Below are 115,343 nucleotides of genomic sequence, written 5' to 3' on the forward strand. Positions count from 1 at the left end.
CCGGGATGATCCCGCCGCCGAACACCACGATGTCGCCCGCGTCGTTCTCCCTGAGCAGCTCGATCACCTTGGCGAAGAGGGTCATGTGGGCCCCCGACAGGATCGACAGGCCGACCGCGGCGGCGTCCTCCTGCACGGCGGTGCGCACGATCTGCTCGGGCGTCTGGTGCAGGCCGGTGTAGACGACCTCCATCCCGGCGTCCCGCAGCGCCCTGGCCACGATCTTCACACCCCGGTCGTGGCCGTCCAGCCCCGGCTTGGCGATGACCACGCGGATCCTCGGCTCGGCATCCATGACAGACCTCCTCGTCTGCGTCCCGCCCACTCGTGGACGGCGGCTGTCCGCAGCGTAACCGGCCCGGTGGCGCCGGGCCGCCGGGGTGCGGGACTTTCCAGCAGGCCTTCCGCGGTACGGCCCTGCGGAACACCGGGTCACGCGGAATCCCTCGGAACGGGGATTCCGGATTCACTGATGATCATTACCTGACAGAATGCCGTTCCCCTCATATCCACCCAGAAGAAACGGCTGACTCCATGAGGCGATCGATCGCCCTGACCGCCGCGATGCTCATCGCACCCGCGCTGGCCACCGCCACCTCCACCTCCGCACAGGCCGCCCCGGCCGACCCCGCGAACGCGCTCAGGCAGCAGTTCAAGGCCGGGCACGGTGTCCAGATCACACAGACCGCGCGCACGGTCGTCGACGGGACCACCGGGTTCACGTTCGCGGCCAAGGGCAGGCTGCAGTTCGGCCCCACCGGACCGGTGGCCTACGACATCACCACGCGGATGACCACCACCGCGAAGGGAGCGGGGAACCAGGGCGACGAGGAGTCGTCCGCCTTCGGTTCGCTCGACCCGTACCGCACGATCAACGTCGGGAACCGCGTCTACGTCTCCGGCGGCGCCTACGGAAAGCAGCTCCCCGAGGGCAAGACCTGGGTGAGCTTCAAGGGCGGTCCCGTCTACGCCCCGGCTCCCGACGTGCTGGAGCCCGCCGTACTGACGGCCCTGGTGAAGGCCCCTGCGGGCAGGCACTCCCGTGACGGCCTCCGGCACCAGGGCACCCTGACCTACGCGGAGCTGTACAAGATCTCTTCGAGCTTCCGCACCTCGATCGGCGCCAGGCCGACCGACGAGCTCGGCAAGAGCAGGTTCTCCTGGCGGCTCTGGCTCGACGGCAAGGGCCTGCCCCGGCGCGTGACGGTCTCTGAGGCCCTCTCCGCCGAGGAGTCGTCGATGACCTCGACGGTAGAGACCCGCTACACCGGCTGGGGCTCGAAGGTCACCGTCACCGCCCCGCCGGCCGACCAGGTCGTCGACGCGAAGGACCTGCCCGCCGAGCTGCCCGACCCCAAGGAGCTCGTCAACGCCCTGACCACGGGTCCCGCCGGCGACCGGCGGTGATCCGGTAGCCGGGCGCCGCCCGGACCCGGAGCCACCACCGGGCCGGGCGGGGCGCGGCCCGGGTCCGGAGCCACCACCGGATGCGGGCGGGGCGCGGCCAGCCGTACAGCGGGCGCGGCCCGGCGGCCGGGAGCGGTGAATCCTCCCGGCCGATTCCCGGGGCGGTTCCCGGCCGGGAACCGCCCCGGGCCCGTTCCCGGCCGGACGGCTCATCCCTCACCCTCGCGCAAAGCGGGGGCGCGGAGTTGTCAACCCGCGGCATAGCCGCGCGGGCGCGGGTGGCCTACCTTGGCGGATCCTGGCTTCCGGTGAGGGGGATCCGATGAGACGGTGGGCCGTTCCGCTCGTCGCGGTGGCACTGGCCGCCGCGCTGCCGCAGCCGGGTACGGCGCAGGCCGGCACCGCATGGGCCGGTACCGCGCAGCGCGGGGCATCGACGCAGGAGGCCCGGACCTCCGGAGCCGGGGAAGCCGGACCGGCGCAGACGCAGGGGGCGCCGTCGCCCGTGGCGGCGTTGAAGCGGCGGTTCGCCGAGCACACGGGGCTGCGGATCTCCGATGTCGGACGGGTCTACCGGGACGGCAAGGCGGTCGTCACCATCTGGCGCAGGGGCAGGGTGGAGTTCGACGGCTCCGGGGTGTACGCCACGGACACGACGGGACGCACGGAGGCGGGACGCGGGGCGATCCGGGAGTTCGAGGGCCTGACCGGGCAGCGGCTCGGCTCGACCCGGGTGATCTGCTTCCCGAACGAGGCGTACCTGTCCGGGCCCGGCTACGAGACCTGGCTGCCCGAGGGCAAGAGCTGGCTCGGCCTGATCGGCCCGGCGAACATCAAGCAGACCGCGGCGCTGCCGCAGATCGTGAACGTCTTCGAACCCGCCACCCTCGGCACCCTGCTCTCCCACAGCACGGTGAAGCGGAGGCTGCCCTCCGGCACCTACCACCAGGGCGCCGTGACGCTGCGCACGCTCTACCGGGTCTCCCCCTCCTTCCGCGACCGGCTCGCCGGGCCGCCGAAGGGGCGGAGCGCGAAGATCACGGTCGGCTTCCGGCTCTGGCTGGACCGCTCGAACCTGGCCCGCCGGCTGACGACCACCTGGCGGCAGCCGGTCCCCGGCACGCCGAGGCGGCCCACCACCACGGTCGCGGACACCCGCTACACCGGCTGGGGTTCGGACGTGACGCTGGCGCCCCCGCCGCCGGAGGACACGGCCGACGCGGGCCGGGTCGGCGGCGACTTCTCCCCGCCCCCGACGCTGCCGGTCGGCTGAGGGGAGCCACCGAGCCGGCCGATCGGGCAGACTCGGCGCCTGACCGGACTCCGGCATCTGCACGGAATATCAATCATTAATTCGCCATAAGCCGTATTTGACGAGACTTTATTGTGATCTTCATTCGAGAGGATGACCGGGTCCCTCCCGAACGGGGTGGAGGGAATACACGGGAGAATCCACTTGAAGCGTTTCATCGCCGGTCTGGCCTGCGCCGCAGCAGCAGGCCTGGCCGTCCCCACGCTCGCCTCGGCCGCCCACGCGCAGGCGCCCGCCGACCCCCTCGCCGCGCTGCAGAGCAAGCTCGGCACCGGCCGCGGGGTGAGCTTCTCCGAGAAGACGAAGATGGTCTCGGGCAACACCCGCTACGTCTTCTCCACCCGGACGGGCGTCCTGCAGTTCGGCCGCTCCGGGGTGGTCGCCTCCGACCACACCACCAAGCTGCGCATCAAGGCCAGCCAGCTCGAGGAGTTCGAGGCCCTCGCCCAGAACTCGGACGACGAGGACGCCAAGACCTTCGCCAAGCTGACCGCCGGGCTCACCAAGCCCGAGCGGACCGTCACGGTGAAGAACGTCTCCTACCTCTCCGGCGGCATGTTCGGCGAGTTCCTGCCCTCCGGCAAGACCTGGCTCCGCTTCCCCGGCCCCGTCAACGGCGCCTTCGGCTCGGCGGGCCAGCTGGTGAACCCGGCCGAGCCCGCGACGCTCAAGGCCCTGCTCGCGCACGCCGCCCGGCAGACCGGGGGCTACACCGGGAAGATCACCTTCGGTGAGCTCTACAAGGTCTCGCCGTGGTTCCGGGCCTCCGTGATGGAGAAGCCCTCCGCCAAGGAGGCCAAGACGGTGGTGAGCTGGAGGCTGGTCCTCGGCGCCGACCGGCTCCCCGCCCGTCTGACCACCACCTACCCGGCCGGTGACGGCGCCTCCACCACGGTGGAGACCGGCTACACCGGCTGGGGCGCCAAGGTCTCGGTGAAGGCTCCGCCGGCCGACGAGGTCGCCGAGATCACCGACCTCGACGAGGACGTCAAGGACGCCCCGATCCCGCTGCTCGGCAAGTGATCGCAGACGTCTCGCGGCCGGCCCCGTCCGGCCGGTGACCGGGCGCCCGGCGGAGCATCCGCCGGGCGTTCGCGTCTTCCGGGTTCCGGGTTCCGGGTTCCGGGTTCCGGGTTCCGCTAGAGCTTCTCCAGCGGCGCGTAGGCCAGCACCAGGGTCTTCGCGCCGCCGCTGCCGAAGTCGACCTTCGCCTTGTCCCCGTCGACCGAGACGACCGTGCCCAGGCCGTACTGGTCGTGGGTGACGCGGTCCCCCGGGGTGAGGTCGGGGATCTTCCGGCCGCCGGGCCTGCGGGCGGGGGCCGTACGGGAGGGCTCGCGGCGGGTCGCCGCCGTCCAGGCGTTCTTCTTCGGGTCGCTGCGCCAGTCGACCAGCTCGGACGGGATCTCCGAGACGAAGCGGGAGGCCGGGTTGAACGACGGGGAGCCCCACGAGCTGCGGACCGCCGCCCGTGAGACGTACAGGCGCTGCTCGGCGCGGGTGATGCCGACGTAGGCCAGGCGGCGCTCCTCCTCCAGCTCCTTCGGCTCGCCGAGGGAGCGCAGGTGCGGGAAGACGCCGTCCTCCATCCCGGTGAGGAAGACCACCGGGAACTCCAGGCCCTTGGCGGTGTGCAGGGTCATCAGCGTGACCACGCCCTGCCCGCCGTCCTCGGTCGGGATCTGGTCGGCATCGGCCACCAGCGAGACCTGCTCCAGGAACTCCACGAGCGTGCCCTCGGGGGTGGCCTCCTCGAACTCCGAGGCCACCGCGACCAGCTGGTCCAGGTTCTCCAGGCGGCTCTCGTCCTGCGGGTCGTCGGAGTTCTCCAGCTCCGCCCGGTAGCCGGTGGTCACCAGGATCTCCCGGGCCAGCGCCGACGGGGGCATGCCCTCGGCCTTGACCGTCAGGTCGTCCAGGAGCGCGACGAAGTCCCTGATCGCCTTGAGCGAGCGGGTGGCCATGCCCGGCGCCTCGTCCGCCCGCCGCAGCGCGTCGGCGAACGGGATGCGCTCGCGCGCCGCGAACGCCTCCACCATCGCCTCCGCCCGGTCCCCGATGCCGCGCTTGGGCACGTTGAGGATGCGGCGCAGCGAGACCACGTCGCCGGGGTTGGCCAGCACCCGCAGGTAGGCCAGCAGGTCGCGGACCTCCTTGCGCTCGTAGAAGCGCACCCCGCCCACCACCTTGTACGGCAGGCCGGTCCGGATGAACGTCTCCTCGAAGACGCGGGAGGCGGCGTTGGTCCGGTAGAACACGGCCACCTGGCCGGGGACCACGCCCTCGGCGTCGGTGAGCCGGTCGACCTCCTGGGCGACGAACATGGCCTCGTCGTGCTCGTCGTCGGCGACGTATCCGACGATCTTCGCTCCGGCCCCCTGGTCGGACCAGAGGTTCTTGGGCTTGCGGCTCTCGTTGCGCGAGATCACCGCGTTGGCCGCGGACAGGATCGTCTGGGTGGAGCGGTAGTTCTGCTCCAGCAGGATCGTCTTGGCGTCCGGGTAGTCGCGCTCGAACTCCAGGATGTTGCGGATCGTCGCGCCGCGGAAGGCGTAGATCGACTGGTCGGCGTCGCCCACCACGCACAGCTCGGCCGGGGCGATGCCGGAGGTGCCCTCCCGGACCGGGTCGCCGTCGGCGGTGCGCGGCTCGGGACGGCCGACGAGCTCCCTGACCAGGGTGTACTGGGCGTGGTTGGTGTCCTGGTACTCGTCGACCATGACGTGCCGCCAGCGGCGGCGGTAGTGCTCGGCCACCTCGGGGAAGATCTGCAGCAGCGTGACCGTCAGCATGATCAGGTCGTCGAAGTCCATCGCGCCGGCCTCGGTCAGCCGCCGCTGGTAGAGCTTGTAGGCCTCGGCGAGCGTGCGCTCCAGGTGCGTGGCGGCCTGGGCCGCCGCCGTCTCGTAGTCGACCAGCTCGTTCTTGAAGTTGCTGACCTGCGCGGAGAAGGAGCGCGGCGGGTAGCGCTTGGGATCGAGGTCCATCTCCCGGCAGACCATGGCCATCAGCCGCTGGGCGTCGGCCTGGTCGTAGATGGAGAAGCCGGAGGGGAAACCCAGCCGCCTGGCCTCGCGCCGCAGGATCCGCACGCACGCGCTGTGGAAGGTCATCACCCACATCGCCGCGGAGCGGGGCCCGACCAGCCGGTCGACCCGCTCCTTCATCTCCTTGGCGGCCTTGTTGGTGAAGGTGATCGCCAGGATCTCCTGCGGATGCACGCCCCGCTCGGCCAGCAGGTGGGCGACGCGGTGGGTCAGCACCCGCGTCTTGCCCGAACCGGCGCCCGCCACGATGAGCAGCGGGCTGCCGTGGTGCACGACGGCCTCGCGCTGCTGGGGGTTGAGCCCGTCGAGCAGCGGGTGGGTCAGGGAATCGGCTGGGATCGGCACCTCCCTAGGTTACGGCGGCCCGCCGACAACCGGGTCCACGCCGGGGAAGGACCGCCGGTGGGGGATGCTCGTGCCCGTGAGCGCCATCGCCCTGTCCCCGGTCACCGCCGCCGTCGTCGTCCTCCTCGCCCTCGCGGGCGCCGCCGTCGCCCTGCTCGGCCGTCTCGGGCACGGCCGGGCCGTGCTCACCGCCTGCCTGCGCGCCGCCGCCCAGCTCGGCACGGTCTCACTGGTCATCGTGTGGGCCGTCGGGCGACCGGTGGCGGCGGGCGCCTTCGTCCTGGTGATGTACGGCGTGGCGAGCCTGACCGCGGGACGCCGGATCACCTCCGGGGCCGCCGCCCGGTGGGCGGCCGTGCCCGTCGGCGCGGGGACCCTGCCGGTCTTCCTGCTGCTGGCCGGCACCGGGACCGTCCCGCCGGAGGGCATCGTGCTGATCCCGGTCGCGGGCATCCTGCTGGGCGGCTGCCTGACGGCCACGGCGCTGGCGGGCCGGCGCGCGGCCGACGAACTGGCCCGGCGGCGCGGCGAGGTCGAGGCGGCGCTCTCGCTGGGCTTCTCCGACCGGGACGCGGCCCTGGAGATCTGCCGCCCGGCGGCGGCCCAGGCGCTGGTGCCCGCCCTGGACCAGACCAGGACCGTGGGCCTGGTCACCCTGCCGGGGGCGTTCGTCGGCATGCTGCTCGGCGGAGCCGATCCTCTGCACGCGGGCGTGGTCCAGCTCGTCGTCCTGGTCGCACTGCTGGCCGCCGAGGCGGTGGCCGTCCTGGTCACGGTCGAGCTGGTGGCCCGGGGCCGCTTCTCCCCGGCCGCGCGGTAGCGCTCCGGCCGCGTCCGCGATCGCCGGGACGACCCGTCGTTCCTCCCCGGTCGCGCGGTGGCCCCTCACCGCGCAGGCCGTTCCTTCGGGGCGATCCGGGCGAACAGGTAGCCCAGCGAGTTGGTGGCGACATGGAGCAGGGCGGGGGCCGCGAGACCGCCTTTGCGGCGCAACCCGCAGAAGACCGCCCCCACGACCCCGGTGGAGACCACCGAACCGACCACCACCCGGACCGTGTCCGCCGCGGGCGGCCCCGTCGGCGGCCCCATCGACGGCCCGGCAGCGGGCGGGCCCGCCGGAACGTCCGGGGCGTCCGGCGGGCGGGCGGCGCCGGCGGAGGGTGCCGGTACGGCACCGCCGGGCGCCTCGCCCGAGGCCAGTGCGCTCAGCGCGGGGTTGGCCGCGGCCATGTCGATCGCCGGGAGCACGTGCCAGAGCCCGAACAGCGCCGAGGAGACGGCGACGGCCGCGGGCGTCCCGTGCGAGCGGGCGAGCAGGCCGTGCAGCACCCCGCGGAAGCCGACCTCCTCCAGCAGGACCGTGCCGATCGGGACCTGGAGCAGGGCCTCCTCCAGCGCGCGGGCGCGGGACAGCGACAGGGCCCGCTCGTCGCGGAAGAAGCGGCGGGTGGCGGGGATCGCGATGCCCGCGCCGTAGGCCGCGGCGACCGCGGCGGCGAGCGCTCCGCCGATCCGCAGGCCGCGGCGGCCCTCGGTGAAGCCCAGCTCGGTCCAGGAGAGGCCGGACCGGCGGGCCAGGGCCAGCAGCGCGCCGGTGGCCGCGGCGGAGGTCAGCGGCGCCAGGCGCGGCGCCACGCGGTTGTTGAGCACGTTGGCCGCCACCAGCACGGCCACCGCCCCGGCCAGCGCCGCCGTCGGCTCCCGGCCCGCCCCGGCCAGCGCCGCCGTCCGCTCCCGACCTGCTCCGGCGGCGGTCCCCGCCGCAGGCCCCTCGTTCAGTGCGTGCATCCCGACCCCCTCGCTCCGGGTCCGACCCTACGTGCCGACCGGCCCGCGGCGCGCCCCCGCACCGCGCCGGAGATCCGGACACCGGTCAGCCCGCGGCGCGCCGCCACCCCGGCGGGAACCGCAGCCCGCGCCGCTCCCGCACGGTGAGCCCGCCCCAGATCCCCTCCGGCTCCCCGACCCGTACGGCATAGGCCCGGCAGTCGGCCAGCACCGGGCATCCGGCGCAGACCGCCTTGGCCCGCTCCTCCTGCTCGGGCGAGGGCGCCACGGGGAAGAACAGCTCGGGATCGCTCTCCCGGCAGGCGCCCCGCACCGCCCAGCCGATCTCGCGGACCGTCCTGCGCATCGCTCACCCCCTGGTGGTCACCGGCTCTCAGACTAGGCCGCCGCCGGAAGCCCGGCATCGGCCTTCCGGCGGATCCACCGGTCACCGCCGGGTGGAGGAACCGGCGGAGAGCCCGGCTCCCGGAGGAGGGGCGGATCAGACCAGCCTGCGGGCGGTGGCCCAGCGGGAGAGCTCGTGGCGGTTGGAGAGCTGGAGCTTGCGCAGGACGGAGGAGACGTGGGTCTCCACGGTCTTGACCGAGATGAACAGCTCCTTGGCGATCTCCTTGTAGGCGTAGCCCCGGGCGATCAGCCGCAGCACCTCCCGCTCCCGCTGGGTCAGCGAGTCCAGCTCGGGGTCGATCGCCGGGGCCTCGGAGGAGGCGAAGGCGTCCAGCACGAACCCGGCCAGCCGCGGGGAGAAGACCGCGTCCCCCTCCGCCACCCGGCGGATCGCGTCGGTGAGCTCCCGGCCGCTGATGGTCTTGGTGACGTAGCCCCGGGCGCCGCCGCGGATCACGCCGATGACGTCCTCGGCGGCGTCGGAGACCGACAGCGCGAGGAAGCGGACCTGCGAGCCGGAGCCCAGGACGCGGCGGAGCACCTCCTGGCCGCCGCCGCCGGGCATGTGCACGTCGAGCAGGACCACGTCGGGCTGGAGCTCGGCGATCGTCCGCACCGCCGACTCCACGTCCTCGGCCTCCCCGACCACCTCCACCGCGTCGCCCAGCTCGGCGCGGACGCCGGACCGGAACAACCGGTGGTCGTCGACGATCAGAACCCTGATGGCGCCCATGTGCTCCCTCTCCGCTCCCCGCCCGCTCCGCCCGGCCCCGCCCCGGGGACCCGCGGGGTCCCCGGCCGCGTGCGGCTCACGAGCTCTCGATCTTCATCGTCAGCATGACTTCCGTGCCCTCGCCCGGTTCGGTCCGCACGCGGGCGCCGCCCCCGTTGCGCTCCATCCTGCCGATGATCGACTGACGGATGCCCAGCCGATCCTCGGGCACCTCGCTCATGTCGAACCCTACGCCCCGGTCCCGGACGAAGACCGTCACCTCCCCCGGCTCCACCTCCGCGTAGACGGAGACGACCGGGGATCCGGAGTACTTCGCGGCGTTGACCATCGCCTGCCGGGCCGCCTGCACCATCGCCGACAGCTCCGGCGTCAGCGGGCAGTCTCCCACGCAGACGACCTCGATCGGCACCCCGTGGGAGTCCTCCTCCTCGGCCGCGACCCGCCGCACCGCCGCGGCCACCGACGCGTCGGCGTCCTGCTGGGGCTGGTAGAGCCAGTTGCGCAGCTCGCGCTCCTGGGAGCGGGCCAGCCGCGCCACCTCGCGGGAGTCGTGCGCGTTGCGCTGGATCAGCGTCAGCGTGTGCAGCACCGAGTCGTGCACGTGCGCGGCGAACTCCGCCCGCTCCTCCTGCCGGATGCGCTCGCGGCGCTCCCGCTGCAGCTCCTTCCACAGGCCCGCCAGCCAGGGCGCCGCGATGAGCGCGACCCCGCCCACGACCACGAGGGTGAACACGATGCCGGGGCGGGCCTTGCCCAGCTCGTTGTTGGCCGCCAGGAAGCCGATCGCGCCGATGACGACGAGCACCAGGCCCGCGAACGTGCGCACCCGGTTCTTGCGCGTCTGCCCGACGGTGGAGTCCATCCAGCGCTGCCGCCGGTCCGGGTCGGCCTGCTGCCACAGGATCAGCGAGCCGATCCCGCCGAGCGCGATCGGCCACGCGCCGATCCCGCCCGTCGAGGCGCCGGTGAGCCAGCCGAGCGCCAGCAGCGACAGGCCGATCGCGCCGTAGGCGGTGACCTGGCTCCAGTCGCGCGCGGGCTCCCTGCCCTCGTACGGCACGCGCGAGGTGAACATCCACAGCGCCGCGTACGCCACGGCGCCGATCCCGTCCAGCACGGTGAGCAGCACGAAGGCCAGCCGCAGCACCACGGGGTCGAGGCCGAGCTGGGCGGCGGCCCCCTGGGCCACCCCGGCCACCAGGCGTCCCTCCACCGGCCGCACGAGCCGGGGGAAGCCCGGTTCCCCCTGCCCCGCGGCGGCCGCGGGCACAGCGCCCTGGGCGGTGCCCCGCGCGGTGCTCTGCCCGGTGCCCGGGGCGTCCTGGGCCTGCGGGGATGTCGTGTCCGCGGCGGGTCCGCGCGACGTCTTTCGGTCAGCCATCGGATTCCCGGCGCCCGCCGCCGGTCGTCCGGCCGGCGGCGGGCGCCGTCGCTCCTCTCGAGTAGAGTCCCCGCCGTTCCCCGGACGGGATCCGGCCGTCGCCGGCCTCGTCCGGGGAGGGCGAGAGGCCGCTCCCCTGCGGGGGCGGGAGAACCACATCGTCAGCATCGTCACATGTCCCCGGCGCCCGGCGCATCGGGCGTCCCCCTGACCCGCCCCTGAGAAAGGGCGCGCCCCTCGGGGACGACTCAGGGGTCTCCCGGATGCGGCCGGACCGGCGCAGGGGCCACGATGAGAGCATGAACGACACCGGGAACCCCCAGGACCCGGCGAGCACCCCGCCCGACTCGCCGCCTTCCTCCGCCACCGCCGTCGGCGCCGCCGTGGACGAGGGCGCGGACGGAGCCGGGACCGCGGAGGGGGGCGGGCGGACGCGGCTCCGCCGCGACGACGAGGGCCGCATGCTGACCGGCGTCTGCTCGGGCCTGGGGCACCACGCCGGGGTGGACCCGGTGCTGTTCCGGGTGGGCTTCGCCATGCTGGTGTTCGCCTCGGGTGCCGGGATCATGCTCTACGTCGCGGCCTTCCTGCTGATGCGGGAGCCGAACGGCGGTCCGGGGCACCTGGAGCAGTGGACCCGGCGCGACTTCGACGGCGAGACCGTCCTGGCCCTGCTGGCCGCGGTCTTCGCCTTCGGGCTGATCATCAATGTCAGCTCCGGCGGCATCGGCACCCCCAGCGTGGTGGCGGGCACCCTGTTCGCCGTCGCGCTCCTCACCGCCCACTCCCGCGGGGTCGACCTGCTGGCGCTGACCCGGTCCGTGCCCGAGCGGCTCCGCGGCGGGCGTCGGGTCGGAGAGGCTCCCGCCTTCCCGCCCGCCGTCGTGCCGCCCTCCCGGCCGGGAGCCGGCGACCCGTACGCGGGAACCCGTACGGCCGCGGACGCGCAACCGCACGCAGGCGCACAGCCGTACGGGGCCGGGGCGCCCGAGGGGGGGCCGTACGCGACGGCGCCGGACGCCCCGGCGCGGTCGGCGGAGCGGAGCGGCGCCGTCGCGGAGGCGATCGCGGCGGCGAAGGCCCGGATGGCCGCGGCGCAGGCCCGCGCGCAGGCCGACCGGGCCTCCGCGGAGGAGAAGCGGACGCACGGGGCCGCCCCGGCCGGAGCGCATCCGGCGGGAGCCGGCGTCACCGCGCCCTTCCCCGTCCCGCCGACGCCGGACGCCGCACCGGACACCGCACCGGCCTTCCCCGCGGCGGACGACACCCCGTGGGACGTCCCGGCCGCGGGCACCGCACCGCGCGGCGTCCCGGCGCCGGACCGGCCGGCGCCCCCCCGCCGCCCGGCCGTGCCGTCGTTCGACTCCTCCGGTGCGCCCTTCGCCCCCCACGGCCCCTACCGGCCGCTGGACCCCCGCAGGCGGCCGTCGCCGTACGGCCCCGCCCCCTTCGACCTCGCCGCGTACGGCCCGCCGCGGCGGCCGGCACCCCGGCCGAAGCCGCCGAGGGCGTTCGTCGGGGTCGTCACGATGTTCCTGGCCGTGATCGTTGGAGGCATCATCATGGTGGTCCAGTCCGCCACCGGCTCGGTCAACATGACCTCCGTCAGCGCCGCCGCGCTCGTCACCATCGGCGCCGGGCTCATCGTCGCCGCCTGGTTCGGACGGGGCGCGGCCCTGGTCGCGGCGGGCACCGTCGTCGCGCTCTCCCTGATCGTGGGATCGGCGGTGAGCGACATGCCGAAGAGGTTCGGCACCTACGACTGGGTCCCGGTCTCGGTCTCACAGCTCTCCGGCACCTACGAGGTGGGCGTCGGGGAGGGCCGGCTGGACCTCAGCGAGCTGACCTTCCCACCGGGGTCGCGGACCGTCGTCGAGGCCACGGTGGCGGTCGGTGAGATCACCGTCATCCTCCCCCCGACGGTCAGGGCCGAGGTCGACGGGCACGCCAAGCTCGGCGATGTCAAGATCGACCATGTGGTGCAGGGCGGCGCCGACATCCACCACGAGAGGGTGCTGGAGCCCGAGGTGACCCCGGAGGGCGAGGTGGCGACCATCGTGCTGAACGTCAAGGCGGGTCTCGGAGACGTGGAGGTGCGCCGTGCGGCCTGAGACGCGATCCGGGCTCCGGCCCGGGACCGGGTCCGGAACCGGATCCGAGGCGGACCGCCCCAGCCGGTGGCACCGGACCGACTGGATGGCCCTGCTCAGCGGCCTGCTCTTCCTGACCGTCGGCATCCTCTACCTCAGCGTGCCGACCCTGCACCCGGGTGTCATGCTCCCGGTCGTCCTGGGCGGTCTGGCCTGCGCGGGGTTCGTCTCCGTCATCGCCCGGGCGGTCCGGCGGCAGCCGTGACGCGCTCTCCGGCCCGGAGGCCGGAGCGTCGCGGACGGAGCCGACGGCGCGAGGGCGACCCTAACGGCTCCGGGCGTTAGGGTCGGGGCATGTTGGCTCTGGAGTTCGTCAGCACCGTCCGTGCGACGAGGAGCGGCCCGCTGGACACGCTCTCGGACGTCCGGGGGATGACCGGGTGGGCTCGCGAGCACGCCGCGGAGCTGGGGCTCGGCCCGGACTTCACCGCCGCCGAGGAGCTCCGGCGCGCGGTGGTCGAGCTCCGGCAGGCCGCGCGCGCCCTGTTCGCCAGGGCCGTGGCGCCCGGACCGCCGAGCGGCGCGGACGCCGACCGCCTGCCCGATTTCGCCGCCTCGCTCGATCTGGTCAACGCCGCGGCGCTGGCCGTGCCGTCGGCCCCCCGGCTGGAGTGGCCGGCAGACGGCGCCCCGCGCGCGGTGAACGTCCCCGCGGGCGGGGCGGACGAGTCCTCCCGCGTCCGCGCCGTCCTCGCCTCGGCGGTGATCGCCCTGCTGGCCGGGGCGGAGCGCGAGCGGCTCCGGACCTGCCCGGCCCCGCGCTGCGTGCTGTATTTCGTCAAGGAGCACGGCCGCCAGGAGTGGTGCTCGGTCGGCTGCGGCAACCGCGCCCGCGCCGCCCGCCACTACCGGCAGCACCGGACCGGCTGACCCCGGGAGGCCGCCGCGGCCCGCACCGGGAAGCGGGGCGCCCCATTGCTTTCTAACGGATGCATACGTTAGCTTGCCCTCAGACACCTAACGGATCCATCCGTTAGAAACTGCGACGGGAGAAGCACGATGACCCTCCGTACCGGCCACATCGGCCTCAACGTCTCCGACCTCGACGCGTCCCGGGACTTCTACCGGACGGTCTTCGGGTTCGAGGTCGTCGGCGAGTCGCACGAGGAGGGCCGCCGTTACGCCTTCCTCGGCCGCGACGGCACGCTGGTGCTCACCCTCTGGCAGCAGAGCGACGGCCGCTTCCCCACCGGCCTGCCGGGCCTGCACCACCTGTCCTTCGAGGTGCCCGACATCGAGGCGGTGCGGCGGGCGGAGGCCGTCCTCCGCGGGCTCGGAGCCGTCCTCCACCACGACGGCGTCGTCCCGCACGGCGAGGGCGCGTCCTCCGGCGGCGTGTTCTTCGAGGACCCCGACGGGATCCGGCTGGAGGTCTACGCCCCCGACGGCGCCGGAGACCGGTCCGCCCCCACCCCCGGAGCCCCCACCTGCGGCTTCTTCTAGCCCGGCGGGCCGGTCGCGCACAGAAGGAGGGGACGATGAGACACGAGGGGGAGGCCGCGGTGCAGCGGCGCTCCGGGGTGCGCCGCGAGGACTGGGGATCGGCCCGCGCCCGGCCGGAGATCCCCGCGGTGGCGGGCGACTTCCTGCGTGCGCAGCGCATGATCGTCGTCGGCGCCGCCGACGCCTCCGGCCGCGTCTGGGCGAGTGCGCTGACCGGACCGGCCGGGTTCGCCCGGCCCGACGGCGAGCGGACCGTCGTGGTCGGCGCGCTGCCCGGCCGGCACGATCCGCTGGCCGCCCTGTTCGGCGGCGAGGACGACGGAGACGGCGGAAAAGGCGGGGACGGCGGCGGGCGCCGTACGGCGGCGCCCGCCGGCACCGGGCAGGACGCGGGTGACCGCGACGGGCACGAGATCGGGATGCTCGCCGTCGAACCGGAGACCCGGCGGCGGATGCGGGTCAACGGCCGGGCCCGCCGGGACGGCGACCGGCTGGTGGTCCGCACCGACCAGGTCTACGCCAACTGCCCCAAGTACATCCGTTCCCGGAAGATCGTCGACGGGCCCCCGGGGATCGCGGCGCCCGGGACGGCGTCCACGACGGGGACGCTCACCGGCGGGCTGCGGGAGTGGATCGAGCGGGCCGACACGTTCTTCGTGGCCACCCGGGTGGAGGGGCTGGGCGCCGACGTGTCCCACCGGGGCGGCGGCCCGGGGTTCGTCCGGGTGGTCGGCGACCGGCGGCTGGTCTGGCCGGAGTACGCGGGGAACCTGATGTACATGACGCTCGGCAACCTGGAGCTCGACGAGCGCTGCGGTCTGCTCTTCCTCGACTGGGAGACCGGTGACGCGCTGCACCTGACCGGCCGGGCCCGCGTCGGCGAGGACCCGGCCGGCGTCCCCGGGGCGGAACGGCACGTCGCGTTCGACGTGGACGAGGCCGTCCGGATCGGCGGGGCGGTCCCGCTCCGCTGGGTCTCCGGGGAGCACTCCCGGCACAATCCGCCCGTGGCCCGGTTCCCCCGGGCGACTCACCGCGGCCTTCCGCAGGCGCCCCCGGGGAACGGCGGTTCCCCGGCGGGCGCACGCCGGGGGCGCCCCGGGGAACCGCCCCTCTTCTGAGCACAGACGGTTGACCCGTGAAGGGAGAGGCGTACGTTCGGGGGAAACCGGCTCTCCCTTCTCCTTCCCCCGCCGGGCGAACCTGGAGGACGTATGCCCGAAGTCACCGTCACCGTCGACGGCGTCGCCTACGAGGAGGAGGTCGAGCCCCGCCTCCTCCTCGTCCATCTCCTGCGGGACCGGCTCGGCCGGACCGGCACCCCGATCGGCTGCGACACGGGCAACTGCGGCTCCTGCACCGTGCTGCTCGACGGCCGGAGCGCCAAGAGCTGCTCCGTGCTCGCCGTACAGGCCGACGGGAGCGACGTGGTCACCGTCGAGGGCCTGGCCTCCGGCGGCGACCTGCACCCCATGCAGCGGGCCTTCCACGAGGAGCACGCCCTGCAGTGCGGGTACTGCACCCCCGGGATGATCATGGCCGCGATCGACCTGCTCCGCGACGACCCGGACCCGTCGGAGGAGGCCGTCCGCCGGGGGCTGGAGGGCAACCTGTGCCGGTGCACGGGCTACTGCACGATCGTCCGCGCGGTACGGCGCGGCGCCCGCGCGATGTCCGGCGGCCGGGACGCCGGGCCGGGCGGTGAAGCGGGCGGTGAGGCCGCCGGTGGACCCGCGGGCGGTGAGGCCGCCGGCGAGCCCGCGGGCGAGGGGGTGGCGGCACCGTGACCGAGCAGCTCGACGCGGGCCTCGTCGCCCGTCGGATCGCCGGGAGCGACCAGGTCGGCGAGCCCAGGGACCCCGCCGAGGGCCGCGAGGTCGGCCGCGCCCGCAGGCGCCGGGAGGACGCCCGGCTGATCACCGGGCGCACCCGCTGGACCGACAACATCCAGCTCCCCGGCATGCTGCACGTGGCGTTCCTGCGCAGCCCGATGGCGCACGCGCGCCTCACCCGGGTGGACGTCTCCGCCGCCCTGGCGATGCCCGGCGTGGTCGCCGCCTTCTCCGGCCGCGACTTCGCCGGCGAGCAGGGCAGCCTGCCGTGCGCCTGGCCGGTCAGCGAGGACGTCGTCATCCCCGACCACCCGCCCATGGCGGTCGACCGGGTCCGCTACGTCGGCGAGGCCGTGGCCTGCGTGGTCGCCACCGACCGCTACAGGGCCGCCGACGCGCTGGAGGCGATCGAGGCCGACTACGAGCCGCTGGAGGCGGTGCTCGACATGACCGAGGCGCTCTCCGACGGCGCCCCGGCCGTGCACGAGGCCGGCAACCAGGCCTTCACCTGGAGGTTCTCCGGCGGCGACGCCGACGCGGCGTTCCACGACGCCCCCGTGGTGCTCGACCGGACCTACGTCCAGCAGCGGCTCATCCCCACCGCGATGGAGCCCCGGGCGGTGGTGGCCGTCCCCGAGGGCGAGGGCTTCACGCTCTACTCGGCGACCCAGATCCCGCACATCCTGCGCGTCATGCTCGCGCTGACCACCGGCATCCCCGAGCACCTGCTGCGCGTGGTCGCCCCCGACGTGGGCGGCGGCTTCGGCTCCAAGCTCCAGGTCACCGCCGAGGAGGTGCTGGGCCTGCTGCTCGCCCGCCGGCTCGGCCGGCCCGTCAAGTGGACCGAGTCCCGCTCCGAGGGCAACCTGACCGCGCACCACGGCCGCGACCAGATCCAGCGGATCTCGGTGGCCGCCGAGCGGGACGGGCGCATCCGGGGCGTGCGGGTGGACCTGCTGGCCGACATGGGCGCCTACCTGATGCTGGTCACGCCGGGCGTGCCGCTGCTCGGCGCGTTCATGTACAGCGGCGTCTACAAGATGGACGCCTACGACTTCACCTGCACGGGCGTCTTCACCACCAAGGTGCCGACCGACGCCTACCGGGGCGCGGGCCGCCCCGAGGCGACGTTCGCGATCGAGCGCGCCGTCGACGAGCTCGCCGCCGAGCTGGGCCTGGACCCGGTCGAGGTACGGCGCCGCAACTGGATCTCCCGCGAGGAGTTCCCCTACACCACGGTCGCCGGGCTCACCTACGACTCCGGCGACTACGAGGCCGCCACCGAGCGGGCGCTGGCCCTGTTCGGCTACGACGAGCTCCGCGCCGAGCAGGCCGACCGGCGCGAGCGGCGCGACCCGGTCCAGCTCGGCATCGGCGTCTCGACGTACACCGAGATGTGCGGCCTGGCGCCGTCCCGGGTGCTCGGCTCGCTGAGCTACGGGGCGGGCGGCTGGGAGCACGCCGCGGTCCGGCTGCTGCCCACCGGCAAGGTCGAGGTCGTCACCGGCACCTCCCCGCACGGCCAGGGGCACGAGACGTCGTGGAGCCAGATCACGGCCGACGCGCTGGGCGTGCCGTTCGAGGACGTCTCCGTCCTGCACGGCGACACCGCCGTCTCGCCCCGGGGCATGGACACCTACGGCTCGCGCTCGCTGGTCGTCGGCGGCGTCGCCGTGCTGGCGGCCTGCGAGAAGGTCAAGGAGAAGGCGAAGCGGCTCGCCGCGCACCTGCTGGAGGCGGCCGACGACGACGTCGAGTTCGCGGACGGCACCTTCCGGGTGCGCGGCACCGACCAGGGCCGGACCATCCAGGAGCTCGCGCTGGCCGCCTTCGCCGCGCACGACCTGCCGGACGGCTTCGAACCCCGGCTGGACGCCGACGCCACCTTCGACCCGGAGAACTTCTCCTTCCCGCACGGCACCCACCTGTGCGCGGTGGAGGCCGACACCGAGACGGGGCGCGTCGCGATCCGCTCCTACGTGGCGGTGGACGACGTGGGCCGGGTGGTGAACCCGCTGATCGTCGAGGGGCAGGTGCGCGGCGGCATCGCGCAGGGCATCGGCCAGGCCCTGTTCGAGGAGGCGGTCCACGACACCGGCGGCAACCTGCTCACCACGACGATGGCCGACTACCTGATCCCGTCCGCGGCGGATCTTCCCGACTTCGTCACCGACCGGACCGAGACCCCGGCGACCAGCAACCCCCTCGGCGTGAAGGGGGTCGGCGAGGCCGGGACGATCGCCGCCACCCCGGCCGTGGTCAACGCGGTCGTCGACGCGCTCCGCCCCCACGGCGTGCGCGACGTCCCGATGCCCTGCACACCCGAGCGGGTCTGGCGCGCCCTGGCCCGCTCCCGCGCGAACGACGGAGGTACGCGGTGATCCCCGCCCCGTTCGACTACGTCCGGCCCGCGTCCCTGGACGAGGCCTGCCGAGTGCTCGGCGAGGCCGGTGACGGCGACGGCGACGGCGAGGTCAAGGCGCTGGCCGGGGGCCAGTCCCTGCTGCCGCTGCTGCGCCTGCGCCTGGCCTACCCCTCCGTGCTGGTGGACCTGGGGCGCCTGGAGGAGCTGCGCGGCGTGCACGACCGCGGCGACCACGTGTTCATCGGCGCGCTCACCACCCACGACGAGGTGCTGCGCTCCCCCGTGGTCCGCGAGCACGCCCCCCTGGTCGCCCTGGCCACCGCCACGGTCGCCGACCCCGCCGTACGGCACCGCGGCACCTTCGGCGGCTCCCTGGCCCACGCCGACCCGGCCGGGGACCTGCCCGCCGTCGCGCTCGCCCTGGACTGCGTGCTCGTCACCGCCTCCGGCGCGGGCGGGCGGGAGATCCCGGCGGCCGGGTTCTTCACCGGCTACCTGGAGACGGCGCTGGAACCCGGCGAGGTGCTGACCGGCGTCAAGGTGCCCAAGCTCGGCGACGGCTGGGGCTTCCACTACGAGAAGTTCCACCGGACCGCGCAGGCCTGGGCGGTGGTCGGCGTGGCCGCCGCCGTACGGATCGACGCGGGGGCCGTCGCGCAGGCCCGGATCGGGCTGACCAACATGGGCCCGGCCCCGGTGCGGGCGCGGGCCGTGGAGACGGCGCTGCGCGGCGTGACCCCGCCGGCCGCGGGCGCGGGCGGCGGCCACGACCCGGTCAAGGACGCCTGCGCCTGGGCGGACGAGGGCACGTCGCCCCCGACGGACCTGCACGCCAGGCCCGACTACCGCCGTCACCTGGCCCGGGTGCTGACCCACCGGGCCGTGCGGGCCGCGCTCCCGTGAGCCGCGTCCCGCCGGCCGGCCGCTCCCTCTCCGCCGCCGGCGGGACGCCCACTCTGGCGAAGTCCCCGTCCGTAGTCGTACTGTCACAGGTATTGCAGGTGCCGCGGGCACGGCCCGCCCGGCCGACCTCGAACAGGAGCGGATCGATGGCGATGCGGTTCGAGCACGAGTTCACGGTTCCGGTGCCGGTCGAACAGGCGTGGGCGGTGCTGCTCGACGTCGAGAGGGTCGCCCCCTGCCTGCCGGGGGCCGTGCTCGACACCGTGGAGGGCGACTCCTTCACCGGCCGGCTGAAGGTGCGGGTCGGCCCGATCACCGTCACCTACCGGGGCTCGGCCGCCTTCGCGGACGTCGACAAGGACGCGCACACCGCCGTCCTCAAGGCCTCCGGCAAGGAGGCCCGGGGTCCCGGGACGGCCTCCGCCACGGTCACCGTCCGGCTGTCCCCCGAGGGGGCGGGCACCCGCGCCGCGGTCGAGACGTCCTTCACCGTGACCGGCCGCCCCGCCCAGTTCGGCCGGGGCGTGATGGCCGAGGTCGGCGCCAAGCTCATCGACCGGTTCGCCGCCGAACTGTCCGGCCTGCTGAGCGAGCCCGCCGCCGGGGAGGCCTCCGCCCCGGGCGGGACCCCGGCCGCGGGCTCGCCGGAGACGGCGGAGCCCGGCGCGACCGGCGCGGCGCTCCCGGCGGGCGGCGGGACGGCGGAGGAGGCGGGCGCGAAGGGGCCGGACGGCCCGCCCGGGACGGTCCGCCCCATCCGCCGGCTGACGGCGGTGCCCTCCCCCGGCGAGACACCCGCGCTGGAGGAGGTCCGGCGGCAGGACGCCCACCCGGCCGGGACCGCCCGCACCTCCCGCACCCCGGACGAGGAGGCCCTCGATCTGCTGGAGGTCGCCGGCGTCCCCCTCCTGCGCCGGCTGGCCCCCGTCGCGGCCGTCCTGGCGGGTCTCGCCCTGCTCGTCTGGCTGGTCCGCCGCGTGCTGCGCGGCCGCGACGGCCACCGCGCTCGCTGACGGTCCGCCGGCGGGAGCCGTCCGGGGACCCCCGGCGTCGCCGGCGCTTCGCAGGCGGGAGCCGCCGGGGTCACCGGCGCTTGGCAGGCGGGGACCCCCGGGGTCGCCGGCGCTTGGCAGGCGGGGACCCCCGGGGTCACCGGCGCTTGGCAGGCGGGGGCCGCCGGGGTCACCGGCGCTTGGCGGGCGCGGGCCGTTCGAGGAGGAGGACGGTGACGCCGCGCAGCGGCCAGGACCGCGCCACGGTGAACCCCCCGTCCAGCAACGCGTCGACCTTGGGCACCATCCCCGGCGCCACCCCGCTCCGGGACGGGAGGGCGGTTCCCGGCCGGATCGCCCGGCCCTGGTCGCTCCGGACCAGCCAGACCCGCCCGGCCCCGTCCCCCGCCCCGTCCCCGCCCGCGCCGAGGCGCGCCTCCGGCGGCATGGGCGCGTAGCGGGTGAGCCCCTGGCGGGCCCACGGCACCACGTAGGCGATCGCGTCGCCGTCCCGCCGCTGCGCGGCGACGATCTCCGCCGCCGCCCGGTAGCTCACCTGGTGACCCGGCTCGGTGCGCAGCAGCACCTGCTGCCGGGCCCCGAGCGCCACCGCCACGCCGAGGGCGGCCACCAGGGCGGTCCGCGGCAGGCGCGCCGCGCCCAGCCCGGCGAGCAGGGCGAACGCGGGCGCGGCGAACAGGACGTACCGGGAGCTGTACACGGGCGTGATCAGGTGGGAGACGGCGAACAGGACCGGGGCCGGGAGCACGCCCCACACCAGCAGTCCGAGGACGAAGGGCCGTCCCGCGGCCCGGCCGCCCCCGGCCCCGGTGCCGTCCCCGGCCGAGGCGTCGCCCCCGGCCCCGGTGTCGGCCCCCGCTCCGGTCCCCGCGCCGGTGCCGTCCCCGGCCCGGGTCCGCCCCGAGGCCGCACGCCGGAGCAGCAGCGTCCCGGCCGCCCCGAGACCGGCCAGGGCCACGGCCCAGCCGAGGAGCAGGGCGGGCAGGTGGCCCGGCTCGGGGACCGGCTGCCAGGCGGTGATCGCGCTTCGCACCAGGACGAGGTTCTCCCAGCCCGGCGCCTCCAGCCAGTTCACCTGCCCGACCTGCCCGGCCGAGACCGCGGCGACGGCGAGCGCGGCCGGTGAGCCCAGCGCCAGCCACGGCAGGCAGCGCCGGGAGACGACCAGATGGGCCGGGAGGGAGAGCACCGCGAAGAGGTGGGTGCAGGGGATCAGCGCGACGGCCAGGACGTAGCGGGCCCACCGCCCCGTCTCCAGCGCCCGGTGCAGGGACCAGAAGGCGAACACGGACGCGGCGACGGCCAGGGCGTACGGCCGGGCCTCCTGGCCGAACCGGGAGATCGCCGGCAGCGCCGCCAGGAGGATCCCCGCGACCACCCCGGCACGGGCGCCGCCGAGCCGGCGGCCGAGGTCGGCGAGCAGCCCGGTGGCGGCGGCCGTCGCGAGCGCGGAGGGCAGCCGCAGCCACCAGTCCACCGTGCCGAGGCGGGTCCAGGCGTACATCAGCAGGTAGTACGGGAGGAAGACCGCGTCCCGCTCGCCGAGCGTCTCCCGCATGACGTCCAGCGAGGAGACGGCCTCCGCCGTGGCGAGCTCGTCGGCCCACATCGAGGGGGCCCACGAGCCCGCGACCGTCAGCGCCAGCGCGATCGCCGCGAGCAGCAGCGGCATCCGGGCCGAGGCGGACCGGGACGGCGCCGTGCCCGCCGGACGCCCCCGGCGGATCGCGGCGTCCTGCCGGGTGCGGATCATCACGAGCTCCTTGGACGACGGGCGACGGCCCCCGGGAAGATCCCGTTCCGCCGCGGGAGCGGCCGGCACAGCTTACATTCGCCGTCCTCCTCCCGGTTTCCGGGAGGGTCCCGCTTCCGGGAGGGTCCCGCTTCCGGGAGGGTCCCGCTTCCGGGAGGGTCCCGCTTCCGGGAGGGTCCCGCTTCCGGGAGGGTCCCGCTTCCGGGAGGGTCCCGCTTCCGGGAGGGTCCCGCTTCCGGGAGGGTCCCGCCTTTCGGGATCCGGATCCCGAGCGGCTTCCGGATCCCGAAAGGCGGGGCCGGGCCCGCACCGCCGGACCGGAGGCGGCAAAGAATCCACCATCAGTCAACAAGACGGGCAAGTCCGCATTTATTCGCGGGAATACCCCAAATCGTGATCAATGAGCCGGAGTGCAGTGTCGTCGTCATCGCCTACAACGACGCCGCCCGGCTGCCCCGGGCCGTGCGGTCCGTCCTCGGCCAGTCGCTGCGCGCCGTCGAGGCGGTCGTGGTGGACGACGCGAGCGACGACGGGACCGAGCAGGCCGTGCGGGCCCTGATGGAGGAGGACCCCCGGGTCCGCTACGTGCGCCGGGAGCGCAACAGCGGGGGCTGCGGGGCGCCGCGCAACGACGGGGTGGCCGCCGCCCGCGCGCCGTACCTCATGTTCCTCGACAGCGACGACCGGCTCCCCTGGCACGCCTGCAAGAGCCTGCTGGAGGAGATCGAGCGGACCGGCGCCGACTTCGTCACCGGGCAGATCAGCCGCTTCTACGAGGGGAGCCGCAGGAGCCGCCGCTACTACCCGGAGCTGTTCGCCCGGCGCAGGACCGTCGAGGGCATCGCCGCCGAGCCCGAGATGTTCCTCGACTCCTTCGCCACCAACAAGCTCTACCGGGCCGACCTGCTCCGGCGGATCCCGTTCCGGGAGGACCTGCACTTCGAGGACCACGTCTTCACCGCCGAGCTGTACTGCGCCGCCCGCAGGTTCGCGGTGGTGCCGTGGACCGTCTACAACTGGCACCGGGCCCGCGCCTCCTCCGCCGCGCCCGCCTCGATCTCCCTGCGCTACGCCGAGCTGGACAACGCCCGCCAGCGCATCCGGGCGGCCCGCCTCAGCGACGAGGCGCTGCGCGCCCGCGGCCACGCCGCGCTGGTCCCCGAGCGGCACCGCCGCTTCCTCCGGCAGGACCTGCGCGTCTACCTCAACACGCTGCCCGCCCGGGACCCGGACTGGGTGGCGGAGTTCGTCTCCGTCGCCAGGCCGTACCTGGCGGAGATCGACCCGGCGGTGTTCGACCGGATCGACCCCGTGGCCCGGGTCTGCTGCACGCTCATCCTCGACGGGCGCGCGGACGAGCTGGCCGTCGCCGCCCGCTCCCTCAACGGCCCGCAGGCCCCGCCGCGCACCGCCGTCCGGAAGGACGGGCGGACCTACTGGGGCGCCGTCCCCTCCCCGGGAACGGACATCACCGCGCTGCGCCTGGCCGAGCTGCCGTTCACCGCGAGCCGGCTCCGGCACGAGGCCGCCCTCGCGGTGGCCGGAACCCGGCTCACCCTGACGATCCGCACCTACGACCCGTTCGGGGTGCTGGCCGCCCACCCGGGCTGGACCGCGACGCTGAAGCTCTGGTCCGCCAAGGTACGGCTGGCGCCCCGCCGCCGGGCCGACGGAAGCCTCCTCAGCACGGCGACGGTCGACCTGGCCGCGCTGCGGCACGGCGGCCGGGCGGGCTTCGACGGCCGCTACGAGCCCAGGGTCGTCGTCACCCGCCCCGACGGGCGGACCACCTCCGACGTGCTGCTGCTCGACCCGGCCGCCGGACCCGTCACGGTCGGCGTCCCCGGGCACACGGTGACGATCCGGCCGGACGGGTACGCGGGGGTCCTGCGGGTGGCCTGGCGGCGGCGGGGCGTGCTGCGCGCGGTGCCCCGGCTGGCGCGGGCGCGGGCCCGGCTCATCCGGAGGCTGAGCACCCCGGAGCTGAAGCTCCGCGTCTACAAGGGGCTGATCCGGGTCCTGCCGCAGCGCCGGGACCTGGCGTTGTTCGAGTCCGACGTCGGCGCGGGCTGCACCGGCAGCCCCCGCTCCCTCTACGAGGAGCTGCGCCGCCGCGGGGCGCCGATCCAGGTGGTCTGGTCGGTCGCGCGCAACCGGCGGAACTTCCCGCCGGAGGCCCGGCTGGTCCGCCGGATGAGCTGGCGCCACGTCTGGACGATGGCCAGGGCGGGCTACTGGGTGGACAGCCACGGCCTGCCGCTGGACTACCCCAAGCCGCCCCGGACCCGCTACCTGCAGACCTGGCACGGCCAGGGCATCAAGTCGATCGGCTTCAACTCGCCCGACCTGCGCGCCGACTTCCCCGGCCCGCGCGCGCAGTGGCGGGCGGCCGTGGCCCGCTGGGACGCGCTGGTCGCGCCGAGCGCGGAGTTCGAGCGCATCTTCGTGCCGTCCAACGAGTACGGCGGGCCGGTGCTCCGGTTCGGCTCGCCCCGCTGCGACGTGCTCGTCCACGGCGACCCCGCGGCGGTGCAGCGGGCCCGGGACCACCTGGAGCTCCCGCCGGACCGCCGGGTGCTGCTGTACGCGCCCACCTACCGGGACCAGGCCAAGTTCTCCGGCCGGTCGATCCGGGCCGACCTGGAGATGATGGCCGAGGCACTGGCCGGCGAGTGGGTGGTGGTGCTCCGCCCCCACCCGGTCGAGCGCTACCGGGTCCCGCGGCACCTGCGCCCCTTCGTCCGCCCCGCCGGGTCGTATCCGGAGATCAACGACCTGATGCTGGCCTCCGACGCGCTGCTGACGGACTACTCCTCGGTGATGTGCGACTACGCGGTCACCGGGAAGCCGATGCTGTTCCTGATCGACGACTGGGACGAGTACCGCCGCATGGAGCGGGGCGTCTACCACGACCTGCCGGCGATCGCGCCGGGCCCGTGCCTGACCACCACCGAAGAGCTGATCGGCGCGCTGCGCGACCTCGACGCCGTCGCGGCCTCGTTCGCCGCCGAGTACGCCGCCTTCCGCGAGCTGTGGTGCGCCGACGAGAAGGGCGAGGCGAGCGCCCGGGTGGCCGAGGCGTTCTTCGGCCTGCCCCCGGGCCCGGCGGCCCGCCCGCCCGCGTCCGTCCGGTCGCTGATCCGGGCGACCGTACCGGGACGGCTGCGGTGAGCCCGCGGGGAACCCGGCGCGGCGGGCGACCGGGGAACGAGGCCGTCCGCGCGGCGGGTGAGGAGCGGTGAACGACCATGAGCCCGGAGGGGACCCGACGCGACGAGCGCGGCGGGTGAGGAGGGTGAGGAGGGTGGACCGAGCATGACCACCGTGCTGCTCGCCTGTCTGGACGCCGACACGCTGGGCGGGATCCAGCGGGTCACCCACACCGTGGCCCAGGGCCTGGCCGAGCGCGGGCACGACGTGCACGTGCTCGGGCTGCACCGGGCCGAGCACCCGTTCCGCTACGTGGAGCGGCCCCGCTACCGGCGGCACCTGGTCCACCGCGCGCCGCCGGGGCGGCTCTCCCGTACGGCGGCCCGGCACGAGCGGCGCCGCCTGACCGAGCTGGCCGACCGGCTGGCGCCCGGCTTCGCGGTGCTGTCCTCGCCGAGCGTGGTGGCCCGGCTCCGGCCGCTGCTCCCGCGGCACCTGCTCCCGATCGGCCAGTACCACGGCTCCTACCAGCACGCCCGCGGCTCCTGGCACCTGCGTTCGGTCCGCGGCCACTACGGCCGCCTGGAGCGGGCGGTGTTCGTCAGCGAGGACGACGCCCGGCTCTTCTCCGAGCACGCGCTGCTGCCCAACACCTGGTCCATCCCGAACCCGCTGCCCGCCTGGCCCGCCGCGACCGCCGCCCTCACCGCCCGCCGGGTGCTCGGCGTCGGCCGGTTGGAGGGCGTGAAGCGGTTCGACCGGCTGATCTCGGCCTTCGCCATGGCGTGCGGGAGCGGCGCGGACGGCTGGGAGCTCCACCTGATCGGCGAGGGAGCCGAGGAGGAGCGGCTGCGGGCGCACGCGCGCGCGTGCGGGGCGGCGGACCGGGTGGTCTTCCGGGGCGCGGTGCCCGCGGCGGAGATGGGGCGCGAGTACCTCGGCGGCTCCGTTCTCGGCCTCTCCAGCGAGCACGAAGGACTGCCGCTGGTCGTCGCCGAGGCCGCCTCCTACGGCGTGCCCTCGGTGGCGTTCGACGTCTCGGGCGGCGTGCGGTCGCTGGTCCGCGACGGGGAGACCGGGATCCTGGTCCCTCCGGCCGACGTGGACGCCTTCGCCGCGGCGCTGGCAGGGCTGATGTCCCCGGTGACGGCGGCCCTGGCGGCTCCGGCAGCCCTGGCGGCTCCGGCGGCCCTGGCGGGCACGGCCGAAGCGCCGTATGCGGCAGGACCGGCGCACGCGGCCGGACCGGCGGACCCGGTGGGCGTGAGGCGGCGGCTGGGCGCCGCCGCCCGCGCGCACGCCGAGGCGTTCCGGCTGGAGCGGGTCCTGGACCGCTGGGAGGAGCTCTTCGAGCGCATCACCCGGTGAGCCCGTCCTCCGGTGCCGGCGGGGACGACGGCACGGACGACACCGGCGACACCGGCGACACCGGCGACACCGGCGGCGACGAGGACACGGCCTGCCCCGCCAGGACGCGCCCGTCCTCCGGCCCGGGGAGCCCGGCCAGCCGCAGCTGCGCGGAGGTGAGCCGGGCCGCGACCGGGTTCGGCTCGCGGAGCCGTACCAGCCGGTCGAGGGCGGCCCGCTTGGTCCGGGCCAGCCTCCGCATGGTCGCGGTCCGCTCGTAGGCGAGCAGGTGCGTCCTCGAAATCCTCGACGCCTTCGCCGCCCCGCTGAGCTCGTAGCCGAGTCCCTCCAGCCGGTCGCCGAGCACGCTCTCGCACAGCGCGACCTCCCACGGCTCCAGCCGGTCCCGCCACGACCCCGAGCGCGCGGTGGTCACCTCGCCGTGGGTCCGCGCGTGCCAGGTCTTGTGCCCCGGTACGGCGATGCCCGCCACCCGCTTCGGCTCGCACATGACCGGGTCGAAGTCCTCGCCCAGGAAGGCGCAGAGCCCGCGCAGCTCGGTCTCGGGATCGCGCGTCAGGTCCTCGTAGCGCAGCTCGTGGTAGCTGCCCGCGGGCAGCTTCGGCGCCCGGTGGCGGGCGAAGTCGACCGCCTCGGCCCAGACGGAGACGGAGCTGTGCACGGTCCCGGTGTGCCAGGGCATCTCCTTCAGCGACGCCACGCAGTCGCGGCCGTCCCGGATCAGGTGCACGAACTGCGCGTCCGGGAAGAGCCGGAGCAGCACGTCGACGTTCTGGAAGTAGGAGGGCCGCTTGTCGCCCCAGCGCGGCTTGCCGAACCGGGCCGCGTAGGCGCGCAGCACGATGCCCAGCGCCGAGCCCAGCGTCCCCGGGCCGTCGACGATCTCCCTGGCCACCTCGGCCGCGTCCAGCCCCAGCACGTGGAAGCGGGACTGACGGCGGCCCACCAGCCATTCGGCGAACTCGCGGCGGCAGACGGGCGCGGTGAAGTCGCCGAAGTGGAGCCGCCGCTGGTAGGCGGAGATCATGAAGCGGGTCTCCGGCGGCACCGCGAGGCGCGGGTGCGCGTGCAGCATGAGCTGCAGCATCGTCGTCCCGGAACGCGGGCAGCCGATCACGAACACCGGCCGGTCGGACCGCACGGTCACGCCCTCGCCAACTCGCCGAGCTGCCGGACGGTGAGCTGCGCGGCCACCGGACCCCGCTCGCGGAAGCGGTTGATCCGGTCCCGGACCTCCTGGCGCCGGCGGATCCGGCGGCGGCGGGCGGCGATCTCCTCCACCGCGGCGACGTGGGCCCGGTCCGCCGCGGGCGCACCGGCCGGCTCGTAGCCGCAGGCGGTCAGCCGCTCGCCGAGCACGGTCTCGCAGAGGGAGACCTCCCACGGCTCCAGCCGCGAGGTCCACGAGCCGGGGCGCAGCGCGGCCGTCTCGCCGCGGGTGCTCCGGCGCCGGTCCCTGGCCTGCGGCACCGCCGTCTCCGCCATGCGGCACGGCTCGGCCATGGCCGGGTCGTAGTCCTCGCCGAGGTAGGCGCAGAGCTTGCCGAGCTCGATCTCCGGGTCGGCCATCAGGTCCTCGTAGCGCAGCTCGTAGTAGCTGTCGGCCGGGAGCCTGCGGGCCCGGCGGCCGCAGTCGACCGCCTCGGCCCAGCTGTTCACCGCGTGGAAGACGTCCCGGGTGTACCAGGGCATCTCCTTCAGCGACGCCACGCAGTCGCGGCCGTCCCGGATCAGGTGCACGAACTGCGCGTCCGGGAAGAGCCGCCGGATCACGCCCACCTGGTGGTGGTGGCCCGACCGCCGGTCGGCCCAGCGCGGCCTGCCGTACCGCGCGGCGTAGGAGCGGAAGGCGATGCCGATCGCCGATCCCAGGGTGGGCGGCCCCACGACGACGTCCTCGACGAACCGGTCCCCGTCGAGGCCGAGCTCCTCGAACCCGGTGTCGCCGTCCCGGACGATCCACCGGCCCAGCCGCCGCCGGTTGGGCTCCTCCCGCAGGTCGCCGAAGGCGAAGCGGTAGTAGTAGCCGGGCACCGTGAAGCGGGTCTCCGGCGGCACCGCGATGCGCGGGTGCGCGTGCAGCATGAGCCGCAGCATCGTCGTCCCGGAACGCGGGCAGCCGATCACGAATATCGGACGGTCGGACTGCATCACAACGAACCCCCGTGAAAGTCGGCGGACGGCCCGGTTCCGCGGCGGATCCCCCGATCCGGATCGGACAGGCCCTCGTCCTGCCAGCATGGCGACCCCTCGCCTACCGGAACCGGCTCTCTGCGACTAACGGAACATCTCCATACCTGCCCTTGACCTTCTTTACCGTCCTGGTCCCCGTCCTGGTCCCCGTCCTGCTCCCTGCCCACCGGGATCCGGGGCGGGCCGCCGGTCCGGAGCGAGCCGTCGATCCGGGCCGGGGCGCCGGTCCCCGGGGCGGGTCACCGGTCGACGAGGACGGGCTTGTCCGGGGTGAGGAGGGGGAGCCCGGCCAGCCGCAGCTGGGCGGAGGTGAGCCGGGCCGCGACCGGGTTCGGCTCGCGGAGCCGTACCAGCCGGTCATGGGCGGCGCGCTTGGCCCGGGTCAGCCTCCGCACGGCCGCGGCCTGCCGGTAGGCGAGCAGCTGCGTCTTCGACGGCTTCGGCGCCCCGCTGAGCTCGTAGCCGAACTCCTCCAGCCGGTCGCCGAGCACGCTCTCGCACAGCGAGACCTCCCACGGCTTCAGCCGGTCCCGCCACGAGCCCGAGCGCGCGGTGGTGACCTGCTCGTGGGTGTTCACGTGCCAGGTCTTGTGCTCCGGCACGGCGACGCCCGCCACCCGGCTCGGCTCGCACATCGCCGGGTCGAAGTCCTCGCCCAGGAAGTCGCAGAGCCCGCGCAGCTCGGTCTCGGGATCGCGGGTCAGCCGCTCGTAGCGCAGCTCGTGGTAGCTGCCCGCGGGCAGCTTCGGCGCGCGGTCGCGGGCGAAGTCCATCGCCTCGGCCCAGATCGCGATCGCGTGGGAGATGTCCTTGTTGTACCAGGGCATCTCCTTCAGCGACGCCACGCAGTCGCGGCCGTCCCGGATCAGGTGCACGAACTGCGCGTCCGGGAAGAGCCGGAGCAGCACGTCGACGCTCTTGAAGTACGACGGCCGCTTGTCGCCCCAGCGCGGCTTGCCGAACCGGGCCGCGTAGGCGCGCAGCACGATGCCCAGCGCCGAGCCCAGCGTCCCCGGGCCGTCGACGATCTCCCTGGCCACCTCGGCCGCGTCCAGCCCCAGGTCCTGGAACCGGTTCTGCCGGCGCTCCACCAGCCACTCGGCCAGTTCGTGGCGGCGCGTCGGGTCGTCGAGATCGCCGAAGTTGAGCCGCCGCTGGTAGGCGGCGAGCATGAAGCGGGTCTCCGGCGGCACCGCGATGCGCGGGTGCGCGTGCAGCATGAGCTGCAGCATCGTCGTCCCGGAACGCGGGCAGCCGATCACGAATATCGGACGGTCGGACTGCATCACAACGAACCCCCGTGAAAGATGTGGTCGGACAGGTGTGCCGGGCGAGCGGGCGGGTGCCGCCGCGCCGGTCGGAGTCGGACGGGTGTGCCGGGCGGAAGGCGCCGCGCCGGTCGGAGTCGGACGGGTGTGCCGGGCGGAAGGCGCCGCGCCGGTCAGGGTCGGGCGGGTGTGCCGGAGGGGCGGAGGCCGCCGCGCCGGTCAGACGGGCAGGTGCTGCGGGCTCCGCGGGGCCGGCACGAGGGGCACCGCCTTCCGGGTGAACCGCCACAGCCGGCAGATCAGGTACGCCTCGTTCAGCAGGAGCAGCCCGCCCGCCGCGGCCGGGACGGGCAGCAGTGCCCAGGGCCCGAGGAGCGGGGCCACCACGAAGACCGCGGCGTGGAACTCGATGCCGCTCATCAGGTGGGTGCGCACCCGGTAGCGGGCCAGGAAGGGACCGATCAGGCGGTACTTCCCGATCGCCCGCCGCGCGCCCCGGTACGGCCGCCGGGCGGCGGGCCGGCCGAGCGGCGGGCCGGCCTCGGCCAGGACCGCGGTGATCCGCGTCCGCGTGACGGGGTCCTCCCCCTCGCCCCCGGACTCCCGGATCTCCCTGACCACCTCGCGCACCCGCCTCATCTGCGCCGCGTTCACGTAGCGGAAGAGGTCCAGCACCGTCACCCCGGCGCCGAGCAGGACGTAGGCCACGTCACCGGTCACCGCGTACTGCCCGAACGCCAGTCCGGCCGCGCAGCAGACCTCCCGGACCCGGTCGCCCACGAAGTCGACCCAGAGCCCGAACGGGGTGCCCGTGCCCTTGAGCCGGGCGATCTTCCCGTCCATGCAGTCGACCAGGAAGCTGAGGTAGAACAGCGCGGCCCCCGCCGCGAGCCGTCCCGTCGCGAACGCGACCGCCGCACCCGCGCCGAGCACGAGCGAGAGGCCGGTGAGCCCGTTGGGCGTGACGTCCGTGCGGTTGGCCACGACCAGGGCCAGCCGGCAGGCCACCGGGTCGACCAGGAAGACGGTCCACCAGGAGTCCTTCTGCTTGCACGTGGCACGGACGTCGTCCAGCGAGTAGACCCTCATGCAGATCAGCATGGCCACCTCCCGGTCACCGGAATTGACGGTCTGTAACCAACGGAAGGTCTCCATGCCACTTCTTGACCAACCCCCGCCGGGGACGCCGGCAGCGTTGACCTTCCGGCGGCCGAGTGCGGAGCGGACCCGGGCCTTCACCCCGCCGGGACCCGCCGGTCACTCCCCGTGCCCGGAGGCGCCGGGACGCGTGTCCGGAGGCGCCGGGACGCCCGGCCGCGGATCACGGCACCTCGAGGATGAGGCGTCCGCCCTTGCCCAGCGTGTACCGCACGTCCCGCCCGGCCTGCTCCCCCGGCTCGCCCTCCGCCGTCAGCGGACCCCGCACCGGCCCCTCCCGGCGCAGCCGGCCCAGGGAGACCTGCCCGTGCAGGGTCCACCGTCCCGGCGGGAGGTCCTCCAGGGCGATCTCGGCGGCGAACCCCCCGCCCTCCCCCTGCTCCACCCGCACGGGGACGCGCCCGCGCGCCCCGGGACCGGCCAGCCAGAGCCGGACCTCGCCCGGCTGCTCCTCCAGGTGCCTGATCCCCGCCCGCCCCTCCAGCAGGAGCCTCCCTTCCGACCAGCGGGCCTCCTCCGCGACCGCCCGCAGGGCCAGTTCGTCCCCCACCTCGTACACGCGGTCGGGGATCCCGCGCGACCGGTCGCGGAAGAACGGATAGGCCGCGTACCACCGGCGGCCGCACAGCCCCCGCCGGACGACCCGCACCTCCTCCTCCTGGCGGAACCTGCACACCTCGCGCAGCTCGGCGACCATGCGGTGCCGCAGGAGATGCAGCTCCAGCCTCCGGACGACGGGCAGCTCCGCGACGGCCGCCGGGTCGAGGGCGGCCAGGCAGGGGTCGACGATCGCGAACAGCGCGTCCAGGTCCTCCTCCGCGGCCACCGCGATCGCCTCCCCCGCCAGCCGCAGGTCCCACGACGCGATCATCTGGTCGAGCACCCTCCGCAACGACGGCGCCCGCTCGGCGACGAACCCCTGGACCGCGCGGACCGAGGCGATGCGGTCGCGCACGTTGGTCACCTCGGTCCGCCGCTGGGTTATCGAGGTCGGGCGCAGCCGCCAGTGGTAGACGACGTCGGCGAGCACGTCGACGCTCGACGCGAGGACGTGGGCGGGAATCGTCACGGGCGCGTCCTCGTAGAGGCCCTCGGGGAACGCGAACCCGTGCCGGTCCCAGAAGGAGCGGCGGTACACCTTGTTCCAGGCCGTGCGGTCGTGGACGAGGTTCGTCTTGCGGGAGATGTGCGTGCCGTGCACGGTCCGCCGGAACATCCGGCGGTGCAGGCCCGACGGCGCGCTCTCCTCGGCGGTGAACCGGTGGACGGCCCCGGAGGCGAAGTCCGATCCGCTCCGCTCCAGGCTTCCCACCATCGCGGCGTAGGCCCCGGCGGGCAGGACGTCGTCGCTGTCGGCGAACGCGAGATAGGCGCCCCTGGCGTGCCCGACCCCGGTGTTGCGGGCCGGTCCCAGCCCGCGGTTCTCCTGCTGGACGAGGCGGAACCTCCGGTCGGCCGCGGCGAACTCCTTGGCGATGACCGCGCTGCCGTCCGTCGATCCGTCGTCGACCATGACGACCTCGAGATCGGTGAGCGTCTGCTCCGCCAGGGACGTCAGGCATTCCCGGAGGTACTCCTCCACCTCGAAGAACGGGACGACGACGCTGAGCAAAGGGGTTTTCAACAAAAGGTTCCTCCAGTGCGCGAGGACCGGTGAGTCGCCGCTCAGGATGCCCCTCCGGTGAGCGGCGGCGGTGGAAGCTGCTCCCCGCTGGCCCGCTCTTTGCCGAACCGTGGGCCGTCCGCCGCACCGCTCGCTACGCTCGGCGATGGCACCTAGTCGTCACCCTCCGCACCGGTGCCGACGCGCCATGTGACGCGAGAGAGGAAATCATGATCTCGATAGACGGCCGGCCGATCGGCCCCGGCCACGCGCCCTTCGTGATCGCGGAGATGTCCGGCAACCACAACGGCGACCTGGACCGGGCGCTCGCCATCGTCGACGCCGTGGCCGACGCCGGAGCGCACGCCCTCAAACTGCAGACCTACCGCGCCGACACCATCACCGTGGACGTCGACGGTCCCGCCTTCCGGATCAGCGACGGTCACGCGCTGTGGGGCGGCGACACGCTCTACCGGCTCTACGAGCGCGCCCACACCCCGTGGGAATGGCATGAACCGATCTTCCGCCGGGCCCGGGAGAGGGGGCTGGCGGCCTTCTCCTCCCCGTTCGACCCGACGGCGATCGACCTGCTGGAGTCGCTGGACGCGCCGGCCTACAAGATCGCCTCTTCGGAGATCGTGGACCTGCCGCTGATCAGGCTCGCGGCGGGCACGGGCAAGCCTCTGATCATCTCCACCGGGATGGCCACGGTCGGGGAGATCCACGCGGCCGTCGAGGCGGCCCGCGAGGCGGGCTGCACGCAGCTGGCGGTGCTGGCCTGCACCGCCAGCTACCCCGCCTCCCCGGCGGACAGCAACCTGCGCGCCCTCCCCCTGCTCGCGGACGTCACCGGCGCCGTCGTCGGGGTCTCCGACCACACTCCGGGGGTGGGCGCCGCCCTCGCCGCGGTCGCCCTGGGCGCGTCCCTGATCGAGAAGCACGTCACGACGGCGCGGGCCGACGGAGGGGTGGACTCCGCCTTCTCCCTCGAACCGGCCGAGCTCGCGACGCTGGTCGTCGAGAGCGAGCGGGCCTGGCAGTCGCTGGGCGCCGTGCGGATCGGTCCGCGCGCGAGCGAGCGCGAGGGGCTGCGGTTCCGCCGCTCCCTCTACGTCGTGGCCGACGTCCGCGCGGGCGAGCCGGTCAGCGGACGCAACGTCCGCTCGATCCGGCCCGCGGGCGGCCTGTCCCCCGCCGCGATGCCCCAGGTCACCGGACGCCGCTTCACCCGGGACGTCCCGATGGGCACCCCGCTGACCTGGGATCTGATCTGATCGCGCCCAGCAGCGCGTCCGCCACCCGTGCCCGGCCCCTGCCGTCGACCAGGGCCCGCCCGCGCTCGCCGTACCGGCGCCGCAGGAGGGGATCGGTGAGCAGGTCCCGCAGCAGGGGGACCGCCTCCTCGGCGGCGGTCCCGGGCCCGAGGCCGGCGGCCAGCCCGCGGCCCACCACCTCGTCGTAGCCGATCAGCTGGTTCTCGGCGACCCAGGTGAGCCCGGCGGGCACGCCCAGGTGGAGCAGCTCCCAGGTGGACGTCCCGGTGGCGGTGATCACCAGGTCCGCCCCGGCCATGAGGGCGGGCAGAGCGTCGGTGGGCGGGATCACGGTGATCTGCGGGCGGGACGGGATCGGACGCGCGCTGACCACGGTGGCGGTGAAGGGCGCCCCGGTGCCCGCCAGCGCCTCCGCCCAGCGGGGGGCCACCCCGGCGGCGTCGGTGCCGCCGAAGAAGCAGAGCACCCGCGCAGGCCCCTCCCCCGGCCTGGCCCGCAGCCGCCGTACGGCGTCGCGGAGCAGGACGTACCCCGCTCCGGCGAGGCGGACCGACCCCTCCGGGACCGGGACGTCCCGCTCCTCGGCCCCGAGGTTCTGGTCGAGGTACAGATCGGCGGACTGCCCGCGCAGGTCGCCGTCCACGACGGCCAGGACCCGCAGGCCGGACTCCCGCAGCGCGGCACCGGTGCCGGGGTCGAGCGTGTAGGAGTCGAGCACGACCCCGTCCAGGGCCAGGTCCCGCGCCTGCCCGGCGAGGGCCCGCGGCTCCGGGGCGGCGGGGACCAGCGGCAGCCCTCTGCTCACGAGCTGGCCCGCCGCCCACGGCAGGCCGCCCAGGTCGCCCAGGAACACGACCTGCACGCCCCGGCCCGCCAGCTCCTCCGCCAGGGCGACGCACCTCACCAGGTGGCCGACCCCGATGAGGGGGCCGGCGTCGCAGCGGATCCCGATGCGCGGGCTCACGCCTCCTGCAGCGCCTTCTGCTCGACGTGCGCGTTGAGCGCCCGCACCTCCGGACGGTCCCGCAGCCAGCGCACGAGCGCGCCGACGGGGACGGGCCGGTCTCCGAACTCCCGCACCACCCGCCCGATCACGTTCCAGTCCTCCTCGGTGTCGAGGGTGACCCGCAGGTCGGCGGCCTCGGGGGGGTAGGTCAGCCCCATGATCCGGAAGTCGTCCGGCCGGGTGTGGACGTACGACGTCACGTGCGTCCGGTGGTAGGCGTCCGCCTCGCGGTCCGCCCTCTCCAGGGCGGCCCTGCCGACGATCTCCACGTCCGTGCCGCGCGGCAGGGTGCGGGGCAGGGCGGTGCTGAGGTAGTCGAGGCCGGGGACGGCCCGGTAGACCAGGGCCGCCTCGCGGATCACCGCCGGGTCGAGCAGCGGGCAGTCCGCGGTGAAGCGCATCACCGCGTCGCCCGGACGGCCGGCCAGCGCGGCCGTGAAGCGGGTGAGCACGTCGTCGACCGGGCCCCGGCTGCAGGCCGCGCCCAGCCGCGCGCACTCGGCCTCGACCGCGTCGTCCGCCGCCTCCGCGGTGGTCGCGACCAGCAGCTCGTCGACCGCCCGCGACTCCCGGACGGCCCGGACCACCCACCCCAGGACCGAGCGGCCGGACAGCTCGCGGAGGACCTTGCCGGGCAGCCGCGTGGACCCCGTCCGCGCCTGCACGATTCCGATAATACGCACCGATGCCCCATTCCCCGTGTGACACTGTGTGCTGGCCAGGTCGCGCTATGCTACCGGGCCAGTCCGGCCGACCACAGTGCGTAATGACAAGTACGGGGGAACCTCATGAGCATACTCACTGGTTCGTCAATCCTGATCACCGGAGGGACGGGCTCCTTCGGCAAGGCCTTCATCCGGTACGCCCTGGACAACCTGGACCCCCGCCGTCTGGTCGTCATCTCCCGCGACGAGCTGAAGCAGTACGAGGCGCGGCAGCTGTTCGGGGACGACGAGCGGCTGCGCTGGTTCATCGGCGACATCCGCGACCGGGAGCGGCTCACCCGCGCGATGCACGGCGTCGAGTACGTCGTGCACGCCGGCGCCCTCAAGCAGGTCGACACCGCCGAGTACAACCCCTTCGAGTACGTCCGGACCAACGTCGCCGGATCGCAGAACGTCATCGAGGCGGCCATCGACTGCGGGGTCCGCAAGGTCGTGGCGCTCTCCACCGACAAGGCGTCCAGCCCCATCAACCTGTACGGCGCGACCAAGCTCGTCGCCGACAAGCTGTTCGTCTCGGCCAACCACTACGCCGCGGCCTTCCCCACCCGGTTCTCGGTCGTCCGCTACGGCAACGTCGTCGGCAGCCGCGGCTCGGTCGTGCCGTTCTTCCTCCGGCTGGCGCGCGAGGGCGCGAGCATCCCGATCACCGACAAGCGCATGACCCGCTTCTGGATCACCCTGGAGGACGCGGTGCGCTTCGTGATCGACTCCTTCGACATGATGCAGGGCGGCGAGCTCTACGTGCCGCGGATCCCCAGCATGCGGGTGACCGACCTGGCCGAGGCCCTCGCGCCGCAGAGCCCCACCTACGAGATCGGGATCCGCCCCGGCGAGAAACTGCACGAGGAGATGATCGCGCCGGACGACGGGCGCCGCACGCTCCGCCTGCCCGACCGCTACGTCGTCCAGCCCACCATCGCGACCTGGGGCTACGTCCCCCCGCAGGGCGGCACCGCGCTCCCCGAGGGGTTCGCCTACCGCTCCGACACCAACGACCGGTGGCTCTCGGTCGACCAGCTCCGCGCCATGGCCGCGGTAGGGGTCTGATGCTCCCCTACGGCCGCCAGTCGATCACCGACGAGGACGTCGAGGCGGTCGCCGAGGTGCTCCGCGGCGACTGGCTGACGACCGGTCCCGCGGTCGGCGCGTTCGAGGCCGAGCTCGCCCGGTGGACGGGCGGCGTGCCGTGCGTCAGCGTCACCTCGGGCACCGCCGCGCTCCACGTGGCCTACGCCGCGGCCGGGATCACGGCGGGCGACCAGGTCGTCGCCTCCCCGATGACGTTCGTCGCCACCGCGGCCACGGCCGCGCTGCTGGGCGCCGAGGTCGTCTTCGCCGACGTCGAGCCGGACACCGCCAACCTCGACCCCGACGCCGTGCGGGCGGTGACCACCCCGCGGACCCGGGTGATCGCCGCGGTCGACTACGCCGGCCATCCCGCCGACTACGACGAGCTGCGCACGGCGGCCGACGACGTGGGCGCCCTGCTGCTGGACGACGCCGCCCACTCGATCGGCTCGACCTACAAGGACCGGCCGATCGGGTCGGTCGCCGACCTCACCACGTTCTCCTTCTTCCCCACCAAGACCGTGACGACGGCCGAGGGCGGGGCCGTGGCGGCGAGGAACCCCGAGCACCTCCTGCGCGCGGCGCGGTTCAGGAACCACGGCCTGGTGCGGGAACCCGAGCACCAGCGCGACCCCGACCACGGAGGCTGGCACCAGGAGGTGCACGCCTTCGGGCTGAACTACCGCCTGCCCGACGTGCTGTGCGCCCTGGGCGTCAGCCAGCTGAGGCGGCTGGCCGCGTTCCGCGACCGCAGGACCGCGCTGGTCGCGCGGTACGACACGGCGCTCGCCGGCGTCCCGGGGCTGAGCCTGCCGCCGCGGCGGGCCTACGTGTCCCCCTCCTGGCACCTGTACCCGGTCCGGATCCACGACGGCCGCCGCCGGGAGGTGTACGACCGCATGCGGCGGGCCGGGATCGGCGTGCAGGTCAACTACGTCCCCGCCTACTGGCATCCGGTCTTCGAGGGCCTCGGGTACCGGCGGGGCATGTGCCCCAACGCCGAGGCCTTCTACGCCGAGCAGCTCTCGCTGCCGCTCTACCCGGGGCTCTCCGAGGCCGACCAGGACCGCGTCGTGGACGCGCTCGCCGCGATCCTGCGCTGACCGCGCCCACGGCGCCGCCCGGGTCCTCCGCGGAAGGGGGCCCGGGCGGCGCCGTGGGCGCACCGCCCTCCCGCGGCGCTTCCCGCGAGTCTCCCGCGGCCTCCTCACGGGGGTTTCCCGGGGGGCCTCCTCACGGGTTTCCCGGGGGGTCTTCTCACGGGCTTCTCACGGGCTTCTCACGGGGCCAGGCGGGACACCGAGACGAGCGACGGGACGAGACGGTCGCAGATCCGGGCCCCGGAGGACACCACCACCAGGGCCGGAGAGCTCAGCGGTTCGGGGAACTCCAGCCGCAGACCCTGCCGCCCCTCCCGGAGCACCCGGACCGGGATCTCCCCGCCGCTCTCCAGGTCGAGGACGACGATCCCGTCGACCGCCATGGCGTGCAGGTGCGCGGCCATGCTGTACGGAACGGCGGACAGCCGCCCCAGGACGCCGCGCGCCTTCCTGCGCACCACCCGGCGCACCCGCAGGGAGCGGGCCCCGAGGAGCCGGTCACGGCCCTCCTCGGCCGCGGGCACGCCCTTCCTCCCCTTCGGAAGCCGTCCCTCCACGCCCTGGAGCCGCCGGACGGCGGCGGCCTGGGCGCGCGGACGGGCGTCGGCGCCCCGCATGCCCAGGTGGAGCCCGATCCGCCCCACCGCGGAACGCTCCCCGAACGGCGGCGGGTTGACCACGACGATGCCCCCGCTCAGGCGCCGCGGCCCCGGTCCGGCGCCGCGGAGCACGCCGCCGGCGCTGACCAGCGAGGTCGCCTCGCAGCTCACCCCGTCGACCAGCGCCGGGAGGGGCCGTCCGAGGGCGGCCGGGACGTCGCCGAACTCCACGCGGTCGATGCGGACCCCGACCGCGCTCGACGGCATGACCCTCCCCGTCACCGCCTCCCTGACCGACGGCGGGGTACGGCGCCACCCCTCGACGTCGGCCACTTCGAGGCAGAGGAGCCCGTCCGGGGGGACCTCGTCGGCGGCGAGGTCGAACTCCACCGTCGCGTACGGCCGCCGCCTCGCCTCGCGCGAGTCGAGCACGACGCACTGCCGGAGCGTCCCCTGGGAGCGTATCTGGAGCAGGCGGGGCAGCCGCGCCCGCCCGGCGGCGCCCTCGGAATCCTCAGAGCCCTCGGGGCCCTCGGGGCCCTCGGGGCCCTCGGCGTCCTTCAGCCAGGCCTTGACGGCCTTGTTGTCGATGGAGAGCCGGACGCGGACCCGCACCCCCGCCTCGCCGCCGAGCACCTTGAACCCGGCCAGGCCGGAGGAGGCGAACCTCCCGACGTAGCGCGTGCCCCGGTAGATCTGGTCGGTGACCTGGAAGCCGGAGGTCCGGCCGCTCTCGACGACGACCGGTGGGACCAGGGGTTCCACCGCGCTCTCGTGAACGGTCGCGAATCCGGTGCCGATGGCCGTGTTCATCTAGTGACTCCTGAACGGAAGGACCGCTGACTCCAGCGCGTCCGGTGCCAGCAGGTCGAAGCGGGTGAGGAACGGCTCACGGCGTTCCCACATCCGGGCCACCGAGGAGAAGAGCGGGTCCCCGTCGCTCTCCACGTGGCTCATGTTGACGGAGAGGGTGCGCAGCAGGGCGCCGCCCGCGCCGGTGTCCCAGGCGGGGACCAGCGGCGTCGGCACGTCGGCCGCGCACCGGTAGAACCAGAGCCACAGCCGGGCGCGCTCCCGCTGCTCCGCGCCGAGGATCGTCCTGCCCTTGGCCGCCAGCTCGATCGCCGTGTCCAGGAGGTTCCAGTACGCGGGCCGGTCCTCGGCCACGTGGGAGAGCCCGCAGGCGCTCCACTCCGACCACCCCGCCTGGATGACGGGGATGCCGAAGGCCGGCAGCTCGTTGCTGACGCTGCCCCGGACCGTCACGCCGACGTCCGTCAGGCTCAGCAGCAGGTTCTTCGAGATGCTCGTGCTGGGCCGGAAGACCATGTGGGGGCGGTCGGCGTACCGGGCGGCGACCCGGTCGAAGAAGCCGGTGCTGTCGTATCGGATCTGGCTGGGGTGGTCCAGGAAGAGCCAGTTGGCCGAGTCGTCCGAGGACGCGTGGGCGGCGGTCTCCTCGAACCACTGCCCCAGGTCGTCGAAGATCTCCTTGTTGGTGCCCAGCGCGTCCGAGACCGTGTGGCTGAAGACCGTGACCACCGGGCGGTCCGGCTCGAACTCCAGCCGCTGCAGGGCGTGGGTGCGCACCTGGTTGCGTTCCACCTCGTTGCGCAGCTCGGCCGTGGCGAACGCCCCCGCCCGCCACCAGCTCGGCCGTCCGAGGTTCCCCTTGGCCCGCGCGGTCACCAGCTCGGCGTTCGCGCGCACCCGGTCACGGTTCGCCCAGACGGCCCGTTCGAAGTACTCGCCGATCTGCCCGGTCAGCTCGGCCCGGTAGCTGGCCAGCCCCGCGCGCTTCTCGGGGAAGAGCGCGTACGCCTTCATCGACCCGGTGCTCTGCGCGTAGACCACCGGGATGTCGCGCCGCATCGCCGAGTCGACACCCATCCCCCACTGGTCGTAGTCGACGTGGCTGGTGACGAACGCCACGGGCTCGACCGCGTCGAAGATCCGGTCGTAGACGGCGGAGAAGGCGGCGGTCTTCCGCTGCCGCTCCCGGTACGCCGGGTCGGAGGCGGCGCCCTCCGGCAGCCTCGGCAGCAGGTCCAGGCGGCACAGGGTCGCGCCCAGGATGGTGTCGAGATAGGCGGGGTCCAGGGCGGGGACGTCCCGCCGCGGCGGACGGTCGCCGAACCCGCGCAGGCGGACGTCCGCCTCGCCGGTCGCCTCGAACCCGTTCGCCAGCTCGTGGAGGTCGACGACGTCCGACGCGCCGAAGGCGTGCGCGAACGACCGGATCCGGTCGACGTCGAACTCCTCCCAGTGCAGCGTCTCCTGCCACCGGGGGTCGACCCCCGTCACGACGACGAGCTTGGCCGGGGTGACGCATCGGATCGCGTTGGCCAGCACGAAGTTCCGGAGGAGGACCCGGACGTCCGGGTGCAGCGCCTCCACCACGACGCACGCGTCGCCCTCCGCCCGGGGCAGGCGGCTCCCCCAGTACGTCGCCGCGGTCATGAGCAGTTGCTCGAACTGCGGTCGGCTTCCTGCGTTGATCATGTTTCCCCCGCCGTATGTGTCTCGGTGTTCTTCCGTCAGTTCCAGATGGCCCGGACGAGCCGGCGGACCACCCGGCGGGGCCCCGTCGCGCCCTGCGGGGCGTCGCGTTCCAGGGACCGTACGGCCCGCGCCTCCCCGGTGGCCGTGCGCCGCCGGATTCTGGCCCGGTGCAACTGCTCCTCGCGGGAGGTGAGCCTGCTCTCCAGCCGGTCGATCCTGGCCCGCGCCTCGCCGAGCCGGTCGCGCAGCGCGTCACGGGCCAGGATCAGTTCGCGGTAGGTCGGCAGGCCGCGGACCGCTTCCGGGCCCTCGGCGCCCAGCGCCGAGGCGATCTCCTCTTCCAGCGCCGCGGCCCGGTCGAGGTCCCCGTCCTCCAGGACGAGGCCGCCCATCGCGGCCAGCGTCGCGGTGACCTCGGCCGGGGAGAAGGAGCAGGGCCACGGATGGTGGTGTCCGGCGTCGAGCAGCCGGACCGCGAACCGCCGGAGGATCCGGGCCAGCAGGACCCGGAGCGGGATCCGCCCGTCGAACGTCCAGCTCGCGTCGATCAGGTGGAGCGCGCGGCCGTCCCAGACGAGGTTGTCGGTGGTGGCGAAGACCGGGCCGCCCGAGACCGTTCCGTCCGCGGCCTGCTCGGACAGCAGAGCGGTGAGCGCCCGCAGCAGCCGCCTGACCGTCCGCAGGTCCTCCCTCGCGCAGGCCTCGACGATCACCTCGTCGAGGACCCGCCCGTCGGGGACGGTCCCGCCGCGCGCGCGGAGGTCTCTGCCGACCCTGCCGACCGTGAAGGGGAAGTCCTGCGCCGAGGGCCCGTACCTCCACCGGCCGCCCGGTTCCCGGACGAGCTCGTGGACGACCGCCCACGGCCTGCCGCACAGGTCGTCCCCGACCAGCGCGTCCGGCGGCGGGCACGCCGGCGCGGCCGGCGGAGGGGCCCCTTCCCTGCGGGCGACCACCGTCCACGCGGGCGCCAGGCGGGCCGCCAGGCCGTACCGGAAGGCCTTCCTGGTCAGGTCGGCCGGATCGGCGAGGGCGTGCCGGTCGCCGCGGCTCCGCGCGCCCGCCATGAGGACGACCGCGTCGGGGACCGGCGGACCGGACTCCAGCACGTCGACGGCGAGCAGCGCCCGGGGGACCCCGGAGGCGGGGAAGGCCGCGTAGCACCGCTCGGCGGTGAGCCCCTCCGACTCCAGCTCCCGCACCAGCGCCGCAGGTCCGGTCGGCTCGGAGCGGTCCCATCCCCGGGGGGACCAGTCCGCGTCCGTGCGGTCCCGTTCGGCGGGCTTGGCCTCGGCGAGGCGGTCGATCCCCATGCCGTTCACCGCGGTGAGGACCAGCGCCCCGCCCGGTGCGACGAACCGCGCCAGCTCCGCGAACGTCTCCCGCCAGGACGCCTCGGGCGCCTCGGGGGAGCGCAGGCGGTGGAATCCGTCCAGGGCGAGCACCGCGTCGAAGCCGCCGGGCACGTCCAGCCTGCCCGGCTCACCGCAGTAGACCGTGAGCCCCCGCCCTCCGGGATACCGGTTCCCCAGCGCCAGGGCGTCCGGGAAGGACCGCAGCAGCACCGCGACGGACGCGGCGTGCCCGGTCAGCCACGGCAGGAGTCCTTCCGGCGGGGGTCCCGCGACCAGCACCCGCCCCGGAGAGGGCAGCACCCGGCGGACCAGTTCGCCGAGGCAGCCGGCGTCTCCCGGATCGCGGACCGCGTCCGACCAGGTGAGCATCTCGCCGCCGACGAGCCGGACGTTCGGCGGCGCCTCCAGGCCGTTCACGCGCACCGGACCAGCGCCTCCCGCTCCCAGCCGAACAGGCACCGGAGCTCCTCCGGGCCCGCCATGTGCGCGAAGCCCAGTTCCCGCTCCGCGATCTCCGCGGCGGTGGCGCGGTCGACCTCGGTCCCGTGCAGTTCGGGCCAGAGCCGCCTCTGCCGCCCGGCGCCGCCGAACTCCGGCCGCTCGTTCTCCAACTGCATCGGATCCCCGTACACCGCGACGTCGCAGCCGACCGACGCCCCGTAGAACAGGGCGCTGCCGAGCCGGTTGGAGGCCACCCGCCGGTGCCGGCGCAGTTCCACCAGCTGCCGGAGGAGGAAGTCGTGCCCCTTGCGGTCCCAGCGCGTACCCCGCTCGCCGTGGCAGACGACCCGGAACCCGGCGGCCTCGTACCGCCGGCGGATGTCGGCGTCCCGGAACTCGATCCAGTACAGGCACACGGTGACGTCGTCGCCCTCGGTGGCCCTCATCTCGTCCACGAGGCGGTCGTGCCCCCCGCGCACCGCCTGCTTCTCCCATCCGTGGAAGGGGTACCAGATCGTGCCGCGGCGCTCCTGCGGGGGAACGCGTCCGGTGTCCGGCTCCATCGCGAGCAGGTAGATCCACGGCGCCCCGATGAGGTAGTGGCCCCGGCGCCCCATCGACCAGCCCCGCCTGCGGAGCACGTCCGACCAGACGAACCGCGGATACCCCGGGGTGCACCACTCGTCGTCGGGCTGGAATCCGTGGAGGTGGTTCCAGCCGTGCTGCAGGAATCCCCGGATGCGCGGCACGCCGTCCTCGTCCAGTCCGCAGTATCGCGCCAGTATCCGCGAATGGCCGTAGTAGTGATTGGACCCGTGCACCGCGCTCCCCCTGACAATCGCGCCGGTTCAACCCCGTCCGACCCTGCCAGCCGTACGGACCGGCGACAACGCGCTATGCACTGCCTTTACCTCGGCTGTACGCTTCCCGGCGTCCGGTCCGTACGGCGACGCGGTCCCCGCTGATCCGTGCTCCCCGTTTCCTCCGGCGTCCCCGGCGCGGAGACCGGGCGGTCAGGCGGGTGCGCCCGGCCGGACGAGCTCCATGACGAGCACGAACTCCTCGGTCCCGTCCACCGGCCTGGTGTAGGAGCCCACCTCGACGAACCCGTTGCGGCGGTGCAGGGTCCGGACCGCCGCGTTGTGCGCCAGGACCTCGCACCGCAGGGTCTCGACCCCCAGCTCGCCGAAGGCGTAGCCGATCGCCTCGCCCTCGACCGTCAGCCAGGCCGCGAAGAGCTCGCCGCGCGCGCCGAGGCCGTCGACGTCGAGGTAGAAGGCCCACCCGGCCCGGCGCGCCTCGGCGTCGTGGTCGAAGAAGTTCACCACCCCGCTCGGCACCCCCTCGTGCTCGTAGACGAGGATCCGCCGGGTGGCGTCCGCCATCGCGCCCGCCCACCACTTGGCGTGTTCGGCTTCGCCGATCTCGTGGGTGGTGAAGCTGGCCTCACGCACCCGCGGGTGGTTGCGCCATCTCCGGATCATCTCGCTCTCGTGCTCGAACGCCCTTCTGAGCATCGAGGCCGCCCCTTCCGCGTCGTGGGATGCGCGGGAGGGCTCCGGATGCGCTCGCAGCCGCGCTCCGGAACGCGAGGCCTCCGGCCGTGACGTCCCTCCCGCGGCGCGGCGCATCCGCGAACACCGCTCGCCGCGCACAGTCGATAACGCAGTGTAACGAAACGGACGTGCCTCGGTTCGCAGAACGCCGGATCGCCGCACGGCCCGGCTCCGCGGGGGAATCGGTCACGTCCCGGCGCCGACCAGTTCGTAGACCTCGCAGCTCCCCTTGCGGTACCGGAGCTCGGCCACCGCGGCCAGGTGCCCGGGCGGCACACCGTGGCGCGTGTCCACGAACAGCCAGCCGACCCCGTGCTCCGTGCGCAGGCGGTCGGCGGAGGACGCCGAAGGGTTCCGGAAGAGATCGTCGTTGGCGGCCAGCCGGCCGGCGTCCCAGAAAGGACCGGGCCGCCCTTCGGAGCGCGCCCGGTAGGCGTTGTCCTTGGTGGTGTACGCCCATCCTTCGACCAGGACCCGCCGCTCGGTCAGGGCGGAGATCCAGAAGTGCCGCGGATCGCATCTGGCCCGGTCCGGCCGGCGGCAGTGCACGTTGGTGGCCACGATGTCGTCCGGCGACGACATCGAGCGCAGCCGCCGCGCGGCGGCCACGGCGCCCTGCGGGATGATCGCCTCCGAGGCGTCGAACGCCTCGGCGTCCCGGTCGGCGGAGGCCGTCTCCGCGGACCCGGCGTACTCGACGGGCAGCGGGATCGCGTACCCGGCCATGACACCCGACACGACGGTCCACGCCGACACGCCGAGCGCGGACCGCCGCAGGAGGAGCCGGAAGGGAAGGACCGCGAGCAGGGCCACGAGCCCGAGGGCGGCGTAGGGGAGGACCGCCTTCGCCGCGGCCTCGACCACGTCCCCCGCAGCCGCCGGGGCCATGGCTCCGGCGGCGGTGAGGGAGCGGGACAGGTGCAGCGTCACGACACCGGTCGCGAGGGCCGCGAGGAAGACGGCCGCTCCGGACCGGGTGGCCGTGAGCGCGCTGATCCCCCAGGCCACCAGCACCCACAGGTGCGGGTAGGCCGAATGCAGGATGTACCACTCCCCTCCCCCGTGGTGCTTGAAGACCAGAACGCTCACCAGGCCGCACGCGAACATGCCCGCGAGGAACACGGCGAACGGGTCCCGGGGCAGGTGGCGGCTCCGCACCAGGCCCGCGACCGGCGCCTTGGCCGCCAGGAGGGAGGCCAGGAGCACCCCCGCGCCCAGAGCCGTCCCGGCGAGCAGGCCGTTCCCGGAGGCCCGGTCCAGTCCGGTCCGCCTGACGACGTCGAGTCGCCGCATCGTGGCGAACGGGTCGATCACCAGGCCCTGCGGTTCACCGCGGAAGACGACCGCCTGCACCAGGAGCAGCGTCCCGCCCACCAGGACCAGTCCGAGCGCGGCCGGCCGGTGCAGCCGCCGGTCGACGAGCAGCCCGACCGCGATCACCGTCGCCAGCCCTCCGCCCAGGACGACGAGGAAGCTGAGTTTGGAGCAGGCGACGGTGACCGTCAGCAGCGCCGCCGCCGTCCACGCCGCCACCGGCGGGGAGCCCGTACCCGGTCGGCGGAGCAGATCGAGCAGGAGCAGGACCAGGACGGAGAAGACCGCCGCGCCGAGGGTGTACGTCGGGCTCAGCCACTTCACGTTCCCTCCCTCCGCCGCCGCGTACGAGGCCCATCCCAGGGGGTTGACCGGAGCGGCGACGAGCGGCAGGAGCAGGGCGAGCGGTCCGGTCCACGGCTTCCCGCTGAGCCGCCAGGCGAGGACGGCGATCAGCACCGCGGCGGCGGCGATCTGCGGCGGCTGCGACAGGCGGAGCAGCAGGGTCTGCAGCTCCACTCCGCTGCCCCAGCCGGTCGCCGCCAGGTCCGCGTAGACGAACCAGTAGTAGTTCAGCGGCTCGCCGGCGACGTAGGGGGTCGACGGCGGCATGTGGTGCTTCAGCTCCGCGGCCATCGCGAGGTGGAACGGCATGTCGACGTAGGGGTTCGCGTTCCCCGGCCAGCGCAGCCCGTGCGCGGTGAAGTGGACCAGGTGGACCTGGAGCAGCAGGTGACCGAGCAGGGCGGCCATCGCCCAGGACCACCAGATCGGGGCCCGCGGGCCCGGGCCGGTCACGCGCCAGTGCCTCCGCAGGCCGGGCACGGCGGCGAAGACGACCAGGGTGATCACCGCCCAGGCGGGCGTCAGCAGCGGCTGCCCGACGGCCCGGGCCGGGATGTAGGACAGGATCTGCGCCGTCGTGCCCAGGACGAGTCCCGCGGCCAGATCCGTGACCAGGAGCCCCGGTCCCCGGCGGACCGCCCGCCACAGCAGTACGCCCGGGACGAGCACGGCGACGGTCAGGTAACCGGTGAAACGGAGCAGGTCCCCGCCGGGGACGCCACTGTGGACGAGGATCCCCGCCGTCAGGGCGCCGAGCACGACCGCGGGCATCGCGTGCAGGACCCGCCGGCCCCCGCCCGCGGGCGGGGGCGGTTGGACGTGCTCGGGGGAGGAATGGACCTGTGTGCCTGTCATCGGTATCGCCCATCCAGTGGTCGAGGGAGCCGAGGCGGTGCGAACGGCCGTCGCGGCGCGGCCCCGGGGAGACCGGCGATGGCGCCGGAGAGGTCGCACCGGAGAGGTCTAGGGGCCGACCTTGCGCGCCTCGATGACGAACCCGCTCGCGATCACGGGGGCCGCCGGGTGGCGGGCCATCACCGCGTCCAGGATCTTCAGCGGGGAGAGCACCCACATCAGGGGGACGAGCGCCCGGTAGAGCCGCTCGCTGCCGAAGGACAGGGCGAGCGCGAGCCACTCCTGGAGCACCCAGAGCAGGCCGGACGTCGGCCCTCCGCCCACCCGGACGTCCAGCACCTCGAAGTTCCGGAAGCGCGTCTCCAGGCCGACCTTCGTGTAGCGCTGGTAGTCGTCGGGGGAGGCGTGGAAGGGCACGATGAACGGCATGTAGCAGAACAGCCTGCCTCCCGGGGCGAGCACCCGCCACATCTCCGCGATGTGGGCGTCGGGGTCGGGCACGTGCTCCAGCACGGCGATGCTGGTGACGCCCGACAGCACCCCGTCGCGCAGCGGCAGGCGGGACAGGTCGGCGACGAGGTCGACGTTCGCGTAGGACCCCCCGTCCACGCAGATCACCCGGGGGTCGTACCGCTGCGTCCCGGAGCCGAGATCCGCCACCAGGTCCCGGTCGAGGTCGAAGCTCCGCAGGAAGGACCGCACGGATCCGCTCATGTACACCGGTGACAGGAGGCTGATGGCCAGGGGGTAGAGCGGGCCGAACCTCCGCTTGGCGCTCTCCTTCAGGTGGTTCAGCGGGTCCTGGCGGAGTTCCTCGTCGCTGAACCCCGCGAACGCGATCTGCGGGCCGTTGCGGGATCCGGAGACACCGCAACCGGGGCATCGCAGGGAGTCCGGCAGCGGACGCCGGCAGTCCGGGCAGCCCAGCGCCTCCGCCAGCCGGACCGACCTGCGGTCGGGCGGAACTGATTTCCTCATCCGAGACTCCTCGTGTGGAACTCCGGACTCCTCGGGTGGAACTCCGGACTCCTCGGGTGGAACTCCGGACTCCTCGTGCGGAACTCCGGCGACGACGTCCGCGGACCGCCGGAACCCGTCCGGGGTCCTCCGCCGAACCGCATCAGGGCCGGTGGGCGCGGAGCATCAACGACACCCCGGGCAGCGCGTGCACCGGCAGGTACCGTTCGGCCCTGATGACCGCGGTCAGCGCCGCGTTGACCAGGGCGGGCGAATCGACCACGTCGCCGCCGGTCGACGTGCGCCGCCGCAGCGCGACGACGGGGCGCAGCAGGACGTTCCAGCTCCGCAGATCGTCGACGGCGAGTCCGGCCTTCTCGATGAGGCCGGTCAGGTCCCGCCTGCCGTAGCGGCGGAAATGCCCGCTCGCCTCGTCGTGGGCCGACCAGAGCGCCATGTCGCAGGGGACCGATATCAACGCCGTGCCGCCGGGCCTCAGCACCCGGGCGATCTCGCACGCCGCGAGGTGATCCTCGTCGATGTGCTCCAGCACGTCGAACGCCACCACCAGATCGCACGTGCGGGAACCGATGGGCAGGTCCCGCGCGTCGGCTCTGACGGCGTTCAGCCCTCTGGCCCTGGCGATCTCCACGCCCGCCTCGGAGTAGTCCACCGCCAGCGCGTCCCAGCCCCGCTCCACCAGCACCCCGGTGTTCCCGCCGCCGGCGGCGCCGAGATCCAGCGCCCGGCCGGGCCGGCCGATCCTGCGGAGCTGCCGGGCGAGGACGGCACGGCGTTCCCGGTACCACCAGTGGCGCTCCTCCACCGCGGCGGTCAGCTGAATGTCGGACGCGTCCATGGTTTCCCCTGCTCCTGCGCGGATCCGGCCCGCCGGATCGCACGCCACCAGTCCTGGTTGTCCCGGTACCACCGCACGACCGCGGCCAGCCCGTCGTCGAATTCCGTGTACGGCGCGTAGCCCAGCGCCTGGATCTTGGAGCTGTCCACCGAGTAGCGCCGGTCGTGCCCGAGCCGGTCGGGGACGCGCACGACCATGTCCCAGCCCAGGCCGAAGGCGGTCAGCAGCCGCTCGGTGAGCTCCAGGTTGGTGAGCTCGACGCCCCCGCCGATGTTGTAGACCTCACCGGGGCAGCCCTTCTCCACCACGAGCTGGATCCCCCGGCAGTGGTCGTCGACGTGCACCCATTCGCGGACGTTCCGGCCGTCCCCGTACAGGGGGACTCTGCGCCCGTCGATCAGATGGGTGACGAAGAGCGGGATGATCTTCTCTGGGTACTGGTAGGGCCCGTAGTTGTTGGAGCAGCGGGTGATCCGCACGTCGAGGCCGTAGGTGCGGGCGTACGCCCGGCAGAACAGGTCGCCGGCCCCCTTGGCCGCGGAGTACGGCGAGTTCGGCAGCAGCGGCTCGTCCTCGTCCCAGGAGCCTTCGGCGATCGATCCGTACACCTCGTCGGTGGAGACCTGGACGAACGTGCCGACCTCGGCCTCCAGCGCCGCCTGCAGGAGCCGCTGCGTGCCGAGCACGTTGGTCGTCACGAAGTCGCCCGCTCCCGCGATGGACCGGTCGACGTGGCTCTCCGCGGCGAAGTTCACCAGCACGTCGTGACCGGGGACGAGCTCCGCGAGGAGCCGGGCGTCGGTGACGTCGCCCCGGACGAAGGAGAGTCCGCGGTGATCGGCCACCGGTGCGAGGTTGGCGAGGCTGCCGGCGTAGGTGAGCTTGTCCAGGACGGTGACCTGGACGTCCTCCCATCCCGGGTAGGCCCTTCCGAGCAGCGACCGGACGTAGTGGGAGCCGATGAACCCGGCTCCCCCGGTGACGAGGACCTTCATGCGCGCACCTGGATCCTGCTGTGGTCGCCGACCATGAGCCCGTGGGTGTTCGGGGCCCCCGCGGCGCGGTTCACTTCGACGTTCCGGCCGATGAGGGAGTGGGCGAGCCGGGAGATCCCGTGAATGGAGGAGTCGTCGAGCACGATCGAGTACTCGATCTCGGAGTCCTGGAGGACGCAGCGGGGGCCGATGGAGGTGAACGGCCCGACGTACGACGACTGGATCTTCGCATCGGCCCCCACCACGATCGGCCCGCGGAGGACCGAGTTCTCCACCACCGCGCCGGGCTCGATGACGACGCGGCCGGTGATCTCGCTCAGCCCGTCGACCGTTCCCCGGTTCACGGGCTCGACGGTCTCCAGGATCATGCGGTTGCACTCCAGCAGGTCCTGCAGGCGCCCCGTGTCCTTCCAGTAGCCGGAGACCATGTGCGAGTGCACGGAGTAGCCGTTCTCGATCAGCCACTGGACCGCGTCCGTGATCTCCAGTTCCCCCCGCGCGGACGGGGTGATCGACCGGACCGCCTCGTGGATGGCCGGCGAGAAGGAGTACACCCCCACGATGGCCAGTTCGCTCCGGGGGACGTCCGGCTTCTCCTGCAGGCCCACGATCTCACCCGAGGACCCGAGCTCCGCGACCCCGTAGAACCGGGGTTCCGCGACCTTCGTGAGCAGGATCTGCGCGTCGTATCCGCCGAGGAGGAAGGCGTCCACCAGGCCGGAGATCCCGCCGATGAGGAAATTGTCCCCGAGGTACATCACGAACGGATCGTCGGCGAGGAACTCCCGCGCGATCAGGACGCAGTGCGCCAGGCCCAACGGCGCCGCCTGCGGGATGTAGGTGATGTCGAGGCCGAACCGCGAACCGTCGCCCACCGCCTCCCTGACCTCCGCGCCGGTGTCCCCGGTGATGATCCCGACGCTGGTGATGCCCGCGTCCCGGATCGCCTCGAGACCGTAGTAGAGCACCGGTTTGTTGGCGACGGGGACCAGTTGCTTGGCAGAGGTGTGGGTCAGCGGGCGCAGCCTCGTGCCCCTGCCGCCCGCCAGGACGAGTGCCTTCACCTTTTCCATCTCCTCCGCGCCGGAACGGGATCGGCGGTGGCGGCCGATCGCCGTTCAGATTGTGTGAGGGGCGAAGCGGGCGGTCGGCGTGTTTTATGCTCCGCTGACCTCCGCATTGCCAACGCTATACACGTCCGCGGTCACGGAAAGTCCACGATCTGTTGATCGCGTATCCGGACAGGGCGCCGATCGCCATGACCGAGGACTGCGCGACGAGGACCGGCAGGCCGGCGAACTCCACCAGCGCCGGGACCCCCGCCGCCGAGGCCGCCAGGAATCCCAGTCCCACCGTGTAGAAGCGGAGGTAGCCCGCCATCCAGGATCCCCGGGTGATCCGGAAGACCGCGATGCGGTACCAGGGGTAGACGATCAGCACGGTGGCGAGGTGGCCGACCACGACCAGGATGGGATAGGGAACGCGACCGCCAAGGATCAGCAATCCCAGGGCAAGGAGGCTTAAATAGACCGCCACTGTCATGACGCCTCCCACCAGATATGTGGTGCGCTGTCCACGGAGCACCGGCGGCAGCACGTGTTCCCGTGCGGAGGGAACGTCGGCGGGGACCGCCCTCACATCCAATTCGGTCATTCGTCTACTCCCCGAGAAATAGCCGGTCAGCGGAATTCAAGGGATCGTACACGGTCCCGGATGATGCGCAGCCGATAGTCAGGAGAAAAGGTGCCGGTCTCAGTCGTCATTCCGTGCTACCGCTCAGAGCGGACTCTTCCCGAGCTCGTCTCCAGGCTCCTTCCCGTGCTTTCCGGAATATCCCCGCAGCACGAGGTCGTCCTCGTCGTGGACGGGAGTCCGGACGGCACGTGGAATACGGCGGAATCACTCGTCCGCCGGAACGGCGCCGTTCGCGCGATTCGCCTTTCCCGCAACTACGGTCAGCACAACGCCCTGATCGCCGGCATCAGGGAGGCGAGGTTCGACGTCGTCGTGACGATGGACGACGACCTGCAGCACCCCCCGGAGCAGATACCGCTGCTGCTGGCCGCGCTCGAAGGAGACCGCCTGGACCTCGTGTACGGCGTGGCCCACGAGGAGGAGCACGGCTTCCTGCGCAGCCTCGCCTCCCGGTCGATCAAAACCGGCATGGCCTGCGCGCTGGGGGTCCGCAACGCGCGCACGCTCAGCGCCTTCCGCGCCTTCCGGACCCGCCTGCGCGACGGGTTCGAGGAGCTCTCCGGACCGCACGCCTCGGTCGACGTGGCCCTCTCCTGGGGCACCACCCAGGTCGGCTCGGTCGGCGTGCACATGGACGACCGGCGGTTCGGCGCGTCCAACTACAACCTGCGCCGGCTGGTCGGATGCGCGGTGAACATGCTCCTCGGCTACAGCACGGCGCCCCTGCGCCTGGCGAGCTATCTCGGATTCGTCACCGGGATCATCGGGCTCCTCATGGGCGGGCTGGTCCTGTGGCGCTTCGCCACGGGCGGCACCACCGTGGCCGGCTTCACCACGATCACCTCGATGATCGCGATCTTCTCGTCCGCCCAGCTGATCTCCATCGGCGTCCTGGGCGAGTACATCGGCCGCATCCACGGAGGAGGGCTGGGGCGGCCGACGTACGTCGTCCGTGAGCGCGCGGTGCCGCCGCCCGCCGCCGGGCCGCCCGTCCAGCCGAACGGCGCTACCGACCTGGTGCGCGCAGGAGCCCGCTCCGGACCAGGTGAACGGTGACCACGGCGTGGGAGGGCTGGAAGCCGTGGCGCGCCCACACCCGCTGCACCTGCATGTTGTGATCCTGCGTGGAGACGAGCAGCTCCGTCGCCCCGCGGCCGAGCGCCCATTCCTCGGCCGCCCGCAGCAGGTGCCCGTAGAGCCCGCGCCCCCGCGCCTCCGGGACGACGCCGCCGATCGTGGGCTCCACCCGGGAGCCCTCCTGCTCCACCGCGATCACCCCCACGAACCGGGATCCCCCGGCTCCGCCGTCCCGCTCCCGGAACCCCAGGCAGTTCCCCTTCGCCGCGGACGTCTCCATCCACTCCAGGTATCCGGCGAGCGCCTTGTCCGGGTCGAAGAGCGGGTTGGCCGCGTAGTGGTTGCCGTACGCGACGAACACCTCCGAGATCAGCGCCGTGGCCTCGGCCGGGCTCACGCCCTCCACGAGCTCCAGTCCCTCCGGCGGCTCGGGCCCCCTCCCCCGCCCCGGAACCAGCCGCCAGTACACCAGGGAGCCGGCCGCCAGGGCGGTCCGGCCGAGTTCCGCGAGTCCGGCGAACCAGTCGACGTGCTCGGCCGGGTAGCGGAGCACGATCACGTCCGCGGCCGACCCGAGCACGGCCGCGCGGACCGCGGAGAACGGCGCGCCCTGCTCCCGCGACACGATCAGGCGCTCCACCGCGAGCCCGAACCGCGCCGATTCGCGCGGGGACCGGCGGGTCCGCAGGGACCGGGCCTCCGCCGTGTCGTTCTGCGTCATCAGGCCACCTCGTAGCTCCGGACGGCGTCGATCACCGACGATACGCCGCTCGCGCCGAGATCGGCATAGAGCGGCAGGCGTACCAGGCGGTCCGCGGCCTTCTCCGTGACGGGGCAGCCCCCCGGGGCGGTGCGCCCGTACCGTTCCCCCGCCGGGGCGGTGTGCAGCGGCTGGTAGTGGAAGGCCGCCTGCACCCCCCGCTCCGCGAGGTGGGCGATCAGCCCCTGCCGGTTCGCCAGGTCGGGGAGGAGCAGGTAGTACAGATGCGCGGGGTGCACGCGGTCGTCGGGGACCATCGGCTGCGCGACCTCGTTGGCCGCCGCCCAGTCCGCCAGCCCTTCGTGGTAGGCGTTCCAGACCGCCGACCTGCGCTCCTGGATCGCACTGAACGACTCCAGCTGCGCGGTCAGCTGCGCGGCCAGGAGATCGGACGGCAGGTAGCTGGACCCGATGTCGATCCAGCGGTACCGGTCCACCTGCCCGCGGAAGAACCGGCTGCGGTCCGTGCCCTTCTCGCGGATCACCTCGGCACGGGCGACGAGGTCCGGATCGTTCAGGACCAGCGCGCCGCCCTCACCGCACTGGATGTTCTTCGTCGCGTGGAAGCTCTGCGCGGCCAGGCGCCCGAGCGACCCCAGCGGCCGGCCCCGGTAGGACCCGCCCAGGCCGTGGGCGTTGTCCTCGACCACGGCGAGGCCGTGCCGTTCCGCGATCGCGCCGATCTCGTCCATCTCGCAGGCCACGCCGGCGTAGTGGACGGCCACGACGGCCCTCGTGCGCGGGGTGATCGCGTCCTCGACCAGCCGTTCGTCCAGGTTGAGGGTGTCGGGCCGGCAGTCCGCGAACACCGGGGTCGCCCCGCGCAGGGCGAACGCGTTCGCGGTCGAGACGAAGGTGAACGACGGCATGATCACTTCGTCTCCGGGCCGGAGGCCGAGCAGGAGGGCCGCCATTTCGAGGGCGTGCGTGCAGGAGGTGGTCAACAGGGCCCGGCTCCCCCCGAGCCGCTCCTCCAGGAGCCTGCTCGCCCTGCGCGTGAACGGCCCGTCCCCCGCGGTGGACCCTCCGCGCAGCGCCTCTTCCAGATATTCCAGCTCATTCGGTGAAACATGCGGTCGATTGAACGGAATCACATCGAGCCTGTGTGAACTCACCCGTGGATTGAACACGGAGGGTTCCGCCGCCACGGGGCGGACCCGTTTTTCTTTGACGTCTCATTACCGAGGACGTGCCACCGCCTACCGAGGACGTGCCACCGCGATCGCGGGCGGGCGGGGCCGCACGCCGCCCCGGCGGTCAGGCGGGCTTGCGCGCGCGCAGGAAGAGCGACACCCCGCGCATCGACTTCACCGGAAGGTGGCGCTCCAGCACGATGACGGCCGTCAGCCCAGCGTTGACGATCCACGGCAGCCCCGTCAGGTCGTTGCCCTCGCTGTTCCTGCGGCGGCGGACCACGACGGGCCGCAGCAGCACGTTCCAGCTCCAGACCCGCTCGACGGTCAGCCCGGCCTTCTCCACCACGCCGACGAGGTCCTCCCGCGCGTACCTGCGGACGTGCCCCACCGCGTCGTCGTGCGCGGACCACAACGACATGTCGCACGGCACGGCGATCAGCGCCGTGCCCCCGGGCTTCAGCACCCGGGCGAGCTCCTCCGCCGCCAGGTGGTCCTCGGCGATGTGCTCCAGCACGTCGAAGGCGGTGACGACGTCGAAGTGCCCGCTCTCCATCGGCAGGTCCCGGGCGTCGGCGTGCACGGCCTTCAGCCCGCGCCGCCGCGCCGCCTCCACGGCCGCCTCGGAGGCGTCCGCGACCAGCGCGTCGTAGCCCAGCTCCGCGAGCACCCGGGTGTTGCCGCCGCCGGCCGCGCCGACGTCCAGCGCCCTCCCCCGGGGCTGGAGCCTCCGCAGCTCCCTGCGCAGGATCGCCCGGCGCTCCCGGAACCACCAGTGACGGTCCTCGAGCTCCACCATCCGGGAGATGTCGGCGTCGTGCATGGGTCCGTCCGTCCGTTCGTCACACGTGGCCAGGCCGGGAGGGGCTCCGCGGCCTGGCCACCATGCTCGTGCGGGACGGCGGCGGGCTCACGGGGATCGGGATTCGCTTACGGCGCCGTGGCCGATCCTTTGCGGGGCGCCCCGCGCCGCCTGAGGGCGGGCTCCGGGAAACCTGAACGTCGGCTGGCAGAAGAGCCGGTACGGGCACCTGCGGCCCGTTGCCCGATTACGATACGTTTTTTACCTCGACAGCCTCATCCGCAACATTCGGAGTCCCCCTCATGAAGTCCTCCACCCGAATCGTCCTCGCGGGCAGCTGCGCCCTGGGCCTGCTGTCCGCACCGACCGCCGCGTGGAGCGCGGAGCAGAAGCCGACCGCCACCCCCAAGCCGACCGCCACGGCCAAGCCCGCGCCCAAGCCGACGGCCAAGCCCGTGCCCAAGCCGGTGGACTGCACGAAGGTCAAGTGCATCGCGCTGACCTTCGACGACGGTCCCGGCAAGTACGCCGACAAGCTGCTGGCCACCCTGAAGAAGCACAATGCCAAGGCGACGTTCTTCCTCGAAGGCCAGTACGTGAAGTCGCGTCCGGCGTTCGCCAAGCTGATGGTCGCCGAGGGCCACGACATCGGCAACCACAGCTACACCCACCCGAAGTTCACCGAGAGCTCCGTCGAGCAGATCCGCGAGGAGCTCAAGAAGACCCAGGACGTCGTCAAGAAGGTCACCGGCAGGTACCCGACGACGATCCGCCCGCCGTACGGCCTGCTGGACGACGACACCAAGGCCGTCGCCACCGAGCTGAAGATGCCGATCGTCCTGTGGAACGGCGGCTCCCGCGACTGGGCCACCAAGAACGAGAAGGCCATCTACGACGAGGTCCTCAAGAACGCCAAGCGCGACGGCGTCATCCTCATGCACGACTGGGTCGCCCAGACCGTCACGGTCATGCCCAGGCTCCTCGCCGAGCTGAAGAAGCAGGGCTACCACGTCGTGGCGGTCTCCTCCCTGCCCGGTTTCACGGCGCTGAAGCCGGCCGAGGTCTTCCCCGCGGGCGCGGCCGAGGACAAGGACCTGTCCGCCGACTCGCCCACCGGCGACCCGGACGACTTCGCCGAGTCCCCCGCAGACGGCAACTGAGCCGCCAGGAACCGTCCCAGGCGCTGCATCGGCAGCTCGACGTAGCGGTAGGTGAGCGCGCTCAGGCCGAACACCGCCGCGAGGTACAGTACCGCGAGCAAGGCCCTCAGCGGCGCCGGGGACGTCCTCGGGTCTCCGAAGACCGCCACGACCACGTGCAGCAGCGGGTAGTGGAGGAGATACACCGAGTAGCTGACCAGGCCGGACCAGGTGAGGGCGCGGGGAAGGCGCCGGTGCCGCAAGGCCGTCCCGGCCGCGAAGACCACCGCGGCCAGGACCACGGGCGGAACCCACGACGACGACGGGTTCCGCCACGACAGGTCGGGGACCACCGCGGGCAGCACGACGCACACCAGGATCGCCACTGCGCCCACGGACCGGCCCCCGGCGACCTGGCCCCGCTCCCAGCGGTAGACCACGGTTCCGGTGAACATCACCGCCAGGATCGTCACACCGTAGAGCGGCTGAGGGCTGCCCGCGGTGACCAGGACGAGGGAGGTCGCCCCCAGGATCAGCGCGCCCGTCGTGCGGAAGCGCCCCGACAGCACGCCCGCCAGCCCGATCGCGACCGCGACCAGCGCCACCGTCCCGGCCGGAGGACGCAGCAGGCCCTCGGCCGCCACCGGGCCCAGGGCGACCGCCAGAACGGCGAACCCGACCGCGAGCGCCCCGCTTCTGCGATGCGCCCCGGTGACGAACAGCGCGGTCACCAGCAGGTAGAAGACCATCTCGTAGGAGAGCGTCCACATCGGCGCCGTGATGCGGCCCGCCCCGACCACGTGCATCAGCATGGTGACCTGCGCCAGCGGGTCGATGCCCTCCGGCAGCGGGATCACGGGTGCCATCGCCAGAACGAGGACGGTCACCAGGAGGTACAGCGGATACAACCGGAACAGTCTTCCGATCCAGAACGCCCGCACGCAGCCCCGCCGCTCCAGCGAGGCCGGGATGATGTATCCGCTCACCAGGAAGAACAGAAGGACCCCGAACGCCCCCAGTTGGGGCCACACCACCTTCTGGCTGGTCACGAAGAAAGTGATCATGTGCGACGCGAGCACCGCGACGGCGCCGAGACCGCGGAGCGCGTCCAGCCAGTCCGCCCTCGAACCGGCCTCGTCGGTCCGCCACCGGGTGCCCGCGCGGCCGGAGGTCCGCCACCGGGTGCCCGCGCGGCCGGAGGACCTCCGCCCGTTCCGGCCCGGACCGGCGATCAGCCGGTCCGGGCCGGCGTCCGACGCGTCCGCGGTGTCCGTCGTTTCCATCGGCTCACGGTACCGACCGCGCCTGATCGGCCCCGCTCCGATGACCGAGGCTATGACGGCTCGTGGTGCGGTGCTTTCCTTCGTGCCGCCCTCCTGCCCAGGTGCTGCATCGGCAGCTCGACGTAGCGGTAGGTGAGCGCGCTCAGGCCCAGCACCGCCGCGACGAAGCCCGCCGTCACCGCCGCCTGCGCGGCCGGATGCATGGACCGCACGTCCCCCGCCACCGCGTGCGTCAGCCGGAGCAGCGGGTGGTGCAGCAGGTAGACCGAGTAGCTGACCAGGCCCAGCCCGATCAGGGAGCGCGGCAGGCGGCGCCCGCGCAGGGCCATCGCGCCCGCGAACGTCGCCGCCGCCAGGGCGATGGTGGTCGTCCACACCCCCGGCCGGACCCACCACCAGCCCGCCTGCTCCGCCCACACCGGGGCCGCCACCACCAGCGCGGCGGCGGCGGCCACCGGCCACAGGGTGCCGGCGCCCTGCTCCCAGCGGCGGATCGCGGTCCCGGTGAACATCATCGCGAGGATCGCCGCCCCGAACCACGGCACGAAGCCGGCGAAGAGCAGCAGCACCACGGCCATCACCCCGAGCACGCAGGCGGCCGTCCTGCGCAGCTTCCCGGTGACCAGGCAGACCATGCCCGCGACGAACACCGGACCTGAGACGTAGGCGGGCCAGAAGCCCGTCAGCAGCGGCGCGGTGAGCACCAGTCCCGTCCCGACCGCGACGGCGCCGAACCCCACGGCGAGCGTCCCGCTCCTGCGGTGCAGGCCGCAGACGAACAGGGCGGTGACCAGCAGGTAGAAGACCATCTCGTAGGAGAGCGTCCACATGGTGTCGGCCAGGCCGCCCAGGTGGACCACGTCCAGCAGCATCGTCAGGTGCGCGGAGACCGAGGCGACGTCGCGCGGCACCTGCTCGCGGACCGGCAGCCAGAAGGCCATCACCAGGACTCCGGCCGCGACCAGCAGGTAGATCGGGTAGAGGCGGAAGAACCGGCTGATCCAGAAGGCCCGGACGTCCCCGCGGCCCTCCAGCGAGACCGGGATGATGTACCCGCTCACCAGGAAGAACACCACGATGCCGTAGAGGCCCAGGCTGAACCAGTAGGGCCGCAGCTGCGGCATGAACCAGGGCAGCGCGTGCTCCAGCAGCACCGCCGTCGCGCCGATCCCGCGCAGCGCGTCCAGCCAGGCCAGCCGGGTGGAGGCCGTGGAGCGGGCGGACCGGGTGCTGGCAACGGTCGTCGACACCCGGCCCAACATACCGGGCATCTCACACGGCAAAGGGAGCAATAGCCATTTAGTGGTAAATGATCAACCTGCACGCGGCGGCCCCGGAGGAGGTCCTCCGGGGCCGCCGCCGCACGCCGGTCACTCCCACTCGATGGTGCCCGGCGGCTTGCTCGTCACGTCCAGCACCACCCGGTTGACCTCGCGGACCTCGTTGGTGATCCGGGTGGAGATGCGGGCCAGCACGTCGTACGGCACGCGGGACCAGTCGGCGGTCATCGCGTCCTCGCTGGAGACCGGGCGCAGCACGACCGGGTGCCCGTAGGTGCGGCCGTCGCCCTGGACGCCCACCGAGCGCACGTCGGCGAGCAGCACGACCGGGCACTGCCAGATGTCGCGGTCGAGACCGGCCCGGGAGAGCTCCTCGCGGGCGATGGCGTCGGCCTCGCGCAGGATCTCCAGGCGCTCGCGGCTGACCGCGCCCACGATGCGGATACCGAGCCCGGGGCCCGGGAACGGCTGGCGCCAGACCATCGCGGCGGGCAGGCCGAGCTCCTCGCCCGCGCGGCGGACCTCGTCCTTGAAGAGCGCGCGGAGCGGCTCGACCAGCTGGAACCGCAGGTCGTCGGGGAGGCCGCCGACGTTGTGGTGGGACTTGATGTTGGCGGTGCCGGTGCCGCCGCCGGACTCGACCACGTCCGGGTAGAGGGTGCCCTGCACCAGGAAGTCGACCGGGCCGTCGGCGATGACGGCGCGCTGCTCGTCCTCGAAGACCCGGATGAACTCCCGGCCGATGATCTTGCGCTTCTCCTCGGGGTCGGTGACCCCGTCGAGCGCCTTGAGGAAGCGCTCCTGGGCGTCGACCACGCGGAGCCGGACGCCGGTGGCGGCGACGAAGTCGCGCTCGACCTGCTCGGCCTCGCCCTTGCGCAGCAGGCCGTGGTCGACGAAGACGCAGGTCAGCCGGTCGCCGATGGCCCGCTGCACGATGGCCGCGGCGACCGCGGAGTCCACCCCGCCGGACAGGCCGCAGATGGCGCGGCCCTCGGGGCCGACCTGGGCGCGGACCGCCTCCACGGCCTCCTCGACGATGTTGAGCATCGTCCAGGAGGGGCGGCAGCCGGCCGCGTCGAGGAAGTGCTTGAGCACGGTCTGGCCGTGCTCGGAGTGCAGCACCTCGGGGTGGAACTGCACGCCGTACAGGCCCTTGACCGGGTTCTCGAAGGCGGCGACCGGGGTCTCGGGGGTGAACGCGGTGACGTCGAAGCCCTCGGGGGCCGCGGAGACGCTGTCGCCGTGGGACATCCAGACCGACTGCTCGGCGGGCAGGCCCGCGAAGAGCACGCCCTCCTGCGACACCTCCAGCCGGGTCCCGCCGTACTCGGCGACGCCGGTCCTGGCCACGGTGCCGCCGAGCGCCTGCGCCATGGCCTGGAAGCCGTAGCAGATGCCGAAGGTCGGCACACCGGTCTCGAACAGGCCCCGGGGGACCGGGGGCGCGCCTTCGGCGTAGACCGACGAGGGCCCGCCGGACAGGATGATGGCCTTGGGCTTCTTGGCCATCATCTCCTCCACCGGCATCGTCGAGGGGACGACCTCGGAGTAGACGTGGCATTCGCGCACCCGCCGCGCGATCAGCTGCGCGTACTGCGCGCCGAAGTCGACGACCAGGACCGTGTCGAACAGCGGGCCGGACGACGGGCCGGACGACGGGTCGGACAACGGGTCGAACTCTGACACCAAGACCCCCAAAGGAAACCACAGCGGTGGACCCAGTCTATCGGCGCCGTCCGGCCGTACCGTCTGCCGAGGTCCGGCCGTCCGCCCCGAGGTGCGACGGCGGGCGGCCCGCCCCGGGGTGCGACGGCGGGCGGTCCGGCGATCACCCTGCCGACGGAGGAGCGGGCGGGAGCGGCGGCAGGACGGCGGGAGCGGCGGGAGCGGCGGCAGGACGGCGGGAGCGGGTCCCACTCCGGTACACCGCTCAGGAGCGGCCCGTATCCGCCGATGGGAACGCGATGACACCTGACGAGCACAGGAGGCTCTGGCCGATGAGGCGTTTTCTCCGACTGCCGTTGATCCTCATGCTGGCGGCGCTGGGGACGCTGCCCGTGGTGTGCGCGGTGCGGTCCTCCTCCGACCACCTCCTCCCCGTCGCCGTGGTCTCGCTCGCGCTGACCGCGTTCGCGCTGACGCACGTCGCCGTCTCGGCCGGGCGCACCCTCGATCACGCCCCCGCCCGGACGGCGCTGCGCAAGTCGATCCTGTCGCTGACCGCCGCCGTCGTGGTGCCGGCGCTGCTGCCCCTGGGCGGGCTGGCGTACCTGTCGGTGCAGGAGAACACCGGCGCGGTGCGCGCCGGGATCCCGACCGGTGAGGCGTTCGCCTCCGCGGAGGCCTTCGCCGGCCGGGTGCCGGCGGTCGCCCTGACGCTGGCGCAGGTGCTGATGGGCGGGCTGGTGCTGACGGCGTACGCCGAGTGCCGCCGGCGGTTCGCCGAGGCCGACCTGGTCCGGCGGGAGGAGCAGGTCGGCGCCATCCTCGACGCGGCCGGCGAGGCGTTCCTCGTCGTCGACCGCAACAGCCGGATCACCCGGTGGAACCGCCAGGCCGAGGCGACCTTCGGGTGGTCGGCCGAGGAGGCCCTGGGCAGGAACCCCGTCGAGCTCACGATCCCCCATGAGCAGCGCGCCCACCGTTCCGCGGACCTCGCGCGGGCGCTCGCGGGCGGCGCGCTGCCCGAGACGGGCAGCTACGTGCAGATCGAGGCCCTGCGCCACGACGGCACGGTCTTCCCCGCCGAGATGACCGTGTGGTCGTCCTTCACCGACGACGGCGTGGCCTTCAACGCGTTCATCCGCGACGTCACCGAGACCCGCCGCGCCGATGCCGCACTGGCCGCGGCGCGCGACGAGGCGCTGGCCGCCTCGCGGATGAAGTCGGAGTTCGTGGCCAACATGAGCCACGAGATCCGCACCCCGCTGAACGGCGTCATCGGCATGACCACCCTGCTGCTCGACACCCGGCTCGACGACCGGCAGCGCGACTACCTGACCACGGTGCAGAGCTCCGCCGACGCGCTGCTCAACGTGATCAACGACATCCTCGACTTCTCCAAGATCGAGGCGGGCAAGCTCGACATCGATCCCGTCGACTTCGACGCGCGGCTGCTGGTCGAGGACGTGGTGAGCCTGATGGCCGCCCCCGCGCAGGCCAAGAGACTGGAGATCGCCGCGGTGGTGCACCCGGCCATCCCGCCGGCGCTCCGCGGCGACGTGCACCGCATCCGGCAGGTGCTGACCAACCTGGTCTCCAACGCCGTCAAGTTCACCGAGCGCGGCGAGGTCGTCGTCGAGGTCGGGGTCGGTCCCGCCGAGGAGGGGTCCGGGATCCGGCAGGTGCTCTTCGCCGTCACCGACACCGGGATCGGCATCCCCGCCGACCGGCAGGACGGCCTGTTCGACGCCTTCACTCAGGCCGACACCTCCACCACCCGCCGCTACGGCGGCACCGGCCTGGGCCTGACCATCAGCCGCCAGCTCGTCGAGCTGATGGACGGCGCGATCGGGCTGACCAGCACGGCCGGCGAGGGCAGCCGCTTCTACTTCACCCTGCCGCTGCCCGGCGCGGCCGCGCTGCCGGCCGCGCCGCAGCACCCCGCCGCGGACCTGACGGGGGTGCGCGTGCTGGTGGTCGACGACAACCTCACCAACCGCCGACTGGTCAAGGAGCTGCTCACCGGCTGGGGCGTGCGGGCGCACAGCGCGCCGGACGCGCGCAGCGCCCTGGCCGTCCTGCGCGAGGCCGCCGAAGGGGGCGACCCGTTCACCGTCGTCCTGCTCGACATGCACATGCCCGACCTCGACGGCCTGCAGCTGGCCCGGGCCATCGTCGCCGAGCCCGTCCTGGACGGCACCCGCCTGGCCATGCTGACCTCCACCAACCAGGCCGGTGAGGCGCAGGCCGCCCGGGAGTGCGGCATCGAGGTGTACCTGACGAAGCCGGTGCGCGCCGCCCAGCTGCGCACCGGGCTGCTGCAGCTGCTCGGCCGCACGCCGATCCTGGCGGATCCGGACGCCGCCGCGGACGCGGCCCCGGACCGGTTCCGGCAGCGGGCCCCGGGCCGGGACCCGCACGGGGACCCGGACCGGGACTCGAACCGGGACTCGAACCGGGACCCGGACCGGGGACGGAGCCCGGCTCCGGACGCCGTACCGTCCGTACCGTCCCCGGCGGACGGCCCCGGCGGACGCGGGAGGAACGGCGGGAACCGCGGGAACGGCGGGAACGGCGGGAACGGCGGGAACGGCGTCCGGATCCTGGTGGCCGAGGACAACGAGGTCAACCAGCAGGTCGTCATGGAGATGCTCGCGGGCCTCGGCCACGCCGCCGACGTCGTCGGGGACGGCGAGGAGGCGCTGCGCCTGCTGCGGACGGGGCGGTACGACGCCGTGCTCATGGACTGCCAGATGCCGCGTCTCGACGGCTACCAGGCCACCGAGCGGATCCGGTCGCTGCCGGCTCCGCTGAGCGCCGTCCCGGTCATCGCGCTGACCGCCTCCGCCCTGGCCTCCGACGAGCAGCGCTGCCTGGCGGCCGGCATGGACGCGTTCCTCACCAAGCCGCTGCGCAGGCAGCAGCTCGACGCGGCGCTGCGCACCGCCCTGTCCGGCCGGGCCGGCGCCGCCTGCGGGGAGCCGGAGCGCCCCTCCGATGGGGCCGGGCGCCGCGGTCCCGTCGGAGGGGGCACGGAGGCACCGGTCGCCGGGCGCTCCGCCGACGCCGAGGGACTGCTCGACCCGGAGGTGCTCGACGAGTTGCGCGACATCGGGCCCACGCTCACCGAGAGGTTCCTCCCGTCCTACCTGCACAACGCCTCGGTGGCCACCGCCGCCATCGTCGACGCGGCCGGCCGCAGGGACCTGCAGGAGCTGGCCCGGCTCGCCCACAAGCTCCGGGGCAGCAGCGCCGCCTTCGCCGGGCGGCGGCTCTCGGCGACCTGCACCACCCTGGAGCAGGCCGCCAACGACGGCGACGCCGACGCCGCCATGGCGCTGGCCGGCGCCGTGGCCCGCCAGGCCGACGCCACCTCCCGCGCCCTGGTCGCCACACTGGCGTCATCCGGACGCTGAGCGACGGGCGACCGGCGACGGGCGACGGGCGACCAGCGGCCGGCGGCCGGCGGCGGGCGGCGGAACACGCGGCACCTGCGGAGGAGGGCCGGGCTCCGGGGCGCCTAGAGCGCGCGGCCGAGCAGGCCCAGCGGCGGGGAGCCGAGGTCCAGCATCGCGGTGTGGAAGCGCTTGAGCGTGAAACCCGCGCCCCACTCCGCCCGGGCCCGCTCACGCAGGTCGAGGATCTCCAGCTTGCCCCAGGTGTACCGGCCGTAGGTCGGGTCGAAGGTGGCCCGGCGGGCCTCCGAGAGCGCGGCCGGGCCGGCCAGGTGGGTGTCGGCCTCGAAGCGGCGCGCGCCCTCCTCGACCGTCATCGCCCCGGTGTGCACGCCGACCGCGCAGGCCAGCCGGGTCACCCGAATCAGCGCCTCCAGCCAGACGCCGATCTCGAAGCGCGGGTCGTCGGGGGCGAAGCCCTCCTCGACGCAGAGCTCCTCGGCGTAGTGCGCCCACCCCTCGCAGAACGCCAGGGACATCAGCGTCCGGCGCACGTCGGAGGACGCGTGGCGCAGGGCCCGGCCGTGCGAGAAGTGCCCGGGGGCGACCTCGTGCACGTTGATCGCGGGCAGCGTGGTGGCGCTGAAGACCTCCAGCCACTCTTCGATCTCCTGCTCCGGCCAGGTGGGATCGGGCGGGGTGATGTGGTACCAGGACGGGCTCTCGGGCTCGCCGGGCGCGGCCCAGCTGATCATCGCCATGGCCCAGCGGCGGGACTCGGGGGCCAGGCCGACCCGGCACTCGCCGTCGTGGTAGGGGACGAGGTCCTTCTCCCGGGTGAAGGCGATCGCCCGCTCGGTGCCCTGCCGGGCGGCGTCGATCACGCCGTCGACGCCGGGGTGGTCGCGGACCAGCTCGCGGCAGACGTCCAGCGGCGGCCGGCCGGAGTGTCCCAGCTTCGCGCACGACTCGGCCAGCCGCGCCATCAGCCGGTCGCGCTCGGCGTCGGCCCGTCCGGCGAGCCGCCCCAGGTCCACCGTGAGCCCCTCGCCCGCGCCCATCAGCCGGGCCAGGCCGTCGGCGCCGAGGGAGGCGTCGGGGTCCCCGGTGCGCGCGGCCTCCGCGACGTGCTCGACCAGGCGCGCGTGCGCCTTGAGCGCCGCCTCCCGCACGGCGTCGTCGACGCCGTCCCGCGGCACCCCGGCGGCCAGGCCCCGGACGGTGCCGAGCAGCGCGGTGGCGACCGGCGCGCTCAGCCGGTCGAGTGCGGCGATCGCGTTGTCCACCGCCTCGGGCCAGCGGGCCAGGTGGGCCAGCCGGGCCGCGGCCCGCTCCTCCGCCGGGGCGTACTCCCGGTCGTAGCAGGCCAGGTCCAGGGTCTCCAGGTGCTCCATGGGACTGCGCCGGTACAGCTCCAGCTCGCCGAACGCGGTCCGGGCGTGCTCCTCGAAGATCTCCAGGTGGGCGGCGTCGTAGGGGTCGTCCGGGAGCGGTCCCCGGCCCAGCGCGGCCAGCCCCGCGCGCACGCCCTCGGGCGAGAGGTCCTGGATCCGCCCGTCGTACTCGTGCCGGCCGGCCATCTCCCGGACACCGGCCACGGACAGGTCGCACACCGCCCGCAGGCGGGGGTCGAGTTCACTCATCAGAAACCTCCGAGGAGACCCCCGCCTTCAGACGGGGGAGGAATCGGACCCCTGCGGCGCAGGACAGGGGCAGGTGAGTAGCCGCCAGGCGAACCACCGTACCGAACAACCATATGATTCTTAACTGATCGCGCGGCAGGATGTGAAGCAGGGCGCAGATCGTGAAGCGGGCCTACAAGTACCGCTTCCGCCCGGCCCCCGAGTAGGCGAACGAGCTTGCCCGGACGTTCGGCTGCGTCCGCCTCGTCTGCAACAAGGCCCTCGAAGACGGTGACCGTGTCGAAGGACGCGGCCGGGCGCTGGTTCGTGTCCATCCTGGTCGAGGAGACGATCCGCCCGCTCGATCCCGTAGAGCGGTCGGTGGGCGTGGACGCCGGGATCACGTCCCTGCTCACGCTGTCGACCGGCGAGAAGATCACCAACCCGAAGCACGAGCGGGCCGACCGCGAGCGCCTGGCCAAGGCGCAGCGCAACCTCGCCCGCAAGGCGAAGGCTCGAGCAACCGGGCCAAGGCGCGGATGAAGGTCGCCCGCGTCCACGCCCGGATCACCGACCGCCGCCGCGACTTCCTGCACAAACTCACCACACGGCTCGTTCGCGAGAACCAAGTGATCGCCGTGGAGGACCTGACCGTCCGCAACCTGGTCAAGAACCACGCCCTGGCCCGCGCGATCTCGGATGCCTCCTGGCGGGAACTGCGGACGATGCTGGAGTACAAGGCCGCCTGGTACGGGCGGGACCTGGTGGCGGTGGACCGCTGGTTCCCCTCCAGCAGGCTGTGTTCGGCCTGCGGCGCGCTGCGGGAGACGATGCCGCGGGGCGTCCGGACCTGGCAGTGCGTCTGCGGCGCACTGCACGATCGCGACGTCAACGCCGCGAAGAACATCCTCGCCGCCGGGCTGGCGGAGAGGTGAAACGCCTGTGGAGCCGGTGTAAGACCTCAACGAGAGTCCTCTCGGGAAGGCGCCCGGCAGTGAAGCAGGAAGACCGACCGGCGACGGTTGGAATCCTCGCCTTCAGGCGGGGGAGGAGGTCAAGCGGCCGACGCTATCCCACGATCTCCCTGGCAGCCCCATCCTGACGGGACGGGCGGCGGGAGGCCCGGCGCCTCCCCGCCGTGTCCGGCCCCCGGTCCCGGCGGGTCGGCCGCGGGGTCCGCTCGCCGCCGGTGGAGTGTCGGTGGGATCTGGCACCGTACCGCCATGGCGCAACCTCTCAAGGAGATGATCAACGCCGCTTCGGCGGGCGTGCTCGCCGACGGCGTGACGGCGGTCTGGACGGCGTTCCCCCGGGACCGGTTCGTCGCGGAGGCGTCCACCGGGCTGGAAGGGCTGGAGCTCAAGGACCGCGTCCGGCACGTCGCGCGGGCGCTCGACGCCGCGCTGCCGCCGGAGTTCCCCCGCGCCGCGGAGATCCTGCGGGAGAGCACGGCCCACGCCCGGCTGGACATGTGGAGCGGCTGGCCCGCCACCGAGTACATCGCGGCACGCGGCCACGACCACCTCCACGAGGCGATGACCGCGCTCGCCGCGCTCACCCCGTACGCCACCGGGGAGTTCGCCGTCCGGCCCTACCTCGACCGGCACCGCGACGACGCCATGAAGATCATGTACGGCTGGGCGGAGTCGGACGACGAGCACCTGCGCCGGCTGGCGTCGGAGGGGTCGCGGCCCCGGCTGCCCTGGGGCGCGCGGGTGCGGTGGCTGATGGAGCCCGGACCGGCGCTGCCGATCCTCGACCGGCTCCGCGACGACCCCGGCGAGTACGTCCGCCGCTCGGTGGCCAACCACGTCAACGACATCGCCAAGGACCACCCGGAGGTCGCGGTCGCGCTGCTCGCCCGCTGGCGCTCCGAGGGCGGCTCGCACATCGAGCGGGTCCTGCGCCACGCGGTGCGCGGCCTGCTGCGCACCGGTCACCCCGGCGCGTTGGAGCTGGTGGGCGCCGCCCCGGGGGGCGGATCGGTCGGGGCGCTGGTCCTGGACGCCGACCGGGTGGCCGTCGGCGACCGGCTCCGCTTCACGGTCACCGTCTCGGCGGACTCCCCCGGCCCGCTCGTGCTCAAGTACGCCGTCCGGCGCGACGGCTCGCGCCGCGTCTTCCACCTCGGCGAGCGCACGGCCACCGCCTCCGGCCAGCAGATCACGGTGGCCAAGTCCCACTCGTTCCGGCCCGTGACGACTCGGACCGAGCCGCCCGGCCCGCGCGTCCTGGAGATCGTCGTCAACGGCGCCGTCCGGGCGAGCGCCCCCTTCACCCTGACCGGTCCGTAACCTCTCTCCGTGACCCGGTTCCGTGACCCGGTTCCGTGACCCGATCGGCCGTGGCCTGTTTCCACCGCTCCCGCCCGCCGCGGACCGTCCTCCTCACCGTGTGGGCCGTGAACCGCTCCCTTCACGGCGGACGGCCCCGTCAGTCGGGCCGGGAGGCGGCGATCTCCAGAGCGGAGCGCGGGGTGCGGCCGAGCAGGTCGCGCAGTTCCCCTCCGGTCCCTGACAGGAAGCCGCCCGCGATGGCGGAGTAGGTGCCCACCAGCATCGGGATCTGGAAGGGCGCCAGACCGGAGGCGGTGAAGGCCTCGCGGGCCTGGGCGAGGGTGCCGGGCTCGTAGGAGACGGCGGCCCCGGTGTCCGCCGCACGGGCCCGGGCGAGGTCGGCCCCGCCGATGGCCTGCTCGCCGACCAGTTCGTAGGTCCGCCCCGCGTGCGCCGCGGCGTCGGCGGCCACCAGGGCCGCGGCCTCGGCGAGGTCCTCCCGGGCGACCGCGGCCAGCCGCCCGTCCGCCAAGGGAGCGGTGATCGCGCCGTCCTCGACCGGGGTGAGCGCGGCGAGCAGCTCCGCGTAGAGGCCGTTGCGCAGGATCGTCCAGCCCGCCGTACCCGAACGGAGCCTGCGCTCGGTCCAGCGGTGGGCGAGCGCGTAGGGCAGGTGGTCCCCGGCGGCGCTGAGGCTGGTGTAGACGATGTGCCCGACCCCGGCCTTCTCTGCGGCGTCGATCGCGGCGCCGTGCCGGGCGATGACGGCGTCGTCCTCGCCGTACCCGGCGGAGACGAGCAGCAGCGTCTCCACTCCGTCGAAGCCGTCCGCCAGCGAGGGCGGGTCGTCGAAGTCGATCCGGCGCACCGGAGCCCCGGCCGGAACACGCTCCGGGTTCCTGGTGCCGACGACCACGCCGCCCTCCCCCGCCGGAGGCGCTGAAGCGCGAGTGACCGCGTGCCCGGTGAGACGTCCGGCCAGGTGGCCGATGACAAGCCGGCCCAGGGCGCCCGACGCGCCGGTGACAAGGATCATGCGATTTCCTCCCTGATCGAGTGGTTATTTCTGGTAACCGGGACCATCATCGGGAACCGGAACGGATCACATAAGGAGGCACTTCCATGTCAGTCGGGCACAGCGCGGTAACCACGGAGCCGACGGCGCCGGTCGTCTCCTGCGGCGGCGAGCACGAGGACTGCGGCATCCGGGAGGTCCTCGACCGGATCGGGGACAAGTGGTCGGTCCTGGTGATCGTGGAGCTGGCCCAGGGCGTGCGCCGGTTCCGGCGGCTCCAGCGGGCGGTGCCCGGCATCTCCCAGCGCATGCTCACCCTCACCGTCCGCCGCCTGGAGCGCGACGGCCTGGTCTCCCGGACGGTCCACGCCACTGTTCCCCCGCAGGTGGAGTACGAGCTGACGCCCACCGGCCACAGCCTCACCCACCTGGTCAAGGCCCTCGCGGACTGGTCGGCCGCGCATCGTGAGGGCATCGCCGCCTCCCGCCGGGCATGGGACGCCGCCAACCCCGGCTCCGGCATCCACTGAGAGGCACCCGGACGGCCCCGATCGATATCCGCGGAAGGGACCCGACGACATCCCGCCGAGAGCCCCGCCGGGGTGGTATCCATCGAAATCCGGCGGGGTTCACCGAGGACGACATCCACCGAAACCGGTCGCGACGGGCGGAACCGGACTGGGAGGATGTCCGGATGACCCTGCGGATCACCACCCTCGCCGAACGCCCGGAACTCGCCGACGCCATGTGGTCGATGGAGAACTCCTGGCCGGAGTTCATGATGCACGACCCGATGGCGAACCTCTACTACGACGTCTGCACGAGCCTCTACCCGGAGTTCGTGCTGGTCGCCGACGACGACGCCGAGCCCGGGCGGATCGTGGCCAAGGCGTTCAGCGTGCCCTTCGTCCCCCGCCGGGAGGATCTGCCGGACGGCGGCTGGGACGCCGCGATCCTGTGGGCCTGGCACACCCGGCGGTCCGCTGCGGTGGCCACCGCGGCCTCCGCGCTGGAGATCACCGTTCGGAGGGACCTGCTCGGCACCGGCCTGTCCCCGATCATGCTGGGCGCGCTCCGGGACAACGCCGCCGGCCGGGGCTTCACCGAACTGCTCGCCCCGGTGCGGCCGAACGCCAAGCATCTGGAGCCGCGCACCCCGATGGCGGAGTACGCCGCGCGGACCCGGCCCGACGGGCTCCCCGCCGACCCGTGGCTGCGAGTGCACGTCCGGGCGGGCGGCGAGATCGCCAAGGTGGCGCCCCGGTCGATGACGATCTCCGGAACGCTCGCCGAGTGGCGCGGATGGACCGGCCTGCCCTTCGACGCGGCCGGCCCCGTCGAGGTGCCCGGCGCCCTGGTCCCGGTCCACTGCGACCCCGACCAGGACCACGCCGTCTACGTCGAGCCGAATGTCTGGGTGAGGCACGCGCTGACACCGACGGAATGATCTCGAAGGCGTACATCCCAGGAGATCATTCACCGGTGCGGCCACGGTGTGCGGCCTCACCCGTTCCGGCCTGCTACGATCCGGACCGCGCAATGGACCACCGGCCCGCTCAGATGCCCTCCTTGATCAGGCGTTCGAGGCGTACGCTGTCGTCATGAGCGAAGCAGCGTACGAGATTCCTCTTGGAGGATCTTCACGCACATCCCGAGCGTTGGGATGAGGCGGTCGAATCCGCCGTGCACGGCAAGGTGATCACCCTTACCGGCAGGGGTGAACGGCTGGCCGCCGTCGTGCCCGCCGAGCAGATCGACCTGGTGGAGCGCCTGCAGGAGACCATCGACGTACTCTCCGACACCGAAGCCGTCCAGGCGATCATGGAGTCACGGATGTCGATTACGGTCGGTGAAGGCGTGCGAGGCGTGGAAGCGGTCCGCGCGCTTCTCGACCAACGTCAGTGAGCGAGTACGAACGAGCGCCCTTCGAACTGGTCGTGGGCGCGGCAGCACGACGTGCGATCTCCGACAAGCTCCCGCCCGATGTCGCGGTAGGGGCGGTAGGGGCGGTCGAGTTCATCGCAGGGGCGCTGTTGGAGAATCCTCATCGGGTCGGCAAGGAGTTCCACGAACCGCTCGCAGGCGTGCACAGCGCTCGATTGATGCGGGAGTGGCGCATCCTGTACGAGGTCTACGACGAGCAGGAACCGCGAGAGATCCACGTCCTCGACATCCGTCACCGCGCGGACGCCTACCAGCGTCGTTGATCGCCTCTCCGGTCCGGATGGTACTGGAACCCGCTGATCCACGATCCATGCGAGACCCTGCGGATATCGGGTCCGACGACGGCACTCAGACCGCGCTGACCTGGTCCAGCAGCGCTTCCAGGGTCTTGTCGTCGGTGGCCGGGGCCATGACGGTCGCGCGCAGGTGGCGGACGCCGCCGATCTCGGCGGAGGTCAGATGGAAGGCGCCCTCGGCCATCAGCCGCTCGCGGATCTCCAGCTGGTCGCCGGTGCCGTACCGGAAGCAGACGATGTTGCTCTCCGGTTCGTACGGGAACGTGAAGCCGGGCCGCTCGCGGCCCAGCTCCCAGAGGCGGTGGGCGGCGGCGTACTGCCGGGTGACGTGGTCGCCGAGGCCGCGCTCGCCCCGCCAGGCGAGGTTGAGGAAGACCTTCAGGCCCAGCTCGGCCTTGCTGCACTCCACCGTCCTGCCGATGGAGTCGATGCCCGGGGGTCCGCCGGAACCGGGCGCGGGAGCGGAACCCGGAGCGGGGCCGGACGCGGGAGTCGAATCCGGGGCGGGGCCGGAGGAGGCCGGGAGCCGGACGCCGGAGGGGTTCACGTGCGTGTCCGCGTCCCGGTCGTAGAACAGGTAGCTCGCCTCCTGGCGGAAGGCCGCGTCCAGGTCGCCCCCGCGCCGGGTCAGTACGGCGGCGGCCAGGCTGGAGGTGCGCAGCATCTTGTGCGCGTCCCAGATCAGCGAGTCGGCCAGCTCCACCCCGTCGAGCCGGTGCCGGTGCTCGTCGCTGAGCAGCGCCGACATCCCGTGGGCGCCGTCCACGTGGAAGCGGACGCCGTGCTCGGCGCAGAACTCCCCGATCCCGCGCAGGTCGTCGTGGAGGCCGGTCCCGGTCGCGCAGGCGCTCGCCACCAGGGCCATCGGCCGCCGCCCGGCCCGGCGCACCCGGTCCAGGGCGTCGGGCAGCCGCGCGACGTCGATCCGGCCGAGCGGGTCGGTCTCCAGCGGCACGACCGCCCGCTCGCCGAGGCCGAGGATCGCCGCGGCCCGGGTCAGCGAGTAGTGCGCCGAGGCGGGGACGAGCAGGGCCAGGTCGCCGGGGACGCCCTCGGTCCAGGCGTCCGGCGCGACGGCCGCCCGCGCGGCCAGCAGCGCGGTGAGGTTGGCCAGCGACCCGCCGTGGGTGAGCACGCCGCCGCCCGCCGCGCCGTACCCGGTCTTCTCCAGCATCCAGCGCACGACCTCGTGCTCGACGGTCGCCGCCGAGGCGCCCATCTCGTAGACCGCCATCGGGTTGTTGGCGGCGCCGTGGACGAGGTCGGCGAGGGCGGCCGGGAAGTCGGGCGCGGCCACCTGGTGGCCGAGGGAGGCCGGATGGTGCAGCCGGGTCCCCTCCTCCAGGTAGGCGGCCAGGAAAGCGGCGTGGTCGTCCGGGGTCATCCCGCCCTCGCGGATCCACCGGGCCAGGCCGAGTTTCTCGGCCAGCTCGCGCGGCGGGCGGCGGGCGATGACGGGCGGCAGGCCGCGCTGGCTCTCGTCCACGTAGGCGGCCAGCCGCTCGACGGTCGCGCCCGCGGCCCGGGTGAACTCCTCGACGTTCCAGATCACAGGGGGATTCTGCCGGACGGCCGTCCGGCGATCGGACGGGTGGTCAGGTGATGCCGACGATGGGCAGGCGCAGGGCGCCGGGGGCGGCGGCGGGGACGACGGGGTGCTTCGGCGCGACGGGGGCCGGCCGTACGTAGGGGGAGCCCGGGGCGGGGCGCGGGTCGGGCTCGCCCCGGTTGGGCCACAGGGCCATGGCGCGCTCGGCCTGCGCGGTGATGGTCAGCGAGGGGTTGACGCCCGGGTTGGCGGAGACCGCGGAGCCGTCGACGACGTGCAGGCCCGGGTGGCCGTGGACGCGGTGGTAGGGGTCGATCACGCCGGAGGCCGGCGAGTCGCCGATGACGCAGCCGCCGAGGAAGTGCGCGGTGGCGGGGATGTCGAACAGGTCGAGCCAGGACCCGCCGGGCATGCCGCCGATCTCCTCGGCCGCGTGCCGGACGAACGCGTGCCCGGCCGGGATCCAGGTGGGGTTGGGCTCACCGTGGCCCGGCCGGGAGCGCAGCCGCCGGCCGCCGAGCGGGCCCCGGCCCGGGGACAGGGTGATCGAGTTGTCCTTGGCCTGCATGACGAGGGCGATGAGCGCGCGCTCGGACCACCGGCGGTGGTCGAACAGCCGGGGCAGCAGGTGCGGGCGGCGGGCCGCCTCGCCGAGGAACTTCAGCCAGCGCGGCGTGCCGCCGCCGGGCGCGCCGCTGATCCCACCACCGGCCGCGCCACCGGGCGTGCCGCCGTCGATCAGCAGGGTGCGCAGCATCGCCATGGCGTTGGAACCGTCACCGTAGCGGACGGGCTCGATGTGGGTGTGCGCGTCGAGGTGGACCGAGGAGGTGATCGCCAGGCCGCGGTTGAGCTTGTCGTCCTTGACGGACAGGCGCTCGAAGCCGAGCAGCGCCTCGGAGTTGGTCCTGGTCAGGGCGCCGAGCCGGTCGGACAGGCGGGGCAGCGCCCCGGTGGCCCGCATCCGGTGGAGCAGGCGCTGCGTGCCGTACGTCCCGGCGGCGAAGACCACCTGCCCGGCGGTGAGCGTGCGGCGCCGCCACGGCGCACCCGTCCTGCGCACCTCGACCGCGTAACCGCCGTCGTACCCACCGGACCCGCCGTCCTTACCGGACCCGCCGGATCCGTCGTCCGCCCGCAGGAGGCGGACCGCGGTGACCGTGGTCTCCGGGTGCACCCTGGCCCCGGCCTTCTCCGCGAGGTACAGGTAGTTCTTGGTCAGCATGTTCTTGGCGCCGTGCCGGCAGCCGGTCATGCACTCGCCGCACTCGGTGCAGCCCCGGCGCCGCGGCCCGGCGCCGCCGAAGTACGGATCGTCCGCCTCCGCGCCGGGCGTGCCGAAGAAGACCCCGACCGGGGCCCGGTGGAAGCTCTCGCCCACGCCCATCCGCTCGGCGACCTTCTTCATGATCTCGTCGGCGCGGGTGACGGTCGGGTTCTCCACCACGCCCAGCATCCGCCGGGCCTGGTCGTAGTACGGCCCCAGCTCGGCCTTCCAGTCGGTGATGCCCGCCCACTGGGGGTCGGCGAAGAACGGGTCCGGGGGCTCGTAGAGGGTGTTGGCGTAGACCAGGGAGCCGCCGCCGACCCCGGCGCCGGCCAGCACCATGACGCCGGTGCCCTTCGCGCCGCGCAGCACGTGGATGCGCTGGATGCCCTTCATGCCCAGGGCCGGCGCCCACAGGAAGTCGCGGACCCGCCAGGAGGTCTTCGGCAGCGTGCTCTCGTCGAAGCGCCGCCCGGCCTCCAGGACCCCGACCCGGTAGCCCTTCTCCGTCAGGCGGAGCGCGGTGACGCTGCCGCCGAACCCCGATCCGATCACCAGCACGTCGTAGTCGAACACCCCGGGCGCTCCCTCCGCCTCACCGGCCCGCCTCACCGGCCCCTCTCACCGGCCCGCCTCCCGCTCCGGGCGCTCATTTCAGGTGCAGCGCCTTCATGACCTTGAGCAGGTTCACCACCACGTCGGTGTAGCGGTCGTAGGCCATCCCGGGCAGCGGTTCCAGGCCGAGCCAGCCGGCCTGGGTGGCGATGGTCTGCGCCTCGGTGTACTTCAGCAGCCCCTCGGAGCCGTGGCGGCGGCCCAGGCCGGAGGACTTCATGCCGCCCATGGGGGCGTCGTAGGAGGCGAAGGCCGCGCCGTACCCCTCGTTGACGTTGACGGTCCCGGCCTTGATCCGGCCCGCCAGCGCGCGACCGCGCGCCAGGTCCCGCGTCCAGACGGAGGCGTTGAGGCCGTAGACGGTGTCGTTGGCCTTCGCCACGGCCTCGGCCTCGTCGGAGAAGCGGTAGAGCGACACGACGGGGCCGAAGGTCTCCTCGCGGCACAGGTCCATGGTCTCGTCCACGTCCGCCAGGACCGTGGGCTCGTAGAACAGCGGCCCGGCCTCGGGGCGCGGCCGGCCTCCGGCCAGCACCCGGGCGCCCTTGGCGACGGCGTCGTCCACGTGGGCGGCGACCGCCTCCAGCTGGCGCCGCGAGGTGAGCGAGCCCATCTGCACATCCCAGTCGAGGCCGGTGCCGAGCTTCATGTTCGTGACCAGGCGGACGAACTTCTCGGTGAACGCGTCGTACACGGCGTCGTGGACGTAGAGCCGCTCGATGGAGATGCACAGCTGCCCGGCGTTGGTGAAGCAGGCGCGCAGCGCCCCCTGGGCGGCCACGTCGAGGTCGGCGTCGTCGAGGACGATCATCGGGTTCTTGCCGCCGAGCTCCAGGGAGCAGCCGATCAGCCGCTTGGCGGCCTCCTCGGCGATCTTCCGGCCGGTCCGGGTGGAGCCGGTGAAGGCCACGTAGTCGGCGTCGTCGAGGAGCGGGTCGCCGATCTCGGCGGGGTCGCCGAGCACGACCTGCCAGATCTCGCGCGGCATGCCGAGGGAGACCAGCAGGTCGATCGTCCACAGGGTGGACAGGGCGGTCTGGGTGTCGGGCTTGTGGACGACGGCGTTCCCGGCGAGCAGGGCCGGGACGACGTCGGTCACGCCGAGCGAGAGGGGGTAGTTCCAGGGCGAGACCAGCGCCACGACGCCCTTGGGCCGGCGGGCCTCGACGACCTTCGTCGCGATCGGGAACAGGCCCGCGCGCCGCCGGGGCTCCAGCAGGCCGGGGGCCCGCCGGGCGTAGTAGAGGCTGCAGCCCGCGACGTCGGCGACCTCCTCGAAGGCGTGCCGACGGGCCTTTCCGGTCTCCCACTGGACGATGTCGAGGATCTCCTCGCGGCGCTCCAGGACGGCGTCGTGCAGGCGCAGGAAGGGCAGGGCCCGCGCCCGGGCGGGCAGCGCCGCCCACGCCGCCTGCGCCTCGCGGGCCCGCGCGTGGGCGGTACGGACGTCCTCGGCGGTGGAGAGCGGCAGTTCGGCGAGGGGTTCACCGGTGAAGGGGGCGGAGATCTCGCGGGTCTTCCCGCTGGAGGTCACCTGGCGGACGACGCGCTCGATCATGTCCCGGTCGAGGGTCCGGATCGCTCCGAGAGTGGCAGCCATGCCCGAAGGGTATTCGGTAGAACGCCGTACGGCTACCGGTCGGTAGGAGGCCGGGACCGCCGTACGGCCACCGGCCGGCAAGAGGCCGGGACCGCCGACCGGCCACCGGCCGACAGGAGGCCGGGACCGCCGACCGGCCACCGGCCGGCAAGAGGCCGGGGCCGCCGACCGGCGGGCGGCTGAACCGGACGTGCCGCCGATCCGTCGTAGGGGCATGAGGACATCGATTCGCACGGCCGGCGCGACCCTGGCCGCCGCCCTGCTCGCCACGGCGTGCACCGCCGCCCCGGGGGAGCCGGGCGCGGGCCGTACGGCGCCGGTGGAACTGGGGGACGTGCGGCTGGTCGCCTACAGCGGCTGTGACGACCTGCTCGCCGGGCTGCGCGCGGCCACGGCGGAGCATGTGGGGCCGTGGGGCCTGGGCGGGCCGGTCACGTACGCGCTCGCCGAGGACTCGGCCGCCAGGAGCGCCAAGCAGGAGGCGCCCGAGCACTCCACCACGAACACGCACGAGGCCGGGGTGGACGAGCCCGACCTGGTGAAGACCGACGGCAAGCGGGTGATCACCGTGAACCGCGGCGTGCTCCGCGTGGTGGACGCCGCCACCCGGAAGGTCACCGGCACGCTCCGGCTGGTGGACGCCGAGCAGGCGTGGGCCCCGGCCGACCTGCTGGTCAGCGGCGACCGGGCGCTGGTGCTGTTCTCCGGGGGCGGGATCATCCCGTACGGCGCCATGGCCAAGATCGCCCCGAGCCCGGGACCGCGCTACGTGCTCGTCGACCTGTCCGGCGAGCCGAAGGCGATCGGCTCGATCACCCCGAACGGCTCGCACGTGGACGCGCGCATGGTCGGCTCGACGGTGCGGCTCGTGGTCCGCAGCCAGCCCGTCCTCACCTTCCCCGACGCCGGGCCCGACGCCACGGACGCCGAGCGGACCCGCAGGAACGTCGAGGCGGTCAAGGCCGCGCCCGTCGAGGCGTGGCTGCCGACCTACGAGGTGGCCGGCGCGGCCGGCCGGAGCGAGAAGCGCACGGTCGACTGCGGACGGGTCAGCCACCCGCGCGCGTACACCGGCACCTCGATGCTGACCGTGCACAGCCTCGACCTGGCCGGCGGCGAGCGGGCGCTCGCCGAGACCGCCCCGATCGGCGTGGCCGCCGACGGCGACACCGTCTACGGCACCGGATCCAGCCTGTACGTCACCAGCAACCCGCGCTCGTGGTGGGCCAGGCCGATCGACAACGTGATCGTCGAGGAGGAGCCCGAGCCCCGGCCGCGCTCCACGCGCGTGGAGCAGGAGCCCACGCCGCTGCCCGGCTCCGCCACGCCGAGCCCCGCGCCGCCCGGCGGCGTCGCCCCGGAGGTCGAGCCGACCCCGGCCGAGGAGACCGTCACGGTGCCCCCGCGGACGGAGACGTCCGCCCCGGCGACTCCCCCGGCCGCGCCCCGGACCACGGCGCCCGCGCCGGAGACCACCCCGGCCGCGCCGGAGGAGACCGCCCGGCCCGCGGAGCCGGAGGGCACCCCCGCCCCGGAGACCACCCCGGTCCTGCCGCCGGAGGAGACCGAGATCCACCGGTTCGACGTCACCGCGCCGGGCGCGCCGCGCTACGCCGCCTCCGGCAGGGTCCCCGGGAGGCTGCTCAACCAGTACTCCCTGTCCGAGCACGAGGGGCACCTGCGGGTGGCGACCACCCTGGAGACCGGGAAGACGAGCTCCAGCACCGTGTACGCGCTCAAGGCCGACACCCTGGCCGAGGTCGGCCGGGTCGGCGGCCTGGGCGAGGGCGAGCGGATCTACTCGGTCCGGTTCATCGGCCCGACCGGCTACGTGGTGACGTTCAGGCAGGTGGACCCGCTCTACGTGCTCGACCTGCGCGACCCCGCCGCGCCGCGGAAGACCGGCGAGCTGAAGATCACCGGCTACTCGGCCTACCTGCACCCGGCGGGCGACGGGCGGCTGATCGGCATCGGCCAGGAGGCCAGCGAGCGGGGCCGCACGCTCGGCACCCAGGTCTCCCTCTTCGACGTCCGCGACCCGGCGAACCCGCGCCGCCTGGCGCAGTTCTTCCAGAAGGACTCCGGCTCGGAGGCCGAGTGGGACCCGCACGCCTTCCTGTACTGGGCGCCGACCGGCACCGCCGTACTGCCGCTGAGCACCTGGACCGGCACCGAGCAGACCAACGGCGCCGCCCTGGTCCTGACGGTCGGCGACGCCGCCGTCACCCGGGCCGGGACCGTCGTCCACCCCGCGCCCAAGCCGGTGGAGAACACCCGGATCGCCCCCTACGACCCGGGCATCCGCCGCTCGGTCGTGATCGGCGACGCGCTGTGGACCGTCTCCGACCTCGGCCTGGCGGTCAACGCCCTGGACGGCCTGGCCAAGCGGGCCTGGATCCCGTTCGACTGACCCGCCGCGGCCGGGCCCTACGGTACGGCCTGGCACCGGAGACGGTTCATCCGCGCCCCGAGCCCTCGGCAGCCCGCTGCCGAGGGCTCGGCCGCTCCCCGGCGGACCAGGTCCCCCCTCCTGGCGGATCCTCGACAGCTTCCCGCCAAACCCTCGATACAACGTCGACGAATCCTCGATAAGACCCTGGCGGATCCTCGATACAGGACCGCCGACTCCTAACCGGAAGGTTCGGAAGCATGCCTGATCTCATCCCTCGCCTGGCAGAGGCCGAACTCGACGACTTGATGCACTCATTTCGCATCGTGATCGTCAACGGTCCGCGCCAGTCGGGGAAGACCACCCTTCTGGAGGGGTTCCAGCGACGGCATGGCGGCGTCTACCGGACACTCGACGACGAAGCCATCCTCAACGCCGCACTCGACGATCCCGCGACCTTCGCCCGGCAGGAGCCCGCCCCGGTCCTGATCGACGAGGTCCAGCACGGCGGTGACGCGCTTCTCCGGGCGATCAAAAGAGTTGTGGACCAGAACCGCGCTCTGGGGCAGTTCATCCTGTCCGGATCGACACGGTTCCTCACCGTCCCGACTCTCTCCGAGTCACTCGCCGGCAGGGCCGCGCTCATCGAACTCTGGCCGCTCGCCGTCAGTGAGCGCGTGGGAGCCTCACCGGATTTCTTTCTCCGCGCCTTCACCGAACCACGCAGCCTTCTCGTCGCCGACTCCCCCTGGAGCCGGGCCGACTACCTGCGCGTGACGGTGGAGGGCGGCTATCCCGAACTGCTGTTCAGCACCGCCCCCAGCAGGCGGGCACGCTGGTTCCGGAGCTATGTCACGATGATCGCCACCCGTGACATCCGCGAGTTCGCCACCATCCGGCACCAGAATGCGATCCCCCGTCTGTTGTCCCTGCTGGCTGCATCCCTCGGCTGCACGCTCGTGGGCACCAATCTCTCCCAGGCGATGGAGCAGAGCTGGGAGACGACGCGGAACTACCTCTCCTACGTGGAGACGGTCTTCCTCACCGCACGGCTGAGCCCCTGGTCCACCGACCTCACATCACGCATCGTCAAGTCCCCCAAGATCTATCTCACCGACTCGGGTCTCGCCGCGCACCTCCTGCGACAGTCGGCCCAGTCCTTGACACCTCCCGGAAACTCCCAGCTCGGCCCGCTCATCGAGACGCTCGCCTTCACCGAGATCACCAAGCTTCTCTCCTTCTGCGACGACCCGCCCACGCTGTGGTACTACCGCGACAAAGAGCAGCGGGAGATCGACTTCATCCTGGAGGCGTCGGACGGGCGCGTCATCGCCATCGAGATCAAGGCGAGCACGTCTCCGTCAGCGAGCAGCGCCAAGCATCTGGCATGGCTCCGGGACAAACTCGGCGACCGGTTCGTGCAGGGCATCGTCCTCCACCTGGGACCGCAGAGCCTCTCCTTCGGAGACCGCATCCTCTCCCTGCCCATGTCCGCTCTCTGGGGCCATCTCCAGCCGGCGGTCTGACTCATCCGGCCACGAGCATGATCCGCGTTCTGCCGACCAAGCCTTCGGCAAGATGCCGTCCAGGGAGCCGGTGGAACCAGAACAGCCTGATCAGGTCAGCCGGTCGAGACGACGCACGACAGAGGGCGGTTCACCTGGCGGAGATCGTCAACCTCAAAGGCGCCGCAGCACTCCGACCTCTATTACACCGACATATCAGCCTTTACAAGATCTTGTCAGAGTTCATAAACCGGTGTTACCTCTTGCGCAGCGCACGTGATCCACGCGTGGCATGGCCGGCGACGGCCAACCCCCCGCAGGAGGCCCGGTGTCGACCAGGAACCGGTCACGCATCACCGTCATCGCCGTAGCCACGGCGGCCCTCGCACTCCCGTCCCTCGCCCTCCCCCTCCCCGGAGCCGCCCAGAGCGGGCCCGCCGAGGGGTCCCCCGGCGTCCACGACGTCCACGACTTCCAGGCCGAGCAGCACGCCGAGCCCGACGTCGACAACCGGCGCGGCGCCGTCCCGCCCCCGGCCGCCGCGCTCGCCGAGCAGGCGGGCGGGGCCACGATCCGCTGGAACGCCCTCGGCACCCCCGCCGTCGTCACCGGTTCCACCCCGCTCGCCGAAGGGCTCGGCGACGACCCCGAGCGGGCCGCCCGCGCCTACCTCAAGGCCGGCGAGAACCTCTTCGGACTGAGCCCCGCGGCCGTCGACGCGCTGGAGAAGGTCGCGGCCCACCCGATCGGGGACGGCCACGCCGTCCTGCTCCGGCAGCGGTTCGGCGACCTGCCCGCGGGCGTGGACGGGCAGGTGGTGGTGGGCGTGACGGGTGGGAAGGTGGTGCACGTCACCTCGACGCTCTCCCGGTCCACCGACGCCCCGCCCGCCGCCGCGCTCACCGAGCGGCAGGCGCTGGAGGCCGCGGCCCGGGACGGCGGGATCGACCTGGCCACCGCGACCGTCAAGCAGGCCACCGAGGTGGCCGTGCCCGCACCCGACGGCGTCCACCGGGCCTACCGGGTGGTGCTGATCGGCGGGGGCCCGAGACAGGAGGTCGAGCCCGCCGCCTACACCACCCACGTGGACGCGGTCAGCGGCGAGATCCTGACCCGCGAGAACCTGGTGGACCACCACCACGAGCCGGAGAACCCGCAGTGGGAGGCCTTCCCGGCCAACCCGCCGGCCGACCACTCCTCCACCGACACCCGCGCCCGCTGGTGCTTCGCGGCCGGACCCGGCTGCGACCTGGTGGCGGGCGGCGACCCGGCCACCGGAAAGGCGTGGGACACCGACCACGCCACGGGAGCGCCGACGAACACCAGCCTCGGCAACGCGGCGCGGACGTTCGAGAACCGCGCCAGCGGCGACCCGTACACAGTCGGCACCCGGAGCAACGCGCCCGCCCCGGACCGGAACCACGCCCACCCGTGGAAGAACACCTGGTACACCGCCAAGTGCGACCCGGCCGTCTTCGACCGGCCCGGCGAGGCCGACCTGGAGGCGGCGATCACCAACCTGCACGTGATGCACAACCGCATGCACGACTGGTCCTACCGGCTCGGCTTCACCGAGAGCGCCTGGAACATGCAGGCCGACAACGGCGGGCGCGGCGGCCTCGGCGGCGACCCCGAGCAGGGCAACGCCCAGGCGGGCGCGCGGGTGCCCAGCGTGCGCGACAACGCCAACCAGATCACCGGCCCCGACGGGGTCGCCCCGATCACGAACATGTACCTCTGGCAGCCGGTCGCGGGCGCGTTCTACTCGCCCTGCGTGGACGGCGACTACGACATGTCGGTGATCGGCCACGAGTACAGCCACGCGATCTCCGGCCGCATGGTCGGCGGCCCGGACGCCGGATGGAGCGGCGCCCAGCCCGGCGCGATGAACGAGAGCACCTCCGACCTGCTGGCCATGGAGTACCTGGCCGAGTACGGCTTCCGCCCCGCGGGCGACACGCCGTACGTGACCGGCGGCTACGTCACCGGCGACAGGAAGGCCGGCATCCGCAACCACGACATGTCGAGGTCCCCGCTGAACTACGGCGACGTCGCCTACGACCTCGTCGGCCAGCAGGTCCACGCCGACGGCGAGATCTGGAGCGCCACCCAGTTCGACGTGCGCGAGGCGTTCGTCAGGCGGTACGGCAAGGGCACCCCGGCCCTCCAGCGGGCCTGCGCCGACGGGAAGGTCCCGGTGGGCCGGTGCCCCGGCAACCGCCGCTGGGCGCAGCTCTCCTTCGACGCGCTGCTGCTGATGGCCTCCGGCGCGGTCAGCTACGTCGACCACCGCGACGCGCTGCTCGCGGCCGACGCCCTGCGCTTCGGCGGCAGGAACCGCGACATCATGTGGCGGGCCTTCGCCTCCCGCGGCCTCGGCGCGGGCGCGGCCAGCCTCAACCAGAACGACCCCGACCCGACGCCGAGCTTCGCCGACCCCGAGGGCCGGAACGGGAAGATCCGGCTCAAGCCGCTCGCCGACGCCTCCGGCGCCGCGCTCCGGCTCTACGTCGGCCGCTACGAGGCCCGCGCCGTACCGGTCGCCGACACCGACCCGGCCACCGGGCTCGGCGACACCGTGGAGATGACCCCGGGCCTGTACGACTTCGTCGTCGTCGGGAACGGCTACGGCCACACCCGGGTGAGGTTCGCGGTGCTGCCCGGCGTGACGCTCCCCCTCCCGCTGTCGCCGGCGAAGAACCTCGCCTCGGCGGCGCTGGGCGCGACGGCCACGGGCGACGGCGTCAACCACGCCAAGCTGATCGACGAGACCGAGGCCACGAACTGGGCCTCGCTCACCGGCCCGGTCCGGGGCAGATCCGTGACCGTGGACCTGGCCGGGTCCGGCCCGGTGAAGGTCCGCCGGGTGCAGGTCAGCGCCATGCTCCGGCCGAACGTCAACGACCCCGCCGACCCCGGGGGCCAGAACCGCTTCAGCGCGCTGCGCGCCTTCGAGGTCCTGGCCTGCGACGCCACGGAGAAGGACTGCTCGCAGCCCGCCTCCTTCACCGTCGTCTACACCAGCCCCGCCGACGCCTTCGACACCCGGCTGCCCCGCCCCCGGGGCGCCGACCTGCTGATCGAGTCCTTCAGGATCCCCACGACGACGGCCACCCACCTGGCCCTGCGCGCGGTCTCCACCCAGTGCACCGGCAACCCGCGCTACGCCGGCGAGCAGGACGCCGACCCCGGCTCCGCCACCGACTGCGCCACCGCGAGCCCGGCCCGCGACCACCTGCGCGCCGCCGAGTTCCAGGCGTTCACCCGATAAGCCCGCCCGGTACGGCTCCCGCCCCGGCCCGGGCGGGAGCCGTACCGCTCTCCACCGGAGTGAACGATCCTCACGAATCCCGAATCGATCACTATCCGTATCGAATCGAGTTCTCCTTGCTACGTTCGGCTCCTCCGTACCACCGGCGAAGGAGTCTCCCGTGACACCTGTCCTCCGTGCGTCCCTGCTGGCCTGCACCGCCGTCCTGGCCGTGCCGCTGACGGCGGGGCCCGCTGCGGCGGCCCCACAGGGCGTGCCGAAGGGGGCGCAGAAGGTCGTCGTCGTGAAGATCGTGGACGGCGACACGGTCGACGTCCGCCCCGGCCGTACCGGCCCGGTCTTCCGCGTCCAGCTCCTGGAGGTCGACACCCCCGAGCGCGGCCGGTGCTGGTTCAGGACCTCGTCCGCCCGCACCGCGGCGCTCCTGCCCGTCGGAAAGAGCGCCTACCTGCTGAAGGACAGGGACCCGAAGGACCGCTACGGCCGCCACCTGCGCTACGTGTGGGGCGCGACCGGCACCTTCGTCAACCGCAACCTCGTGCGCTTCGGGTACGGCAGAGCCGTGCTGTACAAGCCGAACGACCGCTACATCGACCTCATGCGGGCCGAGCAGGCCAAAGCGCGGCGGGACGGGCTCCGGATCTGGTCGGGCGGCTGCGACGGCACGGGTTCGACGCCCGCACCGGCCCCCACCCGGACCCCGCCCCCGGAGCCGCCGTCCACCGGAACCGATCCGCGCTTCCCCACCTGCGGCGCGGCCAACGCCGCGGGCCACGGACCGTACCGGCGGGGCACCGACCCGGAGTACGCCTGGTACCAGGACCGCGACGGCGACGGCCTCGTCTGCGAACGCTGACCCCGGACGGCTGCCGACGGGCCGCGCCGTACAGCCACAGCACGGCGGCGTCTCCGTCGGGGACGTCATCGAGCCGCCGCCACGCGACCAGGAAGGTCTCGGCGATCACGTCGGCGACATCGTCCGTCGAGTCGCTGCGACGCACCGCGTAGCGATACAGCGCTCTCGACCGTCAGCTCGACCGCAGTACGCGCACGTCGATGCCGAACTTCTCGGCTTCCTTCATCTTCAGGTCGGACGTGACGAGAGGTGCGTCCAGTGCCTGTGCCAACACGACATACGCCGCATCGTGGGTCGTGAAGTCGTCACGGAGCCTGAGCACGTGGCCCAGGAGTTCGGTCATCTGGTAACGCCGGATGCGTAGTGAGCCGAAGTCCTCGACGGCTTCGTCCAGCCGCTGCTCATCGAGCTTCTCACCGAGGACGAGACCCCTCAACGCGCTCGAGACTGTGAGGCCGCGCTCGGCCGCCTGCTCTTTGAGTGCTCGTACTGTCGGTTCGGGGACATCGCGTACCTGCAACAGTGCCATGACTTCATGGCATGCATTTGCATGCAAGCTGCGACCGGAATCGGTGATGACGCAGGACAGTCCGAGAGACCCGATGTCTCGAGCTCTCGAGTAGCCTTCACCAAGACCTGCCGACTCAGGCCAGGTTGGTCTCCGGGGCGGCGAAGGGGACGATGTCGGGGGCGCCGAGGCGGATGGCGTCGGCCTCGTGGTCGGTGTCCTGCTCCTGGGAGAGCCGTTCGGCCTCGACGCGCTTGGTGTAGTACTCGATCTCGCGCTTGACCTGCTCGTCGTCCCATTCCAGCGGTCCGGCGAGCAGCGCGGCGGCCTCCTCGGCCACGGCCAGGCCGCGGTGGAAGGTCTCGATGGCGACGTGGGTGCGCCGGGCCAGCACGTCGTTGAGGTGCCGGGCGCCCTCGTGGGTGGCGGCGTAGACGACCTCGGCCCGCAGGTAGTCGTCCGCCCCGGTCAGCGGCCGGCCCAGCGACGGGTCCTCCCCGATCAGCGCCAGCACCTCGTCGATCATGGAACCGTACCGCTGGAGCAGGTGCTCGATCCGGGCCACGTGCAGCCCGGACGACCGGGCCAGCCGCTCGCGCGAGTTCCACAGCGCCTGGTAGCCCTCGGCCCCGGCCAGCGGGATCCGGTCGGTGCAGGAGGGCGGGACCCGCTGGCGCAGGCCGTGCGCGACCGCGTCCACCGCGTCGCGCGCCATCACCCGGTAGGTCGTGTACTTGCCCCCGGCCACCATGACCAGACCGGGCACCGGGTGGGCCACCACGTGCTCGCGCGAGAGCTTCGAGGTCTCCTCCGACTCCCCCGACAGCAGCGGCCGCAGCCCCGCGTAGACGCCCTCGACGTCGTCGCGGGTGAGCGGCACCGACAGGACCGCGTTGACGTGCTCCAGCACGTAGTCGATGTCGGAGCGGGAGGCCGCCGGGTGGACCTTGTCCAGGTTCCAGCGGGTGTCGGTGGTCCCGATGATCCAGTGGCGGCCCCAGGGGATGACGAACAGCACCGACTTCTCGGTCCGCAGGATGATCCCGGTCAGGGAGTGGATCCGGTCGCGCGGCACCACCAGGTGGACGCCCTTGGAGGCGCGCACGTGGATCTGCCCGCGCCCGCCGACCAGTTCCTGGATCTCGTCGGTCCACACGCCGGTGGCGTTCACCACCTGGCGCGCCCGCACCTCCAGGTCGCTCCCGGTCTCCAGGTCGCGCACCCGCACCCCGGTGACCCGTTCCCCCTCCCGCAGGAAGCCCGTCACCTGCGCCCGCGAGGCGACGTGCGCCCCGTAGCCGGCGGCGGTCCGCAGCATGGTCATCACGTAGCGGGCGTCGTCCACCTGCGCGTCCCAGTACTGCACCGCACCGGAGAAGGCGGTGCGGCGCAGCGCCGGGGCCAGCCGCAGCGCCCGCCTGCGCGACAGGTGCCGGTGGCCGGGGACGCCGCGGGTGAGCCCGGCGGAGAAGCCCAGGGTGTCGTACATCACCAGCCCGGTGCCCACGTACGGCCGCTCCCAGCCGAGATGGGTGAGCGGGAACAGGAACGGCACCGGCCGCACGAGGTGGGGGGCGGTCCGCTGCAGCAGCAGCGCGCGTTCCTGCAGCGCCTCCCTGACCAGGTCGAAGTTGAGCTGCTCCAGGTAGCGCAGGCCGCCGTGGATCAGCTTGGAGGACCGGGAGGAGGTCCCCGACGCGAAGTCGCGCGCCTCCAGCAGCCCGACGCTCAGGCCCCGGGTCGTCGCGTCCAGCGCGACCCCGGCGCCGACGACCCCGCCGCCGATCACGACCACGTCGAGTTCGGCGGAGCCCATCTGCGCCAGTGCGGCGGACCTCTCGGCAGGGCCGAGCCGTGCGGTGCCCCTACGCGCCGTCATGCTGCATCCCCCCGGGGTACGTGGATCGTCGTCTTGTCCGGGATATGTACCCCCGCCCCGGGACGTCACTACCCACCGGTAGCCATGCTCGCGGTGATTCGCACCACCATCCAGCACTCTGTCCACCACATCCGCCTCTGCCCCTTTTCGCCCCACACGTCCGCGGGCCGGGCCGATCAGGCGCGGACGACCTTCACCCCGGCGTCGGCGAAGCGGGCCGCGTCCTCGTCGGAGAGGCCCTCGTCGGTGATCAGTGTGCCGACGGCGTCCAGGGTGCAGATCCGGGCGAAGGCGCGGCGGCCGATCTTGGAGGCGTCCGCGACCACGACGACCTCGGCGGCCCGGCCGATCAGCAGGCCGTTGACGCTCGCCTCGCCCTCGTGGTGGGCGAAGGCCCCCGCTCCGGCGTCGACCGCGTCCACCCCCAGGAACGCGATGTCCAGCGTGATCCGGTCCAGCACCTCCGAGGCCAGCGGTCCGATCAGCTCGTAGGACTGGGGCCGCGCCACCCCGCCGGTCACCACGATCTTGACGTTCTGCCGCACGGTCAGCTCGGCGGCGATGTTCAGGGCGTTGGTGACGACGGTGAAGCCGATCTCCGGATCGGCCCGCACGGCCAGCGCCCGCGCGACCTCCGAGGTGGTGGTGCCGCCGTTCATGCCGACGACCGCGCCGGGCGCCACCAGCGCGGCGGCGGCCTCGGCGATCCGCTGCTTCTCCCCGGCGTGGCGCGCGGTCTTGTAGCGCAGCGGCAGGTCGTAGCTCACACTCTGCGCGACGGCCCCGCCCCGCGTGCGCATGAGCATCTGCTGCCTGGCCAGCTGGTCGAAGTCGCGCCGGATCGTCGCGGTGGAGACGCCCAGCCCCTCGGCGGCCTGCTCGACGGTCAGGCGGCCCTCCTGCGCGAGCAGTTCGAGGATCGCGTTCCAGCGCTCGTATCGGCTCACGGCCACCAGGGTGTCACAGCACAGAATCAAAACCCATCCCTGCCCAAAGATGCTCATTTCTGCTATAAATCACTCATAATTGAGCTGATGCGGGGAGGCCTGCCGTGACCACCCACACCGAAGCGGAGATCGCGTCCCAGCCGGAGTGCTGGCGCCGCGCCGTCGCCGCGATCCCGGCCGACGCCCTCCCGCAGCCGGGCGAGCGGGTGGCGGTGGTCGGCTGCGGCACCTCCTGGTTCATCGCCCAGGCGTACGCCGCGCTCCGCGAGCGCGCCGGGCACGGCGAGACCGACGCCTTCGCCGCCTCCGAGGCACCGGCCGGCCGCTCCTACGACCGGGTGCTCGCGCTGACCCGGTCCGGCACCACCACCGAGGTGCTGGAACTGCTGCGGAGCACCCGCGCCCGGACCACCGCGATCACCGCCGACCCCGCCGCCCCGGTCACGGCGCTGGCCGACCGGGTCGTCGTCCTCGACTACGCCGACGAGCGGTCGGTCGTGCAGACCCGGTTCGCCACCACCCAGCTGGCCCTGCTCCGCGCCCACCTCGGCGAGGACCTGACCGCCGCCGTCGCCGACGCCGAGCGCGCGCTCGCCGAGCCGGTCGCCCCCGAGACGCTCGCCGCCGAGCAGTTCACCTTCCTGGGCCGCGGCTGGACGTACGGCCTGGCCCTGGAGGCGGCGCTGAAGATGCGCGAGGCCTGCCGGGCGTGGACCGAGGCCTACCCCGCGATGGAGTACCGGCACGGCCCGATCAGCATCGCCGGGCCCGGCCGGATCACCTGGATGCTCGGTGACGCCCCCGAAGGGCTGCGCGCCGAGGTGGCGGCGACCGGCGGCGTCTTCACGGCCGGCGGCCTGGACCCGATGGCCGAGCTGGTGCGCGTCCAGCGGGTGGCGGCGGCCAGGGCCCTGGCCCGGGGGCTCGACCCGGACCGGCCGCTCCACCTGACCCGCTCGGTGATCCTCCCGGTCCGGGAGCCGCGGTGACCGCACCCGCCGCGACCGCAGGAGGAGCCGGGGCGGGATCCCCGGCGACCGCGCCCGCCCCGGCCGCACCCGCCACGAACCCACCGCGGCCCCGCCCTCCGGCCCGCCGCGGGAGGATGGGACCATGAGCCTCACACTCGCCGACGCCCGCGTCGTCACCCCCGACGGTGTCCACGACGGCTGGCTGACCATCGAAGACGGCCGCATCACCCACGTCGGCCGCGGGACCGCCCCCGGTCCGGGGCGCAGCCTCGGCGGCCGGTACGTCGTGCCGGGCTTCGTCGACATCCACAGCCACGGCGGGGCGGGCGCCTCCTTCCCCTCGGGCGACCAGGAGCAGGCCGTCCGGATCGCGGCCCTGCACGCCCGGCACGGCACCACCACGCTCATGGCCAGCCTGGTCACCGCCGCCCCCGGCGACCTGGCCGGGGCCGCCTCCGCCCTGGCCGACCTGTGCGAGGACGGCCTGCTGGCCGGCATCCACCTCGAGGGCCCCTACATCTCCACGGCCCGCTGCGGCGCGCACGATCCCGCCCTGCTGCGCGAGCCCTCCCCCGCAGAGCTCCTCGGCCTGCTGAAGGCCGGGCGCGGGCACGTGCGCATGCTCACCATCGCCGCCGAGCTGCCGGGCGCGCTGGACACCATCCGGGAGGCCGCCGCGAACGACGTGATCGCCGCCCTCGGGCACAGCGACGCCGACTACGGGCAGACCCTCGCCGGGATCGACGCGGGCGCCCGCGTCGCGACCCACCTCTACAACGCGATGCCCCCGCTCGGGCACCGCGACCCCGGCCCGGTCGCCGCGCTGCTGCAGGACGAGCGGGTCACGGTCGAGCTGGTGAGCGACGGCGTGCACGTGCACCCCGCCATGCTCCGCCTCGCCCTGCGGACCGCCGGGCCGGGCCGTACGGCGTTCGTCACGGACGCGATGGCGGCGGCCGGGGCCGGGGACGGGACCTACGACCTGGGCCCGCTGAAGGTCGAGGTGACCGGCGGCGTCGCCCGCCTGGCGGGGGACGGGCCCATCGCGGGCTCCACCCTGACCATGGACGCCGCCTTCCGGCGCGCCGTCCGCGAGCTCGGCCTGTCCCTGCCCGAGGCCGTCGAGGTCACCTCCCGCACGCCCGCCCGGGTCCTCGGCCTCGGCGACCGCCTCGGCTCCGTCACGGCCGGCGGGCAGGCCGACCTGCTGGTCCTCGACGCGGAGCTGGAGGTCGCCGGCGTCATGAAGCGCGGACGCTGGATCACCGAGCCCTGAAGGGCCCGGCGGCCCGCACGGGCCGCCGGGCCCTCGGCCCGCCACCGGGTCAGGAGTGCTGCGGGGCGACGACCACCTCGACCCGCTGGAACTCCTTCAGGTCGGAGTAGCCGGCGGTGGCCATGGTGCGCCGGAGCGCGCCCATCAGGTTCATCGAGCCGTCGGCCACCGAGGAGGGGCCGTGCAGGATCTGCGCGAGCGTGCCGACCGTGCCGAACTCGACCCGCTTGCCGCGCGGCAGCTCCGGGTGCTGGGCCTCCGAGCCCCAGTGGAAGCCGCGGCCGGGCGCCTCGACCGCGCGGGCCAGCGGCGAGCCGACCATGACCGCGTCGGCGCCGCAGGCGATGGCCTTGGCGATGTCGCCGGAGGTGCCCATGCCGCCGTCCGCGATGACGTGGACGTACCGGCCGCCGGACTCGTCCATGTAGTCGCGGCGCGCCGCGGCCACGTCCGAGATCGCGGTGGCCATCGGCACCGCCACGCCCAGCACCGTGCGGGTGGTGTGCGAGGCCCCGCCGCCGAAGCCGACGAGCACGCCGGCCGCGCCGGTCCGCATCAGGTGCAGCGCCGCGGTGTAGGTGGCGCAGCCGCCGACGATCACCGGCACGTCGAGCTCGTAGATGAACTGCTTGAGGTTGAGCGGCTCGGCCCGGCCCGAGACGTGCTCGGCCGAGACCGTGGTGCCGCGGATCACGAAGATGTCCACGCCCGCGTCGATGACGGCCTTGTGGTGCTGGACCGTGCGCTGCGGGGAGAGCCGGACGGCCGTGGTGACCCCGGCGGCGCGGATCTCCTCGATCCGGCGGCCGATCAGCTCCTCCTTGATCGGCTCCTCGTAGATCTTCTGCAGGCGCCTGGTCGCCGGCTCGCCCTTGAGCTCGGCCACCTCCTCCAGCAGCGGCACCGGGTCCTCGTAGCGGGTCCACAGACCCTCCAGGTCCAGCACCGCCAGGCCGCCGTGCCGGCCCACCTCGATCGCGGTCTGCGGCGAGACCACGCTGTCCATGGGGCTCACCACCAGGGGCAGCTCGAACCGGTAGGCGTCGATCTGCCAGGCGATCGAGACCTCCTCGGGGTCGCGGGTCCGCCGGGAGGGGACGATGCCGATCTCGTCCAGCGCGTAGGCACGGCGTCCGTTCTTGCCGCGGCCGATCTCCACCTGAGTCATGTCCTGTCTCTTTCCCATCTCACGCGCGTACGGCCCACGCCTCGCGGCGTGAGCCGTACCTGTGTCCGACCGGTCCGCACGCCGAGGTTCAGCGGCGGTGGTAGTTGGGCGCCTCGACCGTCATCTGGATGTCGTGCGGGTGGCTCTCCTTGAGACCCGCGGCCGTGATCGGCATGAGCTCGCACGAGGTGTGCATCTCGGCGATCGTGCGGCATCCGGAGTACCACATGCCCTGGCGCAGCCCGCCGACGAGCTGGTGGGCGACCGCGGAGACCGGGCCGCGGTAGGGCACCTGGCCCTCGATGCCCTCGGGGATGTACTTGTCCTCGCCGCCGACGTCGGCCTGCGCGTAGCGGTCCTTGCTGAAGGACGCCCCGCCGCGCTCGCGGTTGCGGACCGCGCCGAGCGAGCCCATGCCCCGGTAGGACTTGAACTGCTTGCCGTTGATGAAGATCAGCTCACCCGGGGACTCCTCGCAGCCCGCCAGCAGCGAGCCCAGCATCACCGTGTCGGCGCCGGCCGCGATCGCCTTGACGATGTCGCCGGAGTACTGCAGGCCGCCGTCGCCGATCACCGGGACCCCGGCCGGGCCGCAGGCCAGCGAGGCCTCGTGGATGGCGGTCACCTGCGGGGCGCCGACGCCGGCGACCACGCGGGTGGTGCAGATGGAGCCGGGGCCCACCCCGACCTTGACCGCGTCGGCGCCGGCGTCGATCAGCATCTGGGCGCCCGCCCGGGTGGCGATGTTCCCGCCGATCACGTCGACCCGGCTGTTGGCCTTGATCTTCGCGATCATGTCGGCGAGGCCCTTGGAGTGGCCGTGCGCCACGTCCACGATGATCACGTCGACGCCGGCCTCGATCAGGGCCTCCGCCCGCTGCTCGGCGTCGCCGCCGACGCCGATGGCCGCCCCCACGACGAGCCGGCCGTCGGCGTCCTTGGTGGCGAGCGGGTACTGCTCGCTCTTGGTGAAGTCCTTGACCGTGATCAGGCCGTGCAGCCGCCCGGCCGCGTCGACCAGCGGGAGCTTTTCGATCTTGTTCTTCCGCAGCAGCGCGAACGCGTCGTCCCTGGAGACCCCCACCGGCGCCGTGACCAGCGGCATCGCGGTCATGACCTCGCGCACGGGACGGCCGTGGTCGGTCTCGAAGCGCATGTCCCGGTTGGTGACGATGCCGACCAGCACGCCGCCGCCGTCCGTCACCGGGACGCCGGAGATCCGGTAGGTCGCGCACAGGCGCTCGACGTCGGCGAGCGTGTCGTCCGGCGAGCAGGTGATCGGGTTGGTGACCATCCCGGCCTCGGACCGCTTGACGAGGTCGGCCTGCCCGGCCTGGTCCTCGACGGACAGGTTGCGGTGCAGGATGCCGATGCCGCCCTGGCGGGCCATGGCCACCGCCATCCGCGCCTCGGTGACCGTGTCCATCGCCGCGGAGACGAGCGGGATGCGCAGGGTGATCCCGCGCGAGAGGCGGGTGGTGGTGTCCGCCTCGCCGGGCTGCAGGTCGGAGTAGGCGGGAACGAGGAGCACGTCGTCAAACGTCAGCCCCGGCTCGGTGAACTTGGCCATCATTCTCCTGCGAGGGACTGCCGGGGTCGCCCGGCAGGGGAATCGCTTCCCTGTGCGGTTCTGGTGGTCGAAACGGTCAGGGCGCGGGGACGCGGCCGTCCCCGGCCGTCCCCGGGGGCGGCGGCGGGAGGCCGCCTCGCGCTCGTGGAGCGGGGAGCCGCCCGCGACCCTCCGGCCACGACGCGCTGCTGTGGGAATCCCGGGTGGAGAAGGCCGCCCCCGGCACAGTTTAGGGTCTGCCCCCCGGCGCGCCGAACGGCAGGGGGACACGGGGCCGAGGAGGGTCCGGAGGACGCCTCGGGAGGCCGAGCGGTCGGTGACCCGCTCGGCCTCCCGTCACCGGCGACGTCGCGAGGCGCCCGGATGCCGCCGGACCCCCCTCCGTGTCCGGGCGGCGGGGCTCCTCGCTCGCGGTGCCGACGCCCTGTCATGGTCGTCCCGCCGTTCACCGCGCGCAATGGTCGAAGCTGCAACTGCACGAAGCTGCACCCCGATCCGCCCGTCGCGCCAACCCCCGGACAGGAGCGCCACTGCGGGTTATCCTCTCGACACGTCCTGTTCATCCCAGGAGCCCCCGTCGATGCCTGCCGACACCTCCGACCCGCTCGCCGCCCTGGGCCTGACCCCCGCCCAGACCGCGCTGTACGACGCGGTGCTCCGGCTGCACCGCGCCACCTGCGCCAAACTGGCCGAGGCCGTCGGCGACCCGCCCGAGTCGCTGCACCGCGAGCTGACGACCCTGGTACGGCTCGGCGTGGTCGACGAGCAGGCCGGGGAGTACCTCGCACGGCACCCGGCCGCGGCCCTCGGCCGGCTGATCGCCGACCGGCTGGACCACCTCGCCGAGGAGAGCCGCAGGATCGACGCGGTGCTGGGCTCGATCCGCCGCCTCGTCCACCAGTACGACGCCGGCCGCGACCAGCAGACCGGGCAGTTCCCGGTCGAACTGGTCGGCGGGGCCGACGAGCTCTACGAGAGCGTGATCGGCATGGCGGTCCAGGCGCCCCCGCTGCGGCTGCTGACCGCCGTCCCGGACCGGCGGACGATGAGCGACTTCACCCAGCGCTACGCCGACCAGTGGATCGCGGCCCAGCACCGGGGCCTGCTCTCCTGCCGCACCCTCATCCCGGCCGACCTGCTGCAGATGCCCGGTCTGCCGGAGAAACTCGTCCGGTTCGAGCGCGCGGGCGCGCGGATCCGGACCGTCGGCTCGGTGCCGAGCTGGTTCCTCGTCGCCGGGGACGAGGTGGCCGGGCTGCCCGCCCGGTGGGGCGGCGCCCTGGCCGAGAACGCCTACCGCTTCCACCTGGTCCGCGCCTCGGTGGTGGTGGCCGCGCTGCGCACGCTGTTCGAGGAGCTGTGGGCGCGGGCCGCGCCCCCGCCGTGGGCCCGCACCGACGACGGCGTGGTCCGGGTGCTCCGGCTGGCCTCGCAGGGCGTGGGCGACGAGGCGATCGCCCGGCAGCTCGGCGTCTCGGTCCGGACCGTCCGCGCCCGCTTCGCCGGCGCGATGGCCGAACTGGGCGCGCAGTCCCGTTTCCAGGCGGGCGTGGAGGCCGCCCGCCGCGGATGGCTCGCGGAACGCCCGGGTTCGGACCCTGCCCGGCACGCCTAGGCCATAAAGTGGAACGGTGCTGGACGACGTCCCTCGCGACCCGTTCGCGGACGACCCCGACGACCCGGCCGCCGCGCTGGGTGATTCCGACGACCCCGAACCCCTGACGCCCGCCGAGCGCGACGAGGCGGTCACCGACCTCGCCGACGTGGAGGTCTTCCGCTCCCTGCTCGAACCGCAGGGGGTCTTCGGTCTGGTCCTCGACTGCCCGGAGTGCGGCGAGCAGCACTATTTCAACTGGGAGCTGCTCCGCGGGAACCTGCGCCAGATGATCGACAACGGCAGGCCGCAGGTGCACGAGCCGGCCTACCGGCCCGATCCCACCGACTACGTGAGCTGGGACTACGCCCAGGGCTACGCCGACGGCGTGATCGACACCGAGGAGAGGCGCTGACCGGCGGCGCGGTCGTGGTCGAGATCCCGGTCGACGTCCGCGATCAGCGCTGAGAGCAGCCGGACCACGTCGTCCGCGGCGGGGACGGGCTCCCTGCGCGAGAGCGCCTGCACCAGGGCCTCGGTCCCGGCCACGGCCGGGTCACCGTCCGGCCCGTACCGCCGGGCCGGACGCCGTGGATGGACCGCGGTCAAGCCGTCGACTCCAGCTCGGCCAGTGCCCGCAGCCTGGCGAGCGCCCGATGCTGGGCGACGCGAACCGCACCCGGTGACATACCGAGTACATTACCCGTCTCCTCGGCCGACAGGCCCGACACCACCCTGAGCATCAGCAGCTCGCGCTGGTTGTCCGGAAGGCGGGAGAGCAGTCTGCGCGCGTGCTCGGCCTCGATGTAGCGCACCACGGTCTCCTCCGGCCCCGGGCCCTCGTCGGGCCCGTCGGGGAGGTCCTGGGTCGGCACGGCCGAGCGCACCGAGCTGCGCAGCGCGTCGGCCACCTTGTGGGAGGCGATGCCGAAGACGAAGGACGCGAACGGACGCCCCATGTCCCGGTACCGGGGCAGCGCGGACAGGACGGCGATGCACACTTCCTGGGCCACGTCGTCCGCAATGTGATATTGGCCGGAAACCCGGCCCAGGCGGGCACGGCAATAGCGCACCACCATCGGGCGCAACTGCGCGAGCAGGGATTCGATCGCACCGCGATCCCCCTGAACGGCGAGGCTCGTCAGATCCTTGAGGTCGTCTTTGTGGACGACCTCGTCAGACCTCGTCGCAAGCCTTACCCCACTCTTGGCGTCGGCGACGCATCCCTCGGTCACGTAGGCATGATGCCCGCACTGATCGGACCTGTCGTCATGGCAAACGGCTACGGATTGGTCACATTGAGACGACGACAGCGAACGGTAATCAACCGGCTACACTGAGATTTTTCGCACCACCGGAAATTTCAGCGGATTGCCGAATATGACTGCCATTCGTTATATAAGCCGCAAGCCGGAACGCCGGTCGCACCGGACGCTTTGCCGCTCTTTCGGATTTCCCCGAAAAGCGTACGGCCCGCACCCGGGGAGGGTGCGGGCCGTACCGGAGCCTGGCGGAGATCAGTGGCCGTGGCCGTGACCGTGGCCGTGACCGCCGGCGGCCGGGGCCTCCTCCTCGGGCTTGTCCACCACGAGGGCCTCGGTCGTCAGCAGCATGCCGGCGATGGAGGCCGCGTTCTGGACGGCCGAGCGGGTGACCTTGACCGGGTCGATGACGCCCTGGGCGATCAGGTCGCCGTACTCGCCGGTGGCGGCGTTGAGGCCGTGGCCGACGGACAGCTCGGTGACCTTGGAGGTCACGACGTAGCCCTCCAGACCGGCGTTCTCGGCGATCCAGCGGGCCGGCTCGACGAGCGCCTTGCGGACCACCGCGACGCCGGTCGCCTCGTCGCCGGTGAGGTCCAGGTCGCCCAGGACCTTGGCGACGTGCACGAGCGCGGAGCCGCCACCGGAGACGATGCCCTCCTCGATCGCGGCGCGGGTCGCGGAGATCGCGTCCTCGAGGCGGTGCTTCTTCTCCTTGAGCTCCACCTCGGTGGCCGCGCCGACCTTCAGCACGCAGACGCCGCCGGAGAGCTTCGCCAGGCGCTCCTGGAGCTTCTCGCGGTCCCAGTCGGAGTCGGACTGCTCGATGGCGAGCTTGATCTCCTTGACGCGGTCCGCGATCGCCTGCGCGTCGCCGGCGCCGTCCACGACCGTGGTGGTGTCCTTGGTGATCACGACGCGGCGGGCGGTGCCGAGCACCTCGGTGCCGACGTGCTCCAGCTTGAGGCCGACCTCCTCGCTGACGACCTGGCCGCCCGTGAGGATGGCCATGTCCTGCAGCATCGCCTTGCGGCGGTCGCCGAAGCCCGGCGCCTTGACGGCGACGGAGGTGAAGGTGCCGCGGATCTTGTTCGTCACCAGGACCGCGAGGGCCTCGCCCTCGACGTCCTCGGAGATGACGAGCAGCGGCTTCTTCGTCTGGGCGACCTTCTCCAGCAGCGGCAGGAAGTCCGCGACGGAGGAGATCTTGGCCTGGTGGATCAGGATGAAGGGGTCCTCCAGGACCGCTTCCATCCGCTCCTGGTCGGTCACCATGTACGGCGACAGGTAGCCCTTGTCGAACTGGAGACCCTCGGTGAACTCCAGCTCCATGCCCATGGAGTTGGACTCCTCGACGGTGATGACACCGTCCTTGCCCACCTTGTCGAACGCCTCGGCGATCAGCTCGCCGATCTTGGCGTCCTGCGCGGAGATCGTCGCGACGTGCGCGATCTCCTTCTTGTCCGCGACCGGGCGGGCGGACTCGATCAGCTTGTCGCTGACGGTCTTGGCCGCGAGGTCGATGCCGCGCTTGAGGGAGAGCGGCTGGGCCCCCGCGGCGACGTTGCGCAGACCCTCGCGGACCATCGCCTGGGCGAGGACGGTCGCGGTGGTCGTGCCGTCGCCGGCGATGTCGTTGGTCTTGGTGGCGACCTCCTTGGCCAGCTGGGCGCCGAGGTTCTCGTACGGCCCCTCCAGCTCGACCTCACGCGCGATGGTGACACCGTCGTTGGTGATGGTCGGCGCACCGAACTTCTTGTCGATGACGACGTTGCGGCCCCGCGGGCCGAGGGTCACCTTGACGGCGTCCGCCAGGGCGTTCACACCACGCTCGAGAGCGCGGCGGGCGTCCTCCTCGAAGGACAGGATCTTCGGCATGACAGTCCTCTCTGAAAGCACGTCGGCGCATCAAAGCCCCGGGCGCAGACTGCGGCCCGGGGCTCGATACGTCATCTCCGGTGAAGCGTGGACTACTTCTCGATGATCGCGAGCACGTCACGGGCGGAGAGCACGAGGTACTCCTCGCCGCCGTACTTCACCTCGGTGCCGCCGTACTTGCTGTAGAGAACGATGTCGCCCTCGCTCACGTCGAGCGGGATGCGCTTGCTGCCCTCGTCGTCCCAGTTGCCCGGACCCACCGCGAGGACCTTGCCCTCCTGCGGCTTCTCCTTGGCGGTGTCCGGGATGACCAGACCGGAAGCGGTGGTCTGCTCCGCCTCGAGCGGCTGGACCACGATGCGGTCGCCGAGCGGCTTAACGGGAACCTTGGTGGCGGTCGTCACGTCGGACCTCCCCTTCAGATATGGATGATCTAGAAGAGGCGACCAGCGGTCTGCCGTCGCGGGTGCCAGACCTGACCTCGTCGCATGGATTGGCACTCTCACGGGGAGAGTGCCAATACGGAACAGTATGCAAGGAGGCCTTGACAGTCAACACGAACCGCCCTGTCTGCGCTTCGGGCGAACGCGATCCCCTTCCGCCGCACCCGCCCCCCTGCGTCCGGCGCCGCCGTCCCGTCCGGCCCGGCCCCTCCCCGGACCGCGGGCGGCCCCTCCCCCCGACCGGGCACCGCACCGCACCGCCCCCCGGACGGTCCCCGGATGAGAACACGAAGGGGAAACGCCCCCGTCCGCCGCCGCAATCACCGGACCGCCGGTTCACCCATATGAAACACACACGAACATCGGTCATCAATTCATGTACGGGCTCACACGGTTTTCACCGCGACCGCCGGCCTCGGACCGCACGGCCCCCGCATTCTTCTTCGGAACGGCAAAGAGTCGGCAATGCGAAACGGCCCCGGAGTCGCCGGGGCCCTCCCGCACGAATTCCGGGAGCGCCGCGGGGAGACCGGCCGTCCGCGAGACGGGACGGCGGCGCCCGGTCCGCGCGAGAGCACCGGGGCCGCCCTCGTTCCGACCCGACTTGCGTCCCCAAAAAGACAGACATATCCGCATCATGAAATCCGCCGCCACCCCTGACCGCGCCGCCCGGATCGGGGGAACATACGGGGAGACGGCCTGGCACCGACGGGAATGTGACCTGATGACCACGAACGGTAACGGGGAAGGCGCTACGGTGAACGACATGACCAGCACGATGAGCGAAGAGGACGTCACGGAACACGAGGATCGTGACCCGCTCGCCGACTGGCCCTCCCCTCCGCCCGGCGGGTGGACGGCCGACGATCTGGACCGGCTCCCCCAGGACGGCCCCAACGGCGAGCCGGACTTCTTCAAGCGCATCGAACTCCTCGACGGAGCACTCATCTTCATGTCCCCCCAGAAGCGCTTCCACGAGTACGTCCTGTACGGGCTCCGGACCAGCTTGAACTCCCAGGTCCCCGATCACCTCAAAGCGGTGATGCAGATGGACGTGGTCCTCGGCCCGAGACAACGCCCCTGCCCGGACGTGCTGGTCGTCGACAGGAGCGCGGCGAAGGACCGATCCCGTACCGCGTACACACCCGCGGAGGTGAAGCTCGTGATCGAGGTCGTCTCACCCGAGTCCGAGTTCCGCGATCACGAGGTCAAGCCCGCGCGGTACGCCGCAGCAGGCATCCCGCACTTCTGGCTGGTGGAGAACCACGCGGACGAGCCCGTGGTCCACGTCTACCAACTCGATCCGGTCACCCGTTCCTATGTCGTCACCGGCATCCACCACGGCCGACTCAAGCTCGCCGACCCTTTCCCCCTCGACATCGACCTCGCCGAACTGCCCGACTGAGCGGAAGCCCGGTGATCCCACCAGGGGGTAACGTCGGGCGGCGTGGACCTTGACGCATTCCGCGGGCTGCTGACGCCGCGCGGCCAGGAGGCCCTGGGGGCCGCGGCCGAGCTCGCCGGGGACGACCCCGTGGCGGCCGTGACCCGGCTCAGGAAGACCTACGACGCCGACCTCACCTCGGCCGCGCTCGGCCAGGCGGTGCTCAGGCGGCGGGCGCGGGAGAAGTTCGGCGCCGACGCCGACCTGATGTACTTCACCCCCCACGGCCTGGAGCAGGCCACCCGCCGCGAGGTCGCCGACCACCGCGCCCGGCGCATCCCCGCGGGCTCCCGGGTCGCCGACGTCTGCTGCGGCATCGGCGGCGACCTGCTCGCCCTGGCCCGGGCCGGCTGCACGGTGGAGGCGGTGGACGCCGACCCGCTCACCGCCGCCGTCGCCCGGGCCAACGCCGACGCCCTGGGATTCGGCGAGCGCGTCACGGTCCGCGCGGCCGACGCCGGCACGGTCGACCCGGCCGCCTTCGACGTGCTGTTCGCCGATCCCGCCCGCCGTACGGTGCGCGGCAGGACCTTCGACCCGCTGGCCTACTCCCCGGCCTGGCCCGAGGTGCTGGCGATGGTCGCCGCGGCGCGGGCGGCCTGCCTGAAGGTCGCCCCCGGCATCCCGTACGAGTTCATCCCCGCCGGGACCGAGGCCGAGTGGGTCTCCCACCGGGGCGAGGTCAAGGAGGCGGTGATCTGGGCGGGCGCGCCGGCCGGCCGGGTGGAGCGGCGGGCCACGATGCTGCCGTCCGGCCTGACGCTGACGCCCGACCCCGGCCTCGGCCCGGCGGAGGTCGGCCCCATCGGCCGCTACGTCTACGAGCCGGACGGCGCGGCGATCCGCTCCCACCTCGTCGCCGAGGTCGCCGCGCTGGTCGGCGGGCGCCTGATCGACCCGCACATCGCCTACATCACCTCCGACGTCCCCGTGGAGACCCCGTGGGCGTCCCGTTACGAGGTGCACGAGGTGCTGCCGTTCTCGCTCAAGCGGCTGCGGGCGGCGCTCCGGGAGCGCGGGGTCGGGAACGTGACGATCAAGAAACGCGGATCCGCGGTCGACGTCGAGCGGCTCCGGAAAGACCTCCGCCTTTCCGGAAAGAAATTCACAACGGTCATTCTCACCCGAGTCATCGACAGACCTTTTGTCCTCGTATGCGACCCGTGCTGATCGACCCGGAACCGTAAATCCGGGAAATCCGTCGACAATCGCTACCTTTTAAATCCGGATTCGAAAAACCTTGATCCAGACGCTATCGTTGCGCCCCGGGAGTCGTTCCCGTCAGCGGTTCGACCGCGTTCAACAACAGCCGGACCAATCCCACCGCGCGGCTGACCGTCGGCGAGTGAAGGAGCTTTTCGGTGGATCACTCCAATCAGACCCTGCTGCAGGCCGGCGGCCAGACCGCCATCTCCGACCGGATGCGGGAGCTCCTCGCCCGCGCCGCGCAGGACCACGTCTACGAGCAGCGCACGCAGGGCGCGGTGCTGGACGAGATCCGCCAGCGGCTCGAAGGCATGGAGTGGCTGCTGCGCGAGGTCAGGGAACGCGAGCTCGGCGGGCTGAACGGCACGCTGGAGTCCGTCCACGGCCGCCTGGACGACATCGCCATCCGGCCTCCGACCTGGGCGGAGAGCCTCGCCCAGCACGTCGAGGCGGTCCGCGACCACGTCGACGCCGTCGGCGAGCACGTCGGTTCGGTGCGCCAGCGGGTCGACTCCGTGGGCCAGCGCATCGACACCGTCGGGGACCGGGTCACCCCCATCGGCGAGCTGCCGAGCCTCTGGGCCGACCTCGGCACCGTCGGCGAGAACGTGGACGAGGCGCTCACCCGCCTCCAGGCGGTCCTCGACGGCACCCGGGGCGTCGGCGACCGGATGGACGAGTTCGCCCGGCGCCTCGGCCAGTTCCAGGAGGGCATGGAGGCCGCGGCCGGCCGGTTCACCCGCCTGGACAAGGCGCTCACCGAGCTCTCCCAGCGCACCGAGCGCGTGGAGACCGGCCTGGTCGAGCTCACGGCGGGGGTGCGGGAGTCCGTGGACACCGGCGTCGGCCGTCTGCTCGACGCGATCGGCCAGGTGGGCGGGAAGGTCGAGCAGGCGGCGGTCCGGGTGGACGACCGGATGGACGGCGCCGAGAGCCGCATCGACCGGGTCGACGCCCGCCTGGCCTCGGTGGACGGCCGCCTGGAGACCGCCGACGACCGCCTGGCCGGGATCGGCGACCACCTGGTGACGGTGGACGGCCGCCTGGTCTCCCTCGACGGGCACCTGGCCTCGGTGAACGGACACCTGGCCTCGGTCGACGGACATCTGGAGACCGCCGACGACCGCCTGGCCGACATCGACGGCCGGGTGAGCGGCGTCGAGACCCGCCTGGGCGGCGTGGACACCCGCGTCGCCGCGGTGGACACCCGCCTCGCCTCGGTGGAGACCCGGGTCGGCTCGGTGGACACGCGCATCGGCTCGGTGGACACCCGGATCGGCGAGATCGGCGCCCGGCACGACGGCCGCCTGGACACCCTGGACGAGCGCCTCGACGACATCGAGGGCCGCGTCACGAGCCGGATCGACGTCGTCGACTCCCGCCTGTGCGCGCTGGACAGCCGCGCGGAGAAGGCCGGCGAGCAGCTGGAGGCCGTCGACGACCGCGTCGAGGCCGTCAACCAGCGGGTCGGCCAACTGCCCGCCGTCCTCAACCTCGGCGAGATCCACAAGCGCGTCGGCGAACTCGTCTCCGCCCAGGCCGACGGGCAGGAGCAGCGCTTCGACACCCTGGACGAGCGCCTCGCCCGGGCCGAGGCCGCCCTCGCCCCGCTGGCCGACATGCTCCGCGCCCAGCCGGACCGCGAGCAGCTCGCCGAGGCCCTCGGCGAGATCGTGGACCCCGTCCGCACCGACCTCACCCGCCGCCTCGGCGCGCTGGAGGAGACCATGCTCGCCCTGGCCGAGGCGCTCCTGCGGCCCACCCGCACGAAGGACTGACGTCCGCGCACGGCCCTCCGGGCCCCGGTCCTCGCGTCGGAGGGCCGGGGCCCTTCCGCTGCGGAGAACCCGCGCAGACACGGAAACCGCGCGGACGCGAGGGCCTTCGGAGGCGGCCTCCGTCGGAGGAAGGGCGCGGCCCGCCGTCAGAAGGCGCAGGACCCCTCGTCGGACGCGGCCTCGGGGCAGACGTTCTCCCGCACCACGCCCAGCAGCGAGAGCAGCGTCCCGACCTGCTCGGAGGAGAGCCCGCGGGTCATCCGCCGGTGGAGCTCCGTCGCCACCCGCTCCACCTCGGGGCGGAGGGCGTCGCCGGCCGGCGTCGTGCTGACGATGCTGATGCGCCGGTTGGCGGGGGACGGACTCCGGCTGACGAACCCGCTCCGCTCCAGGCGCTGCAGCATCTTGGTCATCGTGGACACGTCGATGCCGAGGATCCTCGCCAGCGCGTTCTGCGACTGCGGCCCGTTCTCCCACAGGGCGCTCAGCGCGCGGTCCTGTCCCGGATACAGGTCGATCTCCGCCAGCAGCCCGGCGAGCAGCACCCGGTGGCCCCGCGCCGTCTGGGCCATCAGGCAGCTCAGCCCGTCCGGGTCCTCCGGGCCGCACACCGTCGGGTAGGTCGTCTCCTCCACCGTCATCGGCTCCGCCATGTCAGGCCTCCCTTTCCCGGCACAGCCTACCGCTTGCATATTGGCCGACCAAGTTGTAGAACTAATCCTTGGTCGGCCAAGTTGGTCGCCCAAGAAAGGAAGAGCCATGCCGTTCAACGCCTTCGAACTCGGCCGCCTCCGGCTTCCCAGCCGCCTGGTGATGGCCCCCATGACCCGGTCCCGGGCCTACGTGGACGGAATCCCCTCCTCCCTCACCGCCCTCTACTACGCCCAGCGCGCCTCGGCCGGTCTGATCGTCACCGAGGGCATCCAGCCGAGCCCGGCGGGCAAGGGCTACATGGACACGCCGGGACTGCACACCGACGAGCAGGTCGCGGGCTGGCGCGAGGTGACCGACGCCGTCCACGCGGCGGGCGGCCGGATCTTCGCCCAGATCATGCACGCCGGCCGGATCGGCCACCCCGACAACACCGGCGCGCTTCCCGTCGCGCCCTCCGCCGTGCCGGCCGCGGAGCAGATCTTCACTCCGAACGGCATGCAGGACCTCCCCGTCCCGGTGGCGCTGACCACCGCCGAGGCCGAGGCGACCGTGCAGGACTTCGCGGACGCCGCCCGGCGGGCCGTGGAGGCCGGTTTCGACGGGGTCGAGCTGCACGGCGCCAACGGCTACCTCATCCACCAGTTCCTGTCGCAGAACGCCAACCTGCGCGACGACCGCTTCGGCGGGTCCGTCGAGGGCAGGATCCGGTTCGCCGTGGAGACCGCCCGGGCGGTCGTGGAGGCGATCGGCGCGGACCGCGTCGGCTTCCGCATCTCCCCCGCCACCGGGGTCCAGGGCCTCGTGGAGGACGACGCCTCCGTGGTCTATCCGGCGCTGCTGTCCGCCCTGGCCGAGCTCGACCTCGTCTACCTGCACCACCTGGCGGGCGGCTCCGAGGAGCTCGACCGGCGGATCCGCGACCTGTGGCCGAACGCGCTCATCGTCAACGACCCGTCGGCCGCCCATCCGGCCGAGGCCGCGGACCGGTGGCTGAGCCGGGGCGCGGACCTGGTGGCACTGGGCAAGTACTTCCTGTCCAACCCCGACCTGCCGCTCCGCCTGCGCCTGGGCGCGCCGCTCAACGAGCCCGACTTCGGCACGGCCTTCGGCGGCGACCACCGCGGGTACACCGACTACCCGGCGCTCTCCCTCCACCCGGTCGGCGAGCCCGCCCTCGGCTGAGCGCGGGCGGCGCCCCCCGGACCGCGGTCCCGTCCGGGGGCGGGCTGCTCAGACGTGCACGGTGGTGATCGGCAGCGAGGAGTCGGCCGGGATGTCCAGCGGGGACGGGGACACCCCGGCGGCGACCAGGTCCGAGCCGAGAGCCGCCACCATGGCGCCGTTGTCGGTGCACAGGCCCGGGCGGGGGACGCGCACCCGGACCCCGGCCGCCTCGCAGCGCTCGACGGCCAGCGCCCGCAACCGCGAGTTGGCCGCCACACCGCCGCCGATCAGCAGGTCGGCGACCCCGTGCTCCCGGCAGGCCGCCAGGGCCTTGCGGGTCAGCACGTCGACCACGGCCTCCTGGAACGAGGCCGCCACGTCGGGCACGTGGACCCGCTCGCCGGCCTTCTCCCTGGCCTCGACCCACCGGGCCACGGCCGTCTTCAGGCCGGAGAACGAGAAGTCCAGCGTCCCGTCGTCGTACTTGCCCCGGGGGAACGCCACGGCCGTGCCGGACCCCTCACGGGCCACCCGGTCGATGTGCGGCCCGCCCGGGAAGGGCAGCCCGAGGACCCGGGCCACCTTGTCGAACGCCTCACCGGCCGCGTCGTCCACCGTGGAGCCGAGCGGGATCACCTCCCGCGCGACGTCCGGCACCAGCAGCAGCGAGGAGTGCCCGCCCGAGACGAGCATCGCGATGCACGGCTTGGGCAGGGCGCCGTGTTCGAGCTGGTCCACGGCCACGTGGGCGGCCAGGTGGTTCACCCCGTAGAGCGGCACGCCCATGCCCAGCGCGTAGGCCTTCGCCGCCGCCACGCCCACCAGCAGCGCCCCGGCCAGGCCGGGACCGGCGGTCACGGCGACCGCGTCGATGTCGGACAGGCGCAGCCCGGACTGCTCCAGGGCCCGCTCGACGGTCGGCGCCATCGCCTCCAGGTGCGCGCGGGAGGCCACCTCGGGGACGACGCCGCCGAAGCGGGCGTGCTCCTCGACGCTGGACGCGATCGTGTTGGCCAGCAGGGTGTGGCCCCGCACGATGCCGACGCCGGTCTCGTCGCAGGAGGTCTCGATCCCCAGGACCAGAGGTTCGTCACGCATTGAGATCCTTCTTCATCATGATCGCGTCGGTGCCGTCGGAGTAGTAGCCCCGGCGCAGGCCGATGCGCTCGAAGCCGAACCGGTCGTAGACCGCTTGGGCGTCCGGGTTGTCGGCGCGGACCTCCAGGAAGACCGAGCGGGCGCCCCGCCGTACGGCCTCCGCCAGCAGCTCGGACAGCAGGGCGCCGCCGATCCCGGCCCTGCGGCGGCCCGCCGCGACGGCGATGGTCTGCACGTCGGCCTGGTCCCCCGCGGCGGCCAGGCCCGCGTAGCCGACGATCCCGCCGCCCGCCAGGGCCACCACGTAGTGCCGGGTCCGGGGCTGGTCGGCCAGTTCGCCGCGGAACATGCCCTCGCTCCACGCGTCGGCGGGGAAGGTCTTTCGTTCGAGCTCCGTCACGGCGGGCAGGTCGCCGACGGTCATCCGCCGGAGCAGCACGTCCCCGGCGCTCTGCGGGCCCGGGGTGCCTCCGCCGCTCCGGCCGCCCCCATCGCTCCGGCCGCCCCCGTCGCGGGCCGCGTCCGGGCGGGGCCCCTCGCTCACTTGGTGACCTTCTTCGGCGCGGAGGGCACCTGGGCGTCGGGGCGGCGCAGGTAGATCGGGCGGGGCACGCCCAGCACGGGGTGCGTGCCGCTCGCCACGACCTCGGCCAGGTCCGGCTGCCCCAGCTGCGCGGCGGCCAGCGCGGCCAGCGCCCCCGCACCCGGGTACTCGGGCGCGGCGGCCAGCCGGGAGGACCCGACGACCTCGGCGTACATCCGCGCGCCGGCGCCGACGACCGGCAGGTCGCCGGGCAGGTCCTGCGGCCGGTCCACCGCGGGCCCGGACAGCCGGGTGCGCGCGTCGGCGTAGCGGCCCCAGAAGACCTCCCTGCGGCGGGCGTCGGTGGCGACCAGGAACGGCTCGGACAGGCCGCTGCCGTAGGCGAGGGCGTCGAGCGTGCACACGCCGTACGCGGGCACGCCCAGGGCGGTGGCCAGGGCCTGGGCGGTCACCAGGCCGACCCGCAGGCCGGTGTAGGGGCCGGGGCCGGAGCCCGCCACGATCGTCGTGACGTCGGCGAGCGAGGCTCCGGCCTCCGCCATGACGCGTTCGATCGCGGGCACGAGCAGCTCGCCGTGGCGGCGCGCGTCCACCGTGGTCGACTCGGAGAGGACCCTCGTGCCGTCGTGCAGCGCTGCGGTGACGGCGGGGGTCGCGGTGTCAAAGGCCAGGACCAGCACGGTCGTCAAGCCTAGCCCGTCGTACGGCACGGCCCGCACCGAAGGCGCGGACGCCGTCCCCCTCCGGGGTCAGGTCCCGGGGTCGGCGGGCTTCACCAGGGTGGCATAGACGATCACGTTGTCGTCGTACTCGTTCCGGTCCCAGTCGAACGCCCCGCCGCAGGTGATCAGGCGCAGGCCGTCCTCCACGTAGACCTTGTCCGCCGGGAAGTCGTCCTTGGCGACCTGCTCGACGGAGTCGACGCGGTACTGGGCGGTCCTGCCGTCACTCCGCACGACCTTGATGACCTGGCCCTCGCGCATGGTCTTGAGCTTGTAGAAGACCGCGGGCGCCTCCTTGGTGTCGACGTGCCCGAGGATGACCGCGGGCCCCTCGTCACCGGGGACCACGGTTCCGGCGACCCAGCCGGCGACGTCCGGTTTCTCGTACGGCGGCAGCTCGACCTCGCCGTCGGCCACGCCGAGCCTCATCAGCGGCGCCTTGACACCGAGCGACGGGATCTCCAGGCGGCTGGGCACCACCGTGGCCCGGACGGGCCCGTCGTCCTCGGTGCCGCCCTTGCCGAACGCGACCATGACGGCGCCGGTGAGGACTCCGGCCACGATGATCCGTGACCAGCGGGGGGAATCGGCCATCGGAGGTTACGCGCGGCGGCGGCGCACGACCGCGAAGCCGATGCCGCCCGCCAGGACCGCCAGCAGCGCGACGGCCGACCCGGCGGGCATGCCCGAGTCGTCCGGCCCGCCGGCCGCGGTGCCGCCGCCGCCGGTGTGCGGGGCCTTGGTGCTGACGGGCTTGCGGGTCGTGGTCGGCCTGGCGCTGGGCGTGCCGTCCGCCACGATCCGCAGGTCGGCCGTGCCGGTGTCGTTGGTCCCCTCGCAGCGGGCGTTGACGTCGTAGACGCCGGGCTTGACGCCGTCGGCGACCGTGGCCTGCCCGCGGACCCACGGCCGGGGTGTGGGCGTGGCGGTGCCCTGGGGGGCGGGGGTGGGGGTCACCAGGATGGGGTCGAGCGTGACGGGGGTGCGGAAGATCTCCGAGGAGGCGGTGCCCCGGTGCTCGGGACCGCCCTGGGGGATCGGGCAGTTCGCCAGCACCCAGACCTTGTCGCCCGCCTTCGCCCGGGCGGGCTGGAGCTGGATCTCGATGTCGACCCGGCCGGCGGCCGTCACGGAGGCGGCGGGCGAGGAGGTCGCCGCGGCGTTCTCCGTCTCCGGCTCCGCCGTGCAGCCGGTCATCCCGATCAGGGCGATGGCCCCGAGAACAGCGACACGCTTGACCCTTGGCACCGTCGCACTCCACTCCGCAGTCCGGCCGACGACCCTCGGCTGACACGACTTCCCGCCTGTTCCCCATTAAACATGGGCAAGCCCGTCAGAGTCGATCATCAGACATGATGATCTATACCAAGGGGGAGGGAACCGTCTCCCAGCGGGCGCCGACCCCGCGGAGCCGTACCGTGCGCTCGTCGTCCGCCTCGCCCCGGTCGATGCGGATCTCCAGCCGGTCCTCGGTGAGCCCCTCGACCAGGCCCTCGCCCCACTCGACGAGCGTGACGGAGTCCTCCAGGGAGGCGTCCAGGTCCAGGTCGTCGACCTCCAGGTCGCCGCCGAGCCGGTAGGCGTCCACGTGCACGAGGGCGGGACCGTCCACCAGCGAGGGATGCACCCGGGCGATCACGAAGGTCGGCGAGGTGATCGGGCCGCGTACCTTGAGCCCCTCGCCGATGCCCTGGACCAGGGTCGTCTTGCCCGCGCCCAGCGGCCCGGAGAGCACCGCCAGGTCCCCCGGCCGCAGCAGCCCGGCCAGCTCCGCGCCCAGTTCCCGCATCTCCTCGGCGGTCGCCACGATCCTCACCGTCCGCACTCCCCTCTGCTCATGCCACCGCTCACGTCACCGCTCATGCCACCGCTCACGTCACCGCTCATGCCACCGCTCATGTCGCGGACGGCCGCTCCTCCGGCGGGCCGGGCTACTGCTCCGCGGCGTCCGCGGCGTCCGCGGCCACCCGCTTGAGCAGGTCGCGCAACGCGTCGTTGACCGCGCCCGGCCGCTCCAGCTGCACCAGGTGCGAGCTGTCCGGCACCTCGGTGTACCACGCACGCGGCAGGGCCGCGGCCATCGCCTTGCTGTGCTCGACCGGGGTCAGCCAGTCGCCGTCGCCGACCACGATCGAGGTCGGCACGCCGTCCAGGACGCCCAGCGCGCTCAGTTTGTCGTGCGACATCAGCGCCGGGTAGAAGTCCGCGATCACTTCGAAAGGGGTGGAGCGGATCATCGACTCGACGAAGTCGACCACGGTGGGGCTGACGTTCTCGGAGTCGCCGAAGCCCAGGTGGCGCAGGACCAGGAAGGCCACGTCGCTGCCGGCCTGGCGGCCCTTGTCCACCAGCGAGCCCCGGCGGCCGAGCAGCGCCACCGTACTCGGAGTGATCATGTGCACCGCCTTGGAGAGCAGCGCGGGCAGACCCAAAGAGACCTCGGCCAGCTTCCCGGCGGAGGTGGAGATCAGCGAGACGCCCTTGATCCGGTCGCCGAACAGCTCGGGGCGCCGGTCGGCGAGCGCCATGATCGTCATGCCGCCCATGGAGTGGCCGACGAGCACGCACGGGCCCGGGACCAGCTCCTGGAGGACCTCGTACAGGTCCTCGCCCAGCCGGTCGATCGTGGAGTCGTCGACCCGGGTGCGCTGCGAGCGCCCGTGGGAGCGCTGGTCCCACAGCACCAGGCGGTAGGAGTCGCGCAGGTCGCGGCGCTGGTAGTGCCAGGAGTCCAGGTTGAGGGTGTACCCGTGGCAGAGCACCACGGTCAGCGGGGCGTCCTCGGGCCCGTCGACCTCGGCGTGCAGGGAGACGCCGTCGGAGGCCGTGATCGTGACGGGCCTGCCGCGCAGCTCACCCAGCGGCTCGCTCGCCTCCAGGTCGGGACGGAGCCTGATCCTGCCCACGGCGTACCGCTTGGCGAAGGCGGCCGCCGCCACTCCGGCGGACGCCGCACCGAAGACCGCACTCGCGATCCCGACCCTGCGTCGTGTCGTGGTAGCCATCGCGCACCCCCTTTACCGGTAAACGCGCGGTACGCGTGAACCGATCCCGGTCACGATCTCATACGTGATCGTGCCGAGGGAATCCGCCCATTCCTGCACGGTCGGCTCACCCCGTGAACCGTCGCCGAACAGGACCACCTCGTCTCCCTCCGTCACCGGGTCGTCTCCCACGTCGATCACGAACTGGTCCATGCAGACCCGACCGGCGATCCGCCGCCGGCGGCCTCCCGCGAGCACCTCCGCCCGGTTGGTGGCGTGCCGAGGGATGCCGTCCGCATACCCGAGGGGGACCAGACCAAGCGTGGTTTCACAATCTGTGACATAAAGGTGCCCATAGGACACTCCGGAACCCTCAGGCACCCGCTTGACCAGCGCGAGCCGCGCCACCAGCGTCATCGCCGGACGCAGTCCGAAATCCCCCAGCTCCGGGACGGGGCTCAGGCCGTAGAGCGCGATGCCCGGCCGGACCATGTCGTAACGGGCCCGCGGGAGCGCCAGGGCCGCCGCGGAGTTGGCGATGTGCCGGATCACGTGCGAGCCCGCGGCCCCCGCCTTCTCCGCCACGGCCAGCGCCTCGTCGAACGCGTCGAGCTGGGCCGCGACGGACGGGTGTCCCGGGACGTCGGCGCAGGCGAGGTGCGACCAGAGACCGGTGATCTCCACCGTCCCCTCCGCCTGCCGGGCCAGCGCCCGGTCCAGCAGCGCGGGCCAGTCCGCGGCGGTCGCCCCGCCGCGCCCGTTGCCGGTGTCGGCCTTCAGGTGCACCCGGGCCGGACGCCCGGCCCGGCCCGCCGCCTCCGCGATCTCGTCCACCAGCCACGGCGCGCCCGCCGCCAGCTCCACGTCCCCGGCGACGGCCTCGGCCAGCGGCTCCCCCGGCGGGATGAGCCACGACAGGACCGGCGCGGCGACGCCCGCGGCCCGCAGCGCCAGAGCCTCCCGCACGGAGGCGGTGCCGAGCCGGTCGGCGCCGCCCTCCAGGGCCGCCCGCGCGCAGGCCGCCATGCCGTGCCCGTACCCGTCCGCCTTGACCGTGGCCATGACCTGGGCGCCGGACGCCCGGCTCCGCAGCAGCGCGGTGTTCGCCCGGATCGCCGAGAGGTCCACCCGCGCCTCGGCAGGGGTCATCGGGAAGCTCATCCTTCCAGTTTGGCAGCTCCGTCCCGGTGCCGGAGCCCGTTCACCACCCGCCTGATCACGCCCGGGAGCGCCTCGGCGACGTCCCCGGCGGCCAGCGGCCCGTCCTGCCCGGCGACGCCGTGCAGGTACGCCGCGCACGTGGCCGCGTCGTAGCAGTCCAGCCCGGCCGCCAGCAGCGCGCCCGCGAGCCCGGCCAGCACGTCGCCGGTGCCGCCGGTGGCCAGCCAGGGGCTGCCGGTCGGGTTGACCCGGACCGGCCGGCCCTCCTGCGCCACCAGCGTGGTCGAGCCCTTCAGCAGCACGGTCGCGCCCAGTTCCGCGGCGGCCCGCCGTACGTGCTCCAGCCGCCGCGCCTCGATCCGCGCCCGGTCCACGCCCAGCAGCCGGGACAGCTCGCCCGCGTGCGGGGTGAGCAGCACCGGGGCCCCGCGCCGCAGCAGCGACCGGTCCTCGGCCAGCAGCGTCAGGCCGTCGGCGTCCACCAGCACCGGCAGATCGCTCGCCAGCACCGAGCGGGCCAGCGCGAACGCGCCGGAGTCCGTGCCGAGGCCGGGCCCGAGCACCCACGCCTGCACCCGTCCCACCCCGCCGACCCCCTCGCCCGGCGCCAGTTCGGTGACCACCGCCTCCGGCCAGCGGGCCCGCACCCCGGCCACCGGCTCGGCGGCCCCCGCGTAGCGGACCATGCCGGCCCCGCCGCGGACCGCGCCCCCCACGCACAGCACCGCCGCCCCGGTGTAGCGGCGGCTCCCGGCCGCGATCCCCACGACCCCCCGGCGGTACTTGTCGGAGCGGGCGTCCGGCCTCGGCAGCAGCGGCGCGACGTCCGCACCGGTCGGCGCGGTCACGCCGGCGTCCGGCAGGTACGGCCCCAGCCCGATGTCGACCTGTTCCACCCGGCCCGCGTGCCCCGCGCCCGGGTCGATCAGCAGCCCGGCCTTGAGCGCCCCGAAGGTGACCGTGACGTCCGCCCGGAACGCCTCGCCCCCGACCCGCCCGTCACTCGCGTCCACCCCGCTCGGCACGTCCACCGCGACGACGGCGCCGGAGGCGCTCACGGTCTCGGCGGTGATCCGCGCCAGCGTCGCGTACGGCTCCCGCAGCGCGCCCGTCCCGCCGATGCCGACCAGTCCGTCCACGACCAGGTCCGCCGCCCCGGTCAGCGCGCGGACCCGCTCGAACCGGCCGTCCGACGGGCCGGTGCCGATGCCGGTGCCGGTGCCGGGTGGGACGGTGCCGGGTGGGACGGTGCCGGTGCCGGTGCCGGTGTCCTGCAGGACGGCCGCACCGCCCGCGGAGGCGTCCCCGGCGTCCGGCACGGGACCGCTCCGCAGGTCGAGCACCCGCCCCCCGGCCCGGCGCAGGGCCGCCAGCCCGGCCGGGTGCGCCCGTGACCCGGCCAGGACCGCGTCCACCCGCGCGCCGCGGGCCGCCAACCGGGCCCCGGCGTACAGGGCGTCGCCGCCGTTGTCGCCGCCGCCCACCAGGAGCACGACGCGCGAGCCGTACACCCGGCCGGCCGTGCCGCCGAGCATCCGGGCGCAGACCGCCGCCAGCCCGGCGGCCGCGCGTTCCATCAGCGCACCCTCGGGCAGCGCCGCCATCAGCGCCGCCTCGGCCGCCCTGATCTGGTCAGAGGTGTATGCCGTCCGCATTCCGCCCAATCTACGGGGCCCGGCCCTCCGCGATCACGTAGGCGACGGCGACGCCGCCGTCGTGGGTCAGCGAGACGTGCCAGCGGACCACGCCCAGGGCCACGGCGACCTCGGCGGCCCGGCCGGTCACCCGCAGCTCCGGGCGGCCGTGCTCGCCGGTCACCACCTCGGCCTCCGCGTGCAGCAGGCCGGGCGGAGCCCCCAGCGCCTTGGCGACGGCCTCCTTGGCCGCGAACCGCGCGGCCAGGGACTCCAGCCGCAGACCGCGCTCCCGCTCGGTGAACAGCCGCGCCCGCAGCGCGGGCGTCCGCTCCAGCGTCGCCCCGAACCTGGCCACGTCCACGACGTCCACGCCGATTCCCACGATCATCCGCCCAGGCTAGTGCGGGTGCGCGCCCGGCCGTCCGCCGTGCGGGGCCGGCGCTCGCGGGCGGCCGGTGCGCACCCGCCCGCCGTGCGGGGCCGGCGCTCGCGGGCGGCCGGTGCGCACCCGCCCGCCGTGCGGCGCCGGCGGTCACGGGCGGCCGGTGCGCACCCGCCCGCCGTGCGGCGCCGGCGGTCACGGGCGGCCGATGCGCACCCGCCACACGCTCGGCCCGGACTCGGCGTAGTCCCAGGTGAACTCGCCCGGGTGCTCGGCGGCGAACTGGTAGTAGAGGGGCTTGGGGTCGTGGTCGTTGACCAGGACGAACGCGGCGCCCGTCGGCAGCTCCGCGAACGTGGCGAAGATCTGCGCGTGGCGCTGGGCCGGCACCAGGCGGCGCACGTCCAGTTCCCCGACGGCATCCCCCACGGCGTCCCCCACGGCGTCCCCGACGGTGCCCGGGCCCTCCTCCGCCGCGGGTTCGCGGGCGCCGCACCCGCAGCCGCCGCACCCGCAGCCCTGCTCGGGGGCGGGCTCGCCGAGGATCTCGTGCATCCCGTCGAGCAGGGCGGCGAGGTCGACCCCGGCGGCGGCGAGGGCCGGCAGCAGGATGTCGTTCTCCTTCTCCAGGTGCGACTGGAACAGGGCGTTCAGCGCCGCGGCGGCACTCACGACCTCCCCCGTGGTGCTCGCCTTCTCCAGCTCGGCGACCAGATCCGTCAGGACGACGTGCTCCCTGCTCATCGCCCGCACCAGCAGCTCGGTCTCGGGCAGGCCCGCCGCGACGCGGTACAGCGTCTCCTCCTCCGCCGCCGCGTGCGGGAGCACCTCCTCGACGCAGAAGGCGACCAGCACCGCGTGCCGGGCCGTCGGCGACGCCAGCCGGTCGACCGAGCGCGCGATGGTCACGGTGTGGTCGGACATCGTCCGGCCGAGCTGGTCGTGGTGGGCGCGGATCGTCGCCAGCACGGCGCCCTGCGGGTCCTCACCGGTCGGATCGGTCATCGGACTGCGCTCCTTGTCTCGCCTCCGGCCTGCAGGCCGGGGGGCGTACGGATTCCCGGGTGGGCCCGGGGCCTTTCGGCGGCCGGGAGGCCCTCCGCCGGTCGGCGGGCGGCCTCCCGCCGCTACGGGGTGAACAGCGGGGTGCTGAGGTAGCGCTCCCCGGTGTCCGGGAGGACCACGACGATCAGTCGGCCCTCGTTCTCGGGCCGGGCGGCGAGGGCGGTGGCCGCGCTCAGCGCCGCGCCCCCGGACACCCCGGCGAGGATGCCCTCGGTGCGGGCCAGCCGGCGGGCGTCGTCGCGGGCCGCGTCCACGCCGACCCGGACCACCTCGTCGTAGACCCCGGTGTCCAGCACCTCGGGCACGAACCCGGCGCCCAGGCCCTGGATCCCGTGCGGCGCCGCGGTACCGCCGGACAGCACCGGGGACTCGGCGGGCTCGACCGCGACCACGTGCACGCCCGGCTTCTTCTCCTTGAGGAAGCGGCCCACCCCGGTGACGGTGCCGCCGGTGCCGACGCCCGCGACGAGCACGTCGACCTCTCCGGCGGTGTCCGCCCAGATCTCCTGCGCCGTGGTGCGCAGGTGCACGTCGGGATTGGCCGGGTTGGCGAACTGCTGCGGCATGAACCAGCCGTGCTCGGCCGCCAGCCGCGCCGCCTCGGCCACCGCGCCCTTCATCCCGGCCGCGGCCGGGGTGAGGACCAGGTCCGCGCCGTACGCCGCGAGCAGGGCCCGGCGCTCGACGCTCATGCTCTCCGGCATGGTGAGCGTCAGCCGGTAGCCCTTGGCCGCGGCCACCATGGCCAGGCCGATCCCGGTGTTGCCGCTGGTCGGCTCGACGAGGTGGCCGCCGGGGGCGAGGTGTCCCGCGTCCTCGGCCGCCTCGATCATCGCCCGGGCGATGCGGTCCTTGACGCTGCCGCCGGGGTTGGCGGATTCGAGCTTGGCGACCAGGCGGCCGGGCAGGTCGACGCCGAAGCGCGAGAGCCGTACCAGCGGGGTGCGGCCGATGAGGGACAGGACGTCGGGGTGGATCGCGGTCATGGGAGTCGTCTCCTGGTGGTCGGCTACGGGAGGGGCGCGGGGCGGGCGGCGGGCACGGCGACGCCGTCGGCGGGAGCGGCGACGACGGACGGCGGGGCCGACACCCGGGCCCCGGCGGGCACGTCCCCCAGGACCAGGGCGTGGGCGCCGATCACCGCGTCGTCGCCGACGTGCACGCGGCCCAGGACCGAGGCGCCCACCCCCACGGTGACCCGGTCGCCGAGGACCGGGTGGCGGGCGGCGCCCTTGCCGTCGGACCGGAACCCCCGGCCGCCGAGGGTGACCCGGTGGTAGAGCGTGACGTCGTCGCCGATCACCGCGGTCTCGCCGATGACGACCCCGGCCCCGTGGTCGATGAACAGCCGGCGTCCGATGCGCGCGCCGGGATGGATCTCGACGCCGGTCAGGGCGCGGGCGAGCTGCGAGACCAGACGGGGCGCGAAGGGCACGCCGCGGCGGTGCAGCCGGTGGGAGAGGCGGTGGACCCACACCGCCCACAGTCCCGGGTAGAGCACGGCCTCGACGGCGCGTGGACCGTACAGGGCGGGATCGCGGCGGCAGGCCGCACGGAGGTCTTCGAGCATGGCGGGGCGTCCTCGGCGAGGTTCGGCGGTGGGCGGCGCCGACCGGCCGGGAAGGGACCGGCCGGCACCGGAGGGTGCGGCGTCAGGCCGCGGGACACCGCTCGTCGAAGACGCTGCGGACGTGGAAGCCGGTCATGGGCGTCGCGAACCGCGAACCGGCCAGGCTGCGGAGCGGACGCGTATCGGACATGCCTGAAACGCTAGGTGCGCCGGCGCGTCGGCGGAACCGGCACAGGTCACCCCGCCGAAGGACTTTCGGCCCTGGTCTCACGGCCTTGCGACCCTGCTGACGCCTCACGCCGGTCTCACGGCCTTGCCCCGCTCATGTCCACCCGTTCCCGCACATTCCTGTCGCCCGCCCATCCCGGCCTTCCGGCCGCCCCGGTCCCTCCCGCCGCGCCGGCGGGGGCTCGGTCTCCGGGGAGTGCACGGTCCTCAGGGGCGGGGACGACCG

The 115,343-nt window shown here is 73.6% G+C and carries 96 protein-coding genes and 3 pseudogenes (1 of these 99 running past the window's edge); 39 read left to right on the plus strand and 60 right to left on the minus strand.

Annotation, left to right across the window (positions count from 1 at the left end; translation table 11 throughout):
• Nucleotides 1-295 carry the 5' portion of a cobalamin B12-binding domain-containing protein gene (locus tag HS045_RS04605; RefSeq protein ID WP_068896643.1) on the minus strand. 113 nt of this gene lie to the left of the window's left edge, so 295 of the gene's 408 nt are visible here — the first part of the coding sequence; the start codon lies at nucleotides 293-295; the stop codon falls past the left edge of the window.
• Between the two features lie 239 nt (nucleotides 296-534).
• On the opposite strand from HS045_RS04605, the gene HS045_RS04610 reads away from it, so the two are divergent.
• The 3 genes from HS045_RS04610 to HS045_RS04620 all read left to right on the plus strand — a co-directional run bounded on the left by HS045_RS04610 (nucleotide 535) and on the right by HS045_RS04620 (nucleotide 3,742).
• Nucleotides 535-1,407: a hypothetical protein gene (locus HS045_RS04610; protein WP_196449908.1), complete on the plus strand. Its 873-nt coding sequence runs from the start codon at nucleotides 535-537 to the stop codon at nucleotides 1,405-1,407.
• A gap of 322 nt (nucleotides 1,408-1,729) precedes the next feature.
• A complete protein-coding gene (locus HS045_RS04615) occupies nucleotides 1,730-2,680 on the plus strand; it encodes a hypothetical protein (protein WP_196449909.1) in 951 nt (316 codons plus the stop codon).
• Nucleotides 2,681-2,863: 183 nt separating this feature from the next.
• Nucleotides 2,864-3,742, plus strand: coding sequence for a hypothetical protein (locus HS045_RS04620; protein ID WP_196449910.1), 879 nt, complete (start codon nucleotides 2,864-2,866; stop codon nucleotides 3,740-3,742).
• 116 nt (nucleotides 3,743-3,858) lie between these two features.
• Here HS045_RS04620 and pcrA read toward each other — a convergent pair whose 3' ends face one another.
• Nucleotides 3,859-6,078 carry a DNA helicase PcrA gene (pcrA, locus tag HS045_RS04625; protein WP_196451054.1) on the minus strand — a complete coding sequence of 740 codons (2,220 nt, stop codon included), beginning with the start codon at nucleotides 6,076-6,078 and terminating at the stop codon, nucleotides 3,859-3,861.
• A gap of 109 nt (nucleotides 6,079-6,187) precedes the next feature.
• Here pcrA and HS045_RS04630 point away from each other — a divergent pair, with 109 nt between their 5' ends.
• Complete coding sequence (locus HS045_RS04630; RefSeq protein WP_196449911.1) at nucleotides 6,188-6,931, plus strand: ABC transporter permease; 744 nt, start codon at nucleotides 6,188-6,190, stop codon at nucleotides 6,929-6,931.
• A gap of 65 nt (nucleotides 6,932-6,996) precedes the next feature.
• On the opposite strand, the gene HS045_RS04635 is transcribed toward HS045_RS04630, so the two are convergent.
• The 4 genes from HS045_RS04635 to HS045_RS04650 all read right to left on the minus strand — a co-directional run bounded on the left by HS045_RS04635 (nucleotide 6,997) and on the right by HS045_RS04650 (nucleotide 10,400).
• Nucleotides 6,997-7,899, minus strand: coding sequence for a CPBP family intramembrane glutamic endopeptidase (locus HS045_RS04635; protein ID WP_196449912.1), 903 nt, complete (start codon nucleotides 7,897-7,899; stop codon nucleotides 6,997-6,999).
• A gap of 85 nt (nucleotides 7,900-7,984) precedes the next feature.
• Nucleotides 7,985-8,245, minus strand: coding sequence for a WhiB family transcriptional regulator (locus HS045_RS04640; protein ID WP_196449913.1), 261 nt, complete (start codon nucleotides 8,243-8,245; stop codon nucleotides 7,985-7,987).
• Nucleotides 8,246-8,380: 135 nt separating this feature from the next.
• Nucleotides 8,381-9,019, minus strand: coding sequence for a response regulator transcription factor (locus tag HS045_RS04645; protein WP_196449914.1), 639 nt, complete (start codon nucleotides 9,017-9,019; stop codon nucleotides 8,381-8,383).
• 76 nt (nucleotides 9,020-9,095) lie between these two features.
• On the minus strand, nucleotides 9,096-10,400 hold the full coding sequence (locus HS045_RS04650; protein WP_196449915.1) for an ATP-binding protein: 1,305 nt from the start codon (nucleotides 10,398-10,400) through the stop codon (nucleotides 9,096-9,098).
• Between the two features lie 299 nt (nucleotides 10,401-10,699).
• Between HS045_RS04650 and HS045_RS04655 the strand changes: the two genes are divergently transcribed.
• From HS045_RS04655 to HS045_RS04695, 9 genes are all read left to right on the plus strand, one after another.
• Nucleotides 10,700-12,511 (plus strand): PspC domain-containing protein, encoded by a 1,812-nt coding sequence (locus tag HS045_RS04655; RefSeq protein ID WP_196449916.1) that lies wholly within the window; start codon nucleotides 10,700-10,702, stop codon nucleotides 12,509-12,511.
• 85 nt (nucleotides 12,512-12,596) lie between these two features.
• Nucleotides 12,597-12,755, plus strand: a complete 159-nt coding sequence (locus HS045_RS04660) for a hypothetical protein (protein ID WP_196449917.1) — start codon at nucleotides 12,597-12,599, stop codon at nucleotides 12,753-12,755.
• Between the two features lie 89 nt (nucleotides 12,756-12,844).
• The gene (locus tag HS045_RS04665) at nucleotides 12,845-13,420 is read left to right on the plus strand and encodes an ABATE domain-containing protein (RefSeq protein ID WP_196449918.1); all 576 of its coding nucleotides are present in this window, start codon (nucleotides 12,845-12,847) and stop codon (nucleotides 13,418-13,420) included.
• A 129-nt stretch (nucleotides 13,421-13,549) separates the two neighbouring features.
• Nucleotides 13,550-13,993, plus strand: a complete 444-nt coding sequence (locus tag HS045_RS04670) for a VOC family protein (RefSeq protein WP_196449919.1) — start codon at nucleotides 13,550-13,552, stop codon at nucleotides 13,991-13,993.
• A 35-nt stretch (nucleotides 13,994-14,028) separates the two neighbouring features.
• A complete protein-coding gene (locus tag HS045_RS04675) occupies nucleotides 14,029-15,114 on the plus strand; it encodes a pyridoxamine 5'-phosphate oxidase family protein (protein ID WP_196449920.1) in 1,086 nt (361 codons plus the stop codon).
• 93 nt (nucleotides 15,115-15,207) lie between these two features.
• Nucleotides 15,208-15,780 (plus strand): (2Fe-2S)-binding protein, encoded by a 573-nt coding sequence (locus HS045_RS04680; RefSeq protein ID WP_196449921.1) that lies wholly within the window; start codon nucleotides 15,208-15,210, stop codon nucleotides 15,778-15,780.
• A 35-nt stretch (nucleotides 15,781-15,815) separates the two neighbouring features.
• Nucleotides 15,816-18,206, plus strand: a complete 2,391-nt coding sequence (locus HS045_RS04685) for a xanthine dehydrogenase family protein molybdopterin-binding subunit (RefSeq protein ID WP_374191373.1) — start codon at nucleotides 15,816-15,818, stop codon at nucleotides 18,204-18,206.
• A complete protein-coding gene (locus HS045_RS04690; protein WP_196449923.1) occupies nucleotides 18,203-19,093 on the plus strand; it encodes a xanthine dehydrogenase family protein subunit M in 891 nt (296 codons plus the stop codon). Before HS045_RS04685 ends, HS045_RS04690 begins: the two co-directional genes overlap by 4 nt.
• A 146-nt stretch (nucleotides 19,094-19,239) precedes the next feature.
• Nucleotides 19,240-20,106, plus strand: a complete 867-nt coding sequence (locus HS045_RS04695; protein ID WP_196449924.1) for an SRPBCC family protein — start codon at nucleotides 19,240-19,242, stop codon at nucleotides 20,104-20,106.
• A 169-nt stretch (nucleotides 20,107-20,275) separates the two neighbouring features.
• Here HS045_RS04695 and HS045_RS04700 read toward each other — a convergent pair whose 3' ends face one another.
• The gene (locus HS045_RS04700; protein WP_196449925.1) at nucleotides 20,276-21,859 is read right to left on the minus strand and encodes a glycosyltransferase family 39 protein; all 1,584 of its coding nucleotides are present in this window, start codon (nucleotides 21,857-21,859) and stop codon (nucleotides 20,276-20,278) included.
• Between the two features lie 393 nt (nucleotides 21,860-22,252).
• On the opposite strand from HS045_RS04700, the gene HS045_RS04705 reads away from it, so the two are divergent.
• Together HS045_RS04705 and HS045_RS04710 are read left to right on the plus strand one after the other, a co-directional pair.
• Nucleotides 22,253-25,030, plus strand: a complete 2,778-nt coding sequence (locus tag HS045_RS04705; RefSeq protein WP_196449926.1) for a CDP-glycerol glycerophosphotransferase family protein — start codon at nucleotides 22,253-22,255, stop codon at nucleotides 25,028-25,030.
• A gap of 144 nt (nucleotides 25,031-25,174) precedes the next feature.
• Nucleotides 25,175-26,377 (plus strand): glycosyltransferase, encoded by a 1,203-nt coding sequence (locus HS045_RS04710; protein WP_196449927.1) that lies wholly within the window; start codon nucleotides 25,175-25,177, stop codon nucleotides 26,375-26,377.
• On the opposite strand, the gene HS045_RS04715 is transcribed toward HS045_RS04710, so the two are convergent.
• The 5 genes from HS045_RS04715 to HS045_RS04735 all read right to left on the minus strand — a co-directional run bounded on the left by HS045_RS04715 (nucleotide 26,367) and on the right by HS045_RS04735 (nucleotide 32,620).
• Nucleotides 26,367-27,524, minus strand: coding sequence for a sulfotransferase (locus tag HS045_RS04715; protein WP_307827384.1), 1,158 nt, complete (start codon nucleotides 27,522-27,524; stop codon nucleotides 26,367-26,369). The two genes, HS045_RS04710 and HS045_RS04715, sit on opposite strands and share 11 nt — an antisense overlap.
• The gene (locus HS045_RS04720; RefSeq protein WP_196449928.1) at nucleotides 27,521-28,528 is read right to left on the minus strand and encodes a sulfotransferase; all 1,008 of its coding nucleotides are present in this window, start codon (nucleotides 28,526-28,528) and stop codon (nucleotides 27,521-27,523) included. Before HS045_RS04720 ends, HS045_RS04715 begins: the two co-directional genes overlap by 4 nt.
• A gap of 281 nt (nucleotides 28,529-28,809) precedes the next feature.
• Nucleotides 28,810-29,856 carry a sulfotransferase gene (locus HS045_RS04725; RefSeq protein WP_196449929.1) on the minus strand — a complete coding sequence of 349 codons (1,047 nt, stop codon included), beginning with the start codon at nucleotides 29,854-29,856 and terminating at the stop codon, nucleotides 28,810-28,812.
• 201 nt (nucleotides 29,857-30,057) lie between these two features.
• On the minus strand, nucleotides 30,058-30,939 hold the full coding sequence (locus HS045_RS04730; RefSeq protein ID WP_196449930.1) for a CDP-alcohol phosphatidyltransferase family protein: 882 nt from the start codon (nucleotides 30,937-30,939) through the stop codon (nucleotides 30,058-30,060).
• Between the two features lie 220 nt (nucleotides 30,940-31,159).
• Nucleotides 31,160-32,620, minus strand: a complete 1,461-nt coding sequence (locus HS045_RS04735) for a glycosyltransferase (protein WP_196449931.1) — start codon at nucleotides 32,618-32,620, stop codon at nucleotides 31,160-31,162.
• A gap of 209 nt (nucleotides 32,621-32,829) precedes the next feature.
• On the opposite strand from HS045_RS04735, the gene pseI reads away from it, so the two are divergent.
• The gene (pseI, locus tag HS045_RS04740) at nucleotides 32,830-33,873 is read left to right on the plus strand and encodes a pseudaminic acid synthase (protein ID WP_196449932.1); all 1,044 of its coding nucleotides are present in this window, start codon (nucleotides 32,830-32,832) and stop codon (nucleotides 33,871-33,873) included.
• Here pseI and HS045_RS04745 read toward each other — a convergent pair.
• Together HS045_RS04745 and HS045_RS04750 are read right to left on the minus strand one after the other, a co-directional pair.
• The gene (locus tag HS045_RS04745) at nucleotides 33,824-34,837 is read right to left on the minus strand and encodes a PseG/SpsG family protein (RefSeq protein WP_196449933.1); all 1,014 of its coding nucleotides are present in this window, start codon (nucleotides 34,835-34,837) and stop codon (nucleotides 33,824-33,826) included. The two genes, pseI and HS045_RS04745, sit on opposite strands and share 50 nt — an antisense overlap.
• Complete coding sequence (locus HS045_RS04750; RefSeq protein ID WP_196449934.1) at nucleotides 34,834-35,544, minus strand: cytidylyltransferase domain-containing protein; 711 nt, start codon at nucleotides 35,542-35,544, stop codon at nucleotides 34,834-34,836. The genes HS045_RS04745 and HS045_RS04750 overlap by 4 nt, the downstream gene beginning before the upstream one ends.
• A 123-nt stretch (nucleotides 35,545-35,667) precedes the next feature.
• On the opposite strand from HS045_RS04750, the gene pseB reads away from it, so the two are divergent.
• Nucleotides 35,668-36,651 carry a UDP-N-acetylglucosamine 4,6-dehydratase (inverting) gene (gene pseB, locus HS045_RS04755; protein WP_196449935.1) on the plus strand — a complete coding sequence of 328 codons (984 nt, stop codon included), beginning with the start codon at nucleotides 35,668-35,670 and terminating at the stop codon, nucleotides 36,649-36,651.
• The gene (locus HS045_RS04760) at nucleotides 36,651-37,775 is read left to right on the plus strand and encodes a DegT/DnrJ/EryC1/StrS aminotransferase family protein (protein WP_196449936.1); all 1,125 of its coding nucleotides are present in this window, start codon (nucleotides 36,651-36,653) and stop codon (nucleotides 37,773-37,775) included. Before pseB ends, HS045_RS04760 begins: the two co-directional genes overlap by 1 nt.
• A gap of 176 nt (nucleotides 37,776-37,951) precedes the next feature.
• Here HS045_RS04760 and HS045_RS04765 read toward each other — a convergent pair whose 3' ends face one another.
• The 11 genes from HS045_RS04765 to HS045_RS04815 all read right to left on the minus strand — a co-directional run bounded on the left by HS045_RS04765 (nucleotide 37,952) and on the right by HS045_RS04815 (nucleotide 51,203).
• On the minus strand, nucleotides 37,952-39,184 hold the full coding sequence (locus HS045_RS04765; protein ID WP_196449937.1) for a hypothetical protein: 1,233 nt from the start codon (nucleotides 39,182-39,184) through the stop codon (nucleotides 37,952-37,954).
• Complete coding sequence (locus HS045_RS04770) at nucleotides 39,185-40,873, minus strand: hypothetical protein (RefSeq protein WP_196449938.1); 1,689 nt, start codon at nucleotides 40,871-40,873, stop codon at nucleotides 39,185-39,187. It lies immediately after the preceding gene.
• Between the two features lie 35 nt (nucleotides 40,874-40,908).
• Nucleotides 40,909-42,651, minus strand: coding sequence for a class I SAM-dependent methyltransferase (locus tag HS045_RS04775; RefSeq protein ID WP_196449939.1), 1,743 nt, complete (start codon nucleotides 42,649-42,651; stop codon nucleotides 40,909-40,911).
• Nucleotides 42,642-43,490: a hypothetical protein gene (locus HS045_RS04780; protein WP_196449940.1), complete on the minus strand. Its 849-nt coding sequence runs from the start codon at nucleotides 43,488-43,490 to the stop codon at nucleotides 42,642-42,644. Before HS045_RS04780 ends, HS045_RS04775 begins: the two co-directional genes overlap by 10 nt.
• A 192-nt stretch (nucleotides 43,491-43,682) precedes the next feature.
• Nucleotides 43,683-44,186, minus strand: a complete 504-nt coding sequence (gene pseH / locus HS045_RS04785) for a UDP-4-amino-4,6-dideoxy-N-acetyl-beta-L-altrosamine N-acetyltransferase (RefSeq protein WP_196449941.1) — start codon at nucleotides 44,184-44,186, stop codon at nucleotides 43,683-43,685.
• A gap of 225 nt (nucleotides 44,187-44,411) precedes the next feature.
• Complete coding sequence (locus HS045_RS04790; protein WP_196449942.1) at nucleotides 44,412-46,739, minus strand: hypothetical protein; 2,328 nt, start codon at nucleotides 46,737-46,739, stop codon at nucleotides 44,412-44,414.
• A 108-nt stretch (nucleotides 46,740-46,847) separates the two neighbouring features.
• Entirely contained in the window at nucleotides 46,848-47,717 is an 870-nt protein-coding gene (locus HS045_RS04795; RefSeq protein WP_196449943.1) for a class I SAM-dependent methyltransferase, read from the minus strand.
• A gap of 142 nt (nucleotides 47,718-47,859) precedes the next feature.
• Entirely contained in the window at nucleotides 47,860-48,555 is a 696-nt protein-coding gene (locus HS045_RS04800; protein ID WP_196449944.1) for a bifunctional 2-polyprenyl-6-hydroxyphenol methylase/3-demethylubiquinol 3-O-methyltransferase UbiG, read from the minus strand.
• Entirely contained in the window at nucleotides 48,531-49,550 is a 1,020-nt protein-coding gene (gene rfbB / locus HS045_RS04805) for a dTDP-glucose 4,6-dehydratase (protein ID WP_196449945.1), read from the minus strand. The genes HS045_RS04800 and rfbB overlap by 25 nt, the downstream gene beginning before the upstream one ends.
• Nucleotides 49,547-50,614, minus strand: a complete 1,068-nt coding sequence (locus HS045_RS04810; protein ID WP_196449946.1) for a glucose-1-phosphate thymidylyltransferase — start codon at nucleotides 50,612-50,614, stop codon at nucleotides 49,547-49,549. Before HS045_RS04810 ends, rfbB begins: the two co-directional genes overlap by 4 nt.
• A gap of 124 nt (nucleotides 50,615-50,738) precedes the next feature.
• On the minus strand, nucleotides 50,739-51,203 hold the full coding sequence (locus tag HS045_RS04815) for a GtrA family protein (protein WP_196449947.1): 465 nt from the start codon (nucleotides 51,201-51,203) through the stop codon (nucleotides 50,739-50,741).
• Nucleotides 51,204-51,293: 90 nt separating this feature from the next.
• Between HS045_RS04815 and HS045_RS04820 the strand changes: the two genes are divergently transcribed.
• Nucleotides 51,294-52,301, plus strand: a complete 1,008-nt coding sequence (locus HS045_RS04820; RefSeq protein ID WP_196449948.1) for a glycosyltransferase family 2 protein — start codon at nucleotides 51,294-51,296, stop codon at nucleotides 52,299-52,301.
• On the opposite strand, the gene HS045_RS04825 is transcribed toward HS045_RS04820, so the two are convergent.
• The 3 genes from HS045_RS04825 to HS045_RS04835 form a co-directional block, all read right to left on the minus strand.
• A complete protein-coding gene (locus HS045_RS04825) occupies nucleotides 52,252-53,043 on the minus strand; it encodes a GNAT family N-acetyltransferase (protein ID WP_196449949.1) in 792 nt (263 codons plus the stop codon). The genes HS045_RS04820 and HS045_RS04825 overlap by 50 nt on opposite strands.
• Nucleotides 53,043-54,230, minus strand: a complete 1,188-nt coding sequence (rffA, locus tag HS045_RS04830) for a dTDP-4-amino-4,6-dideoxygalactose transaminase (RefSeq protein ID WP_196449950.1) — start codon at nucleotides 54,228-54,230, stop codon at nucleotides 53,043-53,045. Before rffA ends, HS045_RS04825 begins: the two co-directional genes overlap by 1 nt.
• 109 nt (nucleotides 54,231-54,339) lie before the next feature.
• On the minus strand, nucleotides 54,340-55,038 hold the full coding sequence (locus tag HS045_RS04835) for a bifunctional 2-polyprenyl-6-hydroxyphenol methylase/3-demethylubiquinol 3-O-methyltransferase UbiG (RefSeq protein WP_196449951.1): 699 nt from the start codon (nucleotides 55,036-55,038) through the stop codon (nucleotides 54,340-54,342).
• 281 nt (nucleotides 55,039-55,319) lie between these two features.
• On the opposite strand from HS045_RS04835, the gene HS045_RS04840 reads away from it, so the two are divergent.
• Nucleotides 55,320-56,177, plus strand: a complete 858-nt coding sequence (locus HS045_RS04840) for a polysaccharide deacetylase family protein (RefSeq protein WP_196449952.1) — start codon at nucleotides 55,320-55,322, stop codon at nucleotides 56,175-56,177.
• 107 nt (nucleotides 56,178-56,284) lie between these two features.
• On the opposite strand, the pseudogene HS045_RS04845 reads toward HS045_RS04840, so the two are convergent.
• The 3 genes and pseudogenes from HS045_RS04845 to guaA all read right to left on the minus strand — a co-directional run.
• A pseudogene (locus HS045_RS04845) lies at nucleotides 56,285-57,439 on the minus strand (acyltransferase family protein); the annotation flags it as partial.
• A gap of 50 nt (nucleotides 57,440-57,489) precedes the next feature.
• Entirely contained in the window at nucleotides 57,490-58,689 is a 1,200-nt protein-coding gene (locus tag HS045_RS04850; RefSeq protein ID WP_307827385.1) for an acyltransferase, read from the minus strand.
• A gap of 120 nt (nucleotides 58,690-58,809) precedes the next feature.
• The gene (gene guaA / locus HS045_RS04855; RefSeq protein WP_230883753.1) at nucleotides 58,810-60,354 is read right to left on the minus strand and encodes a glutamine-hydrolyzing GMP synthase; all 1,545 of its coding nucleotides are present in this window, start codon (nucleotides 60,352-60,354) and stop codon (nucleotides 58,810-58,812) included.
• A gap of 365 nt (nucleotides 60,355-60,719) precedes the next feature.
• On the opposite strand from guaA, the gene HS045_RS04860 reads away from it, so the two are divergent.
• The gene (locus tag HS045_RS04860; RefSeq protein WP_196449954.1) at nucleotides 60,720-63,800 is read left to right on the plus strand and encodes a response regulator; all 3,081 of its coding nucleotides are present in this window, start codon (nucleotides 60,720-60,722) and stop codon (nucleotides 63,798-63,800) included.
• A 104-nt stretch (nucleotides 63,801-63,904) separates the two neighbouring features.
• Here the strand turns inward: HS045_RS04860 and HS045_RS04865 are convergent, their stop codons facing one another.
• Complete coding sequence (locus tag HS045_RS04865; RefSeq protein WP_196449955.1) at nucleotides 63,905-65,422, minus strand: DUF885 family protein; 1,518 nt, start codon at nucleotides 65,420-65,422, stop codon at nucleotides 63,905-63,907.
• Between the two features lie 255 nt (nucleotides 65,423-65,677).
• On the opposite strand from HS045_RS04865, the pseudogene HS045_RS04870 reads away from it, so the two are divergent.
• Both HS045_RS04870 and HS045_RS04875 read left to right on the plus strand, forming a co-directional pair.
• Nucleotides 65,678-66,503: pseudogene (locus tag HS045_RS04870) on the plus strand (RNA-guided endonuclease TnpB family protein); the annotation flags it as partial.
• Nucleotides 66,504-66,624: 121 nt separating this feature from the next.
• Nucleotides 66,625-67,695, plus strand: a complete 1,071-nt coding sequence (locus HS045_RS04875; protein WP_196449956.1) for a hypothetical protein — start codon at nucleotides 66,625-66,627, stop codon at nucleotides 67,693-67,695.
• Between the two features lie 139 nt (nucleotides 67,696-67,834).
• Here the strand turns inward: HS045_RS04875 and HS045_RS04880 are convergent, their stop codons facing one another.
• Entirely contained in the window at nucleotides 67,835-68,713 is an 879-nt protein-coding gene (locus tag HS045_RS04880; protein WP_196449957.1) for an NAD(P)H-binding protein, read from the minus strand.
• Nucleotides 68,714-68,799: 86 nt separating this feature from the next.
• Here HS045_RS04880 and HS045_RS04885 point away from each other — a divergent pair, with 86 nt between their 5' ends.
• From HS045_RS04885 to HS045_RS04900, 4 genes are all read left to right on the plus strand, one after another.
• Complete coding sequence (locus HS045_RS04885; protein WP_196449958.1) at nucleotides 68,800-69,222, plus strand: helix-turn-helix domain-containing protein; 423 nt, start codon at nucleotides 68,800-68,802, stop codon at nucleotides 69,220-69,222.
• A 164-nt stretch (nucleotides 69,223-69,386) separates the two neighbouring features.
• Complete coding sequence (locus tag HS045_RS04890; RefSeq protein ID WP_196449959.1) at nucleotides 69,387-70,139, plus strand: N-acetyltransferase; 753 nt, start codon at nucleotides 69,387-69,389, stop codon at nucleotides 70,137-70,139.
• 182 nt (nucleotides 70,140-70,321) lie between these two features.
• Nucleotides 70,322-70,597, plus strand: a complete 276-nt coding sequence (locus HS045_RS04895; protein ID WP_196449960.1) for a type II toxin-antitoxin system prevent-host-death family antitoxin — start codon at nucleotides 70,322-70,324, stop codon at nucleotides 70,595-70,597.
• Complete coding sequence (locus HS045_RS04900; protein ID WP_196449961.1) at nucleotides 70,594-70,899, plus strand: type II toxin-antitoxin system RelE/ParE family toxin; 306 nt, start codon at nucleotides 70,594-70,596, stop codon at nucleotides 70,897-70,899. The genes HS045_RS04895 and HS045_RS04900 overlap by 4 nt, the downstream gene beginning before the upstream one ends.
• An 85-nt stretch (nucleotides 70,900-70,984) precedes the next feature.
• Here the strand turns inward: HS045_RS04900 and HS045_RS04905 are convergent, their stop codons facing one another.
• The 3 genes from HS045_RS04905 to HS045_RS04915 form a co-directional block, all read right to left on the minus strand.
• Nucleotides 70,985-72,484, minus strand: coding sequence for an aspartate aminotransferase family protein (locus HS045_RS04905; protein WP_196449962.1), 1,500 nt, complete (start codon nucleotides 72,482-72,484; stop codon nucleotides 70,985-70,987).
• A gap of 43 nt (nucleotides 72,485-72,527) precedes the next feature.
• A complete protein-coding gene (locus HS045_RS04910; RefSeq protein ID WP_196449963.1) occupies nucleotides 72,528-74,324 on the minus strand; it encodes a GMC oxidoreductase in 1,797 nt (598 codons plus the stop codon).
• A gap of 73 nt (nucleotides 74,325-74,397) precedes the next feature.
• A complete protein-coding gene (locus tag HS045_RS04915) occupies nucleotides 74,398-75,963 on the minus strand; it encodes a succinic semialdehyde dehydrogenase (protein ID WP_196449964.1) in 1,566 nt (521 codons plus the stop codon).
• Between the two features lie 214 nt (nucleotides 75,964-76,177).
• Here HS045_RS04915 and HS045_RS04920 point away from each other — a divergent pair, with 214 nt between their 5' ends.
• The 4 genes from HS045_RS04920 (at nucleotide 76,178) to HS045_RS34150 (ending at nucleotide 83,984) form a co-directional block, all read left to right on the plus strand.
• Nucleotides 76,178-78,373: a beta-propeller domain-containing protein gene (locus tag HS045_RS04920; RefSeq protein WP_196449965.1), complete on the plus strand. Its 2,196-nt coding sequence runs from the start codon at nucleotides 76,178-76,180 to the stop codon at nucleotides 78,371-78,373.
• Between the two features lie 239 nt (nucleotides 78,374-78,612).
• Nucleotides 78,613-79,878: an ATP-binding protein gene (locus HS045_RS04925; RefSeq protein ID WP_196449966.1), complete on the plus strand. Its 1,266-nt coding sequence runs from the start codon at nucleotides 78,613-78,615 to the stop codon at nucleotides 79,876-79,878.
• Between the two features lie 307 nt (nucleotides 79,879-80,185).
• Entirely contained in the window at nucleotides 80,186-83,128 is a 2,943-nt protein-coding gene (locus tag HS045_RS04930) for a M36 family metallopeptidase (RefSeq protein ID WP_307827386.1), read from the plus strand.
• A 160-nt stretch (nucleotides 83,129-83,288) separates the two neighbouring features.
• Nucleotides 83,289-83,984, plus strand: coding sequence for a thermonuclease family protein (locus HS045_RS34150; protein WP_196466600.1), 696 nt, complete (start codon nucleotides 83,289-83,291; stop codon nucleotides 83,982-83,984).
• 22 nt (nucleotides 83,985-84,006) lie between these two features.
• Here the strand turns inward: HS045_RS34150 and HS045_RS36380 are convergent.
• The 4 genes and pseudogenes from HS045_RS36380 to HS045_RS04950 form a co-directional block, all read right to left on the minus strand.
• A pseudogene (locus HS045_RS36380) lies at nucleotides 84,007-84,144 on the minus strand (RNA polymerase sigma factor); the annotation flags it as partial.
• A gap of 12 nt (nucleotides 84,145-84,156) precedes the next feature.
• The gene (locus HS045_RS04940; RefSeq protein ID WP_196449968.1) at nucleotides 84,157-84,513 is read right to left on the minus strand and encodes a type II toxin-antitoxin system VapC family toxin; all 357 of its coding nucleotides are present in this window, start codon (nucleotides 84,511-84,513) and stop codon (nucleotides 84,157-84,159) included.
• A 115-nt stretch (nucleotides 84,514-84,628) separates the two neighbouring features.
• On the minus strand, nucleotides 84,629-86,371 hold the full coding sequence (locus tag HS045_RS04945) for a glycerol-3-phosphate dehydrogenase/oxidase (protein ID WP_196449969.1): 1,743 nt from the start codon (nucleotides 86,369-86,371) through the stop codon (nucleotides 84,629-84,631).
• Between the two features lie 176 nt (nucleotides 86,372-86,547).
• Nucleotides 86,548-87,318, minus strand: coding sequence for a DeoR/GlpR family DNA-binding transcription regulator (locus HS045_RS04950; RefSeq protein ID WP_196449970.1), 771 nt, complete (start codon nucleotides 87,316-87,318; stop codon nucleotides 86,548-86,550).
• Nucleotides 87,319-87,422: 104 nt separating this feature from the next.
• Between HS045_RS04950 and HS045_RS04955 the strand changes: the two genes are divergently transcribed.
• Both HS045_RS04955 and nagA read left to right on the plus strand, forming a co-directional pair.
• Nucleotides 87,423-88,307: an SIS domain-containing protein gene (locus tag HS045_RS04955; RefSeq protein ID WP_196449971.1), complete on the plus strand. Its 885-nt coding sequence runs from the start codon at nucleotides 87,423-87,425 to the stop codon at nucleotides 88,305-88,307.
• Between the two features lie 124 nt (nucleotides 88,308-88,431).
• On the plus strand, nucleotides 88,432-89,565 hold the full coding sequence (nagA, locus tag HS045_RS04960) for an N-acetylglucosamine-6-phosphate deacetylase (RefSeq protein ID WP_196449972.1): 1,134 nt from the start codon (nucleotides 88,432-88,434) through the stop codon (nucleotides 89,563-89,565).
• Nucleotides 89,566-89,614: 49 nt separating this feature from the next.
• On the opposite strand, the gene HS045_RS04965 is transcribed toward nagA, so the two are convergent.
• Both HS045_RS04965 and guaB read right to left on the minus strand, forming a co-directional pair.
• The gene (locus HS045_RS04965) at nucleotides 89,615-90,724 is read right to left on the minus strand and encodes a GuaB3 family IMP dehydrogenase-related protein (RefSeq protein WP_196451058.1); all 1,110 of its coding nucleotides are present in this window, start codon (nucleotides 90,722-90,724) and stop codon (nucleotides 89,615-89,617) included.
• A 97-nt stretch (nucleotides 90,725-90,821) separates the two neighbouring features.
• Nucleotides 90,822-92,303, minus strand: coding sequence for an IMP dehydrogenase (gene guaB / locus HS045_RS04970; RefSeq protein WP_196449973.1), 1,482 nt, complete (start codon nucleotides 92,301-92,303; stop codon nucleotides 90,822-90,824).
• A gap of 580 nt (nucleotides 92,304-92,883) precedes the next feature.
• Here guaB and HS045_RS04975 point away from each other — a divergent pair.
• Together HS045_RS04975 and HS045_RS04980 are read left to right on the plus strand one after the other, a co-directional pair.
• Nucleotides 92,884-93,918: a LuxR family transcriptional regulator gene (locus HS045_RS04975; protein WP_196449974.1), complete on the plus strand. Its 1,035-nt coding sequence runs from the start codon at nucleotides 92,884-92,886 to the stop codon at nucleotides 93,916-93,918.
• A gap of 16 nt (nucleotides 93,919-93,934) precedes the next feature.
• Nucleotides 93,935-94,312, plus strand: a complete 378-nt coding sequence (locus tag HS045_RS04980) for a DUF5319 family protein (protein WP_196449975.1) — start codon at nucleotides 93,935-93,937, stop codon at nucleotides 94,310-94,312.
• On the opposite strand, the gene HS045_RS04985 is transcribed toward HS045_RS04980, so the two are convergent.
• From HS045_RS04985 to groES, 4 genes are all read right to left on the minus strand, one after another.
• Entirely contained in the window at nucleotides 94,273-94,446 is a 174-nt protein-coding gene (locus HS045_RS04985; RefSeq protein WP_196449976.1) for a hypothetical protein, read from the minus strand. The genes HS045_RS04980 and HS045_RS04985 overlap by 40 nt on opposite strands.
• Before the next feature lie 56 nt (nucleotides 94,447-94,502).
• The gene (locus HS045_RS04990; protein ID WP_196449977.1) at nucleotides 94,503-95,132 is read right to left on the minus strand and encodes a sigma-70 family RNA polymerase sigma factor; all 630 of its coding nucleotides are present in this window, start codon (nucleotides 95,130-95,132) and stop codon (nucleotides 94,503-94,505) included.
• Between the two features lie 282 nt (nucleotides 95,133-95,414).
• On the minus strand, nucleotides 95,415-97,037 hold the full coding sequence (groL, locus tag HS045_RS04995) for a chaperonin GroEL (RefSeq protein WP_196449978.1): 1,623 nt from the start codon (nucleotides 97,035-97,037) through the stop codon (nucleotides 95,415-95,417).
• 92 nt (nucleotides 97,038-97,129) lie between these two features.
• Nucleotides 97,130-97,441, minus strand: coding sequence for a co-chaperone GroES (gene groES, locus HS045_RS05000; protein ID WP_196449979.1), 312 nt, complete (start codon nucleotides 97,439-97,441; stop codon nucleotides 97,130-97,132).
• Between the two features lie 805 nt (nucleotides 97,442-98,246).
• On the opposite strand from groES, the gene HS045_RS05005 reads away from it, so the two are divergent.
• The 3 genes from HS045_RS05005 to HS045_RS05015 all read left to right on the plus strand — a co-directional run bounded on the left by HS045_RS05005 (nucleotide 98,247) and on the right by HS045_RS05015 (nucleotide 101,908).
• Entirely contained in the window at nucleotides 98,247-98,885 is a 639-nt protein-coding gene (locus HS045_RS05005) for a Uma2 family endonuclease (protein ID WP_230883438.1), read from the plus strand.
• A 42-nt stretch (nucleotides 98,886-98,927) separates the two neighbouring features.
• Nucleotides 98,928-100,094, plus strand: a complete 1,167-nt coding sequence (locus tag HS045_RS05010; protein WP_196449981.1) for a class I SAM-dependent methyltransferase — start codon at nucleotides 98,928-98,930, stop codon at nucleotides 100,092-100,094.
• A gap of 191 nt (nucleotides 100,095-100,285) precedes the next feature.
• Complete coding sequence (locus tag HS045_RS05015) at nucleotides 100,286-101,908, plus strand: hypothetical protein (RefSeq protein ID WP_196449982.1); 1,623 nt, start codon at nucleotides 100,286-100,288, stop codon at nucleotides 101,906-101,908.
• A 146-nt stretch (nucleotides 101,909-102,054) separates the two neighbouring features.
• On the opposite strand, the gene HS045_RS05020 is transcribed toward HS045_RS05015, so the two are convergent.
• The gene (locus tag HS045_RS05020) at nucleotides 102,055-102,561 is read right to left on the minus strand and encodes a MarR family winged helix-turn-helix transcriptional regulator (RefSeq protein ID WP_196449983.1); all 507 of its coding nucleotides are present in this window, start codon (nucleotides 102,559-102,561) and stop codon (nucleotides 102,055-102,057) included.
• Nucleotides 102,562-102,667: 106 nt separating this feature from the next.
• Here HS045_RS05020 and HS045_RS05025 point away from each other — a divergent pair, with 106 nt between their 5' ends.
• On the plus strand, nucleotides 102,668-103,744 hold the full coding sequence (locus tag HS045_RS05025) for an alkene reductase (protein ID WP_196449984.1): 1,077 nt from the start codon (nucleotides 102,668-102,670) through the stop codon (nucleotides 103,742-103,744).
• A 48-nt stretch (nucleotides 103,745-103,792) separates the two neighbouring features.
• Here the strand turns inward: HS045_RS05025 and tsaD are convergent, their stop codons facing one another.
• The 13 genes from tsaD to epsC form a co-directional block, all read right to left on the minus strand.
• Nucleotides 103,793-104,824: a tRNA (adenosine(37)-N6)-threonylcarbamoyltransferase complex transferase subunit TsaD gene (gene tsaD, locus HS045_RS05030; RefSeq protein ID WP_196449985.1), complete on the minus strand. Its 1,032-nt coding sequence runs from the start codon at nucleotides 104,822-104,824 to the stop codon at nucleotides 103,793-103,795.
• A complete protein-coding gene (rimI, locus tag HS045_RS05035; RefSeq protein ID WP_374191359.1) occupies nucleotides 104,817-105,368 on the minus strand; it encodes a ribosomal protein S18-alanine N-acetyltransferase in 552 nt (183 codons plus the stop codon). Before rimI ends, tsaD begins: the two co-directional genes overlap by 8 nt.
• Nucleotides 105,365-106,048 carry a tRNA (adenosine(37)-N6)-threonylcarbamoyltransferase complex dimerization subunit type 1 TsaB gene (tsaB, locus tag HS045_RS05040; protein WP_196451060.1) on the minus strand — a complete coding sequence of 228 codons (684 nt, stop codon included), beginning with the start codon at nucleotides 106,046-106,048 and terminating at the stop codon, nucleotides 105,365-105,367. Before tsaB ends, rimI begins: the two co-directional genes overlap by 4 nt.
• A gap of 69 nt (nucleotides 106,049-106,117) precedes the next feature.
• Complete coding sequence (locus HS045_RS05045; RefSeq protein WP_196449986.1) at nucleotides 106,118-106,684, minus strand: class F sortase; 567 nt, start codon at nucleotides 106,682-106,684, stop codon at nucleotides 106,118-106,120.
• A gap of 6 nt (nucleotides 106,685-106,690) precedes the next feature.
• Nucleotides 106,691-107,338 (minus strand): hypothetical protein, encoded by a 648-nt coding sequence (locus HS045_RS05050; protein WP_196449987.1) that lies wholly within the window; start codon nucleotides 107,336-107,338, stop codon nucleotides 106,691-106,693.
• 112 nt (nucleotides 107,339-107,450) lie between these two features.
• Nucleotides 107,451-107,906 carry a tRNA (adenosine(37)-N6)-threonylcarbamoyltransferase complex ATPase subunit type 1 TsaE gene (gene tsaE, locus HS045_RS05055; RefSeq protein WP_307827387.1) on the minus strand — a complete coding sequence of 152 codons (456 nt, stop codon included), beginning with the start codon at nucleotides 107,904-107,906 and terminating at the stop codon, nucleotides 107,451-107,453.
• A 115-nt stretch (nucleotides 107,907-108,021) separates the two neighbouring features.
• Nucleotides 108,022-109,095, minus strand: a complete 1,074-nt coding sequence (locus HS045_RS05060; protein WP_196449988.1) for an alpha/beta fold hydrolase — start codon at nucleotides 109,093-109,095, stop codon at nucleotides 108,022-108,024.
• 12 nt (nucleotides 109,096-109,107) lie between these two features.
• Nucleotides 109,108-110,235, minus strand: a complete 1,128-nt coding sequence (gene alr / locus HS045_RS05065; protein ID WP_230883440.1) for an alanine racemase — start codon at nucleotides 110,233-110,235, stop codon at nucleotides 109,108-109,110.
• Complete coding sequence (locus tag HS045_RS05070; RefSeq protein WP_196449989.1) at nucleotides 110,232-111,890, minus strand: NAD(P)H-hydrate dehydratase; 1,659 nt, start codon at nucleotides 111,888-111,890, stop codon at nucleotides 110,232-110,234. The genes alr and HS045_RS05070 overlap by 4 nt, the downstream gene beginning before the upstream one ends.
• Nucleotides 111,891-111,900: 10 nt before the next feature.
• Nucleotides 111,901-112,260 carry a holo-ACP synthase gene (locus HS045_RS05075; RefSeq protein WP_196449990.1) on the minus strand — a complete coding sequence of 120 codons (360 nt, stop codon included), beginning with the start codon at nucleotides 112,258-112,260 and terminating at the stop codon, nucleotides 111,901-111,903.
• Between the two features lie 189 nt (nucleotides 112,261-112,449).
• The gene (locus tag HS045_RS05080; protein ID WP_196449991.1) at nucleotides 112,450-113,259 is read right to left on the minus strand and encodes a DUF2249 domain-containing protein; all 810 of its coding nucleotides are present in this window, start codon (nucleotides 113,257-113,259) and stop codon (nucleotides 112,450-112,452) included.
• A 122-nt stretch (nucleotides 113,260-113,381) separates the two neighbouring features.
• Complete coding sequence (gene cysK, locus HS045_RS05085) at nucleotides 113,382-114,305, minus strand: cysteine synthase A (protein WP_196449992.1); 924 nt, start codon at nucleotides 114,303-114,305, stop codon at nucleotides 113,382-113,384.
• Between the two features lie 23 nt (nucleotides 114,306-114,328).
• Nucleotides 114,329-114,889, minus strand: a complete 561-nt coding sequence (gene epsC / locus HS045_RS05090) for a serine O-acetyltransferase EpsC (RefSeq protein WP_196449993.1) — start codon at nucleotides 114,887-114,889, stop codon at nucleotides 114,329-114,331.
• Nucleotides 114,890-115,343 lie beyond the last annotated feature (454 nt).

The sequence above is a fragment of the Planomonospora sp. ID82291 genome, from assembly GCF_015711645.1.
In the GTDB taxonomy this organism is placed as follows: Bacteria; Actinomycetota; Actinomycetes; order Streptosporangiales; family Streptosporangiaceae; genus Planomonospora.

Bases quoted from the DNA above. Each gene is read 5' to 3' on its own strand.
- HS045_RS04610 (WP_196449908.1), top strand. From the start codon at position 535: ATGAGGCGATCGATCGCCCTGACCGCCGCGATGCTCATCGCACCCGCG.
- HS045_RS04615 (WP_196449909.1), top strand. From the start codon at position 1,730: ATGAGACGGTGGGCCGTTCCGCTCGTCGCGGTGGCACTGGCCGCCGCG.
- HS045_RS04635 (WP_196449912.1), bottom strand. From the start codon at position 7,899: ATGCACGCACTGAACGAGGGGCCTGCGGCGGGGACCGCCGCCGGAGCA.
- HS045_RS04640 (WP_196449913.1), bottom strand. From the start codon at position 8,245: ATGCGCAGGACGGTCCGCGAGATCGGCTGGGCGGTGCGGGGCGCCTGC.
- HS045_RS04645 (WP_196449914.1), bottom strand. From the start codon at position 9,019: ATGGGCGCCATCAGGGTTCTGATCGTCGACGACCACCGGTTGTTCCGG.
- HS045_RS04650 (WP_196449915.1), bottom strand. From the start codon at position 10,400: ATGGCTGACCGAAAGACGTCGCGCGGACCCGCCGCGGACACGACATCC.
- HS045_RS04655 (WP_196449916.1), top strand. From the start codon at position 10,700: ATGAACGACACCGGGAACCCCCAGGACCCGGCGAGCACCCCGCCCGAC.
- HS045_RS04660 (WP_196449917.1), top strand. From the start codon at position 12,597: ATGGCCCTGCTCAGCGGCCTGCTCTTCCTGACCGTCGGCATCCTCTAC.
- HS045_RS04665 (WP_196449918.1), top strand. From the start codon at position 12,845: ATGTTGGCTCTGGAGTTCGTCAGCACCGTCCGTGCGACGAGGAGCGGC.
- HS045_RS04670 (WP_196449919.1), top strand. From the start codon at position 13,550: ATGACCCTCCGTACCGGCCACATCGGCCTCAACGTCTCCGACCTCGAC.
- HS045_RS04675 (WP_196449920.1), top strand. From the start codon at position 14,029: ATGAGACACGAGGGGGAGGCCGCGGTGCAGCGGCGCTCCGGGGTGCGC.
- HS045_RS04680 (WP_196449921.1), top strand. From the start codon at position 15,208: ATGCCCGAAGTCACCGTCACCGTCGACGGCGTCGCCTACGAGGAGGAG.
- HS045_RS04695 (WP_196449924.1), top strand. From the start codon at position 19,240: ATGGCGATGCGGTTCGAGCACGAGTTCACGGTTCCGGTGCCGGTCGAA.
- HS045_RS04700 (WP_196449925.1), bottom strand. From the start codon at position 21,859: ATGATCCGCACCCGGCAGGACGCCGCGATCCGCCGGGGGCGTCCGGCG.
- HS045_RS04710 (WP_196449927.1), top strand. From the start codon at position 25,175: ATGACCACCGTGCTGCTCGCCTGTCTGGACGCCGACACGCTGGGCGGG.
- HS045_RS04720 (WP_196449928.1), bottom strand. From the start codon at position 28,528: ATGCAGTCCGACCGTCCGATATTCGTGATCGGCTGCCCGCGTTCCGGG.
- HS045_RS04725 (WP_196449929.1), bottom strand. From the start codon at position 29,856: ATGCAGTCCGACCGTCCGATATTCGTGATCGGCTGCCCGCGTTCCGGG.
- HS045_RS04730 (WP_196449930.1), bottom strand. From the start codon at position 30,939: ATGCTGATCTGCATGAGGGTCTACTCGCTGGACGACGTCCGTGCCACG.
- pseI (WP_196449932.1), top strand. From the start codon at position 32,830: ATGATCTCGATAGACGGCCGGCCGATCGGCCCCGGCCACGCGCCCTTC.
- pseB (WP_196449935.1), top strand. From the start codon at position 35,668: ATGAGCATACTCACTGGTTCGTCAATCCTGATCACCGGAGGGACGGGC.
- HS045_RS04760 (WP_196449936.1), top strand. From the start codon at position 36,651: ATGCTCCCCTACGGCCGCCAGTCGATCACCGACGAGGACGTCGAGGCG.
- HS045_RS04765 (WP_196449937.1), bottom strand. From the start codon at position 39,184: ATGAACACGGCCATCGGCACCGGATTCGCGACCGTTCACGAGAGCGCG.
- HS045_RS04770 (WP_196449938.1), bottom strand. From the start codon at position 40,873: ATGATCAACGCAGGAAGCCGACCGCAGTTCGAGCAACTGCTCATGACC.
- pseH (WP_196449941.1), bottom strand. From the start codon at position 44,186: ATGCTCAGAAGGGCGTTCGAGCACGAGAGCGAGATGATCCGGAGATGG.
- HS045_RS04790 (WP_196449942.1), bottom strand. From the start codon at position 46,739: ATGACAGGCACACAGGTCCATTCCTCCCCCGAGCACGTCCAACCGCCC.
- HS045_RS04795 (WP_196449943.1), bottom strand. From the start codon at position 47,717: ATGAGGAAATCAGTTCCGCCCGACCGCAGGTCGGTCCGGCTGGCGGAG.
- HS045_RS04800 (WP_196449944.1), bottom strand. From the start codon at position 48,555: ATGGACGCGTCCGACATTCAGCTGACCGCCGCGGTGGAGGAGCGCCAC.
- rfbB (WP_196449945.1), bottom strand. From the start codon at position 49,550: ATGAAGGTCCTCGTCACCGGGGGAGCCGGGTTCATCGGCTCCCACTAC.
- HS045_RS04815 (WP_196449947.1), bottom strand. From the start codon at position 51,203: ATGACCGAATTGGATGTGAGGGCGGTCCCCGCCGACGTTCCCTCCGCA.
- HS045_RS04825 (WP_196449949.1), bottom strand. From the start codon at position 53,043: ATGACGCAGAACGACACGGCGGAGGCCCGGTCCCTGCGGACCCGCCGG.
- HS045_RS04835 (WP_196449951.1), bottom strand. From the start codon at position 55,038: ATGCACGACGCCGACATCTCCCGGATGGTGGAGCTCGAGGACCGTCAC.
- HS045_RS04840 (WP_196449952.1), top strand. From the start codon at position 55,320: ATGAAGTCCTCCACCCGAATCGTCCTCGCGGGCAGCTGCGCCCTGGGC.
- HS045_RS04860 (WP_196449954.1), top strand. From the start codon at position 60,720: ATGAGGCGTTTTCTCCGACTGCCGTTGATCCTCATGCTGGCGGCGCTG.
- HS045_RS04865 (WP_196449955.1), bottom strand. From the start codon at position 65,422: ATGAGTGAACTCGACCCCCGCCTGCGGGCGGTGTGCGACCTGTCCGTG.
- HS045_RS04875 (WP_196449956.1), top strand. From the start codon at position 66,625: ATGGCGCAACCTCTCAAGGAGATGATCAACGCCGCTTCGGCGGGCGTG.
- HS045_RS04880 (WP_196449957.1), bottom strand. From the start codon at position 68,713: ATGATCCTTGTCACCGGCGCGTCGGGCGCCCTGGGCCGGCTTGTCATC.
- HS045_RS04885 (WP_196449958.1), top strand. From the start codon at position 68,800: ATGTCAGTCGGGCACAGCGCGGTAACCACGGAGCCGACGGCGCCGGTC.
- HS045_RS04890 (WP_196449959.1), top strand. From the start codon at position 69,387: ATGACCCTGCGGATCACCACCCTCGCCGAACGCCCGGAACTCGCCGAC.
- HS045_RS04915 (WP_196449964.1), bottom strand. From the start codon at position 75,963: ATGGCTGCCACTCTCGGAGCGATCCGGACCCTCGACCGGGACATGATC.
- HS045_RS04920 (WP_196449965.1), top strand. From the start codon at position 76,178: ATGAGGACATCGATTCGCACGGCCGGCGCGACCCTGGCCGCCGCCCTG.
- HS045_RS04925 (WP_196449966.1), top strand. From the start codon at position 78,613: ATGCCTGATCTCATCCCTCGCCTGGCAGAGGCCGAACTCGACGACTTG.
- HS045_RS04940 (WP_196449968.1), bottom strand. From the start codon at position 84,513: ATGGCACTGTTGCAGGTACGCGATGTCCCCGAACCGACAGTACGAGCA.
- HS045_RS04945 (WP_196449969.1), bottom strand. From the start codon at position 86,371: ATGACGGCGCGTAGGGGCACCGCACGGCTCGGCCCTGCCGAGAGGTCC.
- nagA (WP_196449972.1), top strand. From the start codon at position 88,432: ATGAGCCTCACACTCGCCGACGCCCGCGTCGTCACCCCCGACGGTGTC.
- guaB (WP_196449973.1), bottom strand. From the start codon at position 92,303: ATGGCCAAGTTCACCGAGCCGGGGCTGACGTTTGACGACGTGCTCCTC.
- HS045_RS04975 (WP_196449974.1), top strand. From the start codon at position 92,884: ATGCCTGCCGACACCTCCGACCCGCTCGCCGCCCTGGGCCTGACCCCC.
- groL (WP_196449978.1), bottom strand. From the start codon at position 97,037: ATGCCGAAGATCCTGTCCTTCGAGGAGGACGCCCGCCGCGCTCTCGAG.
- HS045_RS05005 (WP_230883438.1), top strand. From the start codon at position 98,247: ATGACCAGCACGATGAGCGAAGAGGACGTCACGGAACACGAGGATCGT.
- HS045_RS05020 (WP_196449983.1), bottom strand. From the start codon at position 102,561: ATGGCGGAGCCGATGACGGTGGAGGAGACGACCTACCCGACGGTGTGC.
- HS045_RS05025 (WP_196449984.1), top strand. From the start codon at position 102,668: ATGCCGTTCAACGCCTTCGAACTCGGCCGCCTCCGGCTTCCCAGCCGC.
- tsaD (WP_196449985.1), bottom strand. From the start codon at position 104,824: ATGCGTGACGAACCTCTGGTCCTGGGGATCGAGACCTCCTGCGACGAG.
- HS045_RS05045 (WP_196449986.1), bottom strand. From the start codon at position 106,684: ATGGCCGATTCCCCCCGCTGGTCACGGATCATCGTGGCCGGAGTCCTC.
- HS045_RS05060 (WP_196449988.1), bottom strand. From the start codon at position 109,095: ATGGCTACCACGACACGACGCAGGGTCGGGATCGCGAGTGCGGTCTTC.
- alr (WP_230883440.1), bottom strand. From the start codon at position 110,235: ATGAGCTTCCCGATGACCCCTGCCGAGGCGCGGGTGGACCTCTCGGCG.
- HS045_RS05070 (WP_196449989.1), bottom strand. From the start codon at position 111,890: ATGCGGACGGCATACACCTCTGACCAGATCAGGGCGGCCGAGGCGGCG.
- HS045_RS05075 (WP_196449990.1), bottom strand. From the start codon at position 112,260: ATGATCGTGGGAATCGGCGTGGACGTCGTGGACGTGGCCAGGTTCGGG.
- HS045_RS05080 (WP_196449991.1), bottom strand. From the start codon at position 113,259: ATGACCGATCCGACCGGTGAGGACCCGCAGGGCGCCGTGCTGGCGACG.
- cysK (WP_196449992.1), bottom strand. From the start codon at position 114,305: ATGACCGCGATCCACCCCGACGTCCTGTCCCTCATCGGCCGCACCCCG.
- epsC (WP_196449993.1), bottom strand. From the start codon at position 114,889: ATGCTCGAAGACCTCCGTGCGGCCTGCCGCCGCGATCCCGCCCTGTAC.